A 115,343-nucleotide genomic window follows, 5' to 3' on the forward strand; every position below is an offset into this window, starting at 1 on the left:
CATCGACGCGCTCACCGAGCGGATCGAAGAGGCGATGACACCCTTTCGTGCCGCCAGGGAATTCCTGGCCACCATCCCCGGAGTCTCACTCAAAGTCGCCGATGTGATCCTCGCCGAAACCGGGGCGGACATGTCCCGCTTCGAAACCCCAGGCCGACTCGCGTCCTGGACCGGTGTCTGTCCCGGATCCAACGAATCCGCCGGCCGGATCAAATCCGCGCACATCATGCCCGGCAACAAATACCTCAAGGCCGCCCTCGGCACCGCAGCCCTGGCCGCTTCCCGAAGCAAGGACACCTACCTGGCCGCCAGATACCGGCGCATTGCCGCCCGCCGCGGCCCGATGAAAGCCATCGTCGCCCTCGAACACTCCATCCTCAACGCAGCATGGCACCTGCTCGCCGACGGCGAATGCTACGCTGACCCCGGCGCCGACCACTTCACCCGTCTGGACCCGATCAAAGCCAAAAACAACGCCATCAAAAAGCTCAACAACCTCGGCTTCAACGTCACCATAACCCCCGCTACCGCAGCCTGACAGCCATCACCTTCGTATTAGGAAGCATCGGTGACCTGGACCCGCACGGCACACGAATCCGCGGCGGCTTTCCGCAGCACTGCTGCCTTGGGATCCGGGACGTCAAGGTAGGCCAGCCGGGGCATGGCGGCAAAGTCCTTCAGGGCAGGGTGCTGGAGGACAAGGCCGGCCAGGGCCCTGTCGCCCCCGGGAACGACGTACTCAAAAAGCCCACCGCTGAAAATGCGTGCGGCCTGTTCGGCAACTGCCTCCACCAGGGCGTCCGCCTGGTTGCTCCGCCGCCGGGCGAACCGCTGCTGCGACTGTCCGCCCGCGGCCGTCCGGGACTGCACATACGTGGACCCCACCTTCGATGCGAGGACTTGCCCCTCACTGACCACCGCCACGCCGTAGCCTCCGCGCCTGGCCAGCAGCAGGCCCAGCCTCCGCGGCTGCGACGCCAGGGAGGCAAGCCGCTCAAGCGCATCCTCGCCCCGGCCCGGCCGCCCGTCGGCCGGCCAGGGAGGCTGCAGGAGGGCTTCGGCGCCGTCCGCGGCCAGGAGGCGGAGGCCGTCGTCGTCATCCCTCAGCTGATATCCGCCATGGGCCGCGCCAAACCTGTCCGCCCATCCGGCCAGCCGGCTGCCGGGAATGAATGCCGTGCGCACGGAGGCCGGCCGGGCTCCGCCGGTGGTGCGTGCGGACATGTAGCGTTCCTTTACTGGCTTGCCGGACTCCCGGGAAAATTCCGGAAGTGAACTGGAAGTAGCCTATCTATGTGGAAGATCTCTTCGGGCACGGCCGCGGCAATGATGATGACGACGACGCCTCCGTTGCCCCCGGCCGGACTGCAGTGCCCGGAGCCAACGCCTCCCCCCGGGGCCCGCTCGCCGTCCGGATGCGTCCCCGCACCCTTGACGAGGTGGTGGGCCAGCAGCACCTCCTGGGGCAGGGCTCGCCCCTGCGCCAGTTGGCCGCCGGAGCCGGTGCAGACACAACAGGCCCTGCAGGGCCTACTTCCCTTATCCTCTGGGGCCCGCCGGGCACCGGCAAAACGACCCTCGCCCACGTAATTGCCCGCGGACGGGGCAGGAAGTTCGTGGAGCTCTCCGCGATTACCGCCGGGGTCAAGGACGTGCGGCGCGTCATGGACGAGGCCCTGACGGCCCGCGACCTCTACAAGACCACCACCGTCCTGTTCCTGGACGAGATCCACCGCTTCAACAAGGCCCAGCAGGACGCCCTGCTGCCCGGGGTGGAAAACCGCTGGGTGGTGCTGGTTGCCGCCACCACAGAGAATCCATCGTTTTCCGTGGTGTCACCGCTGCTGTCCCGTTCCCTGCTGCTGACGCTCCGTCCCCTGACGGACGCTGACATTGAAGGACTGATCCAGCGCGCCGTCGCCGATCCCCGCGGGCTGAACGGGAAGGTGGGCCTCAGCGAGGAAGCACTCGACCACCTCGTACGGCTTTCCGGAGGCGATGCGCGCCGTGCCCTGACGGCCTTGGAGGCAGCCGCAGGCGTTGCGTTCGGGGATGCCGACGATGCCGGGGACGGGCCCGTCGCCGTCGAACTTAAACACACCGAGCGCGCCCTTGACGTTGCCGCCGTCCGGTACGACCGTGCGGGTGACCAGCACTATGACGTCATCAGCGCCTTCATCAAGTCCATCCGCGGCTCCGACGTCGACGCCGCCCTGCACTATTTGGCCCGCATGCTGGAGGCGGGGGAGGACCCCCGCTTCATCGCCCGGCGGATTGTGATCTCAGCCGCCGAAGACGTGGGGATGGCGGATCCCACGGCGCTGCAGACGGCCGTGGCCGCGGCGCAGGCGGTGCAGCTGATCGGAATGCCTGAGGGCCGGATCATCCTGGCCGAAGCCGTGGTGCACCTGGCCACGGCCCCCAAGTCCAACGCCGCCTACATGGGCATCAACAAGGCCATTGCCGATGTCCGGGCAGGGCTGGGGAACGGCATTCCGGCCCACCTGAGGGACGCCCACTACCCGGGGTCCAAGCAGCTGGGGCACGGCCTTGGCTACAAATACGCCCACGACGCCCCGCACGGCGTGGCTGCCCAGCAATACCCGCCGGATGACCTGGTGGGGAAGGACTACTACCAGCCCACGGCCAACGGCGCCGAGCGGGACATCGCCACACGGCTGGAGCGGCTGCGCAGGATTGTCCGGGGCAAGTGACTGCCGTGGTAAGGTAGATGTTTGTCTGGCAAGGCACGGACGCACAATCTCCCCAATCTCACGTTGAGAAGGTTATGCCCTGCGCCCAGTAGCAAAAGGCAGCGGTTGGCCGATGCTCTCCAGCGTGGAGGCCAGTAACACTGACACACCGCAGATATTGGAAGGACACAAGTGGCTAACAACACTCGTGCTCGCCGTCAGGCCCGCCTCTCGCGGTCCCTCGGCATCGCTCTGACCCCCAAGGCCGCCAAGTACATGGAGCGCCGCCCGTACGGCCCCGGTGAGCATGGCCGTGCCCGCAAGAAGCAGGACTCCGACTACGCCGTACGCCTGCGCGAAAAGCAGCGTCTGCGCGCCCAGTACGGCATCCGCGAAGCACAGATGACCCGTGCCTTCGAAGAAGCCCGCCGCACCAAGGGCCTGACCGGTGAGAACCTCATCGAGCTGCTCGAAATGCGCCTTGACGCCCTGGTCCTGCGTGCCGGCTTCGCCCGCACCATCGCCCAGGCCCGCCAGCTGGTTGTGCACCGCCACATCATGGTTGACGGCGTCCGCGTTGACCGCCCGTCGTTCCGCGTCGGCGAGGGCCAGCTGGTCCACGTCCACAGCCGCAGCGAAACCATGGTTCCGCTCCAGGTTGCAGCAGCCGGCGCCCACCGCGACGTCCTGCCTGCCGTCCCGGCCTACCTGGACGTCAAGCTGGAAGCCCTCCAGGCCCGCCTGGTCCGCCGTCCCAAGCGCTCCGAGGTCCCCGTGACCTGCGAAGAGCAGCTGGTCGTCGAATTCTACGCACGCTAAATTCCAGCAGCGTATCCAAAGAAGCCCGTGGCAAGCGCCGCGGGCTTCTTTGTATGTAAGGTACTTGGGGGACATCTGCGGAATGCGCTTCATGCGCACCCGCCGGGATGCAACCGAACCACAGAATTTCGAGGAGATGAACGTCTATGTCTGGTGGCGATATTGCCGGCCTGATCGCTGCCGGGGTGTTTGCAGTCCTGGTGCTGCTGCTTGCGGTGCCCATCCTTAAGCTGGGCCGCGTCCTGGACGAGGTCCGCACCTCCATCCGGTCCCTGAGCGACGGCGCCACGCCGCTTATGGACGAAGTCACCGCCACCGTCTCCACCACCAACCAGCAGTTGAAGAAAGTGGACGGCATCTCGTCCAACGTTTCGGACGCGTCCGCCAACCTTTCCGCGCTGTCCTCCCTTGTGGCCGCCACCGTGGGGTCGCCGCTGATCAAGGTGGCAGCCTTCAGCTACGGTGTCCGTACCGCCCTGGCCGGGCGCAGGAAGCCCGCCGCCGGCCGCCGCAGCCGCTAGATTCCGGGAGAAGAGAATGAAACGATTTATCTGGATGGGAATCGGCGTGGCGATCGGAGTGATCGCTTTCCGCAAGGTGACCGAAGTGCAGGCCAGTATGCAGTCAACGCTGGGCCCGGAGGGCCTCAACCGCTCCGTGAACCGCCTGGCCGACGGCGTCTATGACTTTGCAGACGCCGTCCGCGCCGGAATGCGCGAGCGGGAAACCGACCTCCGGTCTGCCCTCGGCATCGAATCAGCGGACCTCGTCCGCCGCTGACCACCCTGCTGACCGGCACCATGAGTCGGAACCAGGCAGGCCCCAACACGTTAGAACCACAACGGCGGGCACCGTTCACCACGGGACCGCCAAGCGAAAGAACCTCCGCGACGCACAGTGCGCGGAGCAAGAAGGGTAAGTACACAGCTCATGAAGTCGCAGGAGATCACAAAGCGCTGGGTGGACTTTTTTGTCAGCAAGGGCCACACCGCGGTTCCCTCCGCATCGCTGGTCTCCAGCGACCCCTCGCTGCTGTTCACGGTTGCCGGCATGGTGCCGTTCATTCCCTACCTGACCGCCCGTGAGGAAGCACCCTACCCGCGCGCCGTCAGCGTGCAGAAGTGCATCCGTACCGGCGACATCGAGGAAGTGGGCAAGACCGCCCGCCACGGAACGTTCTTCCAGATGTGCGGCAACTTTTCCTTTGGCGACTACTTCAAGGAAGACGCCATCAAGTTCGCCTGGGAGCTGCTGACCAAGAGTGTTGACGACGGCGGCTACGGCCTGGCGCCCGAGCGGCTGTGGGTAACGGTCTACGAAGAGGACGACGAAGCCAAGGACCTCTGGCTCAAGAACACCGGTGTTCCCGCCGAGCGGATCCAGAAGATGGGCAAGTCGGACAACTACTGGCACACCGGGCAGCCCGGCCCCGCAGGACCCTGCTCCGAAATCTACTACGACCGTGGCCCCGCCTACGGCGTTGAGGGCGGCCCGCTGGCTGACGAAACCCGCTACATCGAAATCTGGAATCTTGTGTTCATGCAGTACCAGATCGAGAACGTCCGCTCGAAGGAAGACTTCGACGTCGTCGGCGAACTGCCCAAGCGGAACATCGACACCGGCCTTGGCATGGAACGCCTGGCCATGATCCTGCAGGGTGTCGAGAACATGTACGAGACGGACCAGGTCCGCCCCGTCATCGACAAGGCTGCCGAACTCTCCGGCAAGGAATACACGTCCGCCGAAACGGACGAGGACCCCCACCACACGGACGACGTCCGCATGCGTGTGGTTGCCGACCACATCCGGTCCGCCCTGATGCTGATCTCCGACGGCGTGACTCCCTCCAACGAGGGCCGCGGCTATGTCCTGCGCCGGCTCATCCGCCGTGCCGTCCGTTCCATGCGCCTCCTCGGTGTTGAACAGGCCTGCCTGCCCGAACTCCTTCCCGCCTCACGCGATGCCATGAAGGGCGTCTACCCGGTGGTGGACACGGACTTCGCCCGGATCAGCCGCATCGCATACGCCGAAGAGAAGGCTTTCCTGCGGACCATTGCCTCCGGAACCGCACGCCTTGAGGACGCCGTCAAGGAATCCAAGGCCGCCAACAAGCCACTGTCCGGTGCCGACGCGTTCGCGCTGCACGACACGTACGGTTTCCCCATCGACCTGACCCTGGAAATGGCAGAGGAGGCCGGGCTCAACGTGGACGAGGCCGCCTTCCGCAGCCTCATGCAGGAACAGCGCCAGCGCGCCCAGGCCGACGCCAAGGGCAAGAAGGGCGGCCACGCGGACCTCAGCGCCTTCCAGGACATCCTGGCCCAGGGTGAGACGGTCTTCACCGGCTACACCGAGCTCGACGGCGAGTCCCGCGTCCGCGGAATCCTCACCGGCGGCCGTGCGGTCCAGCAGGCCTCCACCGGCGATGAAATCGAGCTGGTGCTCTCCGAAACGCCCTTCTACGCCGAAGCAGGCGGCCAGGCCGCGGACACCGGCCTGATCACCGGCGACGGGTTCGTTGTCGAGGTGCTCGACGTCCAGCGCCCCCTGAAGGGCCTGAGCGTCCACAAGGCGATCGTCCGCGAAGGCGAAATCGGGGCCGACTCGCTGGTCCGTGCCGCCGTCGACCGCGAACGCCGCCACGCCGCTGAACAAGCGCACACCGGCACGCACATCGTGCACGCCGCGCTCCACCAGATCCTCGGCCCCGAGGCCACCCAGCGCGGCTCCTACAACAAGGCCGGCTACCTGCGCTTCGACTTCGCCTGGGGCGAGGGGCTGAGCACGGCGACGCGGTCCGAGATCGAGGAAGTCTCCAACCTGGCCATCCGGAACAACTTCCGCGTGGAAACCAAGGTCATGGGCCTGGCCGAGGCCAAGGCCCTGGGCGCCATGGCGCTCTTTGGCGAGAACTACGGCAGCGAAGTCCGGGTCGTTGAGATCGACGGCGCCTGGTCGCGCGAGCTTTGCGGCGGCACCCATGTTGCCAACACGTCCCTGATTGGCAGCCTTTCCCTGCTGGGCGAGCAGTCCGTCGGGTCCGGAAACCGCCGTGTGGAAGCTTTCGTGGGCATGGACGCGTTCCGCCACCTGGCGGCCGAACGCGCCCTGGTCACCGAGCTCACCGACATGCTGAAGGTCCCCTCCGGCCAGCTCGCGGACCGGATCGCCGCCACGCTGGCAAAGCTCAAGGCGACAGAGAAGGAACTGGACCGCCTCCGCAAGGAGCAGCTGGCTGGCGCTGCGGCCCAGCTGGTCAGCAGCGCCAAGGACGCCTCCGGCGTCAGTGTCATCGCCCATGACGCAGGGCAGGTCAGCGGCGCTGACGACCTGCGCGGCCTTGCCCTGGACCTCCGGAACCGCCTCGGCTCCGCACCCGCGGCCGTGGCAGTGGCAGGCGTCGCCAACGACCGTCCCGTCATCCTGGTGGCCACCAACGAGGCCGCCCGTGAAGCGGGGGTCAAGGCAGGAGCCCTGGTGCGCCTCGCCGCAGGGATCCTTGGCGGTGGCGGCGGCGGAAAGGACGACGTCGCCCAGGGCGGCGGAACCGACGCCGGCCAGGTAGGCCAGGCCCTCTCTGCCGTCGTCGACGCCATTTCGCGGCGCTAATCCTCCGATGACCGATCCTGCTGCTGCCGGCGACTACCCCCAGGGCATCAAACTGGGGGTGGACGTCGGCACCGTCCGGGTAGGGGTTGCCATCTGCGACCGCGATTCCATCCTGGCGACGCCCTACAAGACACTGGACCGCAACGCCAGGAAAAACTCAGACGTCCGGGTCATTGCCAACCTGGTCCAGGAACTCGGCGCTGTGCAGGTATTCGTAGGCCTGCCACGCACCATGAAGGGTGAAGAACGTGCCTCTGCCATGATGGCCACGGACTACGCCCGCCTGCTGGTTGGCGAACTCTCTGCCCGGAACCTGGCGGTGCCGGTGAACCTGGTGGATGAACGGCTCAGCAGTGTCAGCGCCCACCGGAGCCTGCACGAAGCTGGCATGAGCAGCAGGAACCACCGTAAAGTAGTTGATCAGGTCGCGGCGGCAGGTATCCTTCAGCACGCCATCGACATGCAGAAAGCCAGGGGAGCGGACGTCGGCTCACGCGTGACGGCGCCACCCCCTTCCGTGGACATGGGAGGCAGCGGGCCGGAAACGGTGCCCGCCACGCCCGGCGATACGGACCGATCTTCAGATAATGGAAGGCACCAGTGAGCCCTGCCAACATTGACGACTCTTCCAGCCCTCTGGACCCGGGGGCAGGAAGGCCGCTGACCCGCAAGGAACTCCGTGCGAGGGAAAAGACCCTCAACACCGGAGGTCACGATGCCGTTCCGGAACAGGCATACGAGACCGGCCACGACATTCCACCCCTGCCCGCGGAACCCCCCGCGGCCGCAGAAGCAGACCCCCGGCGTCAGGATGAAGCATTGCGTGAAGACCAGGCACCGCAGGACCGGGTGGAAGAGCCCGTGATTCCGGCTGCTCCTGCCGCCCCGCCGTCCATCCAGGACGATCGCCAGGAGCCCGCCCAGCACGATTCCTGGGAGCCGGCCCTTGCAGGGCACCAGCACGCGGCAGGCGTGCACTACAGCGACGAACCCCACTACGAAGAACCCGGCTACGCCGACGGGCACGGCTACGCGGCCGGCGTCCACCAGCACGATGGACCCTTTGACGGGACGCACTATGCGGACGGGCACGATGGGACCCACTACGAAGAGGGGCACGACGACGGTGCGCACCACCACGAACTGCTTCCCGCCTCAGCCGCAGCAACCGTAGTGGCCAAGCCCTCGAAGAAGGTGCGCCGGCGCCGGCGGCTCCTGGCGCTTTTCCTGACCCTCGCCGTCTTCGTCACGGCTGTCGCCGTCGGAGCGCAGTTCCTCAAGCCGCTGCTGGGCAGCGACAAGCCCGGCGACTTTCCGGGACCCGGTTCGGGCGAAGTGGTTGTCACCGTCGAAAACGGTGAAGGCACCCGCTCCGTGGCCTCAAAGCTCGAAAACGAGGGGGTGGTGGCCAACGCCGACACGTTCCTCCAGAGCTTCAGCGCCTCCGGCGGCATTCTTTCCCCGGGTGACTACACGTTCAAGTCGGAGATGAAGAACTCCGACGCCGTGAACGTCCTCCTGGGCAAGGACCAGACCAAGGTCATCTACTTCGCCCTCAGCGCCGGACTTCGCATCGGTGAGTCTTTGCAGGCGATCTCGCAGGGGTCCGGAATTTCCTTCCAGGACCTGCAGGCCCTCAGCAACGAGCCGGCCCAGTTCGGGCTTCCGGCCAACGCCAAGAACCTTGAGGGGTACCTGGCCCCGGGGGAGCACCGCTTCCCCCTTGGCACTCCGGCAAAGGACATCCTCCAGTCCCTGGTCAAGATCACAACTGACGAACTTGTGTCGCAGGGCATCACGGACCCGGCCAAGCAGTACGAGGCCGTGATCGTCGCCAGCATCGTCCAGGCCGAGGGCGGCCAGGCGGAGTACGGGGACGTGGCAGGTGCCATCTACAACCGGCTCAAGCCCAACGACCAGACCGGAGGCTTCCTGCAGGTGGATTCGGCCGTGACCTACGGCCTGGGCACCAAGAGCTACAACTTCACTGACGAACAGCGCCAGGACAAGTCCAACCCGTACAACACCTATGCAAATCCGGGCCTTCCGCCCGGACCCATCGGCTCCCCGGGAAAGACTGCGATTGACGCTGCCGCCAGGCCCAAGACGAACGACTACCTGTACTGGGTGACCATCAACCTGGACACCAAGGAGACCAAGTTCTCCCGGACGCTCGCCGAGCACAATGCCTACGTGGAGCAGTACAACGCCTGGTGCACGGCCAACGTCGGACGTTGCACGTGAGCCTTCGGGCTGCCGTCCTGGGCCATCCGATAAGCCACTCGAAGTCGCCGGCCCTGCACCTGGCTGCCTACGGTCAGCTGGGGATCGGGATCAGCTACACGGCAATCGACGTCACGGAAGAGCTGCTGCCGTCCCTGATGGGGCAGATCCGGGATCAGCCGGGCTGGCGCGGCCTCTCGGTCACCATGCCGTTGAAGACGGCGATGCTTGGGCAGGTGGACGAAGTCCGCGGCGTGGCCAGGACCCTGGGCGTCGTCAACACCGTCTCGTTTGAGGAGCACGGCGGCGTCCGGCGCACCATTGGCTCCAACACCGACGTTGCCGGGATCGTCAAGGCGCTGCAGCACGCGGGCGCCGGCGCGGCCCCGGACGCCGTGATCCTCGGGGGAGGGGGAACGGCGGCCTCGGCCGTCGCGGCCCTCAATGACCTCGGGGCCGGCCGGGCCAGGGTCTTCGTCCGGGATACGTCCCGGACCGCCGAGGTCCGCGCCGCTGCGGAAAGCCTGGACATCGCCTTGGAGATCCGCACCCTTGCGGAAGCCGCCCGTCCCACCGCAGCGGCCGACGTCGTGATTTCCACCCTGCCGCCGCGGGCAGCGGACGGACTGGCGGCTGAACTGGCTTCCCTCAAGACCAGCCTGCCCGGCGTCCTGCTGGACGTTGCCTATGATCCGTGGCCCAGCCTGCTGGCCTCCGTGTGGCAGGCCGGGGGCGGAAGCGTGGTGCCCGGACTGGAAATGCTCCTGTACCAGGCCGTGGAGCAGGTGCGCCTTTTCACCCGCCGGGACGAAGAAGTTAACGCAGCTGTCATAGATGTGATGTGTGACGCAGTCGGCCTTCCCCGACGGGCGTTGTGACCGCCATACATGGCAGGATGGAAATTATGTTGCGTTGGTTGACTGCCGGTGAATCCCATGGTCCGGCTCTGATGGGAATTATTGAAGGCGTCCCCGCCGGTGTGGAGATCACCAGCGGGCATATCGCAGACTCGTTGGCCCGACGCCGCCTTGGCTACGGACGCGGAGCACGGATGAAGTTCGAGCAGGACGTTGTGACCATTCTGGGCGGTGTCCGCCACGGCCTGACGCAGGGCGGACCCGTGGCCATCCAGGTGGGAAACACCGAATGGCCCAAGTGGGAGCAGATCATGTCCGCGGACCCGGTGGATCCGGAAGTTCTCGCGGACCAGGCCCGGAACGCGCCGTTGACCCGTCCCCGTCCCGGGCACGCCGACTTCACCGGCATGCAGAAATACGGCTTTGACGAGGCCCGCCCCGTCCTGGAGCGGGCCAGCGCGCGCGAAACAGCAACCCGGGTGGCCATGGGCACCGTGGCTGCGCAGTTCCTCAAGCACCTCGGCATCGAGCTGGTCAGCCACACCGTCAGCATCGCCAGCGTCACGGTTCCCGAAGGACGTCCGCTGCCCGTGCCGTCCGACGTCATTGCGCTTGATGCCGACCCCCTGCGCTGCTTCGACCGGGAAACCTCGGACGCCATGGTGGCGGAGGTTGATGCGGCGCACAAGGAAGGCGAAACCCTGGGCGGCGTGGTGGAGGTCCTTGCCTATGGGCTTCCGCCGGGACTGGGCAGCTACGTTCACTGGGACCGGCGGCTTGATTCCCGCCTTGCAGCGGCCCTGATGGGCATCCAGGCCATCAAGGGCGTGGAAGTCGGCGACGGCTTCCTGACCGCGTCGCGCCGCGGCTCCGCAGCCCACGACGAAATCGTCAGGGACGGCGACGGCCGGATCGTCCGTACCAGCAACCGTGCCGGCGGAATCGAAGGCGGCATGAGCATCGGCGACGTCCTGCGTGTCCGCGCCGCCATGAAGCCCATCGCCACCGTACCGCGCGCCCTGAAGACCATCGACGTCAGCACGGGGGAGCCCGCGAAGGCACACCACCAGCGGTCGGACGTGTGTGCCGTTCCGGCTGCCGGGGTTGTGGCCGAAGCCATGGTGGCCCTGGTGCTGGCCGAGGCCGTCACCGAGAAGTTCGGCGGCGATTCGGTGGCCGAAACCGCACGCAACATCAAGGGTTACCTGGACAACATCCCGGCGTCCCTGGACTCGATCGGCCAGTAAGTGCCCCATCGCAGCAAAACCGGACCCGCAGGGCGGCCCATCGTCCTGATCGGGCCGATGGCGGTCGGAAAATCGGCCATAGGGCAGCAGCTGGCGCTCCAGCTCGGAGTTCCCTTCGTGGACACGGACGCTGTTATCGTTGCAGGGCACGGATCCATTGCGGATATCTTTGCTGGCCGCGGAGAGCACGCGTTCCGTGAGATCGAAGCCCGGACAGTGGCCGCCGTCGTCGAAGCCGCAGACGATACGGTCTCCGTCATCTCCCTTGGCGGCGGGGCGGTGCTGGATTCCGGAACGCAGCAGTTGATCAGCCGCTGCACCGTTGTCTACCTCGAATGCGACGCGCAAACCGTCGCCGGCCGCATTGCCCGCAACTCCGGGCGCCCGCTGCTGGCAGGGGACGCAATGGGCCGCTGGACGGCCATGTTCGCCACCCGCAAGCCGGTCTATGAGCGGCTTGCAGACATCACCCTGGACGTGCGCCACGGCTCGGTTTCCGAGCTGGGCGGCCGGCTCGAAGCAGCACTGCGCGATTACGCAGCTGCCAAACAGGAAGTTGAAAAGTGAGCACCCAATCAACAGTCATCAGCGTCACCGGCGGCTCCGCCGCGGAGCACTACGACGTCGTCGTCGGCCGGGGGCTGCTCGGTGACCTGCCCGGATTACTGGGGGAGCGCGTCCGCCGCGTGCTCGTCATCCATCCGCGTGCGCTGCGGCTGACCGGTGACACAGTCCGCGACGAACTCGCCGCAGCCGGATTCACCTCCCTGACCGCGGAAATCCCGGACGCCGAAGAAGGCAAGCACATCCAGGTGGCCGCCTTCTGCTGGCAGGTCCTTGGCCAGAACGACTTCACCCGTTCCGACGCCATTGTGGCCGTCGGGGGAGGCGCGGTAACCGACCTCGCCGGTTTCGTCGCCGCCACCTGGCTGCGCGGCGTCAAGGTCATCCACATGCCCACCAGCCTGCTCGGCATGGTGGACGCGTCCGTGGGCGGGAAGACCGGAATCAACACTGCCGAGGGCAAGAACCTCGTAGGCGCCTTCCACCCGCCGGCCGCGGTACTGGCTGATTTGGACACCCTGGAAACGCTGCCGCGGAACGAAATGATCTCCGGCATGGCGGAAGTCATCAAGTGCGGGTTCATCGCTGATCCAGCCATCCTCGACCTCGTCGAAAAGGACCCTGCGACAGTGGCGGATCCCCAGTCCGCCGTCCTCCGGGAACTGATCGAACGTGCCATCGCCGTCAAGGCCAAGGTGGTCTCCGAGGACCTGAAGGAATCCGGGCTGCGGGAAATCCTGAACTACGGGCACACCCTGGGCCACGCCATCGAACTGGTTGAGCGGTACTCATGGCGCCACGGCGCGGCCGTTTCGGTGGGCATGATGTTTGCCGCCGAACTGGCCCGCAGCGTAGGGCGCCTCAGCGATGCCGACGCCGACCGGCACCGGAGCATCCTTGAGAGCCTGGGGCTTCCGGTGACGTACCGGCGGGACCGCTGGCAGGGGCTGTTGGACGGCATGCGCCGGGACAAGAAGTCCCGCGGCGACCTGCTGCGGTTCGTCGTCCTGGACGGCGTGGCCAAGCCGGGGATCCTCGATGTCCCCGACACCTCGCTGCTGTTTGCGGCCTACCAGGAAATTGCGTCCTGATGCAGGGCGACATGAGAGGAACAGCGGACTGGCCGGACGCGGGTTTCCCGGGCATCCGGATCAACCCTGAATCGCTGCTTCCGGAAATTGTGAACCAGGATGTCTGCCGCGAGGCGCTGGCGGTATCCACGGACCCTGCCGACCACATCTTCGTGCTCCTGGTGGAAGGACATGCGTCCGAGGCTGCTGAACTGCTCGCAGAAGCCCGTTTCAAGGATCCGGAATCCTTCCGGCTGCGCACCTTCGAGGCCGAAGTCCTTCGCGTCTCCAACCGGCTGGACCGGGCCGTCGAGCTGTTCCGCCAGCTCCTGGCCGAGGTTCAGGGCACACCGCGCGAGGCCCTCGTGTGGCAGTTCCTGGGCAAGACCCAATACAGCGCCGGGCAGATGTCCGCAGCAGTCGAATCCTTTGCACGCGCACTGGACCTCCGGGTGGCACAGTCCGCCGATGCTGCCCAGATCTACTCGTCCACAGTGGCGCTGCAGCGCGCACGGGACGTGCTGGAACTCGCCTGCTGACCCTGCCTGGGGCGGGGCTGAAGGACGCCTGTGGCCAAGCTGGAGGGCGGGGCCGAAAGGTGCCCGGAATTTACCGGTAGAATAGTTCTTGAATTTTTAACCACCCGATTTTTGACAAACACGCGCTGGCAGTCCGTTGAGCCTGTCCGCCCGGCATACAACGTCTGACAACGCGACCAGACAGAGAAACCAGAGGAAACAGTGGCAACCACTAACGACATCAAGAACGGAACGGTCCTGAAGCTTGAGGGCCAGCTCTGGAACATCATCGAATTCCAGCACGTCAAGCCTGGCAAGGGCGGTGCGTTCGTCCGCACCAAGATGCGCAACGTGATGTCCGGCAAGGTCGTGGACAAGACGTTCAACGCCGGGCTCAAGATCGAAACCGCCACCGTGGACCGCCGCGACTACCAGTACCTGTACCAGGACGGTGCGGACTTCGTGTTCATGGACACCTCCGACTACGACCAGATCACTGTCTCCGGCGCGACCGTGGGCGACGCCACGAACTTCATGCTGGAGAACCAGATGGTGAACATCGCCATCCACGAGGGCACTCCGCTGTACATTGAACTGCCCCCGAGCGTTGTCCTCGAAATCACCTACACCGAGCCGGGCCTGCAGGGCGACCGCTCCTCTGCCGGCACCAAGCCCGCCACCCTGGAAACGGGCTACGAGATCCAGGTCCCGCTGTTCATCGAAAACAACACCAAGGTCAAGGTGGACACCCGCGATGGCAGCTACCTGGGCCGGGTCACCGAGTAGTGAGCGCCCGCGGTAAAGCCCGTAACAGGGCACTTGATGTTCTCTTCGAAGCCGAGCAGCGCTCGGTTTCGGCTTTTGACGTGATCCGCTCGCGGCGCGAAAAGACTGACCAGGTGGTCAACCCCTACACCATCGAAATCGTGGAGGGCGTTGTCTCCCACCAGGCAGCCATCGACGAGTTCCTGGAGACGTACTCCCAGGGCTGGAGCCTGGAGCGGATGCCCTCCGTGGACCGCATCATCCTGCGCATCGGCACGTGGGAGCTCCTGTACAACGACGACGTTCCGGACGGCGTCGCGGTCAGTGAAGCTGTGGCGCTGGCGAAGACCCTGTCCACCGACGAATCGCCGCAGTTCATCAACGGCCTGCTGGGCCGCCTGCAGCAGCTGAAGCCGTCGCTGCTCGCCTGAGCATCAGCAAGAAACAGCACCACACAGCAACAGCAGGAAGGACCGGCCGCCACGGGATGTGGAGGCCGGTCCTTCTGGTATTCAGGCCCGCATGGCAGGGGCCGCGGTGTGTTCAGTGTGCGACGGCGGCCCGCAAGGCCAGGATGCGCTGCAGCTGCTGCCGCTCCTCAGCCTGGTGCAGCTGCACGTCACGCCCGCTCAGGATCCGTTGGCGCGTGTTGGCCAGCCGGGTGGCTGCCTTCAGGAATTCCCTCATCTGCCGTTTCCTGCCGTAGCTCCCAGCCCAGTTCAGGGCAGTGCGCCGGCCGCCCAGGGTGGCCATCAGCTCCACCTCGGCCGGCGTGAACCAGCCGGCGGCCGAGTACTCCAGCAGGCGCTGCCGGGTCAGGCGTTTCTCCGCCACCCGCAACAGGATGATGCCGCCCACGGCGAGGAAAAAGATGGGCACCTGGACCATGAGGTATTCCGCCAGGAAGCCCTGCCCCATGCTGTTCCAGCGGTTGTGCAGGAACATGGCCGGCAGCAGCCCCACAAAGAAGGCTGCCACCGAGGCACCTGCATGCCAGCGCCGGGCGGCGAACCCCATCACCAGGCCCGTGGTGCCGGTGAAGATGGCGTGCGCAAAGGGCGACATGACGCCGCGGAGGAAGAAGACCTGGGCAAAGTCGCCGGCGGGATCCGCGGACTCCGCTATGGCCCGGCCGAAATACAGGATGTTCTCCGTGAATGCGAAACCCCCTGCGATGGTGAACGCGAACACCACGCCATCCACCGGTCCGTCAAAGTGCTTCCTTGCCATGAGGAGGAGTATCAGCAGTCCCAGGGACTTTGCGAACTCCTCCACGATGGGCGCCTGCACCGTGGCCATGTAGGCCTGAAGGTCGGCCTCGTCGGAAAATTGGAACGCCAGGACAAAAAACGGCTGGATGAGCAGGGTTACTGCGATGGATACCGCGGAGCCCCAGGTAAAAGCGAAGAAGAGGAGCCGCTTCGGTTCAGGTTCCCATTTGTCGATGATGTGCACGGCCAGGAGAACAACCGAGAGCGGAACCAGGGACGCGAGGAATCCCACCAGGAACCCGGCCGGCCCGGTGTTTGACAGCAGGAACGGGATCACCAGGAACAGGCTGAGGAAGGCGAGGGTGCCTCCGGCGACGGTCAACCCCACCAGCCCGCTCCGGGACCGGGCGGGCTTCGTCACGGCTCCCTGGACCTGCGGCGGCACCACCGCGTCCACTGGCCTGCCGACGTGTCCCGGTGCCGGACGGTAGTTGCCGGGCTCCACGTGTCCCATCCAGCTCGGGTTTGCTTCTCCCGGGAGCGGCGCAGTTCCCCGCAGCCGGGGATCGTCGGGTGGCCCGGAGGCAGGGAGTCGCGGATTCGTCGGCATAACGACAGCCTAGGTGCGGGCCGCCGCGCCTCCAAGGACAGCACGCCCGGCGGCTGCAGTGTGATGAGCACCGCCTCTTCCCGGCACGGCCTCCCGGAAACCCGTGTGGTAATTTTGAACCGCACATGATCCTTTTTTAATTCCGTCCTGTGAGGCGGGGAAAGGGGAGACGAGCGTTGACTTCTGTCACCAGCGCACCGGTTCCAGCCAGGGTTGTCCTCAGCCAGACGGACATCGACCGGGCACTCACTCGTATCGCCCATGAGATCCTTGAAGCCAACAAGGGATCGCAGGACCTCGTCCTGCTGGGCATCCCGCGCCGCGGTTACCCGCTGGCATTGCGCCTTGCCGAAAAAATTGCCGCAGCGGACAGCACCGTTGACGCCGCCGCCATTGTTGGCCAGCTGGATGTCACGATGTTCCGCGATGACCTCTCCCACCAGGGGACAAGGCCCCCGTACCCCACCAAGCTGCCCCGGACGGGCATCGACAACAAGGTGGTTGTCCTCATTGACGACGTCCTGTACTCCGGCCGCACCATCCGCGCCGCCCTTGACGCGCTCGTCGACCTTGGCCGTCCGCGCATCGTCCGGCTCGCCGTGCTGATCGACCGCGGCCACCGCGAACTTCCCATCCGTGCCGACCACGTGGGCAAGAACCTGCCGACATCATCAGCGGAAAAGGTCCGGGTCCGGCTGGCTGAGACCGACACCGCCCCTGGCGGCACGCCGGTCAACGAGGTTGTCATCGAGGGCCGTTCATGAAGCACCTGCTTTCCACCGAAAACCTCAGCCTCGCCAATGCAATCCGTATCCTGGACACCGCCGAGGAGATGGCAGCAGTAGGCGACCGCGAGGTCAAGAAGCTCCCGGCGCTCCGCGGCCGGACCGTGGTGAACCTCTTCTTCGAGGACTCCACCCGCACCCGGATCTCCTTCGAAGCCGCCGCCAAGCGGCTCAGTGCCGATGTCATCAACTTCGCGGCCAAAGGCTCCTCGGTGTCCAAGGGTGAGTCCCTGAAGGACACCGCCCAGACGCTGTCCGCCATGGGAGCGGACGCCGTCGTCATCCGTCACTGGGCCTCCGGCGCACCGCACCGCCTCGCGGCCACTGACTGGATTGACGCTGCCGTGATCAACGCCGGGGACGGCACCCACGAACACCCCACCCAGGCCCTTCTGGATGCGTTCACCATGCGCCGGCACTGGGCTCGCCTGGCCGGCACCGGTTCCGAAGGCGCGGACCTCAAGGGCATGCGGGTTGCGATCGCCGGGGACGTCCTGCACTCCAGGGTTGCGCGTTCCAACGTCTGGCTGCTCCGTACGCTCGGGGCGGAAGTGACCCTGGTGGCGCCGCCCACGCTGCTGCCCATCGGCGTCGAAAAGTGGCCGTGCAAGGTCAGCTACGACATGGACGACACCCTTGAGCAGGGCGTCGACGCCGTGATGATGCTGCGTGTCCAGGGCGAACGCATGAATGCATCCTTCTTCCCCAGCACCCGTGAGTACTCCCGGCGGTGGGGATTCGATGACAACCGCCTGAAAGCCCTGGACACGCTGGGCATGAAGGACACCATCATCATGCATCCCGGCCCCATGAACCGTGGCCTGGAAATTTCCGCGGCTGCCGCCGACTCGCCCCGATCCACCGTGCTGGCCCAGGTCCGTAACGGCGTCTCGGTGCGGATGGCCGCCCTGTACCTGCTGCTTTCGGGGGACACCCGGGAACCAGCCGCCACCCCCACCCTGGCGTACGCCGGCACCCATTCCACCAAGGAGAGCAACTGATGGCAGCCAACACCGGAACCTACCTGATCCGCGGTGCCTCGATCCTGGGCGGCGAACCGGCGGATCTGCTGATCCGCGACGGCGTCATCGCCGAAACCGGAACCGGCCTTAGCGCCGAAGGCAGGGCCGACGACGTGACCGTCATCGATGCTGCCGGCCTGGTCGCCCTGCCCGGCATGGTGGACGTGCACACGCACCTCCGCGAACCCGGCCGCGAGGACGCCGAAACCGTGGAGACGGGTACCCGCGCAGCGGCCCTGGGCGGGTACACCGCCGTGCATGCCATGGCCAACAGCACGCCCGTGGCAGACACCGCGGGCGTTGTGGAGCAGGTCTACACCCTCGGCCGGGCAGCCGGCTGGGTGGACGTGCGGCCGGTGGGTGCGGTCACCGTGGGCCTGGCGGGCGAGCAGCTGGCCGAGCTGGGGGCCATGGCCGATTCCCGCGCACGCGTCCGCATGTTCTCCGACGACGGCATCTGCGTCCACGATCCCGTACTGATGCGCCGTGCGCTGGAGTACGTCAAGGCGTTCGACGGCGTGGTGGCCCAGCACGCGCAGGAGCCGCGCCTGACCGCCGGCGCCCAGATGAACGAGGGGGAGGTGTCCGCGGTACTTGGCCTCGCCGGCTGGCCCGCCGTTGCCGAGGAAAGCATTATTGCCCGCGACGTCCTGCTGGCGCAGCACGTCGGCTCCCGGCTGCATGTCTGCCACGTCTCCACCGCCGGCTCCGTGGAAATCATCCGCTGGGCCAAGGAGCGGGGGATCAACGTCACGGCCGAGGTGACGCCGCACCACCTGCTGCTGACCGACGACCTGGTCCGCAGCTACGACCCCGTCTTCAAGGTGAATCCGCCGCTGCGCACCGACGCCGACGTCCAGGCGCTGCGCGCAGGCCTGGCGGACGGCACCATCGACGTCGTTGGTACGGACCACGCACCGCACCCCAGCGAGCACAAGGAGTGCGAGTGGGCGCAGGCAGCCATGGGCATGACGGGCCTGGAAACCGCCCTTTCCGTGGTCCAGCACACCATGATCGAAACGGGCCTCATGACGTGGGCGGACTTCGCCCGCGTCACCTCCACCGCTGCGGCGAAGATCGGCCGGCTGGCTGACCAGGGCCGCCCGCTGGAAGCGGGGGAGCCCGCAAACGTCATCCTGGTGGACCCCGCTGCCCGCTGGACTGTTGATCCGTTCCGCATGGCCACCATGGGCCGGAATTCGCCGTTCAAGGGCAGGGAACTGCCCGGCAAGGTGGTGGCCACGTTCTTCAAGGGGCACCCCACTGTCCTTGACGGTGAACTCAACACGCCGTACCCCTACGCCGACGCAACCGCAGGCGTCGCCTGATGGACAAAATCCTTCCGGGACTGGCCATGCTGGCGGTCATCGCCGTCGTCTTCGTCCTCCTCGCCATCGGCTGGCGCAGCAGGCTCCGCCGCCAGTCCGACGTCGGCCTGCTGCCTGCCGTGCCCGCCGAACCTGGCAAGCCTATCGCCGGTGCCGAAGGGCAGTACGTGGCCACCACCACCGCCGGCGACTGGCTTGACCGGATCGCCGTCCACGGCCTGGGCATCAGGACCACTTCGACCCTCGAGGTGTATCCGCACGGCGTCCTTTTCGACCGGTCGGGCGCTCCGGCCCTCTACATCCCGGCCGCATCACTTACCGGCGTCCGGCAGGACAGCGGCATGGCAGGTAAGTTCGTGGAAAAGGACGGACTCCTGGTCCTGTCCTGGGTACACGGCAGCCACGAACTGGACTCCGGCTTCCGCACCCGCCGTGCGGCGGACAAGGACCGGCTCTTCGAAGCACTTCAGGAATTGATTTCTTCAGCCCCGGCGGCTGACGCCAACAGTGGAAAGTAAGACAGTGACAACAAACACAGCAGTAAACGCCCCGGTTTCCGCTCCAGCTGCGCTGGTCCTTGAAGACGGCCGCATTTTCCGCGGAAGCAGCTACGGCGCCACCGGAACCGCCCTCGGAGAAGCGGTCTTCGCCACCGGCATGACCGGCTACCAGGAAACCATCACCGACCCCTCCTACGCACGCCAGCTCGTGGTGCAGACGGCGCCGCACATCGGTAACACCGGCGTGAACAGCGAGGACGCCGAGTCCCGCCGTATCTGGGTTGCGGGCTACATTGTCCGCGACGCCGCCCGCCGCCCCTCCAACTGGCGCTCCGAGCGTTCACTGGATGAGGAACTGGTGGAGCAGGGAATCGTCGGGATCCAGGGCGTGGATACCCGTGCGATCACCCGGCACCTGCGCGAGCACAAGACCATGCGCGCCGGCATCTTCTCCGGGGAGGCCGCCCAGGCCACGGACAAGGAACTGGTGGACGCCGTCCTGGCCAGCGCCCCCATGGAGGGCTCCCGGCTGGCCGAGGAAGTCAGCGTTGACGAGGCCTACGTCGTGGAGCCGAAGGACCATGGCTGGGAAGGCGACCCCCGGTTCACCATCGCGGCGATCGACCTTGGCATCAAGGCCATGACTCCGGTCCGCTTCGCCGAGCGCGGCGTCCGCGTCCACGTGCTGCCCGCCACCGCCACGCTGGAGGATGTGAAGGCCGTCAACCCCGATGGCTTCTTTATGTCCAACGGCCCCGGCGACCCCGCCACGGCAGATGCCCAGGTCAAGCTGCTCCGCTCCGTCCTGGACGAAAAGCTGCCTTACTTCGGCATCTGCTTCGGCAACCAGATCCTGGGCCGCGCACTGGGCTTCGGCACCTACAAGCTGCGTTACGGCCACCGCGGCATCAACCAGCCCGTCATGGACCGCCGCACCGGCAAGGTGGAGATCACCTCCCAGAACCACGGCTTTGCCGTGGACGCACCGCTCGACGGCGCCACGCAGGCTCCGGAGGAACGGTACGGCCGCGTGGAGGTCAGCCACGTCAGCCTGAACGACGACGTCGTGGAAGGGCTCGCCTGCCTGGACATCCCCGCTTTCTCCGTGCAATACCACCCCGAGGCCGCGGCCGGCCCGCACGACGCCGCCTACCTGTTCGACCGCTTCATCGAGCTGATGGAGGGCACCCGGGACGGCAGGACAGCGAACCTGTCCAAGGAGCCCGTGGACGCCGCGCACCCAGCCGGCGCGGCAACGCCGAATCATTCCGACAACAAGACTGAGGACAAGAAGTAATGCCGAAACGTACAGATCTCAAGAGCGTCCTCGTCATTGGTTCCGGCCCGATCGTTATCGGCCAGGCCGCCGAGTTCGACTACTCCGGGACCCAGGCGCTGCGCGTCCTCAAGGAGGAAGGCCTGCGGGTCATCCTGGTCAACTCCAACCCGGCCACCATCATGACCGACCCCGAGTTTGCCGACGCCACCTACATCGAACCCATCACCCCCGAGGTTGTGGAGAAGATCATCGCCAAGGAACGCCCGGACGCCGTCCTGCCCACCCTGGGCGGACAGACCGCGCTGAACACCGCCATCGCCCTGGACAAGAACGGTGTGCTTGAGAAGTACAACGTTGAACTCATCGGCGCCAACATCGCCGCCATTGAGCTCGGGGAGGACCGCGAAAAGTTCAAGGGCGTGGTGGAGCGCTGCGGCGCCGAGTCCGCCCGCAGCCACATCATCCACACCATGGACGAGGCATTGAAAGCCGCCGAGGACCTCGGCTACCCCATGGTGGTCCGGCCCTCCTTCACCATGGGCGGCCTGGGCTCCGGCCTCGCCTACAACGAGGACGACCTCCGCCGCATCGTTGGACAGGGCCTGCAGTACAGCCCCACCAGCGAGGTGCTGCTCGAAGAGAGCATCCTCGGCTGGAAGGAATACGAGCTCGAGATGATGCGGGACAAGAACGACAACGTCGTGGTGGTCTGCTCCATCGAGAACTTCGATCCAGTAGGCGTCCACACCGGCGACTCCATCACGGTGGCACCGGCCCTCACCCTCACCGACCGCGAGTACCAGCGACTGCGCGACATCTCCATCGCCGTCATCCGTGAAGTGGGCGTGGACACCGGCGGCTGCAACATCCAGTTCGCCATCGACCCCGCCACCGGCCGCGTGGTGGTCATCGAAATGAACCCCCGCGTCTCCCGCTCCTCGGCGCTGGCGTCCAAGGCCACCGGCTTTGCCATCGCCAAGATCGCCACCAAGCTCTCGCTGGGCTACACGCTGGACGAGATCCCCAACGACATCACGCAGAAGACCCCGGCGTCCTTCGAACCCACCCTGGACTACGTTGTGGTCAAGGTTCCGCGGTTCGCGTTCGAGAAGTTCCCGGCTGCTGACAACACGCTGACCACCACCATGAAGTCGGTGGGTGAGGCCATGGCCATGGGCCGCAACTTCACCGAAGCCCTGCAGAAGGCCCTGCGCTCCCTCGAACAGAAGGGCTCGCAGCTGGACTTCAGCTCCGTCCCCGAATGGGAGGTGCCGGAGCTCATCGAGAAGGCGAAGCGCCCCACCACGGAACGCCTGCACCAGGTCCAGCGCGCACTCCTGGGCGGCGCCAGCGTGGAGGACCTCTTCGAGGCCACCAAGATCGATCCCTGGTTCCTTGACCAGCTCCAGCTGCTCAATGAGATCTCCCGCGAAATCCGCCAGGCCGGTGCGCTGACGGCTGAGATGCTGAAGCGCGCCAAGCGCCACGGCTTCTCCGACGAGCAGATCGGCGCGCTCACGCACAACTCCGAAGCCGTGGTCCGCGGCGTCCGCCAGGCACTGGGCATCCGCCCCGTCTACAAGACCGTGGATACCTGCGCGGCGGAATTCGCCGCCTACACGCCGTACCACTACTCGGCGTACGACGAGGAGGACGAGGTTGCGCTGCACTCCAAGCCGTCCATCCTGATCCTCGGCTCCGGCCCCAACCGGATCGGCCAGGGCATCGAGTTCGACTACTCCTGCGTCCACGCCTCCATGGCGCTGCGCAAGGCCGGGTACGAGACGGTGATGGTCAACTGCAACCCGGAGACCGTCTCCACCGACTACGACATCTCCACCCGCCTCTACTTCGAGCCGCTGACGCTCGAGGACGTACTGGAGGTCATCGCGGCGGAGGAACGCACCGGCGGCGTCATGGGCGTCTTTGTGCAGCTCGGCGGCCAGACCCCGCTCAAGCTGGCCCAGCAGCTGGCAGATGCCGGTGTCCCCATCCTCGGAACGTCCCCGGAGGCCATCGACCTGGCCGAGCACCGCGGCGCGTTCTCCCGCGTCCTGGACAAGGCGGGCCTGATCTCCCCGAAGAACGGCACCGCCGTGTCCTTCGAGGATGCCAAGAAGATCGCCGACGAAATCGGCTACCCGGTCCTGGTCCGCCCGTCCTACGTGCTGGGCGGCCGCGGCATGGAGATCGTCTACGACGAGCCCAACCTGTCCCGCTACATCGCCAACGCCACGGAGATCACCCCGGACCACCCTGTGCTGATCGACCGCTTCCTGGAGGACGCCGTCGAAATCGACGTCGACGCACTCTTCGACGGCACCGACATGTACCTGGGCGGCATCATGGAGCACATCGAGGAAGCCGGCATCCACTCCGGCGACTCCGCCTGCGTCCTGCCGCCCATCACCCTGGGCACCAACGTGCTGGAGCGGGTACGGACGGCGACGCGCGCCATCGCTGAGGGCGTGGGCGTCCGCGGGCTCATCAACATCCAGTTCGCCCTGGCCTCCGACGTCCTGTACGTCCTTGAGGCCAACCCCCGGGCGTCCCGCACGGTGCCGTTCGTCTCCAAGGCGACCGGTGTGCAGATGGCCAAAGCGGCTGCCCTGATCGGCACCGGCGTGACCATCGGACAGCTCCGCAGCGCCTACAAGATGCTGCCCGAGGTGGGCGACGGGTCCACGCTTCCGCTGGATGCCCCGGTGTCCGTCAAGGAGGCAGTCCTGCCGTTCAGCCGCTTCCGTACCCTGGAGGGCAAGGTGGTTGACTCCCTGCTCGGCCCGGAAATGCGCTCCACCGGCGAGGTCATGGGCATCGACAAGCACTTCGACACCGCGTTCGCCAAGAGCCAGGCAGCCGCCAACAACGCGCTGCCCACCGAGGGCAAGATTTTTGTCTCCGTGGCCAACCGCGACAAGCGCTCCGTGATCATGGGTGTCAAGAGGCTCTCCGACCTGGGCTTCGAAATCGTGTCCACCGGCGGCACCGCGGACGTCCTGCGCCGCAACGGCATCCAGGCCACCCCTGTCCGCAAGGTGGCAGAAGGCAGCAGCGCCGAGGGCGAAGGCACCATCGCAGACCTTGTCATCGCCGGCGAGATCGACATGGTCTTCAACACCCCGTCCGGCGGGGAGGCCCGCAGCGACGGCTACGAACTGCGGGCAGCGGCCACCTCCATCGGCATTCCCTGCATCACCACGGTGGCGGAGTTCAACGCCGCCGTGCAGGCCATCGAGGCGATGCGGACCTACGAATGGTCCGTCACCAGCCTGCAGGAGCACGCCGCATCGCTGGCAGAGTCCCAGAAGGCGGCCCTGCAGCATGCCTGAGCAGGCAGTGCCGTCCGCCGGTGCACCCGGCCGGGAGTCTTTCGGCTCCCGGCTGGGTGCCGCCATGGCCGCCCGCGGGCCCCTCTGCGTCGGCATCGACCCGCACCCAGCCCTGCTGAAGGGCTGGGGGCTGGACGACGACGCCGCAGGGCTGAGGCGCTTTTCGCTGACGGTTTTGGAGGCCGTGGGTTCCCTCGCTGCCGCCATCAAGCCCCAGGTGGCGCTGTACGAACGCCATGGCTCCGCCGGGATGGCCGTCCTTGAAGAGCTTCTTGCCGAAGCCCGCGACGAGAAGGTACTCACCATCGCCGACGCCAAGCGCGGTGACATCGGCTCCACCATGGCGGCCTATGCCGACGCCTGGCTCCGGGACGATTCCCCCCTCGCTGCGGACTCGGTAACGCTCAGTCCCTACCTAGGCTTCGAGTCACTGCGCCCCGCGCTGGACCTGGCAGCCCGGACCGGCCGCGGCGTCTTCGTCCTCGCACTCACGTCCAACCCCGAGGGCGCCTCCGTCCAGCACGTCGGGGGAGCGGACTCCGTCGCCCGCAGGATCACGCAGTCGGCTGCGGCGGAAAACCGCCGCTACCAGGGAAACCTCGGCTCCGTGGGCCTGGTGGTGGGTGCAACCGTGGGGTCGGCCCTTACCGAACTGGACCTGGACCTGGCCGCTGTGCGCGGCCCGGTCCTGGCCCCGGGCCTTGGAGCCCAGGGGGCCACGCCCGCCGACCTCCGCGCCACGTTCGGCGCCGCCTACCCGCAGGTCCTCGGCACCTCGAGCAGGGACATCCTGTCTGCCGGGCCGGAACAGCGCGGCCTGAGGGACGCGGCGCAACGGACCCTGGACGGACTCCGCGGCGAATAGTGGTCCGTTTGAGCTGATGCATTGATTCGGACAGCACCAAAGGGTAGTTTCAGGACAGGTCCAAGGGCGGTCGCCCCTGGACCCGTCCACCGAATCCGGGGGTGTGCACCATGGTCCTGCGGCCGTTATCCGCATCGGAACGGGCTGAGGCCCTGAACAAGGCAGCAGCAGCCAGGGCCACCCGTGCGGCGGCCAAGGAAAGCCTTAAAAACGGCGAGAGGTCTGCCGCGGACATCATCAGCTCCGCGCTGCAGGACGAGGCACTCGCCCGGATGAGGGTCTCCGAACTCCTTGAGGCGCTTCCCGGCATCGGAAAGGTGCGGGCCGCTGCCATCATGGACCAGCTGGGGATAGCGGCGTCCCGCAGGGTCCGCGGGCTGGGCATCCACCAGCGCCGCGCGCTGGTAGATTTTATAGACGAGAGTTAGGGCGGGCCGAAGCCCGCCCACCCCCCAAACCCCGGCAAAGGAATACGTGAGCAAGAAACCTGGACTGACAGTCCTCGCTGGTCCGACGGCTGTTGGCAAAGGCACCGTGTCCACTTACATCCGCGACAACTATCCCGAGGTGTGGCTGTCCGTGTCCGCCACCACCCGGGCACCCCGTCCCGGCGAACAGGACGGCGTCCATTACTTCTTCAAGTCCAAGGACGAGTTCGAGCAGCTTGTCGCTGACGGCGAGCTCCTCGAATGGGCCGTGGTCCACGGGCAGAACACGTACGGGACCCTGAAAAGCACCGTCAACCAGGCCATTGCCGAGGGCCGGTCCGTGCTCCTGGAAATAGACCTCCAGGGTGCCAGGCAGGTGAAGGCGGCCGTACCGGATGCACAATTTGTCTTCCTGGCCCCGCCCAGCTGGGACGAAATGGTCCGCCGGCTTGTGGGCCGCGGCACGGAAACCCCGGAGGAACAGCAGCGCCGGCTGGAAACCGCTAAACTGGAACTTGCTGCTGAACCGGAGTTCGACTACACCGTCATCAATGACGACGTTCGCCGGGCAGCGGACGAGCTTGTTTCACTCATGGGGCTGACCCCGCACCCGCATGGAGCGCCGGAACCGTCAGCCCGCTAGAACTTTGGAGAATTCGTGTCCACGAACCTTGAAGGCATCATCAACCCGCCGATCGACTCGCTGCTCGAGGCAGCCGACTCCAAGTACGGCCTGGTGATTTTCGGTGCCAAGCGTGCTCGTCAGATCAACGCTTACTACGCCCAGCTGCATGAGGGCCTCTTCGAATACGTCGGCCCGCTGGTTGACACCAAGCTGAACGAGAAGTCGCTGTCGATCGCCCTGCGCGAGATCAACGAGGGCAAGCTGGTTTCCACGCCGATCGAAGCTGCAGAGTAAAACTGCCGCCGAACTGACTTGCTGTTGACGGAGGTCACGTGCGCATAGTCCTCGGAGTCGGGGGAGGGATTGCCGCCTACAAGGTGGCATCGCTCCTCCGGCTTTTTACTGAAGCCGGCCACAACGTCACGGTGATCCCCACCGAGGCGTCCACCCGGTTCGTTGGCACTGCCACGTGGGAGGCGCTGTCCGGAAATCCGGTCAGCAACAGCGTCTTCGACGACGTCCACCAGGTCAACCACGTCCGGCTGGGCCACGAGGCTGACCTGATCGTCATCGCCCCGGCCACCGCTGACCTCCTGGCCAAGGCGGCCACCGGACAGGCCGGGGACCTGCTGACGAACACCCTGCTGATGGCCCGCGGCCCTGTGCTGTTCGCGCCCGCCATGCACACGGAAATGTGGCAGCACGCGGCAACCCGGGCCAACGTCGAAACGTTGCGCAGCCGCGGTGCAGCCGTTCTGGAACCCGCCAGCGGCCGGCTGACGGGCGCCGATTCAGGTCCGGGCAGGCTCCCCGAACCGGAAGCCATTTTCGACGCCGCCATGGCCCTGGTGCAGGGGCAGTCGGATTTCCAGCTGCCGCTGGCCGGACGCACCGTCACCATCAGCGCCGGCGGAACCCGCGAGCCCCTGGATCCGGTCCGCTTCCTGGGCAACAGGTCCTCCGGAAAGCAGGGAGTCGCCTTGGCCGTCGCAGCCCGGAACGCCGGCGCAACCGTCCGCCTGCTCGCAGCCCATATGGACGTTCCCCCGCCGGCCGGCGTCGAGGTGGTGCCTGTGGAGACAGCCCTGCAACTGCGGGAAGCCGCCCTTGCCGCGGCAGCTGACTCCGACGTAGTTATCATGTCCGCTGCGGTGGCGGACTTCCGTCCCGCGGCCGTCTCCGACACCAAGATCAAGAAGCGCGACGACCGGGAGGACCCCGTCATCACGCTGGTCCGCAACCCGGACATCCTGCACGAACTGGTGGATCTCCGGAACAGCGCGGCCCCGGGCAGGCGGCAGCAGCTGATCGTCGGCTTTGCGGCTGAGACCGGGGACAGCGACGGTGACGTCCTGGCGCACGCCCGGGCGAAGCTGCAGCGCAAAGGCTGCGACCTCCTGGTGGTCAACCATGTGGGCACGGACAAGGTCTTCGGGCAGGACACCAATTCGGTGGTCATCCTGGCCCGCTCCGGCTCCGAACCACAGGAGGCGTCCGGGACCAAGACGGAGGTTTCGGCAGCCATCATCAGCCGGATCTCCGCTGAACTGAATTCCGTTTCGCCCCGCACCTGAGTGTGTTTCAGGCCACGTCTGCTTAGCACGAAGACATCTCCTGATGTCTCCTGGCGGGTGTCCGTATTCCAACCAGTAAGGTAGTTGAGTGACTTTACCGCTGCACCTTCCCCACACGTCCGGGGCCACGCCCAACGCGCTTCGGCTCTTCACCTCCGAGTCGGTTACCGAGGGCCATCCGGACAAGATCTGCGACCAGATCAGTGATGCCATCCTGGATGCGCTGCTGGCTGCGGACCCGGAATCGCGGGTAGCGGTGGAAACCATGGCCACCACAGGCCTGGTCCACGTTGCAGGCGAAGTCACCACTGATGCCTACGTCGAGATCCCCCAGATCGTGCGCGAGACCATCCTGGGCATCGGCTACGACTCCTCGGCCAACGGTTTCGATGGCGCCCGCTGTGGCGTGTCCGTGTCCATCGGCCAGCAGTCCAACGACATTGCCGGCGGCGTGTTCAACTCGCTGGAAGCCCGCGAAGGGCGGCAGGAGGACGACTACGACCTCCAGGGCGCCGGCGACCAGGGCCTGATGTTCGGCTACGCCAGCGACGAAACTCCCTCTTACATGCCGGTGCCCATCTGGCTTGCGCACCGGCTGTCCGAGCGGCTCACCGAAGTCCGCAAATCGGGCGAACTGGCCTACCTCCGCCCGGACGGCAAGACCCAGGTGACTGTCGGTTACGACAAGGATGTCCCGGTCTCCGTCGAAACCGTTGTGATCAGCAGCCAGCACGCCGAAGGCGCAAGCCTGGACCAGCTCCGCGCGGACCTCGCCGCCCTCGTCATCAAGCCGGTGCTGGCAGGGGCCAACCTTGACCTCTCCCGCGCCCGCAACATCCTCAACCCCGCCGGCGAGTTCGTCATCGGCGGCCCCGTTGGGGACGCCGGCCTGACCGGGCGCAAGATCATCGTGGACACCTACGGGGGCATGGCCCGGCACGGCGGCGGCGCCTTCTCGGGCAAGGACCCGTCAAAGGTGGACCGCTCTGCCGCGTACGCCATGCGCTGGGTTGCCAAGAACGTGGTGGCCGCAGGGCTGGCCAAGCGTGCGGAAATCCAGATCGCCTACGCCATCGGCCAGGCCCGTCCGGTGGGCACGTACGTGGAAACATTCGGCACGGAAACGGTTGATCCGGCCCGCATCAGCGCCGCCATCGCGGAGATTTTCGACCTGCGCCCCCGCGCCATCATCGACGCACTGGACCTGAAACGGCCCATCTACGCCAAGACCGCCGCCCACGGCCACTTTGGCCGCGATGAACCGGACTTCACCTGGGAGCGGCTGGACCGCGTGGACGACCTGAAGGCGTTCTTCAACGCCTAGGCCCCGGGCTGCAGGCCCGCTTCCGGCCTGTATCCTTGCCTGATTCCTTTGCCTGTATTTTGCCTCCGGCAACATGTCAGTGCCATGTGCTTGGCTGGGCATGTCCATCCGGGAGCCGAAGGGAGGTTACGGTAATCGCTGCTGACAGGCCTGTCCAGGCGTCCCTGGACCTCCCCGGTGCAGTGCAGCCGTCTCTGCTGCAGGGCTTTCCGGCCCCCGCCCGGCCTGCCGGGCCGCAGCTGGCCGGGCACCTGCCCGTGGCCAGGGTGCTGGTGGAATCCTCACTGCCGCACCTGGACCGGCTCTTCGATTACGGGGTTCCGGACACTCTCGACCATGCCGCCACGCCGGGCGTCAGGGTCAAGGTCAAGTTCAACGGCCAGGACCTCAACGGGTTCCTGATGGAACGCGTGGCGGAATCCGACGCCGGACACACCCTGGTGCCGTTGGCGAAGGTTGTGTCCCCGGTGCCGGTGCTGACTCCCGCCGTCCGGGAGCTGGTTTACTCCGTCGCCGCCCGCTACGCCGGGACGGTCAGCGATGTCCTCCGCGTCGCCGTCCCGCCCAGGGTGGCCAAGCTGGACAAGGAGTTCGCGTCAGCGGAGCCGGAGGGGCCGGCAGTCCCGGACCAGGCAGAACCCCGCGAGGCCACTGCCCTGCAGGCCGGTCCCGCGCAGGACGCCCTGCCGGGCGCATGGGCGGCCTACCAAAACGGCCAGGCCTTCCTGCAGCACCTGGCCGGTGGCGGATCACCCAGGGCCGTGCTCAACCCGCTGCAGGGATTCGGTCCGGGTGGGTGGCCCCAGCTGCTGGCGGAGGCCGTGGCCGCCGCGTACGCATCAGGGCGCGGCGCCGTGGTGGTTGTACCCGATTACCGCGACCTTGACCGCCTTGAAGAGGCGCTCCACCGGCTGCTGCCCGAAGACGCAGTTGCCCGGCTGACTGCCGACGACGGTCCCACCCCGCGCTACCGGAGTTTCCTGCGGCTCCTGGCAGGGACTGCCCGGGTTGCCATCGGCACCAGGTCCGCAGCTTTTGCCCCGGTTCGCGACCTGGGCCTAGTGGCCTGCTGGGACGACGGCGACGACCTCCACATCGAGCAGCGCGCCCCGTATGCGCACGCCCGCGAGGTGCTGCTCCTGCGGGCTGGGCAGGAGGACGCCGCGTGCCTCCTTGCAGGCCACTCCCGAAGCACGGAAGCCCAGCGGCTGGTGGAGGCGGGCTGGGCACGTGCGGTCGAAGCCGGCCGCCCTGACGTCCGGAGGACAGTTCCGCGCATCGTCAACACTGCCGACAGCTTCGAACAGGAGCGGGATCCGCTGGCCAGGATCGCCCGCCTGCCCGGCGCCGCGTGGCGGGCCGCCAAGGAGGGGCTGGAGCGTGGACCTGTCCTGGTCCAGGTGGCCCGCGCCGGTTATGCGCCGTCGCTGGCCTGTGAGATGTGCCGGGAGCCGGCGCGCTGCGGCAGCTGCCAGGGACCACTGGCCGTGGCGGGCGCCAGCGGCACGTCCGCCATGCCCCAATGCCGCTGGTGCTCCACCCCGGCGCCGGACTGGCACTGCGTGCACTGCGGCGGCAGGCGCCTGCGCAAGGGTGCCACCGGAGTGATCAGGACAGCTGAGGAACTCGGCCGCGCCTTTCCCGGGAAGACCGTCGTTACTTCCTCGGGAGACCAGGTAAAGGCCGGGGTGGGTCCGGGCAAGGCGCTGGTGGTGGCCACGGTCGGTGCCGAACCGGTAGCCGACGGGGGATACGCGGCTGCACTGCTCCTGGACGGTGATTCACTCCTGCGCCGGGAGACACTGCGCGCCGGCGAGGATACAGTGCGGCGCTGGTTCAACGCGGCCGCGCTGGTGCGTCCGGCGGCGGACGGCGGGCTGGTGGTGGTCACGGCCGCGGATACAGCTGCCGTGGGCGCACTGCTTCGCTGGGACCCCGCCGGTTACGCGGAACGGGAACTTTCCCTGCGGATGGAACTGCAGCTTCCCCCCGCGGTCCGCATCGCTTCCGTCACCGGGCCGCGCGCCGCCGTCGAACATTACACCGGTGCCGTGGCGGCGGAACTTGCCTCCAGCGGGATCACCTTGCGGACCGCCGGGCCCGCACCCGTGGTGCTTAGTGGTCCGCCGTCGCCCCGCCGTTCAGCGGAGGATGTGCGCACCCTGCTCTTTTTCCCCTACGGACAGGCTGCGGCCGTCACCCGCGTCCTGCGGGTCACCAGGGCTGCGGCCGCTGCGAAACGCTTCAGCGAGCCTTTCCAGCTCCGGCTGGACGGCATCGACGTCCTCTAGGGGCGTTCTTTAACCCCGGCCCCGGCGCCGGGCTATGATTTCGTGTGCCACCTCCACCAGCTGGCGGGCCGACTCGTCCCAGGTGAACTCCCGTGCACGCGCAACGCAGCGCCGCGACAACTCCTCCCAGTGACCGTTGTCCTGGAGCGTGCGCACGGCATCGGCAAACTGTTCCGGGGACTCGGGATCAACGTAGAGCGCGGCGTCCCCGCCGACTTCCCGGAAGATGGGGATGTCGCTGGCAATAACGGGGGTGCCGAGTGCCATGGCCTCCACCAGGGGAAGCCCGTAGCCTTCAGCCCGGGACAGGGTGACCAGCGCCGCAGCAGAGCGCAGGATTTCGTGATACTGCTCGTCCGTGACGCCGTTGTGGAACACCACGTGTGCCCCTGGCGGAACCAGGCGTTCCAGTTCGGCGCGGCGTTGGGGCGTGATGCGGCTGAGCAGGTGGAGGGTGTGTCCGGGCAGGCCCGCCATCCCCGCCACCATGGTTTCCACGTTCTTGTACGGCATGAAAGAGCCCATGTAGACGAGCGCGCGGTCTTCACCGGCGCCAGCGGGGCGCGGTCCGTGTTCCTGCTCCGGCTGGGGGGCATTGCTGATGATCCGCACGGGACGGCGGGTCAGGCGGTACTTTGCGATCAGCGCTTCGGTGGTGCGGCTGATGGTGGCTACGGTGTCGGCCCGGTTGAGGAGCAGGCGCTGGGGCCAGAAAGCCTTGTGGTACAGCCGCCAAAGGAGCCTCACGGGTGCGGGCAGGAATCCCGGCGGGGCGGGGTGTTCGTAGTAGATAAGGTCGTGGAGCGTCAGGACCAGGCCGTACTTGCGGCCCCAGGTGCCCATCGTCTGCATGGGGCACACCACCACGTCAGCGCCCAGCGCGTTAACGGTTCGCGCCACAAACAGTTCCCTGGGCGACAACGGGCTGCTGATCAGCGTGTAGGGAACATCCGGGAGCAGGGGCAGCTGCCGGACGTCCGAGACCAGCATCGAAACGTCCGCGATTTTCGCGGTGGCTGCGATCAGGCTCGCCCCGTAACGGCTGATGCCGTCGTGGTGGTCGGTCCGGGTAAAACGTGCGTCGATGACAATCTTCACGCGGGGTGGTCCTTAAGGAAGCTGCGGATGGACGAGGCTGCCGGTTCGGGGGTTTCGTAATGGATCAGGTGTCCGACGCCGGGAATCACCTTGAGTTCGCCGTCCGGCAGCAGCGCAGCCAGGCGGTGCTGGTCGGGGAGCACCGCGATCTCGTCCTTTTCGCCGGCGATCAGCAGCACCGGAAGGGTGAGCCGGCCGGCCACCTCGGCCACGTGGCTGCTGACCGAGGCGGTAAAGGACTCAAGGAGGCTGTCACGGCTGGCGAAAGCGCTGAAGTAGGCATTGTGCTGGTCGTGGATGAAACGGCGCAGGTCCCTGTCGGCTGTCTTGGCCATGGTTTCACTCATGACCCTGACAATTAGCGGGCTCCGCAGCAAAGCCAGTCCCAGCTGCCGGGGAAGGCGAGCGGCAAGCCGGTAGTAGAGGACCGCGAGCCGGGTCATCACACCCTTCGGACCCTCGAGGGCCGGCGCTGCGATCGGGTTGATGAGGATCAGCGGGTTGACGGTTCCCGGGTGGTTGGCCACGAAGTGCGCGGCAATGATGGACCCGAAGGAGTGGCCCAGCAGGACCGTGTCCGGGCCCAGGCCCAGGGCTGCCATGAACCCGGTGATGAACGAGCCGTACCGCTCAACGGAATGCTCACCGGACGCAAACGCTTCCGAGTCGCCGAAGCCGGGCAGGTCCGGCATGATGATGCGCATGTCGGGAAGCTGGTCTGCCACGCGCAGGAGTCCGTGATGGTCTCCGCGGAAGCCATGGATCACCAGGATGGTCCGCGTTTCAGGACCGGCATGCAGCGGTTCGTAGGTCCAGAACGCAACTTTGCCGCCGTCGATCTCCACCGAAGAGGACGACGTGCGGGCCGCAAGCCCGTGGCTGAAGTAGGCGGGCGCGGCGGGCCCGGGGTGTGCTGTGGTCATCTGCGTGGCCTTAGTTGACGTGGTCGGGGTGCGAGCCGGTGCGGTGCCCCCGGTCGAGCCCTGCAAGCGCGGCCATGTCCCGGTCCGAGAGCTCGAAGTCGAAGATGTTGAGGTTTTCCCGGATCCGGGCCTCCGTGCTGGCCTTGGGGATGGCAATGTTGCCCAGTTGCATGTGCCAGCGCAGGATCACCTGGGCCGGGGTCTTGCCGTGTTCAGCGGCGCAGGCACGGACCACGGGATCTGCGAGGACCTGGCCGCGGCCCAGGGGGCTCCAGGCCTCCGTCCTGATGCCGAGCCCGTCATGCAGCGTCCGCAGTTCCGCCTGCTGCAGCCACGGGTGCAGCTCGATCTGGTTGACGGCGGGAACCACCTCTGCCGTTTGGAGAAGCCGGTCAAGATGGGCCGGCTGGAAGTTGCTGACCCCGATGGCCCGGACCTTCCCTTCCCGGTACAGGGTCTCCAGGGCCCGGTATGTATCGGGAAACAGCCCGCGCCTGGCGCAGGGCCAGTGGATGAGGTACATGTCCACGTAATCGAGGCCAAGGTTGACCATGGAGTCATCAAAGGCCCGCAGCGTGGCGTCGTAGCCGTGATGGTCGTTCCACACCTTGGTGGTGATGAACACGTCTTGTCTCGACAGGGACGGGAAGAGTTCGCCCGACCCTCCGCTGCCTGCATCCCCGCCCAGCTGGGAACTGATCCCGCGCGCCACGCCGGTTTCGTTGCCGTACATGGCGGCGGTGTCGAAGTGGCGGTAGCCGGCGGCGAGCGCGGTGGCAACGAGCCCTTCCGCGTCCGCGGCCGGGACCTTGTACAGCCCGAAGCCGAGTTGGTGGATCAGCACGCCGTTGTTCAGGCTGAGCCGCGGTGAGGTTCTCATAGCCACGACTCTACCCATTAGCCGCCGGGAGGCCCTCGTAATCCACCAGGCGCCGCGCTGTGGCCTCATCCAGGATCAGGTCGGTGGCCAGGCCGGCGGCCAGGGCACCGCGGAGCCCCTTGATCTTGGAAACCCCGGACACCACGCAGATCCTCCGACGGACCTGCCGCAGCTCTGCCAGGGCCGGGCCCGTGGACCTTTCATTCAGGATGATGCCGTCGGAGGATCCGTCGCCCCGGAAGAAGACTGTGGCAACGTCACCCACGACGTCGGACGTGGCCAGGATATTGAGGTCCATCTCGTCCAGGTACCCCCCGGCGTAGACGTGGCTCGGGTAGTCCGCATCCACGGAACCCACACCGAAGATGGCAATGCTCATCTTCGCCTGGAGTTCCAGGATCCGTTGCACGCTGCGCTCATTCCACATGGCGGTCTTTGTGGCGGCATGGTCAAAGAAGGCCGGTACGGGGAACTGTTCAACCCGGGCCCCGTAGGCGCTTCCGAACCGCCGCATGATGTCGCTGGCGTACGTGATGCCGGTGGTGTGCATGTTGCCGGCGCCGTTCAGCTGCACGATGACGCTGTCGTGGGTGATCTTGCGGGTGAGGTGGCGGCTGACGGCGCTCAGGGTGGATCCCCAGGCCACCCCGATGATCGCATTGGAGTCCACCACGGGACCGATGGTGCGCGCTGCTTGCATGGCCACCCTGTCCAGTGTCTCGGCGTCATTCAGTGTTTCCAGGACCGGCACCACGTGGACATCCACGCCGTAGCGCTGCCGGATCCTGCTTTCAAGCTCCGGGCCGGTATCCAGGGGATTGCGGATCTGGATCTGCACCAGGCCCGATTCGCGTGCCGAGGACAGGAGCCGGGACACGGTGGATCTGGAGGTACGGAGTTCCCGGGCTATCGCATCCATGGTCAGGTCCTGCAGGTAATACATTTGTGCAGCCCGCAGCGCTTCTGAGTGCCTTGACGGGTCCATTACCGCTCCCTTGTGCACGTTTGTGCATAGTGCTTGACTCCATTTTCCATTAGTCCAAACAATAGTGGAGAACGGCGGGCCCGCCCACTCGGTTGCCCGCGCCACACAAAGCCCAAGGGAGTCGTTTTGGGACCCAAGGATTCAACCGGCCGACCTTCCGCAACACCTGCGGAGAAGCAGGGAGCTGAGCGCAGTTCCGTCCACCATCTGCGGCGCCGTCCGCATGCAAAGGTGCTGGTGGTAGGCGGCGGCATCAACGGCGTAGGAACTTTCCGTGACCTCGCGCTGCAGGGCGTTGACGTTGCCCTCGTGGAACGCGGCGACTACTGCCAGGGAGCCAGCGGCGCCTCCTCCCACATGATCCACGGCGGCATCCGCTACCTCGAAAACGGCGAATTCCGCCTGGTCCAGGAATCTGTCGTGGAGCGCAACCGGCTGCTCCGAATCGCTCCGCACTATGTGAAGCCGCTGCAGACCACCATTCCCATCTTCAGCACCTTCTCCGGCGTGCTGTCCGCGCCCCTGCGCTTCCTGACGCACAAGCAGCAGGGCAAGCCGAAGGAGCGCGGCGCCTTCCTGATCAAGCTCGGCCTCAGCCTCTACGATTCGTTCTCCCGCGACGGCGGCACGGTACCGCGGCACCAGTTCCGCAGCGGCAAGCGGGCCCGTGCGGAACTTCCCGCACTCCGCCCGGACGTCAAGTACACCGCCACTTACTTTGACGCGTCCGTGCACAACCCTGAGCGCCTGACCCTGGACGTCCTCCAGGACGGGGAGAAGGCCGGCCGCTCGGCTGTGGGCGAAGGCAATGCCCAGGGCTACACGGCCCGTGCCAGCAACTATATTTCCCTGCAGTCCATGACCGGCAAACCCAATCCGGGCACGGGGAGGGGAAGCACCGTCCGGCTGCGGGACGAACTCACGGGCGAGGAATTCGATTTCACTGCAGACGTCATTGTGAACACCACGGGCGCCTGGGTGGACCTCACCAACGAAGCAATGGGAACTGCCTCCAGGTTCATGGGCGGCACCAAGGGCTCCCACATTGTGCTGGACAACCCTGCGCTCCTGGAAGCCTGCCGCGGCCGGGAGATCTTCTTCGAGCACACGGACGGACGGATCGTCCTGATCTACCCCATGGGGGACCGGGTCCTGGTGGGCACCACTGATGTGGACGCGGACATGGCAAAGGATGCCGTCTGCACGGATGAGGAAATCGAGTACTTCTTCGACCTGATCGGGCACGTCTTCCCGGACCTCCCCGTCACGCGTGAACAGATCGTCTACACCTTTTCAGGAGTGCGGCCGCTGCCACGCCACGATGCCACCCAGCCCGGCTTCGTTTCCCGCGACTACCGCATCGAGCGCCGCGAACCCGTCCAGGACGGGAACGGAAAGGGCGCCGTGGTGCTGAGCCTGGTGGGCGGCAAATGGACCACCTTCCGGGCCCTCGCCGAACACATGGCCAACGACGTGCTCGCCGAGATCGGGATGGCCCGCAAAGTCTCCACCGCACAGCTCCCCATTGGCGGCGGCGCAGGCTTTCCCGCTGATGAGCCTGGCGTGCAGAAGTGGATCAAGGCGCACATGGCTTCGGGCCGTGACGCCGACCGTACCGCGGTACTCCTGACCAGGTACGGGACCCGTGCCGAGGATGTCATGGAGTACCTCGACGCCGGGCCCGACAGGCTGCTGCACTCCACCCGCGAACTGAGCGTCCGCGAACTCGAGTTCATGGCCGCCCGCGAGCAGGTGGGGCACCTGGTGGACGTCCTCATCCGCCGGACCTCCCTGGCCTTCAGGGGCCTGGTGACGGGCGAACTGCTCAACGAAGTGGCAGATGTGCTGTCGGTACCCCTTGGCTGGAACGCCGAGGTCCGTGCGGCAGAGATCAAGCACGCGCAGGACGTGCTGCAAAGGTTCCACCGTGTAGAAACCCACAGCCTGGTCGCCTAGCACCCGGCTGCCGGCCGGGGCGGCAACCCGCCCCGGCCCACGGTCCTTCAACCCGCGAAGGACCTCCATCAGAAAATAAGGAGTCAAAGATGTCTCTTGGAATAGTTTTCCTTTCCGAAGTATTCGGAACGGCGATGCTCACCCTCCTGGGTTGCGGCGTCGTCGCCAACGTTGCCCTACGGGGGACTAAAGGCAACAGCGGTGGGTTCCTGATGGTCACCTGGGGATGGGGCATCGCCGTGTTCGCCGGCGTCTTCGTTGCCGCGAAATCCGGTGCCCACCTGAATCCCGCCGTAACGGTCGGGCTGCTGGTCAACGGAAAATCCGAATACGCGCCGGGCGTGCCCGTGGATTTCGCCTCCACGCTGACGTACTTCGGCGGCGAACTGCTGGGCGCCTTCCTTGGCGCCGTGGTCTGCTGGCTCGCATACAAGCAGCACTTTGATGCGGAACCCGAGGTTGCTAGCAAGCTCGGCGTCTTCTCCACCGGGCCCGCCATCCGGTCCACTCCCTGGAACCTGGTCACCGAGATCATCGGCACCTTCGTGCTGGTCTTCGTCATCCTTACCTTTGGCGGAACCCCCTCAGGCCTGGGCCCGCTGGCCGTCGCACTGCTCGTCGTCGGCATCGGCGTGTCACTCGGTGGTCCCACCGGTTACGCCATCAACCCGGCCCGTGACCTCGGTCCGCGCATCGCCCACGCCCTGCTGCCCATCAAGGGCAAGGGTTCCAGCGACTGGGGATACTCCTGGATCCCGGTAGTGGGCCCGCTGGTTGGCGGTGCCCTTGGCGGCATCGTGGCCAACCTCGCGCCCATCATCGTTACCGCCGCAGCCTGACCCATCAACAAATTCCTCCTGCCCAAAACACCCATATAGACAAGGACGTCCATCATGAACCAGTACGTAATCGCCATCGATCAGGGAACCACCAGCAGCCGGGCAATCATCTTCGACCACAGCGGCAGCATCGTGTCCTCGGGGCAGATGGAACACGAACAGATTTTCCCGCAGGCCGGGTGGGTGGAGCACAACCCCGCTGAAATCTGGAACAACACCCGGGAGGTCATTGCCTCCGCACTGTCCAAGGCGAACCTGACACGGCACGATATTGCCGCCGTTGGCATTACCAACCAGCGCGAAACTGCCGTGGTGTGGGACAAGACCACAGGCGAGGCCGTCTACAACGCCATCGTCTGGCAGGACACCCGCACGCAGGACATTGTGGATCAGCTCGCCAAGGACGGCGGGCCGGACCGTTTCAAGCAAAAGGTGGGGCTGCCGCTGGCCACCTACTTCTCAGGGACCAAGATCAAATGGATCCTCGACAACGTGGAGGGCGCCCGCGCCAGGGCCGAAGCCGGTGACCTGGTGTTCGGCAACACCGACTCCTGGGTCCTGTGGAACCTGACTGGCGGCGTCAACGGCGGAGTCCACGTCACCGACGTCACCAACGCCTCACGCACACTGTTCATGGACCTGGAAACCCTCCAATGGGACGACGAGATCCTCGGCATCTTCGGTGTTCCCCGGACCATGATGCCGGAGATCAAGTCCTCCTCGGAGGTGTATGGCACCGTGCACACCTCGCAGCTTCTGCGCGAGGTCCCCGTGGCCGGCATCCTCGGCGACCAGCAGGCGGCCACGTTCGGCCAGGCTGCCTTCGAGGCCGGCGAGGCCAAGAACACCTACGGCACGGGCTGCTTCCTGATCTTCAACACCGGCGAGGAGATTGTCCATTCCAAGAACGGGCTGCTGACGACTGTGGGCTACAAGCTCGGCGATGCTGCGCCGCACTACGCCCTGGAAGGCTCCATCGCCGTCACCGGCTCGCTCATCCAGTGGCTGCGGGACAACCTGGGCATGATCAGCAGCGCGCCCGAGGTGGAAACCCTCGCCGCGTCGGTGAAGGACAACGGCGGCGTGTACATTGTGCCCGCCTTCTCCGGCCTCTTCGCGCCATACTGGCGTTCGGATGCCCGCGGCGCGATCGTTGGGCTGACCCGGTTCGTGAACAAGAACCACATTGCCCGCGCCGCGCTGGAAGCCACCGCCTTCCAGACCCGGGAGGTGCTGGACGCCGTGAACGCGGACTCGGGCGTTCCGCTCACCGAGCTGAAGGTCGACGGCGGCATGGTGGCCAATGATGCGCTGATGCAGTTCCAGGCGGACATCCTGGGCGTTCCCGTGATCCGGCCGAAGGTTGTGGAGACCACCGCCCTTGGTGCGGCGTACGCAGCCGGCCTGGCGGTCGGCTTCTGGAAGGACCTGGGGGAGTGCTCGGCCAACTGGTCCGAGGACAAGCGCTGGGAACCGCAGATGGACCAGGCGGAGCAGGACCGCCAGCTGCGCCTGTGGAAGAAGGCCGTCACCAAATCCATGGATTGGGTCGACGAGGACGTGAAGTAGCCAGCTAGACAGCAGTTCGTGGTTGCGGCGGCCCCCGTCTCACCACGCAAGGAAGGCGGCCCCTGCCCCGCCCGCTTAGCGGTGCCCACCACACCCGGGCGAGGGGCCGCCTTCCTTGCGTTCGCTGTAGTCACCCTTATCCACGAACAGAGGGTCTTCGCTGCTGCTTCAGCCGCCCGTTTGCGACGGGAGACTTTGTGGGTGCGCTAAAGTGGTTGCATGCGTGCGATCCTTCTGCTTAGCCAGCCGCCCGGTATCCGAAACAACGGATAGCGTGCGGCAGCCCCTCCATGGCGAGGGGCTTTTGTGTGTCCGGGAGCATTTCCCGGTGGCAGCAGGGGGATCAGGCCGTTATGGCAGCACAGATGCCGTAACAGAACAGAAGAGGGCAGCAGTGGGCGTTCAGCCGGAGACAGAGACCGGAACAGCAGCAACAGTGTCAGCGGACGTGCCCGAGGAGGGCACCTACAGCTTCGCGGCGATGGAGGCCAAATGGCCGCAGGTGTGGGAAGACCTCAAGGTCTTCACGCCCCTCGACGACGGGTCACGCGAGCGCCGGTACGTGCTGGACATGTTCCCCTACCCGTCCGGTGACCTGCACATGGGCCACGCGGAAGCGTTCGCCATGGGCGACGTCGTAGCCCGCTACCTGCGCCAGAAGGGCTACGACGTCCTCCACCCGATCGGCTGGGACTCCTTTGGCCTGCCCGCCGAAAACGCCGCCATCAAGCGCAATGCCCACCCCAGCGAGTGGACCTACGCCAATATCGACACCCAGGCGGCGTCCTTCAAGCGCTACGCCATCTCTGCCGACTGGTCCCGGCGGCTGCACACCTCGGACCCCGAGTACTACCGCTGGACGCAGTGGCTGTTCAAGCGGTTCTACGAGCGCGGCCTGGCCTACCGGAAGAACTCCCCGGTCAACTGGTGCCCGAAGGACCAGACCGTCCTGGCCAACGAACAGGTTGTCAACGGGGCCTGCGAGCGGTGCGGCACCACCGTGACCAAGAAGTCCCTCAACCAGTGGTACTTCAAGATCACCGAGTACGCGGACCGGCTGCTCGATGACATGGAACAGCTGCGCGGGCATTGGCCGGAGCGCGTGCTGGCCATGCAGAAGAACTGGATCGGACGGTCCGAGGGCGCGCACGTCAACTTCGTGATCGAGGCCGACGGCGGCAAGCCCGCCAAGGAGGTCACGGTCTTCACCACCCGCCCGGACACCCTGTACGGCGCAACGTTCTTTGTCGTGGCCGCAGACGCACCGCTCGCCGTCGAGCTCGTCACCGACGAGCACGCCGCAGCCCTGGACGAATACCGCGAACAGGTCAAGGCGCTCACCGAAATCGAACGCCAGTCCACCGAACGCGAAAAGACCGGCGTCTTCACCGGCCGGTACGCCGTCAACCCCCTGAACGGCGAGAAGCTGCCGGTGTGGGCCGCGGACTACGTCCTGGCTGATTATGGCACCGGTGCCATCATGGCCGTCCCCGCCCACGACCAGCGCGACCTGGACTTCGCCCGGAAGTTCGACCTGCCCGTGCGGGCAGTCCTGGATACCGGCGAGGAAGACCCCGCCGCATCCGGCACCGCCACGGCAGGGGAGGGGACCCTGATCAACTCCGGCGACCTCGACGGCCTGCCCAAGTCCGAAGCCATCCCGGCCGCGATCGCCATGCTGGAGCAGCAGGGCACGGGCGAAAAGTTCGTCAACTTCCGGCTGCGGGACTGGCTGCTGAGCCGCCAGCGGTTCTGGGGTACCCCCATCCCGATCATCCACTGCCCGTCCTGCGGCGAGGTTCCCGTCCCGGACGAGCAGCTGCCCGTCACCCTGCCGTCCGACCTGCGCGGCGAGGACCTCTCGCCGAAGGGCACCTCGCCCCTGGCCGCGGCCGAGGCCTGGGTCAACGTCGAGTGCCCCACCTGCCACGGCCCGGCCAAACGCGACACGGACACCATGGACACCTTTGTGGACTCGTCCTGGTACTTCCTGCGCTTTGTCTCGCCGCACTACACCGAGGGCCCCTTCGACCCGCAGAAGATCAACGATTGGATGCCGGTGGGCCAGTACGTGGGCGGCGTGGAACATGCCATCCTGCACCTGCTGTACGCCCGGTTCTTCACCAAGGTCATCAACGACCTCGGCCTGATCGAAGCCAACGAGCCCTTCACGGCACTGCTCAACCAGGGCCAGGTCCTCAACGGCGGCAAGGCGATGAGCAAGTCGCTGGGCAATGGAGTGGACCTCGGTGAGCAGCTGGACAAGTACGGCGTGGACGCCGTGCGCCTGACCATGATCTTCGCTTCCCCGCCGGAGGACGACGTCGACTGGGCGGACGTCTCGCCGTCGGGCTCTGCAAAGTTCCTGGCCCGCGCCTGGCGCCTCGCCCAGGACGTGGCAAGCGAACCCGGCGTCGACGTGACCACGGGCGACCGCGCCCTGCGATCCGTCACGCACCGGACCATTGCCGACGCCGCCGAACTCCTGGACGCCAACAAGTTCAACGTGGTGGTGGCCAAGCTGATGGAACTGGTCAACGCCACCCGCAAGACGATCAACTCAGCTCCCGGCGCCGGAACGGACCCTGCGGTCCGTGAGGCGGCCGAGGCGGTTGCCGTGATCCTGAGCCTGTTCGCCCCCTACACGGCTGAGGACATGTGGAACGTGCTGGGGCACCCCGCCTCGGTGGCCAATGCGGGCTGGCCGGCCCACGATAAATCCCTGCTGGTGCAGGACACCGTCACCGCCGTCGTCCAGGTTCAGGGCAAGGTGCGTGACAGGCTGGAAGTTCCCCCCTCCGTGACCGAGGACGAGCTCCGGGAGCTGGCGCTGGCCTCCGGGAATGTCCAGCGCGCCCTTGACGGCCGCGGCATCCGCACCATCATTGTCCGCGCCCCTAAACTGGTCAACATCGTCCCGGCCTAGGCCGGACGGGCCGCCGGTATCCTCCGGCGGCCCGCTGTGACCCCAGGAGGCCCCCTTGCCCGACCGTGACGCCGCCTGGCCCTGGGTCCGTGCACGCCTGCCGGCACGCCGCCGCGGGCAGGAAGCACCCGCAACCCAGGCAGCCGCCGTCGTACGCACTGCCGTGGTGACCGACTCCGCGGCGGCGCTGCCGGCCGACTGGACTGCAGGACTCAGCGGTGACGGCCGGCTGACCGTGATACCGATGCCCGTGATGGTGGGGGATGAGATCTACGGTGAAGGCGAAGACGACATCTCCGAGACCATTGCCCTGGCGCTGGCGAGCGGAACGCCAGTGAAGACCTCGCGGCCGTCACCCGGCCAGTTCGAGCAGGCCTACCGCTCGGCCCAGCAACGCGGTTTCGAGGCGGTGGTGTCTGTCCACATTTCCGGTGAACTGTCGGGGACGGCGGATGCGGCCAGGCTTGCAGCGGCCCGTGTCGGTATCCCGGTGGAGGTGGTGGATTCCCGGACGGTCGGGATGGCCCTGGGCATGGCGGTCCAGGCGGGTGTCCGGGCAGCTGCCGACGGCGGGGACGCGGCCTCTGTTGCCGCTGCCGCGGCCGACCAGGCAGCGCGGACCAAAGTGTATTTCTACGTTCCCAGCCTGGAGCAGCTGCGCCGCGGGGGACGGATAGGTCCCGCTGCCTCCCTGCTGGGAACGATGCTGGCCATCAAGCCCATCCTGGCAGTGGACGGGGGGAAAATCGTTCCGCTGGAGAAGGTGCGGTCGGCTGCAAAGGCTGTTGCCCGCCTGGAAGAGATTGTTGCCGCCGATGCCGGCGGCCGTCCGGCCCCTGCCGTCCGACTCGCTGTCCACCACTTTGGCAACCCTGACGAGGCCAAAGGCCTGGCCGAACGGTTGGCCCGCGCTTTGCCGCAGTGCCCCCCGGCCCAGGCCAGCTCCCTCCCCGCTGTACTGGCTGCCCACGCAGGGCTTGGGGTGCTCGCTGTCATTGTGGGGGAGGACCCGGCAGCAACCGGAAGTTTGTCCACTTAGCGTATACCGGCCCGGCGGCTGGCTACGCCCGCCTTGCTGAAGAGGACTGGGGCGCAGCCTCGGCAAGAGCTCCGGTGAAGCGCTGCATTGCCTGGTCCAGCGTTTCCTCCAGGACGGATGCCTCTCACACCTCTCACATGGCCTGTGGAAATACGGTACGGCGTCTCCGTGGGGAACTTCCATTAGGCTCTGAACATGGAGGTTCGGGACTCGCCGGGAAATTCGACCGTGGACATCAACCAGGAGCTGAGCCAGCGGCGCGGCTGGATTCTGACAATCGCCGTCGGGTTCGCCTTCTACATCCTGGGTTTTGTTATCGGAATGAAGACAGTGGGGCCGCTGTGCGGCAGCCCGCTGCTTCCGCAAAGCAGTGCTGCTGAAGAGGCCGACATCCAGATGCGGACCACCGGGCTGGCGGCGGAGTGCTACCGGAACATCGATGCCGCTTCTGTACCGGTGTGGATCTTGATGGCGCTCGGAATTGGCCTGGTCCTGACAGGAGTCGCTGTCAGGATCGTGGGTATCCGCCGGTCATTTGCCCGATCCGGGACGTTGACCGGAGCTGCACAGGATTAGGCAGACTGCATGGCTTTCCGTCCAGCGCGGGTGGCGATCCCATGCGGCACTCTTGAGGCGGGGATGCTTTCCACATAACAGGCGTTTGCCCTGTTGCCTCAACCCGGCGTTCCCTAGCGTGAAGTTATGTCACGCCGGGACGCTGGAACAGCAGGCCATGCGGCGCGCCATGCCAGGACCCGGCTGCAGGCAGCCCTCGGCGAGGCGCCGTCCGGCCTGTTGCTGGACACCGTTGGGAATCAGCTCTTCGAGTACAAGGGCTCCGGGGGCCACGAACCGGACGCCTCCCATGTGGTGACGGCCGGTGAAAACGGACAGGATCCAGATCCGGCGTCCACTGCGCTGGGACCGGCATTCCGTTGGCGGTTGGGCACCCGCCTCGCGGTTCTTCTCGGTGTCCTTGGCGTGGCTGCCGCAGCGTGGTTCTGGTGGCAGGCGGCAGCGAGCCAGCCGGAAATCCTCCCCCTCAGCGGTGTCAGCCCGGGCACCCCTGCGGCCGGCCCCTCAGCCGAGGCTGCTGCCACGGGAGATGAGGGGACCGGTGGCAGCGGGCCGGACATCGAGGACCCGAAGGCTGAAGCCGCCGCTGCGGTGGTGGTCCACGTGGCCGGCGCGGTGACCAGCCCCGGAGTGGTTCGGCTGCCGGCGGGAAGCCGCGTGCACGAGGCCATCACGGCCGCCGGAGGCGCAGTCCCCGGCGCGGACCTTGACCGGCTGAACCTGGCCGTCATGGTGGAGGACGGCCAAAAGATCCACGTGCCGCGGGCAGGCGAGGCGTTACCTGCAGGAGGTACTGGTGGCGGAGGTCCGCAACCCGGCGGCGGTGTGGCCGATGCCGGTAACACCGGAAACGCTGCGGGAGGGAAAATCAACCTCAACACGGCCAGTATGGAGGAACTGGATACGTTGCCGAAAGTCGGACCCGTGCTTGCCCAACGCATCGTGGACTGGCGCACAGAGCATGGGGCTTTCAAGAGCGTCGAGGAGCTGGACGCAGTGGACGGCGTCGGTCCCAAGATGCTTGAGGCATTGTTGCCGCTGGTGACGGTGTGAGGTGTCCCGGGTGAGGGCGGTATCTGATGGGTAGCCGCAGGGAGAAGCCGCCGACGAGCCCCTGGCAGAGGTATGTGGAGTCTGCAGTCAGGGCACCTGCAGCCGTGCCGGGACACGCGGGCAGCACCGCGTCCACCGAAGGCAGCGCACCGCACGGCGGGAACAGGACGGCTGAGGGCCGCGGGAAAGAGCCAGGACGGCGGCTGGATCTCGAACGTCCGGCCACCTTCCGGCGCCGGCTCCAGGAGCAATGGGGCGGGATGTGGGATTCAGCCTGGCAGGGAGCGGGGACGGAGGCTGTAGGGAACGGCGCGGCCCCCGGCAGCGGGGCGCCACGCCGCCGCACTGACGTTCGCCTCGCCGTTCCGGCGGTGGCAGTGTGGGCAGCCTCCAGTGCCGGGCTCTGGCTGCACCCGGTGGCCCTGGCGGTACTCTGTTGTGCTTTTGCTGCTGCGGGAACGCTCTTGATCAGCCGGAGCAGGCATCTCTTCCCACCTGGCAAACTCCGCTGCACGGCACTCGGGAGAGAACGCCCGCCCGCCCGGCGCAGTTTCCTGTCCACCAGCGCGGCAGCACTCTTCCTGGCAGCGGCCGCGGCTGCCCACTCGGCCGCGGGAGCAAGCCAGCGGTTCGAGGGGCCCCTGGCGGAGGCTGTTGCGGCGGGGAAATCAGTAGTGGCCGTCGTCGAAGTGGCCGGGAACCCCCGTGCGCTCACAGCACCAGGCCAGGCGGGAACGCCGGAACGCTGGTCAGTACCGGTCTGGACCCGCGAGATCAGCACCGGCGGTGTCCTGCTCCGAACCCGGGCTCAGCTCGTGGTGACGGGCGGCGGGGACTGGGGCACTGCGGTGACCGGGCAGCTGGTCCGCGCAACGGGAAAGCTTCGGCCACCAGAGCAGGGAACCCGGGAAGCGGGGATCCTCACAGCCTCCTCAGGCCCAGGCCCGGCTACCGGGGTGCCAATCCTTGAGAAATCGGCCAAGGAACTGCGGGAACAGTTCGTTGCCGCGTCCTCCTTCCTCGCCCCCGATCCCCGCGGCCTGCTGCCGGGCATGGTCACCGGAGATACCACAGCGCTGGACGAGGGCCTGGAGACTGCCATGAAGGCGGTGGGCATGACGCACCTGACGGCCGTCAGCGGCGCCAACTGCAGCCTGGTCCTTGGGGCCCTGCTGCTGGCCTGCCGGAGCCTGCGCCTGCCACGCCTTGCCGCCGCTGCCCTGGCCGGTGCCGGCCTCTGGCTCTTTGTGCTCCTCGTGGGGCCGGACGCGAGCGTTTTGCGGGCAGCCCTCATGGGCGCAGTGGCTGTCGTATCGCTTGCAAGTGGGCGGTCCGGACGCGGCCTCAGTTTCCTGTGCCTGGCGGTGATCGGCCTGCTGCTGACGGACCCCGGACTGGGATCCAGTTTTGGATTCCTCCTGTCCGTTCTGGCAACCCTGGGAATCATTGTCCTTGGCCGGCGCATCATCGATTGGACGCCGGGGTTCGTTCCACGCTGGGCGGCTGCGGCGGTGGCCGTCCCGTTGTCGGCGCAGCTGCTGTGCGGTCCCGTGATCGTGCTCCTGCAACCCCAGTTTTCCACCTACTCGCTGCTGGCCAATGTCATTGCCTCACCCCTGGTGGCCCCTGTGACACTGTTTGGGACGGCAGCTGTTCCACTGATGGTTCTTGCCCCGTGGGCGGCAACGGCCCTCATCGCGGTGGCCGGAACCTTCAGTTCCGGTGTCGCCGCCACGGCAAGGTTCACGTCCCAGCTCCCAGGGGCAGCGCTTCCATGGCCTGAGGGCATTCCCGGTCTGCTGACCATGCTGTTGCTGTCTGTTCTGACTTACGGAACAGTTTGGGCCGTCGCCCGGCCCCGCCAGGCCTGCCGGCTTGTACTGTCCTGCCACCGGCGTCTCGTTTCGCTTATCGAAGTCATGGAGACGTGGTCAGTCCTGACGCTCCACCGCCACGGCTTTCGGCAGGGGCCCCGATCGAAGCGGAAGCCGGCGCGGAGGCCCGCTCCCGGCTTGGAGCGGGGAGCGGGACGTGGCAGGCTGGGATACTCCACAAATCTTTCCGGAAGGAACCCACGATGGCCGCTGCGCAGAAGCGAGCAACCCGTTCCCCGGCATCAAACGCTGCCACCTGGCGGGACGTAACACCCGCAGCGGTGGTGCTGGTCAGCGGTCCGGAAGAGTACCTGGGCATCAGGGCCATGGACCGCGTCCGCGCGCAGGTGCGGGCTGCAGCCCCGGACGTTGAGGTCAGCCGCATCAACGCGGCTGCCTATGAGCCGGGCACCCTGCTGATGCAGGTGAGCCCCTCGCTCTTCGGGGAGAGCAAGCTCATTGAGGTGGAGGCCGTCGAGGCCATGAACGACGCTTTCCTCGCCGATGCGCTCCGGTACGTGGAACACACGGAACCCGATGCCGTCCTGGTTCTCCGGCACGGCGGGGGAGTCAGGGGGAAGAAGCTCCTGGACGCCGTAAAGAAGGGCGGCTGGCCCGTGGTGGACTGCCAGCCCCTCAAGAAGGACGCAGACAAGGTGGCCTTTGTGGCGGCCGAATTCAAGGCCGGCGGCCGCCGTATTGAGCAGGACGCCGTCCAGGCGCTGGTCAACGCGGTGGGAGCCAACCTTTCTGAACTTGCCGCCGCGTGCAGCCAGCTCATCGCGGATGCAGGAACCACCGTCACCTCGGAGGTTGTGGACCGCTACTACGGCGGCCGTATCGAGGCGACAGCTTTCAAGGTGGCTGATGCTGCCATGGCGGGCAATGCTCCCTTGGCCCTGTCCACGCTCCGCCATGCCCTCGCCACGGGAGCGGATCCCGTACCGCTGGTGGCAGCGCTGGCCGCAAAGCTTCGAACGGTTGCGAGGGTTGCCGGCGCATCCGGATCCTCCGCCCAGATAGCCGCGGAGCTTGGCATGCAGCCCTGGCTGGTTGAGCAGGCGCAACGGGATGTCAGGCGATGGACGCCGGAGGGGCTTGTCCGGTCCATCCAGGCCACCGCCGAAGCCGACGCGCAGGTCAAAGGCCTCTCCCGCGACCCCGTCTACGCGGTGGAGCACGCGGTCACGGTCATCGCCATGTCCGTCCAGGGCCGCTGACCTTTCAGCAGGCCTGCGGGATCCCCTGCTCGGGCGCCTGTCCGCGAAGGTCCTCAGGCTTGCGCGCACCTGTAAGGCTCTGATCCGCGCACCAGCCCAGGATTTAGGGGCGGGGGCTGCGCTTAAAGATGTGTGGCCGGCACCCGAGGGTGCCGGCCACAACCATCAGTTCAAGCGAACTGGAAACCTTACAGTGCGTTGACCTTCTTGGAGATCGCCGACTTGCGGTTTGCTGCGTTGTTCTTGTGCAGAACACCCTTGCTGACAGCCTTGTCCAGCTTGCGGCTGGCAGCTACCAGGGCAGCAGCAGCTGCATCCTTGTCCGTGGACTCAACGGCGGTGTTGACGGCGCGGATGGCCGTCTTCAGCTCGGACTTGACTGCGTTGTTGCGCAGGCGTGCCTTCTCGTTGGTGAGGATGCGCTTCTTCTGGGACTTGATATTCGCCACGTGTGAACTCTCTTTTTAATGCGGAAATGGTCTAGAGGGCTTTCAAGCTGGCCATTGACTGAGCGGCGTGGGGATACCTATGGCGGCCAACCATCAGTGGCCGTCGACCTGCACGGACACACAGCTATAAAGAGTAGCAGGTCAGCGGCAGCTCTTGCCATTCCAGGGCTTAGGCCCAGCCGTGTCGCCGGCGCAGGGAGGAGGCCACCCGATCGAACCGGTTACGGTCCAGCACGGCACCCTCCCGCCGGATGCCGTCCGGGCGGAGCTGGAGGACGCGGTCCAGCCGGGCCTCGCTGGGACGGCCCTGCCGGTCCCAGCCGCCAACTCCAATGTCCACGTAATCCGCTGAGGCCGCAGAATCGGGAACACGGTCCCTGCTGGTCAGCATCAGTCCGAGCAGGTAGCCGCCGTTGCGGCCCACCAGCAGCACAGGACGGTCCTTCCCGCGGCTGTGGTCTTCCTCGTACGGCACCCACGCCCACACCACTTCCCCGGGATCCGGTTCACCATCCGGCCTGGCCGCATACCTGACAGTGAATTTCCCGTGGAAGTCCCCGGGGTAGGCAGCAGCGGCGTTTGACCTGCCCTGGACCTGCCCGTCGCCGGAAGCCGGTCCAGGCCGGCCCGGGGTGCGGCGGGCGGCTGCCCCTGCAGCGCTTCGCACCTTGTGGAGTGTTCGCAGGCCCGTCCTGACCGCGTCCTGCAGTGATCGGAGATTGAAAACCATCCAGCCACCCTATAGCTGCCTCCCGCGAGGAGGAATGCTGGCGGCAACTCCCTTCAGGATGCGGTGCGGCAGGCCTTGACGTGGGACACTGGAGGTTGAAAATGTGCGGCCAGCCCGCGGGCCGCCCACGGCGCGCCCAGGCGGATGGCCGTGTGAATGCCAAGAGTAAGGACCCCTGCGTGTCTCCCATGGCCCGCACCGCACCGGTGCCCGCCGCGACAGATCCGGCCATTATTCGGAATTTCTGTATCATCGCGCACATTGACCACGGTAAGTCCACCCTGGCCGACCGGATGCTGCAGTTCACCGGCGTGGTCCAGTCCCGGGACATGAAGGCCCAGTACCTGGACCGGATGGACATTGAGCGCGAGCGCGGCATCACCATCAAGTCCCAGGCGGTCCGCATGCCGTGGGAACTCGACGGCACCAGCTACGCGCTGAACATGATCGATACACCTGGACACGTTGACTTCACGTATGAGGTCTCCCGCTCCCTCGCGGCGTGTGAAGGGGCGATCCTCCTCGTGGATGCTGCCCAGGGCATCGAGGCCCAGACCCTCGCCAACCTGTACCTGGCCATGGAAAACAACCTCACGATCATCCCCGTCCTGAACAAGATCGACCTCCCGGCAGCGCAGCCGGAGAAGTACGCGGCGGAACTGGCCAGCCTGATCGGCGGAGACCCGGAGGACGTCCTGCGCGTTTCGGGCAAGACCGGCATGGGCGTGGAGGCGCTGCTGGACAAGATCGTCCGCGACCTGCCGGCTCCCCAGGGCGACGCCAATGCCCCTGCGCGCGCCATGATCTTCGACTCGGTGTACGACACCTACCGCGGCGTGGTCACCTATGTCAGGGTGGTGGACGGCATGCTGCACCCCCGCGAACGCATCCAGATGATGTCCACCCGGGCCACGCACGAACTCCTTGAGATCGGAGTGAGCTCCCCGGAACCCACCCCCTCCAAGGGCCTGGGCGTCGGAGAAGTGGGCTACCTCATCACGGGTGTGAAGGATGTCCGCCTGTCCAAGGTGGGCGACACCGTGACCAACCTTGCCAAGCCTGCCGCGGATTCGCTTCCCGGCTATGCGGATGCCAAGCCCATGGTCTTTTCCGGTCTGTACCCGCTGGACGGCACGGACTACCCGGTGCTGCGCGATGCGCTGGAGAAGCTGATGCTCAACGACGCCGCCCTGGTCTACGAGCCCGAAACGTCCGCCGCCCTTGGCTTCGGCTTCCGTGTTGGCTTCCTGGGCCTGCTCCACCTTGAAATCACGCGCGAGCGGCTGGAGCGCGAGTACAACCTGGACCTGATCTCCACCGCCCCCAACGTGGAGTACGAGGTCACGCTGGAGGACAAGAAAGTGGTCCACGTGACCAACCCCAGCGAATACCCCTCCGGCAAAATCTCCGAGGTCCGCGAGCCCATGGTGGCCGCCACCATCCTGGCCCCAAACGAATTCGTCGGAGCCATCATGGAGCTCTGCCAGAGCCGCCGCGGTGTGATGGGCGGCATGGACTACCTGTCCGAGGACCGGGTGGAAATCCGGTACCGCCTTCCATTGGCCGAGATCGTGTTCGACTTCTTCGACATCCTGAAGTCCAAGACCCGCGGCTACGGTTCCCTGGACTGGAAGGCCGACGGCGACCAGGTGGCCGACCTTGTCAAGGTGGACATCATGCTCCAGGGCGAGCAGGTGGATGCCTTCTCCGCCATCACCCACCGCGACAAGGCCTACGCGTACGGCGTCATGATGACCACCAAGCTGCGCGAGCTCATTCCCCGCCAGCAGTTCGAGGTGCCCATCCAGGCGGCCATCGGCTCCAGGATCATCGCCCGCGAAAGCATCCGCGCCATCCGCAAGGACGTCCTGGCCAAGTGCTACGGCGGTGACATCTCCCGTAAGCGCAAACTGCTGGAAAAGCAGAAGGAAGGCAAGAAGCGCATGAAGATGGTGGGCCGCGTCGAAGTCCCCCAGGAAGCCTTCATCGCTGCGCTCACCACAGACGAGTCCAAGGACAAGGCCAGGAAGTAGTGGTTACAGCGGCCGGCAGTGCAGGAGGACCCTGCAGTGCCTAGCGTTCTTCCCCTGGGCGACCCGGCGCCGTCGGACGGTCTGCTGCCCCGCCAGGCAGCCGACGGTGCGGCGGACCGGGCATTCGGGCTCTATGTTCACATCCCGTTCTGCTCCGTCCGCTGCGGCTACTGCGACTTCAACACCTATACCGCCACGGAGCTCGGTGGCGGCGCCTCGCAGGATGCCTATGCCGCCACCGCGGCCTCGGAAGTGTCCCTGGCGGCCAGCGTCCTTGCAGAATCCGGCCTCCCCGCGCGGCCGCTCAGCACAGTGTTCTTCGGAGGCGGCACGCCAACCCTGCTCCCCGCGGAGGACCTGGCCCTGATCCTGGGGCGCGCCATCGACCAGTGGGGCATCGAGGACGGCGCCGAGGTCACTACGGAGGCCAACCCGGACTCGGTCACCCCGGAATCCCTTGCCGTCCTGAAGGAGGCCGGGTTCACCCGGATTTCGTTCGGCATGCAGTCAGCCGTTCCGCACGTCCTCAAGGTCCTTGACCGGACCCACACGCCCAGCCGCGTGCCGCAGGTAGTGCAGTGGGCCCGGGACGCCGGGCTGGCCGTCAGCCTGGACCTCATCTACGGCACGCCGGGGGAGTCGCTGGACGATTGGCGGTACTCGCTCGAGACCGCCCTGTCCTACCAGCCGGACCACATCAGCGCTTACGCGCTGATTATCGAGGACGGGACCAAGCTCGCCGCACAGATCCGCCGTGGTGAAGTTCCGGGGATCGACGACGACGACCACGCCGACAAGTACGAGCTCGCCGATGAGCTGATCACCAAAGCAGGCCTTGCCTGGTACGAGGTCAGCAACTGGGCCCGCACGCCCGGACAGGCCTGCCGCCACAACCTCGCCTACTGGCGCGGCGACGACTGGTGGGGGATCGGGCCCGGAGCCCACTCGCACGTGGGCGGTGTCCGCTGGTGGAACGTCAAGCACCCCACTGCCTACGCCGGACGCCTTGCGCAAGGAATGTCACCGGCGGCGGGGAGGGAAACCCTGGATTCTGAAACCCGGAATATGGAGCGGGTGATGCTTGAGGTCCGCCTCCACTCTGGCCTCGAGATCGCTTCGCTCGGCGCCACAGGGCGGCGCGAGGTCGCCGGGCTGATCGCGGAGGAACTGGTGGATCCTGCCGCCGCTTTCGCGGGACGGCTGGTCCTCACGCTGAAGGGCAGGCTGCTGGCGGACGCGGTGGTGCGCCGGGTCCTGCCGGACTAGCAGTTTAAAGGCTGGGAACCGGTGCTGGGAGCCGGCGGGGACTACTTGATCCAGCGCAGGTTGTACGGGTAGCGGTGCGGCTGGCCCTTGTTGACATGGATGCCGGCTGCCACGGAGAAGCAGGTCAAGGCGATCCAGATGAGGGTGGCAATCACGGCAAAAATGTTGCCGACCACCGGAACAAACACCAGGATGTTCGCCACCACAGCAGCGATGGTGGGCGGCAGGCTGAAGTTGAGCGCTTCCTTGGACTCCTGCGCCGTGAAAGGGCCCCGGTCCCGGAAAATCAGGTAGATCAGCAGAGCCGGAACGCAGCCCAGGATTCCGCCGAAATGGGCCATGGTGGCCCACTGCCGGTCCTCGCTGGCTGTCAGGGGCAGCGCATTCGCCGGAACGCCATGGTATTCCGAACGGCCCTGGCCGCCCTGGGTGTCCCTGTGATCGCGTGCGTTTTCTGCCACAGTCTGTTCCTTCTGAAAGTGCAATGGAGATGGCTAAGAGTGCATAGAGGTTGCGCCAGCCTGCAACTACCGCAGGTTCCGCACTACCAAGAATACTGGCTGGACGCCCAGAAGTTGCCTTGGGCTCCAGGCGCAGCGGCAACGGGGTACCTGTCAGGGAACCGTGAGGAAGTCAATGACTTCCTCTACCCTCCCCAGCAGGGAGGCTTCCAGGTCCGCGTAGGTGCGGACCGCACCCAGCAGCTTCTGCCACCCGAGACCGATGTCCTCCTTGGTGGCATGGGGCCAGCCGAACGCGGTGAGGATACCGGTCTTCCAGTCCTGCCCGCGCGGCACCACAGGCCATTTTTCGATGCCCAGGACAGCCGGCCGGATCGCCTGCCAGACGTCCACATAGGGGTGGCCTACGATCAGCACGTTCCCGGCAGCACCCGGCAAGGCCATGACGGCGTCCGCGATGCGCGATTCCTTGGAGTCCGGAACCAGGTGGTCCACCAAAACTCCGAGGCGCCGGCCCGGTCCGGGCCTGAACTCGGCTACCGCGCCGGCAAGGTCGTCGATGCCGTGGAGGGGTTCGACGACGATGCCTTCCACCCGAAGGTCGTCTCCCCAGACCTTTTCCACCAGTTCGGCGTCGTGCTTTCCCTCAACCCAGATCCGGCTGGCCTTGGCGACCTGCGCCCGCTGGCCGGCCACCCGGACCGAACCCGAGGCTGTCCGGCCGGCTGCAGCGGTGGGAGCCTGGCGGGGCGCCGGCGGGAGGAGCTTGATAGCTTGCCCCTCGAGGAGGAAGCCGAACCCCAGGCGGAAAGACCTGGACTTGCCGCGCCTGTCCTCGAGTGCCACCACATGCATGCCGCCGGACTTCTCCACGCGGGTCACGGCGCCCACCCAGCCGGACTGGACGTCCTCCAGCACCATTCCGCGCTCAACAGGCACTTCAGGCAGGGCAGCGCTGGACGGAGCGGACATGTCCTGGGGTCCCCAGTTCTGGTAATGCATTGATTCACTCCGCCTAGCGCTCGATCACAGGTCCGGAATTTCGCCCGGAGCGGTACCAATGCTAGCAACGGGCAGAGGCATAATAGACTGTTAGCACTTGGGCATGTCGAGTGCTAAACGATGGGCGGCACAGCGCGGGCGGCGCTGCCGCCCCAACCCTGGATGGAGGTGGAGTGTGAGCGAGCCACGCAAACTTGAAGTACTCCGTGCCATCGTGGAGGACTACGTCCATTCCCGCGAACCCGTGGGATCCAAAGCCCTGGTGGAGCGCCATCATCTCGGTGTGTCCAGCGCAACCATCAGGAATGACATGGCGGCACTGGAGGAAGAGGGCCTGATCACGGCCCCGCACACCAGCGCCGGGCGGATTCCGACAGATAAGGGATACCGGCTCTTCGTGGACCAGATCTCTGCCGTCAAGCCGCTCTCCCCGGCGGAGCGCCGCGCCATCCAGTCCCTGCTGGAAGGATCGGACGACCTGGACGATGTCCTGGACCGCACTGTCCGGCTCCTGTCCCAGCTGACCAACCAGGTTGCCGTGGTCCAGTACCCTCACTTGAGCAGGGCCCTGGTCCGGCATATCGAATTTGTCCTCCTCGCCCCGCGGAAGGTGCTGGTGGTGTTGATCGCCAACAGCGGCAAGGTGGAGCAGCGCGTTATCGACGTCGGCCAGGACCTGGGGGATGACGCCTTGGCGGGCCTGCGGGCACGCTTCCTCGGATCGCTTGCCGGAACGCCGCTGAGCCAGCTCTCCCAGTCCCTGCCTGCCGTGGTGGCCACGGCTGCCCCGGGGCAAAGGCAGGCGGCGCAGGCCCTCGCTATCGGCCTGGAAGCCCTGGCGCAGAGCAGCCGCGAGGAACGCATGGTGATGGCCGGCACAGCGAATTTGGCGCGGTCCAACGTGGACTTCCCACTGAGCATCGGCCCGGTGCTGGAAGCCCTGGAGGAGCAGGTGGTCATGCTCCGCCTGCTGAGCGAGATGGCGCAGGACCACCGCGGAGTGGCTGTCAGCATCGGCCGCGAGAATCCCTACGACGGACTGGCCGAGGCATCGGTGGTGGCCACCGGCTACGGCCCGGACAGCGCAGCAAAGATCGGCATTCTGGGACCAACACGCATGGACTATCCCACCACCATGGCCGCGGTCAGGGCCGTCGCCCGCTACCTTTCCCGGATCCTGGGCCCCTGAGGCCCGGCCGGGACCACTGGACACCCACAGCATTTCCAGCAGTCCAACTGCAGGCAGTACAACAAGGAAGAGATACGAACTTTGAGCAGCCACTACGACGTCCTTGGAGTCTCACCGGAGGCCACGGGAGAAGAGATCAAGAAGGCCTACCGCAAGCTGGCACGCACCCTGCACCCGGACGTCAACCCGGGTGAGGATGCGTCGGACCGCTTCAAGGCAGTAACCCACGCCTACGAAGTCCTGTCGGATCCCCAGAAACGCCGGGTCTACGACACCACGGGCAACGAAAATGGGACGGACAACGGCTTCGGCGGTGGCGGATACGCCGGCCAGGGGTTCGCTTTCCAGGACATTTTCGACACCTTCTTTGGTGCCGGCGGTTCCACCGGCCCGGCCTCCCGGGTGCGGCGCGGGCAGGACGCCCTCATCAGCGTCCGGATCGAACTCCGCGACGCTGTCTTCGGTGTGAACAAGAAGCTCGATGTGGACACCGCCGTCACGTGCCCAACCTGTGAGGGTTCCTGTTGCCAGCCCGGCAGCCATCCTGAACGCTGCGACATTTGCGGCGGCAGCGGCCAGGTCCAGCGCGCCGTCCGTTCCATCCTGGGACAGGTCATGACGGCAGCCCCGTGCGGAACCTGCGAAGGTTTCGGCACCGTCATCAAGGACCCGTGCAACGAGTGCAGCGGCCAGGGACGCATCCGGAGCCGCCGTTCGCTGACCATCAAGGTTCCCGCCGGCGTTGCCACCGGAACGCGGATCCAGCTTTCCGGCCAGGGCGAGGCAGGCCCGGCCGGCGGACCGTCCGGTGACCTTTACGTTGAGATCCGCGTGAACAACGACGCCACCTACGTACGCGACAACGACGATCTCCACGCCACCCTGCACATTCCGATGACGGCGGCCGCCCTGGGCACCGAAGTGAGCCTGGAAACGTTCGACGGGCCACAGGAAATCGACGTCAAGCCCGGGACCCAGTCCGGTGAGATCATCACTCTTCGTGGACTTGGCGTCACCCACTTGCGCGGTTACGGCCGCGGTGACCTCAAAGTGCATCTCCAGGTTGAGACGCCCGCCAAGCTTGATGCCGCACAGGAAGAGCTCCTGCGGCAGCTGGCCAAGATGCGCGGTGAACAGATCACAGAGGGCAAGCTTGCGGCCAGCGGCGGCATGTTCGCCAAGCTCCGGGACCGGCTCGGTAACCTGTAGCGGTGAGCAACCCTGTCTTTTTCACCCCGCCCGGGTCCCTGGACCACATGGTGGCGGGGCAGGTCTTCGTCCTCGAGGGGACCGAGGCGCGGCACGCCGTCACGGTCAAGCGGCTCACCCCGGGTGAGCCGGTCGACATCGTTGACGGAGCCGGAACGCGGATGAGCGGACGGGTGCTTGCGGCCACGCCCGCACGACTGGAGGTGGAGTGCGCCTCAGTGGCTGTTGAGGAGCGGCCGTCCACGAGGCTGGTGCTGGTGCAGGCCCTGGCCAAGGGCGACAGGGATGAACTCGCCATCGAAACGGGCACTGAACTCGGGATCGACGCCGTTATACCCTGGCAGTCCGAACGGTCCATTGTGCGGTGGAAGGGCGACCGGGCGGCCAAAGCCCACGCGAAGTGGCAGTCGGTGGTGGCGGCGGCAGCAAAGCAGGCGCGCCGCGCGTGGGTCCCCGAGGTGCGTCCCGCCGTCGACACCGCCGCGCTGGCCGGCCTCGTGGAGGCCGCGGGGCTGGCAGTCATCCTGCATGAGGACGCCGTGCGCCCCCTGCGCGCGGTTCTGGAAGCCTCTTTGGTCGCGGACGGAACGGAACCCCGTGAAGTGCTGCTGATCGTCGGGCCGGAAGGCGGCATCAGCCCCAGGGAAGTGACCAGGCTCTGCGGGAAAGGCGCCGTCACCGCCCTGCTGGGGCACCATGTCCTGCGCTCGTCAACGGCCGGACCGGCCGCCGTCGTGCTTGCCAGCGACATCCTGGGCCGGTGGACCGCCCCCTCACCCTGACCAGCCCGGCGTGCCCCGGCCGGGTAGGCTACCGGACCTTGAAAGCCCGCGAATCCTCATTCTGGTCCGGCTGATCCCCGGTACCGGCCTGTGCCACCTTCAATTCGTAGTCCCCGGCCGGAAGTGTGAGGGCCAGCGTAAACAGTCCTGCCTGCCCTGGCTCGGCGGCCGCCGTCGTCTCCCCAGTCAGGAACGGGACCTTGCTTCCGTCATCTTCCGTCCGGAGGATCTGCCAGCGGAGCTTGCCTCCGGACAGGGTGCTGCGGCCGGTGATCTTGACGCTCCCGGCCGCCACTTCTGAGTTCTCCTGCGGATCAATGATCCAGACTGGGGCCACCATGCCGGCGGCCCTCGTCATAAGGTCACCCAGCTGGATATGGCCGAAAGCAACGTAGTCCGTGTGCCCGTCCACCAGGATCCGCACGCGGATCTGCTGCCCGGAATCGATAAGCCCTGAACTGGCCGCAGCAGCGCTGGCCGTATACACAAGTTGCTGGACAGCGCGGCCGGCCATATCGGCGTCGAGGTTGCTGTTGAAGGCGTCCTCAGACACATCCACCGTGATGACGTCCTTGCCGGAGATGGACGTGGCCAGCTTGCCGGGATTCTGCCAGGGGGTGAAGAAATCCGGGTCAAGGGGCTTGTCCGACATCATGGCCCGCAGGGCCCTCGTTACCGGATTCTCCTGCTCAGGCACTTCCCTGAATTCCCGGTAAAGGAAGATGCTGCTGTTGCTCCGGCCAATCCAGTAGACCGGGGCCTTGTTGGACGACTGCGTGGTTTCGAGCGGCGCGCTCGTGGAAGGCGCGGTGCCGGTGGCGGCAGGGCCAGAGCCCAGAAGGGTAGTGGGGGAGGGGTCCGGCTCGGCCAGGCAGCCCGTCAGGAGCGGAGCCGCCAAGAGAACCACTGCCAGGACGGCAGGGCGCACAATGCCGCCACGTCGTCCTGCCCTGCGGGGCGCAGCAGATTCCGGCACGTTTGTTGCCTGTCCTTCCATGAATGGCTGGCCGCTCCCCAAGCGGCAATCCAGCAGCGGCTGGATTTCCAGCATGGCACAGGGCCCGAAGCTGAAAGGCCGGATACGGGCCTCGGGGAGGAACTGCAACGGGAACGATATGAGGCCGATATGAAGTTGATACCTAATGGCGGAACGGGCGGCGCCGTCCAGGCTATCCGAAGGGTCTTGCCGTTCCCCTTTTCAGAGGTTGATGGGGTCCTGGCGTAAGATGGAAGGATCGCTGGTCGAGGCGCAACCGGTCCATCGTCGAAGGGCCCTGTCGCCGGCCGCCAGCAGCGGGAATTGTCCGGTACTTTGAGGGGATCACGGGCCTGCGGGCCACCACTATGACTGAATCAGCGAATGGCAAGCGCCAGCTCAACACGGGAGAAGGCGCTGCGGGGGAATTTCCCCATTCCCTCCCCGGCAGCCGGACCGAGGTAGTCCTTTTCGACAACTCCGACCAGATGGTCCAGTCCCTGGGCAGCCATGACGAGGCACTGCGGTATATCGAGGAACAGTTTCCGGCCGTCAACTTCCATGTCCGGGGCAATGAGCTCTCGATTACAGGGCCTGCCAGCGACGTTCCCCGCATCATGCGCCTCCTCCACGAGGTCCGGGGGCTCGTGGCCCGCGGCACGGTGATCAGCCCGGCGGTGCTGCAGCAGCTTGTTGCACTGCTCCGTACCCAGTCCCTGCAAAACCCCGTTGACGTACTGACCCACGACATCCTGTCCAGCCGCGGAAAAACCATCCGCCCGAAGACGCTGAACCAGAAGACCTACGTTGACTCCATCGACACCAATACGGTGATTTTCGGCATAGGTCCGGCAGGTACAGGCAAGACCTACCTCGCGATGGCAAAGGCCGTCCAGGCACTGCAGCAAAAAGAGGTCAGCCGCATCATCCTGACCCGCCCCGCCGTTGAGGCGGGAGAGCGGTTGGGTTTTCTCCCCGGGACCCTGAGCGACAAGATCGATCCGTACCTGCGCCCGCTCTACGATGCACTGCACGACATGATGGACCCCGAGTCCATTCCCCGGCTGATGGCAGCAGGCACCATTGAAGTGGCGCCCCTCGCCTACATGCGCGGCCGGACGCTCAATGACGCCTTCATCATCCTTGACGAGGCCCAGAACACCACGCCGGAGCAGATGAAGATGTTCCTTACCCGGCTTGGCTTCGGATCCAAGATGGTGGTCACCGGGGACGTCACCCAGGTTGACCTGCCCTTCGGCACCCGCTCCGGACTCCGCATCGTGGAGGAGATCCTCCAGGGCATCGAGGGCGTCAGCTTCTCGGTCCTTGACGCCGCAGACGTCGTCAGGCACAGGCTGGTGGGTGACATCGTCAACGCCTACAGCATCTGGGATGAAACCCAGCGCAGCCGGGTAAAACATTCGGCCGGCGCCGCTAAACGGGGGGAACACGCGTGAGCATCGAGGTCAACAATGAATCCGGCGTCCAGGTGGACGAAGCGGAAATCGTGGCATTGTCCCGGTACATCTTTGAACAGCTGTATATCCATCCGCAGGCTGAACTGTCCGTCCTGCTGGTGGACGAGCCCGCGATGGAGAAGCTTCACATCGAACTGATGGATGAGCCCGGCTCCACCGATGTCCTGTCCGTACCCATGGACGAGTTGACTCCCGGGACGCCGGACCGTCCCACCCCCCAGGGCATGCTTGGCGATATTGCCATCTGCCCGCAGGTTGCCCGGGTGCAGGCCAAGAACGCCGGCCACTCACTGCAGGACGAGATGCTCCTGCTCACCACGCACGGGATCCTCCACCTGCTGGGATACGACCATGCAGAACCCGAGGAGAAGGCCGAGATGTTCGGGCTCCAGCGTGAGCTCCTGTCCGGCTTCACCGGCAAAGAAGCGCCCGCCGAGACCACCCAGTGACGCCTCTGCTCCTCGTCGCAATGGCCTTGGCTTTCCTGGCTGTTGCGGCCGTCTTGACTGCGGCCGAAGCGGCCTTCAACTTCATTCCGCGGCATGACGCGGAAGACGCCCTGCTGAAGAGCCGCGGGACCGCCCTGCGGCAGATCCTCTCCCATCCGGTGGCGCACATCCGGGCGCTGCGGTTCTGGCGTATCTGGTTCGAGATGGCCTCTGCCGTTGCCGTCGCCGTGCTGCTCTACAGCCTGCTGGACAACGTGTGGCTTGCCGGCCTTGCCGCCACCGGCATCATGGCCTTGCTGGGCTTTGTGATCGTCGGTGTCTCCCCGCGCCAGCTTGGCAGGCTGCATTCCGCTGCCGTGGTGCGCTCCACCGCTCCGATGATCCGCTTCCTGACCTGGGTCCTGGGGCCAATTCCAGGCTGGCTGGTGACGCTTGGCAGTACCGCTGCCCCCGGAGCCCCCGGCGGGGACGAGGCGTTCTTCAGCGAGCAGGAATTCCGTGAACTTGTTGAACGTGCCAGCGAGTCCGACATGATCGAGGACACCGAGGCGGAAATGATCCAGTCCGTTTTCGATTTCGGTGACACGCTTGTCCGCGCCGTGATGGTGCCGCGCACGGACATCCTCACCATCGAAGCGGGGTCCAGCCTGCGGCAGGCGATGTCCCTCTTCCTCCGCTCCGGCTACTCCAGGATCCCGGTCATCGGCGACAGCACGGACCAGATTCTCGGCATCATCTACCTGAAGGACGTTGCGGCCGTCATTCACGAACTGGCACCCCACGAGGAACCGCCGCTGGTGGAGTCGCTCGCCCGGGAAGTACGGTATGTGCCGGAATCGAAGCCCGTCAGCGACCTGCTCCGGGAGCTCCAGAAGGAGTCCACGCATGTTGCCATCGTGATCGACGAGTACGGCGGAACTGCCGGACTTGTCACCCTGGAGGACCTCATCGAGGAAATCGTGGGTGAAATCGTGGACGAGTACGACACCGAAAGTGCCGAGGCCGTGGAGCTCGACGACGGATCCTACCGGGTCAGCGCCCGCATGGGCATCGATGACCTGGGCGAGCTGTTCGACATCGAACTCGATGATGATGAAGTGGACACCGTTGGCGGCCTGCTCGCAAAAGCGCTGGGCCGCGTACCCATCGTGGGAAGCACGGTGGAAGTGCAGGGCGTGTCCCTGCGGGCCGACCGGCTGGAAGGCCGCCGCAACCGCGTCAGCCATATCATTGCGGCGCGGGTGGCAAAAGAAGACACTGACCTTGAGGACCTCTTCCAAGAGGCGGAAGCAACCCAGCAGGGAGTTTCACGTGAGCAAGAAAAATAAGGGCGAAAGCCACGACGATTTCGGTGGTTTCCGCGCAGGGTTCTCGGTCCTGGTAGGCCGGCCCAACGCGGGCAAGTCCACCCTGACTAACGCGCTGGTGGGCAAGAAGGTGGCCATCACGTCCGCTAAGCCCCAGACCACCCGGCACACCATCCGCGGCATCGTCCACCGGCAGGACGCGCAGCTGATCCTGGTTGACACACCGGGGCTGCACCGCCCCCGCACACTCCTGGGCAAGCGCCTGAACGACCTCGTTGCCGACACACTGGCGGAGGTGGATGCGATCGGGTTCTGCCTCCCCGCCAACGAAAAGATCGGCCCGGGCGACAAGTTCATCGCCGCGCAGTTGGCCGCCGTGGGCCGCAAGCCCGTGATCGCCATCGTCACCAAGGCCGACACTGTGGACCGCCAGGCCCTGACGGAACAGCTCCTGGCCGTGGCCGCCCTCGGCCGGGAAGTGCTGGGGGAGGAGGGGTGGAAGGACATCGTTCCCGTCTCCGCCACTGACGGCTTCCAGGTGGACACCGTCGCTGACGTCCTCATCAGCCACATGCCGCCGTCTCCTCCGCTGTACCCGGACGGTGAACTCACCGACGAGCCGGAAGCCGTGATGGTGGCGGAACTTATCCGGGAAGCGGCCCTCGAAGGCGTTCGGGATGAGCTGCCACACTCCCTCGCCGTGGTGGTGGAAGAAATCGTTCCCCGGGAGGACCGGCCGGACGACAGCCCGCTGCTTGACGTGCGGGTGAACCTTTATGTGGAGCGTCCTTCCCAAAAAGCAATCATCATCGGCAAGGGCGGCAGCCGTCTGCGTGAGGTGGGCACCAATGCGCGCAAGGGCATCGAGGCGCTCCTGGGTACACGCATCTACCTGGACCTCCACGTGAAGGTGGCGAAGGACTGGCAGCGGGACCCGAAACAGCTGGTGAAGCTGGGCTTCTGAGCCCTTTACAGGGCGCGGCCGCTGGACCGCCCGGCAATTTCCCAGCCTGGACCACTAAAATGGGCCGGATTTCGAATTTAGAGGAAGGTTCACCACGTGGGGCTAGGCCGCGAGAAGCGCGACGACGGAGCTGAAGTGTCATCCGGGGGACCCGTGTCCCGGCACGCGGAAGGCGGCACCCTTGGCGCCGCCCGCCACCTGGGGCACCTGCGCGGCATGCCGGTGTGGCTGAAGGTTGTTACCGCCGTCGTTTCCGTTGCCATGATTGGCGGCATTGCATTCGCCGGTTTCTGGTTCCTTCGGCTCCAGAACAACATCTCCAAGGCCCCGCTGAACGCCGGCGGCGGCAACAACGAACAGGTGAGCGACGCGACCGGACGGATGCAGATCCTGATTCTCGGTTCGGACACGCGCGACGGTGAAAACGCCGAGTACGGCACCGCGGACGATTCCCGTGGCTACGGCAAGTCGGACGTCATGATGATGATGGACATCTCCGAGGACAACAAGCGCGTCAGCGTGATCAGTTTCCCCCGGGACCTGCTGGTGGACATTCCCGAATGCAAGGATGAGGAAACCAACCAGGTTTATCCCGCACGCAGCGGCGTGATGATCAACGAGGCCATGGCCGAAGCCGGCATAGGCTGCGCAGTGGACACCGTCAACCAGCTCACCGGCCTGGAGGTGGACCACTTTATGATGGCCGACTTTACCGCCGTGAAGGAACTGTCCAACGCCGTCGGCGGCGTCGAAGTCTGCATCAGCGACGCCGTCTACGATCCCGATTCGCGCCTTCGGCTGCCCGCGGGCACGTCAGCGGTCCAGGGGGAAATGGCCCTCGCGTTCCTGCGGACGCGCCACGCCTTTGCCGACGGCGGCGATTTGGGCCGGATCAAGGCCCAGCAGGGCTTCCTGTCCTCCCTAACCCGCAAGATCAAGGACGACGGGACGTTGTCCGATCCCGGCAGGATGCTTAAGATCGCCGACGTCGTCACCCAGAACCTGACCGTGGATGAAGGGCTGGCCTCTGTGCCCAGCCTGCTCACCATCGGCAACCGGCTCAAGGACATCGACATCAGCAAGGTCGCCTTCGTGGCCGTGCCCACCACGCCGGCGCTGGCCGATCCCAACAGGCTGCAGATCGCCGAGCCCGCCGGTTCCCAGCTGTTCGCCGCCCTCCGGCAGGACGTCGATCTGACTGATCCGACGGCGCCTTCCCCGTCCCCTTCGGAAACCTCCGCACCCCCCACGGCAGCCCCCACCGAGACGGCTCCTCCGCTGCCGCCTTACGACAAGGCCGTACAGCCCGTCACCGTGGCCAACGGCACCGGGGTTCCCGGCCGCGCACAGGAAATCGTGCAGGCCCTGATCTCGGGCGGCTTCACCCAGGCCGGCCAGTTCGAGGCTACAGCGGTGGAGCAGTCGGTGGTGTACTACGGCACGGACTTCGCGGACGTGGCTGCGGATGTCGCCGCCGCGCTGGGGATCCCTGCCGCGCAGATGGTGCCCGCCCCCAACATCGCGGGTGTCCAGGTCTACCTGGGCACCGACTTCACCACCGGGATCACCTACGGGGCTCCAGCCGCGCTCCCGGACGATATCGTCAACCAGACGGCGAAGGATGCGTCCTGCCAGCAGGCCAACCCGGCACTGATCGTCCAGGGTTAGCCACCGGTCCTGGGCGCCAGGAGGATCTGGACGGCCTCGATCCGCTTGCCCAGGCCTGATGTGCCCGCCGTTCTGCCGTCAGCGGCCCATGACTGCCAGCCCACATCCTGCACATGGGCGCGGTAGTGGATCCTGTAATGGTTCGCCATCTCACCGGTCAACCTGAGTTCAAACGCTTCCAGGCGTAGCCCCTGCCCAACCGTGCCAATCGGAGTGGCCGAGGATGTCCACGGCTGCCAGCCGATCGACTGCACATGCCCCCGCCACTCGATGTCCCCGGAATAAGCGGTGCTGGACACGGTGAGGTGCAACGCCTCAACCCGAAGGGACCTGCCCGTAGTCCCGGCGACGGTCCCATCCGAAACGTCCGCCGTCCAGCCGAGGTTCTGAACGTGGGCGGCATACACGGCAGTGAATGCCGGTGCGAGCTTCGGAACCAGCTCGATCGAAACGGCCTCCACCTGCCGCCCCTGTCCGACGGTGCCAGCCGTAGCTCCGTCGACCCCGTACGGCTGCCAGCCGATGTTCTGTACGTGGGCGCGATACCTGATGCTGTACTGCGAGGCCAGATCCCCCGTCAACCGCAGCTCGAACGCTTCAAGGCGCAGACCGAGCCCCGTGGTTCCAATCGGGGCCGCCGACGTTGTCCACGGCTGCCAGCCGATGTTCTGGACATGCCCCCTCCACAGAATGTCGCCCGAGAGGCGGTCTCCTGCCACCGACAGCCGCAACGCCTCCATTGGCAGTGACCGTCCGGTAGTTCCTGCGGAGGCACCGTCCAGGACGCTCGGCTGCCAGCCGATCGTCGCGACGTGGGCCTGATAGACCCCGATGCACGTCATGTCATAGTCGTAGGTGCCGTCGGTCCATTGTGAGATGTGGACGGTGCCGCCGGAGAAGCTGTTGTTCACGCAGAGGTCGGACGCTTCACTGGCGAAATCGAGATGTCCTGCCGGTGACCAGACGGGCACGTCAGGAAGCTGCCACGATCCGGTGATAGCCTCCCAAGCGCTCACATAGGAGTAGATCCCGTGTGGGTACCCGGCATGCGACAGTGCGGCCAGGAGCCCGGAGATGACGTACCGGTTCTCCTGCCGTTGTGTTGCTGTCGAGCTGGGCCAGGGCTGTTGCGGGCGGGGCTCGACGTCGACCCATATTCTCTCCGGCCGCCATCCCACCTCGTTGAGAGATGCAAGAGCCGCGCGACCCTCGGCGTACCCGACGTTGCGCAGCCGGTCCGGCCTGGTGTCTACAGGCCAAGGGCCGTCGTCGCCGTAGGTGTCGTACTGCGCGGCCGTGGGGAACGTAGCCATTGCGTAGGCCTGAGCCCGGACGCCTTGGTCGAGCACCCACTGGAACTGCCCGTCCAGGCAGGGGTTCTCGGTGAACGCGAGTCCACGCGTTAGCCCAACGATCACGAACTCCGTGTCTTCCGGCGGCATCGGAAGACCGCCTGGGCACTGTGGCCACGAAAAGTCGTGTCCGTAGTCGACTGCTCGTGCGGGTGGGGCGAACAGCACGCCGAGCGCCAGCGCAAGTAGAGCCGCCAGGAGCCGGGGTGTGGATGCCCGGGAGCGGCGGCCTGGGCGAAGAGCACCAAGGCCGGCCATGATGGCCCCCTTTTCGAAGGATGACCAAATTATCCCACTCGGCCACCTTCACCGCTATCCGGCGGATCACGCGTCGCTGCAGAAGGCTGTCCGCGCGGATCTCCAAGCGCGCTCATTCCCGCGGCTCAGCCGTTACAGCTCCGTTTCCGGCGGAGCGGGAGGTGAAACTGCGCCCCAGGAGTCGGACCCGGGTTTCAGCCCGGCTCCCGGGAGCAGTTCGACGTGCCGGCCTTTTGGCGTTCGGCTACCAGATACTGACGCGCTCCTCCGGTGGCATCCACATGCCGTCCTGTTCCGAGACCTCAAAGGCGTCGTGGAAAGCATCCAGGTTTTTCGCGATGGCGTTGGTGCGGAACTCGTTGGGGGAGTGCGGGTCCGTTGCCAGCCGGCGGATGGCTTCCTCGGGGCGGATGACCTGGCGCCAGCCCGCCGCCCAGGAGGCGAAGAAGCGCTGCTCCCCGGTCAGGCCGTCCAGGACGTCCGGTTCCTTCCCGTCCAAACTGATGAGGTATGCCTTGTAGGCAATCGCGAGGCCCGCCAGGTCACCAATGTTCTCACCCAGGGTGAGGCGCCCGTTGACGGTGTGTCCGGGGGCTGCGTAGGGCGAAAGTGCATCGTACTGGGCAACCAGTTTTGCGGTGAGCTTTTCGAACGCCTGCCGGTCCTCTTCAGTCCACCAGTTCCGCAGCGCCCCGCCGCCGTCGAACTGGGACCCCTGGTCATCAAATCCGTGGCCGATTTCATGCCCGATGACCGCGCCGATGCCGCCGTAGTTAACGGCATCATCGGCGTCGGCCGTGAAGAACGGGGGCTGCAGGATCGCTGCCGGGAACACGATCTCGTTCATCATGGGATGGTAGTAGGCGTTGACCGTCTGCGGGGTCATCAGCCACTTGTTGCGGTCCACCGGCTTGCCCACCTCGTCGAGGTGCCGGTCGACGTCGGCGTTGTGCGCCCGCTCAACGTTGCCCAGGAGGTCGGTGGGGTCGATCTCGACCGCGGAGTAGTCAATCCACTGGTCCGGGTAGCCGATCTTCGCCCGGAAGCCCTCCAGCTTCCGGAGCGCCTCGGCCTTCGTGGCGTCGCCCATCCAGCCGACGGCCGTGATGCTCTGGCGGTACGCCTCTGTCAGGTTGGCGACGAGCGCCTGCATCCTGGCTTTGTGGGTCTCGGGGAAGTGCCGGGCCACGTAGATCTGCCCCACAGCTTCTCCCAAAGCCGCTTCGACGACGGCCACCCCGCGCTTCCAGCGGTCCTTGTTCCGGGGGGTGCCGCTGAGGGTGGTCCCGTAGAAGGCGAAGTTGGCGTCCACGAAAGCGGATGAAAGGTACGGTGCGGCTGCACCCACCACCCGCATCGCCAGCCATTCCTGCCAGTGGGCCAGCGGCTCGGACTCGAGGAGGGCAGCGGCGCCGTCGAAGAACGGAGGAGTGCTCATCACGATCTCCTGCCGCTTGCCGGCATCGATGCCGGCGGCTTCAAACCAGGTGGCCAGCAGCGGGAACAGCGCTGATGCCTCCTCCGCCGTTTTCAGGTTGTACGTCTTTTGAGGATCCCGAAGGGTGACGTTGTCCCAGTGGTGGGACGCGAGCCTGCTCTCCAGGGCAACCACACGCCCGGCGGCTGACGCCGCATCGGCAACGCCCGCCAGGCCGAGCATCGTCTCCACGTGCGCGGCGTACGCGGTGACCATCGGCGCGAACTTGTCTTCCCGGTAGTAGGACTCGTCGGGCAATCCGAGGCCGCCCTGCCCGGTATACAGCAGAATCCGGTCCGGGTTGCCAGCATCCGGTGCTGGGTAGATGTAGAAGAGCCCACTGACATCGGCCCGGAACAGGCGGCCCGCCAGCGACACGAGGTCCGCCACGGAAGTGGTGGCGAACACCTCTTCAAGCCGCCGGCGGATCGGTTCAAGGCCCTTCGCTTCAACAGTGGCCTCGTCCATGAAGCTGCTGTAAAGGTCCCCGATTTTCCGTTCAATCCCGCTGGCGGCACCGCCCTTGGCCGCGGCTTCTTCAATAATGTCGCGGACTGCGATCTCGGAACCGTCCCGGAGGGCGGTGAAGGTGCCCGCGAGCGGCCGGTCATCGGGAATTTCCGTGGCCTTCAGCCATGCGCCGTTGACGTGCTGGTAAAGGTCATCCTGCGGCCGGACCGTGTGATCAATGGTGGACAGGTCGATCCCCGAAATGGGCACTGAAACTCCTTCTGATGGAGAGCGGCGGCAGGAAGAACAGCGCGCAGCGTCTGCATGGTGGACTTTACTGACGGTAGTGCCCTTTCATCTTACGCACCCGTGTTACCCTCAAAAGGTGCGTGCAGAGCTCCTTCTTCTTAGCTGCCGCGGCGAGGCCTCAGACGCGATCTAGCGCAAGGCCCACCCTCGCTGCGGAGTTTGTGTTGCCCGGCCACCCTTTCAACGTTGAACCACAGAAAAGGCCCCGATAGTAATGCGAAACGCACAGAAGCCCTCAGGAATGCCCGCCCACCGCTACACGCCGTTCCAGGACCAGATCAAGGTTGAACTGCCGGACCGCACCTGGCCGGACAAGGTTATTACCAAGGCCCCCCGCTGGTGCGCGGTGGACCTGCGCGACGGCAACCAGGCACTGATCGACCCGATGAGCCCGGCCCGCAAGATGAAGATGTTCGACCTGCTGGTCCGGATGGGCTACAAGGAGATCGAGGTCGGCTTCCCCTCCGCTTCGCAGACGGACTTCGACTTCGTCCGCCAGCTGATCGAGGGCAACCACATTCCTGAGGACGTCACCATCCAGGTCCTGACCCAGGCACGTGAGCACCTGATCGAGCGCACGTACGAGTCGCTGGTGGGTGCCAGGCAGGCCATCGTCCACCTCTACAACTCCACCTCCGTGCTGCAGCGCCGCGTGGTCTTCAACCAGGATGAGGACGGAATCCTGGACATTGCGCTCCAGGGCGCCCGGCTGTGCAAGAAGTACGAGGAAACCCTCGCGGACACGCACGTGACCTACGAGTACTCCCCGGAGTCCTTCACCGGGACCGAGCTGGAGTACGCGGTCCGGGTCTGCAACGCCGTCGCCGATGTCTTCGAAGCGTCCGCGGACCGCCAGGTCATCATCAACCTGCCCGCCACGGTGGAAATGGCAACGCCCAACGTCTATGCCGATTCCATCGAGTGGATGAGCCGCCACCTGCACCCGCGCGAAGGCATCATCCTCTCCCTACACCCCCACAACGACCGTGGTACCGGCGTCGCCGCCGCCGAGCTGGGCTACATGGCCGGGGCGGACCGGATCGAAGGCTGCCTGTTCGGCAACGGCGAGCGGACCGGCAACGTGGACCTGGTCACCCTGGGCCTGAACATGTTCGTCCAGGGCATCGACCCCATGATCGACTTCTCGAATATCGACGACGTCCGCCGGACCGTGGAGTACTGCAACCAGCTGCCCGTCCCGGAGCGTTCACCCTACGGCGGCGACCTCGTGTTCACGGCGTTCTCCGGCTCCCACCAGGACGCCATCAAGAAGGGCTTCGAGGCCCTCGAGCGCGACGCCGCTGCCGCGGGCAAGGATGTTGCCGACTTCACCTGGCAGGTCCCGTACCTGCCCGTCGACCCCAAGGACCTGGGACGCAGCTACGAGGCCGTCATCAGGGTCAATTCCCAGTCCGGCAAGGGCGGCGTCGCCTACCTGCTCAAGAATGAGCACAGCCTGGACCTGCCGCGCCGTGCCCAGATCGAATTCTCCGGCGTTATCCAGAAGCGTACGGACACGGTGGGCGGCGAAGTCAGCGGCGCCCAGCTGTGGCAGGTCTTCCAGGACGAGTACCTGCCCTCCGGCAGGACTGACGGCCAGTGGGGCCGCTACGCCCTGGGTGCCGTCAAGACGGAAACGGACGACGACGGCGGCATGACGCTGCACGCCTCCCTCACCATTGACGGTGTGCAGGTCAGCCGTACCGGCACGGGCAACGGTCCCATCGCAGCGCTGCTGGGCATCCTGCGGGAAGACGGCGTGGACGTCCGTGTGCTCGACTACAGCGAGCACGCCCTGTCCGAGGGCGGCAGCGCCATGGCCGCCGCCTACGTCGAATGCGCCGTGGGGGAGCGGGTGCTCTGGGGCGTCGGCATCGACGCCAACACCAGCATGTCCTCCCTGAAGGCAGTCATCTCCGCCGTGAACCGCGCCATCCGGGACGCCCAGGCCTAAGCACCGCACTGCCGTGCCGCCGGACGCTTCCGGCGGCACGGCAGCATGCGGCACGGCTGTGCCGGCAAAGAATGGGAAGATAGAAGGCGTGGCCCAACACTCTTTCGCCTCCCGCGCGTACCGGGACGACGCCGTGGTGCTGCGCACCCACAAGCTGGGTGAGGCGGACCGGATCATCACCCTGCTGACCAAGCACCATGGCCAGGTCCGGGCGGTCGCCAAAGGGGTCCGCCGCACCAGCAGCCGCTTCGGCGCGCGGCTTGAGCCGTTTATGGTGGCGGACCTCCAGCTCGTGTCGGGCAAAACCCTGGACATCGTGACCCAGGCCGTGGCCAAGGGCGCCTACGGCGGCAACATTGCCGCAGACTACGGCCGTTACACGGTGGCGGCGGCCATGACCGAGACAGCCGAGAAGCTGACCGACGTGGACGGCGAGGCCGGGACAGCACAGTACAACCTTCTGGTGGGTGCGCTGGCGTCCCTCAGCAGGGATGAACATGCCGCCGGACTGATCCTCGACTCCTATCTTTTGCGGGCACTGGCCACCGGCGGCTGGGCACCCAGCTTCACGAACTGCGCCCGGTGCGGCCTGCCGGGCCCCCACACGGCATTTTCGGCTCCCCTGGGAGGAATGGTCTGCAGCGGATGCAGGCCGCCTGGTTCCCCGGCCCCGGCGCCGGAGACTGTGGTGCTGCTCGCGGCGCTGCTGACCGGTAACTGGACTACGGCGGACGGCTCCCTTCCCGTGCACCGGAAAGAGGCCGCGGGCCTGGTGGCCGCATACCTGCAATGGCACCTCGAACGGGTGCTGAAGTCCCTTAAACATGTGGAGCGTAGCTGACAGTGGCCCTCGGCAAAAAGAACACCGCCTCAAGGAAGCGCACCCACCCGGTGGTCGCACCGTACCCGCACCCTTCGGGGGCCGTTGCGCCCTCCATCCCGGCTGAGTTCATTCCCCGCCATGTGGCGATCGTGATGGATGGCAACGGCCGCTGGGCCAACCAGCGGGGCCTGCCCAGGATTGAAGGGCACAAGGCAGGGGAGCCTGCACTGCTGGACGTGATGGCAGGTGCCATCGAGCTGGGCATCGAGTACGTCAGCGTGTATGCCTTCTCCACCGAGAACTGGCGCCGGTCCCCGGAGGAAGTCCGCTTCCTGATGGGATTTAACAAGGATGTGCTGCGCCGGCAGCGGAACCAGCTCGACGAGTGGGGCGTCCGGGTCCGGTGGTCGGGCCGGCGGCCCCGCCTGTGGGGTTCGGTCATCCGCGAGCTTGAGGAGGCGGAGGAGTTCACGGCGGGCAACAGCACCTGCACGTTGACCATGTGTGTTAATTACGGCGGCCGGGCGGAGATCACGGATGCCGTCTCCGCCATCGCGGCCGAGGTGGCCGCCGGCAGGCTCAAACCCGGTGCCATCACGGAACGGACCATCCAGAAGTACCTTGACGAGCCGGACCTGCCGGACGTGGACCTGTTCCTCCGCAGCTCGGGGGAGCAGCGGCTCTCCAACTTCCTCCTGTGGCAGTCCGCCTACGCCGAGTTCGTTTTTATGGACACCCTGTGGCCCGACGTCGACCGGCGCACGCTCTGGGCGGCAGTGGAGGAGTACGCCCAGCGGGACCGCCGCTACGGCGGGGCCGTGGACGCGGCCGCACCTGCGGGTTCTTAGGTTCGAGGCCGCGCAGGCAGCGTACCCAAAGACCCGCGGGCCAAGCAGGGGGCGGCATTCAGGCGGAGTAGGCCCTGAGCCACGCCGCCAGGTCCCGGCAGGCCTCCTCCCGTACGCCGCGGCGGGAAAGGAAGACGTCGTGGATGGCGCCCGGATAGCGGAAGACCGCCACCCGCCGTCCCAGGCGCAGCGCGCGGTGGGCTGTTTCCTCGACGTCGATTACAGCGTCGGCCTCCATCATCTCCGCCGACCACTCGATCTGGATGCGGGTACGGTGCGAGAGCAGGACCAGCGCCGGGGCCCTGATGTCCAGCCGGCGCTCCACCGCGGCATGGCCGGCAAGCACCGCCTTGGCCCAGCCGGCCCTGATGGGGAATGATGCCCTGGGCCGCCACAGGGGGTCGAGGTGCCGCTCGCCGTGGGCCTCGCTGCTGACGCTCTGCCAGTAGCCGGGCATCTCCGGGAGCCATAGGGGACGCCGGGGGTCGGCCCTGGACAGCGGGTCCACCAGGTGCATCGCAATGGTGCGAACGATACTGCTGCCCTGCAGTTCCAGCCACGGCGCGTTCAGGATCAGGGTGCCCAGCGCCGTCGGGTTGCGGTCAGCCCACAGTGCGGTAATCAGCCCGCCGAGTGAATGCGCCAGGACGTGGACAGTGGGTGCAACCCCCGGGCCCAGGCGTTCCTTGAGGTCTTCCCTGATCGCCCCGAGGGCAGCGGCGAGGTCCTCGTCATAGACCGCCAGGTCATCAGTGAAACCCGGCGTCTGCCAGGGCCGGAGGCTGCGGCCGAATTTGCGCAGGTCCACGGCGTAGAAGGGGAACCCGGCATCGGTCAGGTATTTTGCCAGCTCCTCCTGGAAGAAGTAGTCCGCCCAGCCGTGGACGTACAATACCGCGTTAACCGCAGGCTGCTCCGCCGTCGTCGGCAATGCCGCCGGCTCCCTGGCGACGCAGCGGACAAGCGTTGCACAGACGTCGCCCTCATCGTCCGGGGCGAGGGGAAGGACACGCTGCTCGAAACGCGGCCCCAGGATGTCGGCAGTCCAGAGGGCCGCGTCCGTATCCCTGCCCACCCGTGCGCCGGTCATCCGCTGCCTCCGCTGAGGGATGGGTCCGGCTCCCCGTCTCCATAGGCCCGGAGCCAGCGCGCAAGCCTGGCGTACGCGTCGGCGCGCACGGCGGCGGGGGAGAGGAACACGTCGTGCAGGGCGCCGTCGATCCGCTCCACTGTGACGGTCCGGCCCAGGGTCAGGGCACGGGCAGCAATGATGTTGACGTCAAGGACGGCATCCGTCCGCCGCATCTCCTCAGACCAGAAGAGTCCGTTGGCGCTGCCGCTGGAGAGCAGGACGAGGATGGGGACCTCGATGTTGAGTCCCCGCGCCACCCGTGAATGCCCGGCCAGGACGGCACTGAGCCAGCCCGCCCGCACGGGAAAAGCCATGGGGGGACGGTAGCGGTCATCCAGCGTCCACTCTCCGTCGGCCGAACTGCTGATGGTCCGCCAGTAAAAGCCCCGCTCCGGCAGCCGGAGCACGGCTTCGGGCCGGAACCGGGCCACAGGTCCCACCATGCCCGCCGTGGCACGCCGCACCAGTGAACTGCCGTGCATCTCCAGCCAGGGGCTGTTGAGGACCAGCCGTGCCACCCGGCCGGGATGCCGGCTTGCCCAGAGCACGGCCACCAGCCCACCCGTCGAATGCCCCATAAGGGTAAGGGACAGGTCTGCCCCGTCCTGGGCGATCAGCCGGCACGCCATGTCGATTTCGGCGTCATAATCCCCGAGGTCCGACACATAGCCGCCCGGCGACTCCGGCCGCAGGCTCCGTCCGTGGTTGTGCATGTCCAGTGCGTAGAAGTGGTACCCGGCCGATGACCAGAAGCGGGCGAGGTCCACGTTGAAGAAATAATCACTCCAGCCATGCAGGAAAAGGACCACCCTGCGGCGTCCGGGGGAGGAGGTCAACGCTGCCACGGCAGGGCGGAAGCGGACCAGTGTGGCCGTGCGCTCCACACTGTCCGGTCCCATGGCCTGAAAGGCGTGTGACTCAAAGTCCTCGCCCAGGATGTCCTGCTGCCACTCCATGGGATTATGCTAATCCGCTGCCGGTTTGACCTGCCCATTTTGGTCTGGGCCCTCCAAGGCGGAAAACTAGAGTCATGCGCGTTTACCCCACATTCTTCAGGCTTGCCTTTTCATGGATGGACGCCGAGCGCGCCCACAAAATCGGGTTCAAGGCCATCAGGCTGGCGCACCGCTCCGGCGCGGGAAAGGTCCTGGAAAAGCTCACTGCCCCCGCACCGTCCCTGCAGACCACGGCTTTCGGCGTGACTTTTCCGTCACCGTTCGGGCTTGCTGCCGGGTTCGACAAGGAAGGGCACGGCATCGAGGCGCTGACCGAGCTCGGGTTCGGCCACGTTGAGGTAGGGACCATCACCGGCCAGGCCCAGCCCGGCAACGAGAAGCCGCGGCTCTTCCGCCTGGTCCAGGACCGCGCCGTCATCAACCGGATGGGCTTCAACAATGACGGCGCAACGGCCGTGGCACCGCGGCTCAGGGCCGCCCGCGCTGCGCTGCAGCGCCGGCACCCGGACGTGCGCCCCGTCATCGGTGTCAACATCGGCAAGACCAAGGCGGTGGAACTGGCGGACGCCGTGGATGACTATCTTGTGAGTGCCCGCAGCCTTGCACCCGCCGCCGATTACTTGGTGGTCAACGTGAGCTCGCCCAATACACCCGGGCTGCGCCTGCTCCAGGATGTGCAGTCGCTCCGTCCCTTGCTGGTCGCCGTGGGTGAAGAAGCTGACCGGGCTGCCGGACGCCACGTCCCCCTGCTCGTGAAGATCGCACCTGACCTCAGCGACGAGGATATCGACGACGTCGCCCGCCTTGCGCTGGATCTCAAGCTGGACGGCATCATCGCCACCAACACCACCATCGCCCGGGACGGTTTGGCCTCGCCGGCGGACCAGGTGGAGAAGTGCGGTGCGGGCGGGCTCTCCGGCGCCCCGCTGAAGAAGCGTTCCCTCGAGGTGTTGCGCAGGCTGAAGGATGTCACGGGCGACGCCCTCACCCTGGTGGCGGTGGGCGGCGTGGAAACAGCGGAGGATGTCCAGGACAGGCTCGAAGCCGGGGCAACGCTGGTCCAGGGCTACACGGCTTTCCTCTATGAGGGGCCGTTCTGGGCCGCACGCATCAACCGCGAACTGGCGAGGAAGCGCCGGTCCTGACCCATGGACCGCGGCGCCCTGCGCGCCCTCATCCTTTAAACGCGAAACCCCGGCGGATCGACCGCCGGGGTTTCGCGTCATGAAGACCGTTACCGGTCAGGCGGGATACTGCCCGCGCTTGACCTGGGGCTTGGGAAGACGGAGTTTGCGGAACTGCAGGGACCGCATGGAGCCGTACCAGACGGTGCCGCGCTCCACCTCGCCGAACTTGGCCGTCAGCCGCTTGCGGAGCTGGCGGGACAGGATGAACACGTCCACAAAGACGGCCAGGAACATTACCCAGAACCCGCCCAGGACGTAAATCATCATGTCGCTGGATGCCGGGACCACCAACGACACCAGGACGAAAACCAGGGCACCGAACATGAGGTATTCACCGAGGCTGAAGCGCGCGTCGACGTAGTCACGGGCAAAGCGTTTCTGCGGGCCCTTGTCACGCAGCGGCAGGAATTTCTCGTCGCCGGTGTCCAGCGCCTGGCGCATCTTGAGGCGCTGGTCCTGGATGGCCTGGCGCTCGGCAGCCTTCGATGCCTTGCGGTCCTCAGGGACCAGCGGGCGCTTGCGGGCAGCTTCCTGTGCCTTGCGGGTGGGGGTCGGGGCCCCCTTGCCACTCAATCCGTTGGCCCGCGCCGCCGCCTCTGCAGCTTGTTGGTCTACTGTTTGCTGCGCCGAGGGCGCTTCCTTTTTACGTCCGAACACCTGAACAGAATACCTTGCGGCAGGCCCAGGATTTGCTGTAAGGCCCACCGCGCCCCCACAACGGAGGATGTGACGCGGGTAATGTTTTTGGCATGACTTCATCGCCCGCGGCTATGCCGCAGAATCCCAGTGCCCACCTACCCCAGGGCTTTGCCGGAAACAGCTCGACGGAGGATCTCCGTGCCGCCATCGACAGGTCCTTCGGCACTACCCTTGAAAGGCTTAAAGCGCTGGTCGCCATCCCCGGCATTGCATGGCCAAGCTTTGACCGCGGGCCCCTGGAGCGCAGTGCCGAAGCAGTAGCGGAACTGCTGCGCGGCGCCGGCCTGGACAATGTGCAGATCCTTGCCTGCGACAAGCCGGACGGCACCCCGGGAGGTCCCGCCGTCGTCGCCCGCAGGCCTGCCAGGGACGGCAAGCCGACGATCCTCCTTTACGCGCACCACGACGTCCAGCCCACGGGGGATACCGGGCTGTGGGAGACCGAACCATTCACCGCCGTCGAGAAGGACGGGCGCCTGTACGGGCGGGGCGCAGCGGACGACAAAGCCGGGATCATGGCCCACATCGCCGCCTATGCGGCAGTTTCGGAGGTACTTGGCAGCTCGCTCGGTCTCGGCGTGACGTTCTTCTTTGAGGGCGAGGAAGAAGCAGGATCACCCACTTTCCGGAGATTCCTGGAGGAAAACCGTGAGCTGCTCCGTGCCGATGTCATCGTGGTCGCCGATTCGAGCAACTGGAAAGTCGGCATTCCGGCCTTGACCACCAGCCTGCGGGGCCTGGTGGACGGGACCATCGAAGTCCAGGTCCTCGAGCACGCCGTGCACTCGGGCATGTACGGCGGGCCCGTGCTGGATGCACCCACCCTGCTGTCCCGCCTCATTGCCACGTTGCACGATGACGAAGGAAATGTCGCCATCGGGGGACTGGTGGCAAGGGACACGGCGGCCGTGGAACTTCCGGAGGAGGATTACCGGGCTGACGCATCAGTGCTCGACGGCGTACGGCTTGCCGGGTCAGGGAGCATCGCCTCACGGCTCTGGACCAAGCCTGCCCTCTCCATCATCGGGTTCGACGCACCTTCCGTGGACGCTGCCTCGAACACCCTGTTGCCGCGCGCGCGGGCGAAGTTCAGCCTAAGACTGGCGCCGGGGCAGAATCCGGAGGAGGCGATGGAGGCCGTGCGCAGGCATGTGGAGTCGAATGCTCCGTTCGGAGCGCGGGTCACCTTCACGCCGGGGGAGAGCGGAAACCCGTTCCTGACCGACACCTCCTCGCCGGCGGCCTCGCTGGCGATGTGGGCACTGGGAGAGGCCTGGGGCGTACCCGCGGTGGAAACCGGCATAGGCGGTTCCATTCCCTTCATCGCCGACCTGACGGAGCTGTACCCGGACGTGCAGATCCTCGTGACCGGGGTTGAGGATCCGGACTCCCGGGCTCACAGCGCCAATGAGTCGCTGCACCTTGGCGACTTCCGCAAAGCCATCCTGGCGGAGGCGCTGCTCCTCGCCCGGATCAACGAACACGGGCTGTAGGGTCTTCCCGCGGGGCGGCTGCCGGTACCTCTCCGGGGCCGGATCAGGGGCTTTCCCCGGGAACAAGAGGGGCCCAACCATGGTTACGTCAGGAGTTAGAGCTACACGTCCGCCCCGCGTAGCATGTAGCTATAGCCCATACCGAAACCGTAGGGGCAGGCACCGCCAGCGCGGCGCCGCCAGACCGTCCTAAGAAGGTAGGCCAATGAGCACCGCAACAAATGAGAACAGCACCGGAACCACCAGCACGGCCAGCGATGAACTGCCCGTCCACGAGGTCAAACTGACCGACGTCGCCGCAGGCAAGGTACGCAGCCTTCTCGAGCAGGAAGGCCGTACGGACCTGCGCCTCCGGGTTGCTGTGCAGCCCGGCGGCTGCTCCGGGCTGATCTACCAGCTGTACTTCGATGAGCGGCTCCTGGACGGGGACGCAGTCCGGGACTACGACGGCGTCGAAGTTGTTGTGGACAAGATGAGCGTTCCCTACCTCAGTGGTGCGTCCATCGACTTCGAGGACACCATCTCCAAGCAGGGGTTCACCATCGACAACCCCAACGCCGGCGGCTCCTGTGCCTGTGGGGATTCGTTCCACTAAGCCGGTTATTTCGCCCGATGCCGGCGCCGGGCCACCTGCCGAAAATATCGGTACGGGGGCACGGCGCCGACATGTGGGCGAAACACCCGGCGGAGCGGTAAGCTCTACACCGAGTAGTAAAACTTTTAGTGTGCCCGGGGCGGCCGAGTCTTCCCGGACAGCAGCAACAAGTAGGAAGGGCCGTCTGTGAGTTCGCAGAACCGAACCGGCAGCCGACGCAAAACGATCACAACGATCTCAAGCTTGGCAATTGCCGGCGCGTTGGTTTTGACCGGATGTTCGCCAGAGGTAGAGAAAGGGTGGCTGCCCACGGAACGTGGCACCACCAGCAACACCGACCGCATCATGGACCTCTGGGTCAACTCATGGATTGCCGCCCTGGTTGTGGGCATCATTACCTGGGGCCTGATCGTCTGGTGCCTGGTCGCATACCGCCGCCGCAAAGGCACCGTTGGGTTCCCGCGGCAGACCAGCTTCAACCTCCCCCTGGAAGTCTTTTACCTGACCATCCCGCTGTTCATGGTTGTGGTGTTCTTCTACTTCACCGACCGCGACCAGCAGGCGATCGACAACCGCTCAGAGCCCGCCGACGTCGTTGTTGACGTCCGCGGCAAGCAGTGGGCCTGGGACTTCAACTACAAGGCCGGCGACGTCATCGAAGAGGACGTCTACGAAGCAGGCGTGCAGACCAACCTCACCGGCAACACCATCGACAAGGAACAGCTCCCCACGCTGTACCTGCCGGTGAACAAGTCGGTTGACCTCGAGCTCAATGCACGCGACGTCATCCACTCCTTCTGGGTTCCCGCCTTCCTGCAGAAGCGCGACATGATCCCGGGCAAGACCAACTACATCAGGTTCACCCCCACTAAAGAGGGCACCTACGACGGCAAGTGTGCCGAACTTTGCGGCGAGTACCACTCCGAAATGCTGTTCCGCGTCAAGGTGGTGTCGGAATCCGAATTCCAGGCCCACATGGACGAACTGCGCGAAGCAGGCAACACGGGTCTCCTCGGCGTCGAGTACGACCGCAACCCGAACGTGAACGAAATTAAGTAAGGGGAGCGACGTGGCTACGTACACTCAATCCGCACCCACCGGAGTCCTTCCAGCTCCCGTGGTTCCGAAGTCCAAGGGGCGCATCGTCGTCAACTGGATCACCTCCACCGACCACAAGACCATCGGGTACATGTACCTGATCGCGTCCTTCGTGTTCTTCTGCCTCGGCGGCGTGATGGCCCTGCTCATCCGCGCTGAGCTGTTCGAGCCCGGTATGCAGATCCTGCAGACCAAGGAGCAGTACAACCAGCTGTTCACGATGCACGGCACCGTGATGCTGCTGATGTTCGCAACGCCGCTGTTTGCCGGCTTCGCGAATGTCATCATGCCATTGCAGATCGGCGCTCCGGACGTGGCCTTCCCGCGACTGAATGCGCTGGCCTTCTGGTTCTTCCTCTTCGGCTCCACCATTGCGGTGTCCGGCTTCATCACCCCGCAGGGTGCAGCGTCCTTCGGATGGTTCGCCTATGCGCCGCTGTCCAACACCACCTTCAGCCCCGGCATCGGCGGTGACCTGTGGGTGTTCGGCCTGGCGCTGTCCGGCTTTGGAACCATCCTGGGTGCGGTCAACTTCATCACCACCGTTATCTGCATGCGTGCCCCGGGCATGACCATGTGGCGGATGCCGATCTTCACCTGGAACATCCTCGTCACGGCCATCCTGGTCCTGATGGCTTTCCCGCCGCTGGCAGCTGCCCTGTTCGCCCTCGGCGCCGACCGGCGCTTCGGTGCCCACATCTTCGACCCGGAGAACGGCGGAGCAGTCCTCTGGCAGCACCTGTTCTGGTTCTTCGGCCACCCCGAGGTGTACATCATCGCCCTGCCGTTCTTCGGCATCGTGTCCGAGATCTTCCCGGTGTTCAGCCGCAAGCCGATCTTCGGCTACAAGGGCCTGGTCTACGCCACCATTGCCATTGCCGCGCTGTCCGTCACCGTCTGGGCCCACCATATGTACGTGACCGGCTCGGTGCTGCTGCCGTTCTTCGCGTTCATGACGATGCTGATCGCAGTGCCCACCGGCGTGAAGTTCTTCAACTGGATCGGCACCATGTGGCGCGGTTCGCTGACCTTCGAGACGCCCATGCTGTGGAGCATCGGCTTCCTGGTCACGTTCCTCTTCGGCGGCCTCACCGGCATCATTCTGGCCTCCCCGCCGCTGGACTTCCACGTCTCCGATTCCTACTTCGTGGTGGCGCACTTCCACTACGTGGTGTTTGGCACCGTGGTTTTCGCGATGTTCGCCGGGTTCTACTTCTGGTGGCCCAAGTTCACCGGCAAGATGCTCAACGAGCGCCTTGGCAAGATCCACTTCTGGCTCCTGTTCCTGGGCTTCCACGGCACCTTCCTGATCCAGCACTGGCTGGGTGTTGAGGGCATGCCCCGCCGCTACGCCGACTACCTGGTGGAAGACAACTTCACCTGGATGAACCAGTTCTCCACGGTTGCCTCGTTTGTCCTGGGTGCATCGCTGATCCCGTTCTTCTGGAACGTGTACATCACCTGGCGCAGCGCTGAGAAGGTGCAGGTGGATGATCCCTGGGGCTTCGGTGCTTCCCTGGAATGGGCCACGTCCTGCCCGCCGCCGCGGCACAACTTCACGTCGCTGCCCCGGATCCGCTCGGAGCGCCCGGCACTGGACCTGCACCACCCTGAACTTCGCCAGGTCCACACCGTTGAGTCACCCGCTCCCGCAGCCAAGACGCTCGGAAACGCCGACCAGAGGGACAACTGACAATGAAAATTGAATCCTGGATTTTTGGTGCCGGAGTCTTCTTCTTCGTTCCGATCTCAATGGTGTACGGTTTCCTCACCAACTGGGGCGAGTGGGTTGGCATCCTCGGCATCCTGCTCGTGGGCGGCCTTGCCGGCATGATCGGTGGATACCTCGGGTTCACCGGCAAGCGCGTAGGCCTCCGTCCCGAGGACCGCAGCGACGCTGAGATCCACGAAGGTGCCGGCGAGCAGGGGCACTTCAGCCCCTGGAGCTGGTGGCCGCTCTTCCTGGGCCTGGCCTGCGCTACGGGCTTCCTGGGACTTGCCGTTGGCTTCTGGATTGTCTACATCGCGGCCGGCATGGCTGTTGTAGCGCTGATCGGCTGGGTCTACGAGTACAGCCGCGGAGACCACGCCCACTAGCAGCACCGCAGCATAAACAACGACGTCGGGCCCCACCGAAAGGTGGGGCCCGACGTCGTTGTTTGCAGTGTCTCCAGCGCGCCTCAGGCGGCCCCCTGCGACTCCAGGAGGTTGCCGAGCACGCGGAGTGCCTCCTCAGCGTCCCGGCGGCTCTGCGACCCGTCAAGCACGGCTTCGCTGACACCCAATTCCACTTCGCAGCCGTGCTCGAAGTCGGCCGTCATCACCTGCAGAAGCGAGCGTGCATCCACGTGCCGGGCACCGTCTTTGGAAATAGTGACCGGCAGGCCTGTTTCTGTGACAGCCCGTACGAAGACAGCGGCGGGACGGGCGTGCAGCCCCACCGAGGCTTTGACCACGGCCTTGTGTACTGGCAAGGGAAACTCCTCTATTGTGGCGGTCCACCGCCGCCGGTGACATTTTCCTGACAAATATAGCTGCCCGGAGTCCCGCTCCACGAAGCGGAGGGCGTAGGGACCGCACTGGTCTAGACCTGCCCTAAAATTGGAGGGTGAATTCGAATCCAGGGGAGACCCGCCATGGCTCCTAGCGCGGCAGCCATCACCGGTGACATCGACCGGACCAGTGGAACAGCGATCTACGTGCAGCTCCGTGAAATCCTGCGTTCCTATATTGCACAGTCCTGCCCGCCCGGATCGGCCCTGCCCTCGGAGCGCGATCTTGCCGAGCGCTTCGGCCTGGCACGGATGACGGTCAGGCAGGCCATCGACGCCCTGGTGGGTGAAGAGGTAATCGAGCGGGTGGTGGGACTGGGGACGTTCGTCCGCAGGCCGAAACTGGATCTCCAGGTCAAACTGACGTCGTACAGCGAGGAGATGCAGCGGCGCGGGATGGTGCCGGCCGCGAAGGTGCTGAGCTTTGAGCAAATCGCTGCGAGTGCGTTCCTGGCACGGGAACTGCAGTTGGACGAAGGGACGCCGCTGGTGCGGTTTCGCCGCCTGCTCCTGGCCGACGGTGAGCCGATGAGTGTCGATGAGAACTTCATTCCCGCGCACCGCGTGCCGGGACTGCTGGACGGGGAACCGCCCACGTCGCTCTACAACGTCCTGAGTGAACAGTTCGGCCTGGTGATGGAGTGGGGCGAGGACATGATCGAGGCTACGGCTGCGTCGCCCTCCACAGCTCGCCTGCTGAACGTGGAGGTGGGCTCACCCCTGCTGAAGATCCAGCGCCATGCCTTTGTTGCCCGGGCGATGGTGGACTACTCCGTGTCGTACTACCGCGCCGACAGATACAAGCTGTGGGTTCCGCTGCAGCGGCCCGGTGCGCGCCGGGCTCGAAACCACTAGGCGCCTCCGACGGTTGAGGGGATGCCCGAACACAGTTTTGCGCTTCCGGCACGATCTTAAACAATAAAGGCCCAGTCCTCATGGACCGGGCCTTCATTGTCTATTGCAGAACCTAGTGGGACAGGCTCTTTGCTGCTTCTGGTGCCTCGACTGCCTCGTGGCCATGGCCATGGGCGGCTTCCAGCTCAGCTGGGGTGGCCGGGGCGACGCGGTCCTCGAAGAACCACTTGGAGAGGAACGCGCGGCGCTTTTCCTTGCGGGTCACCACGCCGTGTTCGTTGGGTACGGCGGGGAGGACCTCAGGGGACTCGAAGCCAACCAGCTTGTAGCGCTTGTACTCGTCCAGCGGTGCGTGCACCTCGATGAACTCGCCGTGCGGGAGCCGGACGATGCGTCCTGTTTCCCGTCCGTGGAGTGCGATTTCGCGGTCCTTCCGCTGAAGGGCCAGGGCGACGCGCTTGGTCACGATAAAGGCAATGATCGGGCCGATGAAGAACAGTGCGCGCAGCCAGTACGTGACGTCGTTCAGCGAGACGTGGAAGTGGGTGGCGATGAGGTCGGAGCCGGCCGCGGCCCACATGACGCAGTACCAGACGAAGCCGGCCATACCGATGGCGGTCCGTGTGGGAGCGTTGCGGGGGCGGTCCAGCACGTGGTGCTCACGGTCATCCTTGGTGATCCACCGTTCAATCCACGGGTACATGAACATCACGGTGAACAGGATTCCGGCCGGTACCAGGGCGGGCAGCAGGACGTTGAACGAGAAGACGAAGCCAAGCCAGGTCTGCTCCACCTGCCAGTCCCCAAGGGTGCCGGGCATCAGGCGCAGGGCGCCGTCAACGAATCCGATGTACCAGTCAGGCTGGGTACCCGCGGACACGGGGGAGGGGTCGTAAGGGCCGTAGTTCCAGATCGGGTTGATCGTGAAGAAACCTGCCATGAGCGCCAGGACGCCGAAAACAATGAAGAAGAATCCACCGGCCTTGGCAGCATATACAGGTCCGAGCGGGTAACCGACGACGTTGTTGTCGTTGCGGCCGGGGCCGGGGTACTGGGTGTGCTTGTGGACCACCACCATGAAGAGGTGGAGGACAATCATCAGCAGGATCAGTGCCGGAACCAGCAGGATGTGCAGCATGTAAAGGCGGCCGATGACAGCGGTACCCGGGAACTCGCCGCCGAAGAGGAAGAACGAGATGTAGGTACCGATGACCGGGATGGACTTGATGACGCCGTCGATGATGCGCAGGCCGTTGCCGGAGAGCAGGTCATCAGGAAGGGAGTATCCGGTGAAGCCGGCGGCCATGGCGAGGATGAGCAGTACGCTGCCCACAACCCAGTTCATTTCGCGGGGCTTGCGGAAAGCTCCGGTAAAGAAGACCCTCAGCATGTGCACGGCGATGGAGGCTACGAACAGCAGGGCAGCCCAGTGGTGCACCTGGCGCATGAACAGTCCGCCACGGATATCAAAGGAGATATCCAGCGATGAGCTGTACGCCACGGACATCTCCACGCCCTTCAACGGGACGTAGGAACCGTCGTAGTGGGTCTCCGCCATCGACGGATCAAAGAAGAACGTCAGGAACGTACCGGACAGCAGGAGGATGACGAAGGAGTACAGCGCCACTTCGCCGAACATGAAGGACCAGTGGTCCGGGAAGACCTTTCGGCCGAATTCGCGGAGGATTCCGGAACCGCCAACACGCTGGTCGACAAAGTCGGTAAACCGGCCTGTCTTGGTTTTGGCGACGAAAGCGGGCTCAGCTGTTGATGCTGCGCTCATGCATATCACGCTCCCAGTAACTTGGTCCTACAGGTTCTTTGAAGTCGCTGGTGGCGACCAAGTAGCCCTCGTCATCAACTGCGATGGGCAGCTGGGGGAGAGGCCGGCTGGCCGGGCCAAAGATTACCTTGCACTCTTGCGTGAGGTCGAAGGTCGACTGGTGGCACGGGCACAGCAGGTGGTGCGTCTGCTGCTCATACAGAGCAACAGGGCAACCGACATGGGTGCAGATCTTGGAGTAGGCAACGATCCCGTTGTAGCCCCAGTCCTCGCGGCCCTCGGACGGGTTAAGGGATGCCGGGTCGAGACGCATGAGCAGCACGACGGCCTTGGCCTTTTCGTTGAGCTTGCCCTCGTGGAGGTCATTGAGGCCTTCGGGGATGACGTGGAACGCCGAACCGATGGTGACGTCGGATGCCTTGATGGGCGTTCCGTCGGGGTCACGAGCCAGCCGCTTGAGCTTGCCCTCCTGGGGTGCCCACAAGGTGTGGGCAAGCTTGTCGTCGGGACGCGGACCGAGGTCGCCGAAGATGGCAACTGCCGGCAGCGGTGCAAGGGCAACCGCACCCAGGAGCGTGTTCCGGATAAGGGGACGGCGCTTGATGCCCGTCTCCTCAACGATGTCGTCGACGATGCGGACAGCCGCCTGGCGGTCCTCCTCGTAACGGATCGCGTGGCGTTCCTCGGAAACTTCGTGGTCCGGCATCAGGGCCTTGGCCCAGTGAACGATGCCGGTGCCGATGCCGAGCATCGCGAACGCGGTTCCCAGGCCCAGCAGCATGTTCTGGAGCCGGATGGTTGCAATGCTTGACTCTTCGGCTCCCAGGTCGATGGCGAAGTACGCCACCAGGAAGATCAGGGTTCCAACAACAGAGATGCCAAATAGTAAGGCGACCTGCCGTTCTGCCCGCTTTGCGGCCTTCGGGTCCGTGTCAGCCAGGCGCAAACGGTGCGGAGGAATTCCAGGATCCTGGAACTTCTCCACCTCATTCTGACCAGCCGTAGCTACGGTGCCCGAGTGGTTCGGACTGCCGTCACTATGGTTGCCCATAATTCGCCTCATCCTTCTCTCGTCCCGGCGGATACCGGGTTAGTTTCTAATATCAAGCTGCTGACGGATCAGCAGAAGTGTGCGGTGGCGCAGGTGTCAGGATGTCCGGGAGGTCAACCAGATCGTGAAAGCGATGATGACGCCAAGGCCGGCGACCCAGACAAACAGGCCTTCAGCCACAGGCCCCAAGGAGCCAAGGTCGGCACCGCCCGGGGAACCGGTGGTCTCGATCTGCTTCAGGAAGGTGATGATGTCGCGCTTGTCTTCAGGAGTGATGTTGGAGTCGCTGAACACGGGCATGTTCTGGGGACCCGTCACCATGGCCTCGTAGATGTGCTTACCCGATACATCTGCGAGGGCGGGTGCGAACTTACCTCGGGTCAGGGCGCCACCGGCAGCGGCAGCGTTGTGGCACATGGCGCAGTTCACGCGGAAGAGCTCGCCACCGGCTGCGGCGTCGCCGCCTTCGTCAAGCAGGCTTTCTTCAGGAATCGCCGGGCCTGCGCCCAGGGAAGCGACATACGCTGACAGCTGGTTGGTCTGCTCATCGTTGAACTGAACAGGCTTCTTCATCGCCTGGGGACCGTTCATCTGCATCGGCATGCGGCCGGTGCCCACCTGGAAGTCAACAGCGGCTGCTCCCACACCAACAAGCGACGGACCCGCGTCGGTGCCGCTGGCACCCATGCCGTGGCACGTGGCGCAGTTGGCGGCGAAGAGCTTGCCGCCCTCCTCAACGTCGTCGGCGCTGTAGGAGGTGGTGGAAGCCTTGGCCTCGTTGACGGTGGTAGCCACGGCGTAGAGCCCACCCGTGATGAGGAGCCCCATCAGGAGCAGCGCTATTGCTGCAAGTGGGTGACGCCGCTTTTGTGAGAGTGCCTTCACGTGGTGGTTCCTTTATTCGATCCTGCGCCGGCTCCGGGAGCCGCTACCTGAAATTCTGCCTCTTGTAGAAAAAGAATCAAAGCTGGCTACTTGAGTACGTAGATGACCAGGAAGAGGCCGATCCACACGACATCCACGAAGTGCCAGTAGTAAGAAGTGACAATCGCCGAAGTCGCTTCGAAATGCCCGAACTTCTTCGCGGCAAAAGACCGGCCCATGATGAGCAGGAAGGCAACGAGCCCGCCAATGACGTGCAGGCCGTGGAAGCCGGTGGTCATGTAGAAGGCGGAGCCGTAGGCGTTGGAGGAGAGCGATACGTGCTCAGAGACCAGCATCGCGTACTCGGTGGCCTGCCCGGCGACGAAGAAGGCACCCATGAGGAAGGTCAGGGTGAACCATTCGTTCATTCCCCAGCGGGCGAACTGGAACACACCCCCGGTCCTTCGCGGCTGCAGGCGCTCGGCGGCGAAGACGCCCATCTGGCAGGTAAACGAACTGGCCACGAGGACAATCGTGTTGGCAAGCGCGAAGGGGAAGTTGAGCTTGGCTGTCTCGTCCGCCCACATCTGTGCGCTTGTGGAGCGCAGTGTGAAGTACATGGCGAAGAGACCGGCAAAGAACATCAACTCACTCGACAGCCACACAACGGTTCCAACGGAAACCATGTTGGGGCGGTTCAGCGTGGGGTGCGCCGGGGTACTGGGGGCATGGGTCGCAGATGTCACATAGACATTATGTCTGTAAAAGTCCGTGCTGCCCAACGCAAACCGCCCTTTTCGGGGGACTTTTTCTACAAAGACGCGAATTCGCGCGGAAAAGTTCCCGCAGGGGTTCATATTGGTCAGTCCGCGCCAACGCTCGATAGCATCAGGAGGTGACTTCACAGGCTTCCGCACCGACCGGCAACTCTTGGCCCCGCCTGATCTCGGCACTGATCAGCCGGACAGATCTCACTGCCGACAATACGTCGTGGGCGATGGACACCATCATGTCCGGGGAGGCCACGCCGGCGCAGATCGCGGGATTCCTTGTCGCCCTCAGCGCCAAGGGTGAGACGGTGGAGGAGCTCTCCGGCCTGGTGGATGCCATGCTTGCCCACGCAAACCCCATCAGCATTTCGGGCGAAAAACTCGACATCGTCGGCACCGGCGGAGACCAGTTGAACACGGTGAACATCTCCACGATGGCGGCCTTGGTCGCTGCCGGCGCCGGCGCCAAGGTCGTCAAGCACGGCAACCGTGCGGCGTCGTCGTCGTCCGGTTCTGCCGACGTGCTGGAGGCCTTGGGTGTCCGGTTGGACCTGACCATTGATGAGGTTGCCCGCAACGCCGAGGAGGCGGGGATCACCTTCTGCTTTGCGCAGGTGTTCCATCCGTCGTTCCGCCACACCGCGGTCCCCAGGCGGGAACTGGCTGTTCCCACGGCGTTCAACTTCCTGGGCCCCCTCACGAACCCGGCCAAGGTGCAGGCCTCAGCTGTGGGCGTCGCCAACGCCAGGATGGCGCCGCTGGTGGCGGGCGTCCTGGCGCAGCGGGGGAGCAGGGGACTGGTTTTCCGGGGCAATGACGGCCTCGATGAGCTCACCACCACCGGGCCGTCCACCGTCTGGGAGATTCGGAACGGGGCTGTGAGCGAAATGACATTTTCGCCGCAGGACCTTGGCATCAGCCTGGCAACGGTGGAGCAACTTCGCGGCGGCAACGCGGAAGTGAACGCGGCGGTTGTCCGGGACGTCCTTGCGGGCAAGGAAGGCCCCGCCCGTGATGCCGTTTTGCTTAACGCTGCCGCTGGACTGGTGGCCTTCGACGAAAACGCCGACGGGCCCTTCCTGGACCGGATGAGGACGGCCTTTGTCCGTGCAGCCGAATCGATTGATTCCGGCGCCGCCGCAGCTGTCCTGGAGAAATGGGTTTCCCTTACCGCCCGCTGAGGGCGGCTTGCCTACTGCTCGAAGCCCAGGGAAAACGCCGCGTCCAGGTCATGCTGGGAGTAGGCGCGAAAAGCAATATGCGTCGTGGTGTGGACGACTGCCGGCACTTTCGAGAGCCGGTCTGCAATGACATCGGCCAGGTCCTCGTGCCGGTGCACGCGGGCGACGGCAATGAGGTCCCATTCGCCGGTGACGGAATATACCTCGCTGATGCCCTCGATCGCCGAGATCTCCTCGGCCGTCTCGGGGATGCGGGCAGCGTCGGTCTTGATCAGGACGAATGCGGTGATCACGTTGAACCCTTTCGGATCTGTTGCGCCGTGGCAGTGCCCGGCCGGCTTCTGCTGCCAGCCTATTACATCAGCACCGGGGTGCTGCTGGAGCACACCGCGTCCGGCCGCTTACGTACGGCGGCGTCGCCTCGCGCCTGCAAGCAGCAGACGATAGCCAACCAGCAAGACTCCAAGGCTGAGCAAAGCAACGATGACGAACGGGAGCACTACGGTTTGCCCCGTCACGGCCCTCAGGGTCATCCCGCCCGCCACGCTGCCGAGCCACACGGCAAGCCCGGCCCGGCGCACCGACAACGGGTCCCGCCATGCCCTTGCCACCAGCCACCCCAGGGCCGCGCCCGCGAGGAACGGCCAGGCCGTCTGCAGGACGCCGGCCAGAATGTCGCCGCGCTGGTGTGCGTCGCGTCCCACAGCTGCGAACACCAGGATCAGGACGACGTCGGCTGCTGCGGCACCGAGCAGCAGGGGCATGGTGGGCGGCTTTGGAGCTTTAACAGCGCGGGGACTCATGGATTCGAGCCTAATGCCAGCCGTTGTGCGGTGTGGAATGCGGCACTAGGCTCGAGCCGGAAGGGAGCCACGTATGCCACGGAAAATCGGTACCTGCCTCTGGTTCGAGAACCAGGCGGAAGAAGCGGCACAGTTCTACACTTCGGTCTTCGACGATTCGAAAATCCTGAACGTTTCGCGCTTCGGGGAGGGCGGACCGGGTGTGGCAGGTGAGGCTATCGCCGTCGACTTTGAACTTGAAGGCCGCGGATTCACTGCGCTGAACGGTGCGCGGGGCTCCAGCTTCACGGAGGCTGTCTCCTTCGTGGTGGACTGCGAGGACCAGTCCGCGGTGGACCGGTACTGGGAAGCACTTACCGACGGCGGCTCCGAAAGCCAGTGCGGCTGGTTGAAGGACCGCTTTGGAGTGTCATGGCAAATTGTTCCGTCGATCCTGCCGTCCTTGATCGCCGGCCCCGACCCGCACGGCTCGCAGCGGGCGATGCAGGCCATGCTGGGTATGGGGAAGCTGGACATCGCGGAGCTCCAGAGGGCCTATGACGGCTGACGCCGCCGGTGCGGCGATGACAAGGGGAGCCCTGTGAACAAGCCGCTCTGGATCTGCTCCCTGCTTGGCGCCGCCGTGGGCATCACCCTTGGGCTGGCTGTCTTCGACAGCCCGTTTCTCGGTTTTGCGCTAGGTCTTGGCGTCGGAGCGCTGGTAGGGGCCGGAATAGGATCCAAGCGCTGACCCGCCCGGCTGCGTTCCGCCTGCCCGGGCAGAAACTCGTTATGCGGTGCCGGCAAGAACAGTGTCCCGCATGTAAGCGACGAACTTGCCGGGCTCCTCGAACAGCGGCCGGTGCCCCGATTTCCCAAATTCCACCACCTCTACGCCGGGCGCAGCGAGAACCGATACCCATTCGCGGAATGGCTCAACCCGGCCGCGCGCCTCATGCGCGCCCTGGACGAAAAAGACAGGGATATCCAGCGAGACAGCTGTTTTCCGGAAGTCGGTGTCCTGGAGTTGCGGGTAGAGGACCGCGAAGGTGTCCATGAACGCGCCGAGCAGATGTACCTGGTCGGTAAAGGTGTATTCGGGGACGAGGAAGTTCTCGGAGAACCCGCCCTCACCTTCCGAATTGCCGGTGTGGTCGTAGGGGTAGACAGCATATTCATGGGACAGTGCGGTTTCGTAGTCGAGCATCCTCCTGTAGGGCGGGGGACCGATGTCCTCCAACTGACGGGCCAGTTCCTGGCTGTTGGTCTTTTTCGCCCAGTCAAGGGTGTCCTGGTAGAAAATCCGGTCGGTCTCGAGGGGACTGACCATTTGACCCACCCCAATGAACGCGCGGTACAGTTCCGGGGCCCGCTGTACGGCAATGACGCCGTGGATGGTTCCGCCGGACTGGCCCATGAGATATATGCGTTCCTGGCCAAACCGATCCCGCAGGTAATTGGTCACCGTAAGCGTGTCCTCGATGTATCCCTCCAGGCTAAGGGTGGAGGTTGGGTCAAGGTCCGGGTAGGACGTGCCGGTGCCGCGCTGGTCAAGCGTGGCCACAACAAAGATTTCTTCCAAGGCAGGGAGATGGTTGCGCATGGCGCCGAATTCGGATCCACCAGGGCCGCCGGCCAGGAACAGCAGGACCGGATTACGCGTACTGGCGCCGCGCAGCATCAGGCCCAGGTCCTTGTCCCCGGACCGCACAGAGCTAAGCTCTGCAATGCTTCCGGCCAGCGGTTGGCCGTCAGGGCCCACCAAAGGGGCGGTCGATGCCGGCCGGGCAATCACGGCAGCCAACGCTAGGAGCGCCAGGCCGACGGCGACGCCAGCGGTTCTCCGAATTCCGCGCCAAAGTGCTGCGTGGCGGCCGGGGGAGTGCTGACCGGACCGCTTAAGTGCGGCGCCAAGGGCCGCGCCGAGAATCATGGGCGTGAGGCCGAGAAGGGCGTGGAAACCGCGTCCTACGATGAAGGCAAGAAGGCCGTAAGGGCTGGTCTGGACACTGTCCACGGTTGGTCCATCAACACCCATGCGGGTTGCTTCAAACACGGCGACGGAGACGGCAGGTGAAAAGAGCATCGCCCAGCGCGACCGCATCAGTGCTCCCGCAGAAACGCCCACGAACAGGCTGACAGCCATGGTTGCCAGTGCTTCCGCTGTTGTCAGCGGGCCCCGAGGCATCAACCACCCGGAGAGGAGCCCCCATCCTCCAGCCAGGGCCACAGCAATGGCCGGCCCGGTATACCTGCCGGACATAATCTTGCCGGGATACCCGGAGGAGCCTTTCCAGGGTGGCCGTTGCGTCGGTGATCCGGTACTGGGCACTGCTTGCAGCCTCCTGGCCACGTTGCTTCAGGGTCATCCCATGCTCTTGCACGGACATCCAGCATGCGGCTTTGTGGCCACAGCAGGCAGAGCCAAAAGTCCCGAGGTAGGCCGCACGGCGCTGGCTGTCCGTAAAGCCATACCGATAGCGGTCTCTCCCCTTGGAAAAAGGGGACAGAACACATTGACAAGGGCAAACGAAATGAGGATCCTCAGTTCTACTGATCCACCACATTTAGCTGAACCGAAATCAGGTTCCCATGGACGACGACGGCTATGGAGAATTGAAACTGGACCTGCTCGGGTCCTGGCGCCTACGCCAGGACGGCGTCGTTGTCCACGTCGCGACACGGCAGCAGAGGCTCATCGCGGCCCTGGCCATTAAGGGCCCACGTCTCCGGAGCTATCTCGTAGGGCTGCTGTGGCCCGAGTACCCGGATTCCAAAGCCCTGGAAAGCCTGCGGGTCAGCGTCCATCTGACGTCCCGGCAGGTGCCGGGACTGATCGTCAACGAGGGCAGGTTGCTGTCCCTGAGCGACCGGGTTGAGGTCGATGTGAACCGGATCCGGGAACATGCGCGAACGCTGGGCCAGCCCGGCACCGTTGCAGGCGCCGCCTCCCTGCTTGGGGAGCTGCGTGATGCACCACTGCTTCCCGGCTGGTATGAAGACTGGGTGGTGTTTGAACAAAGCCGCCTGCAGCAGGACAGGCTGCAAATTTTCACGGATATCGCCGCGAGGTCGCTCACATTGGGGGACTACGGAACGGCAGGGGCAGCGGCAGAGGCGGCGGTGGGCATCGAACCGCTCTATGAGAACGCCGTCGGACTCCTGATTCGGGCAGAACTGCAGCGAGGCAATCCGGGGGCCGCGTTGCGGGCCTATGAGCGGTATCGGCAGCAACTGCAGGAGGACATGGGGCTGCTGCCCGCGGAGCCGGTCAGGGAACTCCTTGCCCCCGTCCTTGAACGCCGGGAGCGCGTGGCGAAGGAGCGCCTAGTTCCGGCCGGTGACCCCTGGCTGGGCGGCGAGCCAGTGCTTAACAACTTTTAGAACTTCCGCTGGGTCGGCAGTAGAAACAGTGTGCTGGCCGCGGCCGGCTGTCTGCCCGTAGGTAATTCTTGCCCTGAAGCCCTGGGGATGGCCCGGTTCATGCCAGGTGCGGATAATCAACAAACCTGTCGAGGGGAGCTCCGGATCGGCACCGGACTCACCAGCGGGCTCGGACCAGCTGTGCTCTTGCATCGCGCGGTCACGCCTCCCCGGGTTGAGTTCAATGCCTGGGAGGGCCAGGGCATACGCCCGGGCCCATCCTATTGCCGCCCGAAACTTGTTTTCCCTGGCGGGACGTCTGTTCAGGTGTTCTGATCTTGCTGGAGGAAAATCAGGAGTTGGCCCGCGTTTCCGAAATTTTGGCGCAAGAATGGCCGGGGCGGTCACCAGTGCATGACAGCGGTCTGTCCGGACTCTCCGGCCCAGTACAGACGGACACGCACCACGTACCGCCTGCCCTGGAACAGCTTCGCGGATACCCGTGAGTTCCGGTCTTCTCCGCTGTCATCGTCCCCGGCGACGAAGCGCAACCCGCCCTGCACTTCCTCGAACAGGACCAGCACGGTATCGGCTGCACCGAAGGTGCCTATCTCGTACTTGCGCGAGGCCTGGGGCTCCAGCGCAAAGTCAGCCTGGCCGCCGGGAACCAGGGAAAGCGGCACCGATTGGAACGGGTGGAGAACAGGCAGCGTGGGGTGCAGGGCGGGAAAGAACTTCCGCACCCATTCCTTATCCGCGTTGGACAGGCCGCCCGGCGGATTAAGCCCCGATTGGAATCGCGCAGGTTCCTTGATCAACCCGGCGGGGAACCAATACTCCATGACCGAATCAGGGTCCCAGGACGACCCGTCGACCTCGCTGGTGTCAATCTTGCGGAGCACATTGTGCAGTGTCTGCTCCGGCGGCCAGTGGTTGGGCGCGCCGCCGAAGTATTCGTACACCTTGGCTTCGTCCCAGACGATGCCGGAAAAGGGGTTCTGGTGTTCGTGCGGCAGGCCCAGGGTGTGGCCGATCTCGTGAAGTGCCGTGGTGCGGCCGTATTCATCTGTGAGATCCCAGCCAAAATTCATGGTGGGCTCGTTGGCGCTGATGCCCAGGACGTCCCGCCCGACGTACGACCATGAGCCGTCGCCCTGGTCAAAGGCGATCCGGACTTCCGCTTCGCTGCGGTCTGCCACTTCGGAAAACTCCAGGCCGATGCCCAGGTCCTTCCACTCCTTGAAGGCTGTGCGGACTGCTTCCTTTTGTGGCGCAGGCGCGGCCAGGAACCAGTAGTGCAGCACGGTGCCGTTGACCCATTTGAGCCTTAGCAGGCGGATGAGGCGCTCTCTGCGGGTCGACAGATCCGGACGGAGAACCGGACGGGTTTGGGGCTTTTCGTCACAGTGGCGGCCAGCTGGCTGGTCATTCACGGCTACTCGGTCATCCACGGCTGGCTCCTCGAAAGCTGGTCACTTCAGACCAGTACACTGCGGTGCCGTTACGGCCGCGTTATCGCGGGCTGCCTGCAGCTGGTGGAAGAAAAAGGGCCGCGCGGTAACGCGGCGGTAACGCCTTCAGTGGTCCACTGCCCACAACAGGAGCTTCTCTTGGCAGAAAGATCCGGATTCGTTGGTGCAGGAAGGACGAGGCATGGGATTCCCCGGCGATGATGGCAGGCTTCCGGTGATTTATGTCCGCGGTTTCGCCGGGACAGGCTCTGCCATTAACAATGCAGTGGATGATCCGTTTTACGGGTTCAGCCAGGGCTCGGTCCATGTCCGTGCCGACGGCAACGGACGGGCAAAGTTCCACCAGTTCGAGTCCCCGATGCTGCGGCTTGTCACCGACCACAAATACGAAGTCCCCGTCCACGGCGACCAGTGGGCCTTCTTGAACAGCGTGGACTCCGGCTCGGTGAACCCGGCATCGGTATGGATCCACCGGTTTTACGATGACTCCGCAGACACCTTCGGCGAGGAGGGGGAGAGCTTCTCCTTCGAAGACGCCGCCCGGGATCTTTTTGAGCTCATCAAGCTCGTCCTTGAGAAGACCGGTGCCCCCAAGGTTTTCCTGGTGGCCCATTCGATGGGAGGGCTGATCTGCCGCTCACTGTTGCAGCGCGTTATACCGGAAACCCTTGCCGCCACAGAGGGCAAGGTCGACCCGGCCGCCGGGGCAAGGTACGTGGCACGGGTGTTCACCTATGCCACACCGCATGGCGGAATCCGCTTCGCCGTCGGCTTTGGCCTGCTTGAGAAAATCCGTGACGTCCTTGGTGTTCAAGGGGCAGACATTTTTGGACCGGACAGGATGTATGAGTACCTCACCCCGCCCGCACTCAGGCGGAGACTGACGCGGGAGGCTTTTGTAGGAACGCAGATGCCGGATGACGGTTTTCCGCTGGATGAACTGTTTTGCCTTGTTGGCTCCAATCCCGGCGACTACGACGTCGCCTTGGGCCTTTCGTCCAAAGCGGTAGGAGCCCGAAGCGACGGCCTGGTCCAGATAGACAATGCCGCTGTCCAGGGTGCGCCGCTGGCGGTGGTGCACCGAAGCCACAGCGGCCGTTACGGCATCGTCAATTCGGAAGAGGGATACCAGAACCTCCAGCGCTTCCTCTTCGGCGACCTCAAGATCGAAGTTGAGCTGGCAGGGTTCACTGTCGGCAAGGAGGCCCCGCCTGAGGTCGAGTTCCAGCTTGATGTTGGCCTGGCCATTCGGGGGCTGCCGGTAATGGTCCACGAACAGAGTGCCGCGCACTTCTGTCCCGTCCAGATCGAGCATTGGAAGGAAGGGGACCCGATCGACTCGCCGTTGCCGCTGCTGACCACTTTTCTTTCCTCGAAAGCACCGCGGCCGCGGGTCGGCGGGAGGGAAGTGCCCCGGCTCCGTCACGCGCTCAGGCTGCGGTTGATGTCCATCAGGGAAAAGGAAGGACACTTCTTCTTTGATGACCATTTGGAGCAAACCGAGGACTGGCAGGACACCCTGGTGGTCGACATCGAACCTCCGGGCAAAGACCGGCCGCTGCCCAAAGCATGGGCAGCCTGGAACAGCGCCATTCCCACAGCAGTCCGCGACTGGAATCCCGAGGACAAGGACCAGTTGCGGGACATGGACGATACTCCCGGCCGCTGGCGGGGGCACATCGGCGTTCCGGACTTTGCGAAGGACCTTCTGGGTGCCAAGGCTGGAATCAACCTCACCGTGACTCCGCGGACCCTGGTCCTCTGAGGCCATCCCAGCCCGAGGCAGACGCGGCTGCGGGGGAGCGGCGTGTCCCCCCACAGAATTTTTCGAAGGCGTGTCGCTCCTGGCTGTACCCGCTGTGTCCCGAACGGGCGCTCGGGCGAACACACTGCTGCGGCAAGATCAGTGGGCATTCATTAGTCCGGAGACATTACGACGGCGCGCGGTCGCCTTTGGAATGCGTTCGGCCAAGTCACGTTATGTGAGAGTTCCGTCGATGGCCGGAAGGCACAGGAACAGGGGAGGTCAACTGGCCGGGGGCGGACCGCCCCGTACCTCTTCCAAAGTTTTACTTTACATAATGTGGATTATCGGCGTTGTCTCAGTCACCACGGAAGCGGCCGGATCCGCCACGCCGGCGTCTCAGAGAAACACTCAACAAGTCCGCAGGTCAGCGCCTCGACCACCGTTGCCTTTATCCCGCGGCTCGCTAAGAATGAACCAATGACGGTCTACGTGCGTTCACTTGAAACTGCGGTTCCGAAAACGATGCTGATCCAGTCCGAGGCCCGGGACGTTTTTGCGGCGCAGCCCGGACTGACCCGGCTCGGTTCGCGACTGGTGGGCACATGCTTCGATGCGGCGGCCATCGACACCCGGTTTACGGCCGTTGAGGAAATGACCAACGATTTCCAGGCCGAGGACCCGCAGTTCTACGACGCCGCCACCGGCCTGCTGCTGAATCCCAGCACCAAAGTGCGCAACGAGATCTTCGGCCGGGAGGCCACCAAACTGTTCGTCGCCGCTGCCCGCGCCGCCGTCGAAGCCTGCCCGGAACTCGATTTACTTGACATAACTCATCTGGTGACCGTCTCCTGCACGGGTTTCTTCAACCCCGGGCCCGACTACAAGATCGTGCGGGAACTCGGCCTGGACCCTGCCGTCCAGCGATACCACCTCGGCTTCATGGGGTGTTATGCGGCCTTTCCAGCCCTCCGCGCCGCCAAGTCGTTCTGCGAGGCCGACCCCAACGCGGTGGTCCTGGTTGTCTGTGCGGAACTGTGCTCGCTGCACGTGCGCACCTCCAACGATCCGGACACCATCATGGGATCGGCGCTGTTCGCGGACGGCGCCGCGGCCGCCGTCGTGACAGCCAGGCCGGGCATGGAGGACAAAGCCCTGCTGCAACTGGATCATTTCGAAACCGTCCTCACGCCCGTCGGTGAAGACTCCATGGCATGGAACATCGGCGACAACGGATTCGAGATGGTCCTGGGCAATTACGTTCCGCACATCATTGATGACCACATCGTTGGTGCGCTCCAGCCGCTCCTGGCCCGGGAGCCGGAACTCGCGGCACTCCCCTACTCCGCCATCCGCCATTGGGCCATCCACCCGGGCGGCCGGAGCATCCTGGACAAGGTCGAGTCCCGGCTCGGCCTGACGGAGGAACAGCTGGTCCCGGCCCGTGAAATCCTCAGGAACTACGGGAACATGAGCAGCGCCACGGTCCTGTTTGTCATCAAACGCATCCTGGAACAGGCGCCCGAGCCAGGAGACGAACGGATCTGCTCCATGGCGTTCGGTCCGGGGCTCACGGTGGAGACAGCGCTGTTCACCAAACTGCGGCAGGCCCCGCGCCCTGCACCGGAAGAACACAACGGGCAGGAGCGGCTGGCGGCGGAAGCTCCGGTGGCCTGACCAGGTGGACTTCCTGCTGCGGCAGCGCGACGCCGGGGCCACGGAGATCATGGACCTGCCCGACTGCGACCCCGAGGCCCTGGACAATACCTACAGGCAGTTTGCCCTGGTGAACCGCGTGCTGTCCGGATGGCGGCGCCTGTACGTTCGTGAACTGCGCCCCTTCCTTGCAGCCACCTCCCGCCCGGGAACGCTCCTGGACATCGGGTCGGGAGGCGGCGACCTCGCCACCATGCTGGCGCGCTGGGCCGCACGCGACCGGCTCGCACTCCACATCACAGGCATTGATCCGGATCCCCGCGCCGCCGCCTTCGCCCTCCGCAGGACTGCCGTTCCGGGCGTCAGTTTCCGTCTGGCCCACAGTGCCGACCTCGTACAGGAGGGCAGGCAGTACGACTTTGTGATCTCGAACCATGTCCTCCACCACCTTGATGCCGGCCAGCTCCAGGAGCTGCTGGCGCACTCGGAAACGCTTGCCCGGAAAGCAGCGCTCCACAACGATCTCCGCCGCAGCCCCGCCGCCTACGCCCTGTTCAGTGCTGCAGCACTTCCTTTCCGCCACTCTTTCATCCGCGCGGACGGGCTGACCTCCATCCGCCGGAGCTATACGCGCGCGGAACTAAGGGCCCTCGCTCCCCCGGGCTGGGCGGTCCGGACCGGCAGCGCCTTCCACCAGGTCCTCGAATACCAGGGGAACTGACATGGCTACGGACGTGGTGATCGTTGGCGGCGGACCGGTGGGCCTTTACCTGGCCGCTGCGCTCCTCCAGGAGGGAGTCTCGGTCCGCATCATCGAACAGAGGACGGAACGGAACATCCATACCCGCGCCATCGGAATCCACCCGCCCGCCCTCGACGCTCTGGACCAGGTACAGCTGGCCGCCGCCATGGTGCAGGAGGGGGTACCGATCCGTACAGGCCTTGCGGTCAGCGGCGGACGAACAGTGGGGAGCATGTCCTTCGACGGCGTATCCGCAGCCTTCCCGTTCGTACTGGCCCTTCCCCAGCACCGGACAGAACAGCTTTTGGAGGATCGCGTCCTTGCCCTCGACAGCGGGGCCATTGTCAGGGGCGTCAGGGTTACGGGACTGCACGACGACGGCGCAAGGGCCGCCGTCGTCGTCGAACCTTCCGCTGGAGGGACGGGACCGCGGGACCTCACGGCGTCCTATGTGGTCGCCGCCGACGGCGCGAAATCGCGGATGCGCCAGGTGCTTGGCGTGCCCGTCCGCACCAAGGCCTATCCGGACCACTACCTGATGGGCGACTTTGCGGACTCCGGACACCACGGGCAGATGGCAGTCCTGTACCTTGAATCCGGGGGAATCGTTGAGTCATTCCCGCTGCCGGCCGGTCTGCGGCGGTGGGTGGTGCGCCTCGGCAAGCCGGCGGAGGCGGCAGACGCCCGCCGATTGGCCCGCCTGGTGCTGCAGCGGACGGGAATCCTGCCGGACGTGGAGACCAACACCATGCTGAGCGCGTTCAGCGTGCGGTCCGCCCTGGCCCGCCGCACCGTGGCGGGACGGGCGCTGCTGATCGGGGACGCTGCGCACGAAATCAGCCCGATCGGCGGCCAGGGCATGAATCTTGGCTGGATGGCTGCCCGGGCCCTGTCGCCCCTGATCCGCCAGGGCCTGGCAGGAGAGCCGGTGGAAGAGGCACTGAAGGAGTTCGAGGCCCGGCAGTGGCGGGCCGCCGTCATCGCCAGGCGCCAGTCCGAAATCAACATGATGCTGGGCCGTCCCCTGCCGTCGCCCTTCCTGCAGCTGCGGAACCTGGCCATTGGCACCGCCGCATCGGTTCCGGCACTTAACCGGTGGACGGCCAGGCGCTTCACCATGCAGCAGCCACGAGCGCCGGAAGGGCACGCCCGTTAGGAACTACCGCGGAAGTAGCAGTCGTAGCTGTCCTGGCTCACAATCCTGCCGTCCCTGACCTCGAAGACCGATGACGTCCTGGCTCGGATGGTCTCTCCCCTGTCCCAGTACGGCAGATCCAGCAGCACTGTCGCCGACCAGTCCGCCTCCACCGCCACCCTCCCGCCTTCACAGGTGGTGCGCCTGATGCTGAACTCCTGGTCTGACACCACCTCCGAACTCTGGTCGGCACCGGCAAGGACAGAGGCCAGCGTCCGGGTGGAACCTTCCGGAGCCAGGAGGTGCGGCGCTTCGACCAGCACGAAGGATTCCGCCAGGAAGGGCCGGAGCTCAGCGGATCCGCCGCCTGCTTCGAGGACCCGGATGAATCCGAGGACGCAGTCCAGTGCGGGGGTATTCAGGGAGGGGTGTTCAGCCATGGAAAAGACACTAGCCCAGGCCGGCGGGCAGGACCGCACACCGCCAGTAGGCTTTTCCCCATGAGCCAGAATCCGCCGGAGACCACCCTCAGCGACGAACAGATCAGGGAGACTGTGGAGCAGATCCTGTCGGCGGGGACGCTGCCGCCCATCGTGCAGGCCGGGCATCCCGCCCTGCGCCGGCGCGCCGCCGCTTTTGACGGGCAGCTGTCTCCCGGCCAGCTGGACCGGCTCATCGAACTCATGCGGCAGGTGATGCATGAGGCTCCGGGAGTGGGGCTGGCAGCGCCGCAGCTCGGCATACCACTCCAGATAGCCGTCATTGAGGACCAGTACGACGTCGACCCCGAGGCGGCAGCGGTGCGGAAGCGGAGTCCCTTGGAGTTCATGGCGCTCCTGAACCCCCGGTACTCCCCGCTGGGCACGGAGCTGGCGTCCTTTTATGAGGGTTGCCTCTCCCTGAACGGACTGCAGGCAGTGGTTGCACGGCCCGAAAGAGTCCTGCTGGACTTCCAGGTGCCGGATGGCTCACGGGCACAGAGGGAGTTCTCAGGCTGGCAGGCCCGCATCGTGCAGCACGAGACAGACCACCTGAACGGCGTTCTCTACATTGACCGCGCCCAGCTGCGCTCGCTCAGCAGCAACGCCGAGTACGCCGCCCACTGGGCTGAGCCCGGAATCGGCAAGGCGCGTGAGGGGCTTGGGTTCGGCGACGGACCCGTCACCCTCCTCTGATCAAGGTACGGCTGTCACAGGTATGGCTGTCACAGGTACGGCTGTCACAGGTATGGCTGTCACAGGTACGGCGAAGGCAGCCATGCGCAGCACCCTTGCCTCTGCCCGCCGGGCAGCCCTGTAGACAGCCTTAAGATAGTGGCTATGCCTTCCCCCGCGGACCTCCCGCTGCTGTGCCCTGTTTGTTCCCAGCCGTTGGAGCGGGTGGGGCCGGATGCCCCAGGACAGAGCCGCCTTCGCTGCAGCTCCGGGCACAGCTTCGATGCGGCCCGGCAGGGCTATTACAACCTGCTCGTGGGCAAAGGCACCGCCTTCGAGGCTGATACCGCCGGGATGGTGGAGGCCCGGTTCAACTTCCTGGCGGGCGGGCACTACCGGCCCCTCGCAGAAGCCGTAGCGGCCGCCGTCGTACCTTCCCTGACCTGCAAACCCGCCGTCGTCCTGGACTCCGGAACCGGAACCGGACATTACCTGCGGGTCCTGCTGGACCACGCGGCAGCAGCGGGCCGGAGCGTAGCCGCCGTGGGCATGGACATCTCCAAGTTCGCCCTCCGGCGCGCTGCCCGGCTCAACAGCGAGGCATTGAACCTGGTCTGGGACGTGTGGCAGCCGCTGCCGGTGGCCGGCAATTCGGTCGACGCCATCACGGTCATATTCGCGCCGCGCAATGCCCCGGAGTTCGCCCGTGTCCTGCGGCCAACGGGCCGGCTGGTGGTGGTCACGCCACGCTCCGGGCACCTCGGCTCCATTGCCCGCATCACAGGCATGCTCGGTATTGAAGAAGGCAAGGACAGCCGGCTGGCTGCGGCGATGGCCCCCCATTTCACCGCCGCGGAAACCCTCGACATCGAATTTCCCTTATCGCTGACCCGCAAGGAAGCAGCCGACCTTGCCTTCATGGGACCCGCAGGGCACCACCTCGACCTCAGTGCCATCGCAGGCCGGCTCGAGAACGAGCCCGGGACCATTCACACCGAGGCAAGGTTCCGGCTCACTGTCTTCCGGCCCGCAGAGCCCCCGCCAGGGTAACGACTTGGCCACTATCCCCCCACACAAGTGCAGCGCCCCCCATAAGGCGGACGCCAGCACTACGATGGAAGGACAGTTACTGGCCGGCCCTGGATGGGGCCTCCCGTAGCGAAGGGGGAGCACGATGTTTGAATGGTTGGGCGAAAACTGGTGGGCACTGTGGCTCTCGGCTTTCCTCGCTTTTGCAGTGATCGAGATGATCACGCTTGACCTTTTTTTCATCATGCTTGGTGGAGGTACCCTCGCCGCCATGGTGGCGGATTTCGCCGGCGCGGACCCCTGGCTGCAGATTGTGGTTTTCTGCGTCGTTTCCCTGCTCATGATTGCGTTTGTCCGGCCTGTGGCCCTGTCCCACCTGAAGAAGGGGCCGTCCGAGCAGCGGACCAATGTAGACCGGCTGATCGGCGAGCAGGCAGTAGTGATGGAGCCCGTCTCGTCCGACGGCGGCCTGGTGAAAATCGGCGGGGACATCTGGAGTGCGCGCTCCGCGGCGGGGGTCCTTCCCGCCGGACAAAAAGTAGTCGTAGCCGCGATAGACGGCGCCACTGCCGTCGTCTCGGCGGCATCGGAAGCCGACGGCAAGTCCTGATACAGCCTGATCAATTGGGGAAAAAGGAGATGTATGGATAACGCAGGAGGAGCCGCACTCGCCATAGTGCTGGTGGTCCTGATCGTGTTTGTGATTATCGTTCTGGTCCGTGCGGTCCGGATCATTCCGCAGGCCCGCGCGGGAGTAGTTGAGCGGCTGGGCAAATATCAGAGGACGCTTAATCCGGGACTGACCATCCTGATACCTTTCGTTGACCGGCTCCTGCCTCTGCTCGATCTTCGTGAGCAAGTGGTGTCATTCCCGCCGCAGCCCGTCATCACCGAGGACAATCTGGTGGTCTCCATCGACACCGTGGTCTACTTCCAGGTAACTGATCCGCGCGCGGCCACGTACGAGATTGCCAACTACATCCAGGCCGTTGAACAACTGACCACCACTACCCTGCGCAACGTCGTTGGCGGCCTGAACCTGGAGGAGGCACTCACCTCCCGCGACCAGATCAACGGCCAGCTCCGCGGCGTCCTGGACGAGGCCACCGGCCGGTGGGGAATCCGGGTTTCCCGTGTGGAGCTGAAGGCCATCGATCCGCCCCACTCCATCCAGGATTCGATGGAGAAGCAGATGCGCGCCGAGCGCGACCGGCGCGCGGCCATCCTTACTGCCGAGGGAACCAAGCAGTCAGCCATCCTGACCGCTGAGGGCCAGCGCCAGGCCTCGATCCTTGCGGCTGAAGGTGACGCCAAAGCGGCAATCCTCCGTGCTGACGGCGAAGCGCAGGCCATCCAGAAGGTGTTCGACGCCATCCACAAGGGCAATCCGGACCAGAAACTGCTGGCCTACCAGTACCTGCAGACACTGCCCAAGCTGGCGGAGGGCTCCTCGAACAAGCTGTGGATCATTCCCAGCGAGGTCGGCGAGGCACTCAAGGGAATCGGCAACGCACTGGGCGGGACTACCCCTGAATCCGCAGGCGGCCTGTTCGACGAAGTCGGGGCCAAGCCGTCCGAACCCTAGAACCCGGCACCCGGCACCCGGATTCAGCATCCTGGCCGGCCAAGAGGGAGGGATCCGCTTCAGGGCGGGTCCCTCCTTTTGGCTGTTCCACCGGGATGCCGGTATAATTGTGTATTTGTCCGGCCGGAGCAGATCCGCTGGAACAACAAAGCTTCGCGATGCGTTGAATCTAGAGATGCAGCACAGAGCACACAGTAGTCCGGCGGCGCTTCGCCGCCACCGGCTAGCGCGGTGTTGTACACCGCGAACCGACCAGAGGGAGAAATCATGAGCGATCGCAGCCTGCGGGGCATGCGCCTTGGTGCACAGAGCATGGAAACCGAGTCCGGAGTAGAGCCGGCTCCGCGCCAGCGTGTTGAGTACCGGTGCGAGGACGGCGAGCAGGTCTTCGTCACCTTCTCCTCAGAAGCGGAAATTCCCCCTGTCTGGGTTTCCAAGACCGGCAAGGAAGCGCTCCTGGTTGATGGCGAACGGCCCGACACCAGCAACGACAAAGCTGTCCGTACCCACTGGGACATGCTCCTGGAACGCCGCTCGCTGCCCGAGCTTGAGCAGATCCTCGAAGACCGGCTGACCATCCTGCGCGAACGCCGCGGAGAGCGCCGCTCCGCCTAGAGGTTTTGGACTGTTGCTCTGACAGAAAAGGGAGCCGCCCCTGCACTTTCGTGCGGGGCGGCTCCCTTTTCCGTTGGTTGAGCCATCCGCCGTGGCGGCGGTGCTGTAGCCCTAGGAGCGGCCGGATGCCTTCTTGCGGGTCAGCGTGTTCCAGCGTGCCTGCAGGCCCCACTTGGTGACGTTGATCATGGCCTCCACCACGATGTTGCCGCTCATCTTGGAGGCTCCAAGTTCCCGCTCAACAAAAGTGATGGGCCGTTCCTCGATACGGAGTCCCATCCGGGCCACCCGGAAGGCGAGGTCCACCTGGAAGCCGTACCCGACGGAATCCACCTGGTCCAGGTTGAGCTTCTCCAGCGTTGTCCTGCGGAACGCGCGGTACCCGCCGGTGACATCCTTGATGTTCAGCCCCAGCATGAGGCGGGCGTAGGTGCTGCCCACCCGGGAAATGGCCTGGCGGTACAGCGGCCAGTTCACGACCTTCCCGCCGGGAACCCAGCGGGAGCCCATGGCAAGGTCGGCGCCCTGCTCCACAGCTTCCAGGAGCTGGGGAAGCTGCTCCGGCTGGTGGGAACCGTCCGCGTCCATCTCCACCAGCACGTCATATCCGGCGTCCAGGCCCCACCTGAAGCCGGCAATGTACGCGGCTCCGAGCCCTTCCTTGCCCTTCCGGTGCAGGACATGAACCTGGGAATCCTCAGCGGCGAAACGGTCCGCGAGCTGGCCGGTGCCGTCAGGGCTGTTGTCATCCACCACCAGGACGTCCGACGCAGGAACTGCCGCGCGAAGCCGCTCAAGGGTCTTGGGCAGCGATTCCAGTTCGTTGTAGGTGGGAATGATGGTGAGGACTCGCACAGGGGGCCTTTCCTGGGGGAAATGGTCAGTGCGCCCGGCTGCGAACGGATCGGCGGTGGGCGCAACTATCAATTATAGGACGGCAGCGCTCCGGTCAGGACCGCAGCGCCGGGCTTGCGTAAAGTTCGACGCCGTTGCGGACAGTCTGCAGGCACACCGGATCACTGCCGGTATCCAGGGCAGGCAGCAGCGGCGTTCGCGCCCGCGGGTCGGTGCTCCAGGACTGGACCCGCCCGTCGGCGACCTGGACCATCAGTTCCTCAACCTCCCACACAGCGAAACTCGCGGGGGCCCCCGGGACCAGTTGGCCGGCCATCGGGTCGGGGTACTTCGCCGCCCGCCAGCCCGCACGCGTGTGGCCCAGGAAGGCGGCACGGGCCGAGATCCGCTCATCCTCGTTGTGGTGCTCCAGGCACGCCCTCACGCTGGACCAGGGGCGCAGGGGCGTCACGGGGCTGTCACTGCCGAAGCAGACAGGCACCCCGGCTGCGTAGAGGCTGGCGAACGGGTTCATGGACCGGCTGCGCTCCCCCAGCCTCTTCTCATAGAGCCCTCCCGGGCCTCCCCAGGCGGCGTCAAACGACGGCTGGGCACTGACCGTTACGGCATACCGGGACAACACCCCGACGGCGGACGAGTCAACCATCTCCACGTGTTCAAAGCGGTGGCCGGCAGCGCGCACCCGCTGCTCCCCGACTTCCTTGGCGGCCAGTTCCAGCGCGGCCAGCGCGGCGTCCAGCCCGGCGTCGCCAATCACGTGGAAACCGCCCTGGACTCCGGCAAGCGAGCAGGCCGCCAGATGCGCCGCGGCCTCTTCCACGCTGAGATAAAGGTGGCCCTGCTCGCCAGGAGCATCGCTGTACCCGGACCGCAGGGCAGCCGTCCGGGAGCCCACGGAACCGTCGATGTTCAGGTCGCCGGCGAGTCCCCGCACCGCGAAACCAAACTGGTCCAGGAGGCTGCGGGCATGCTCCTCCGAGAACGCCAGTTCCCCCCAGTAGGGCAGGACCTCGGGGACCCCCGCGGTTCCGGACGCACCGCTGTTCCAGGCCCCTGCAAGCCGCAGGTCCTCGGCACCGCCGATATGCGGTGCGCCCATTTCGGCCACCGCCACGTAGCCGTTGGCTGCCGCTTCGGACAGTGCCCGCGCCTGGTGCCGCTTCAACACTTCTTCGGGCTGGCGACGGGTTGCCTGCCGGGCGGCCGTGTGCGCGGCCCGGCGGACTCTGGCACCGCCGTCGAACCCGTCCAACTGACTGACCCCGGCCGCAGCGGCGAGTGACCCGGAAATCAGGGCGGAGTGTACGTCCACCCGGGACAGGTACACCGGCCGTCCCGCTGATGCCCGCTCCAGTTCCGCGGCGGTGGGCAGGCTGCTGTCGGGCCAGGCGGTTTCGTCCCAGCCGTGGCCCAGGACCGGGCCGTCTCCGGGGGCAGCTGCCACGGCGTCGAGCAGTTCCGTGGCTGACCGGATTCCGCCCAGCCGGAGGGAGTCCAGCGCAATACCCGTCTCCGTCAGGTGGATGTGGGAGTCCACGAACCCTGGGGTAACGAGGGCGCCGCGGAGATCGATGATTTCCATGGAGCTGTCCGCGATGGAGGTGGCTGCCTGCTCGGATCCCACCCAGGCCACGGTGCCGCCTTCCACCACCATTGCCGTGGCAAAGGGGTCGGCGGCGGTGTAGACGGAGCCGTTCCGGTAAAGGACTGTTTTTGCGCGCTGGGCGGGCAGCGGTTCAGGCTGGGACATACGGGGCAGTGCTCCTGGCGTTGGGCGCGCCGGCGGGCAGCCGGCGTTGCTGGTCAGAGGACGGAGGAATACGCCACGACACCGCGGCGGATCAGGGATATGGCCTCGGCACAGAGCCTGGCCAGGCGCGGATCCAGCCCGGGGATCTTGGCGAGCTGGTCCAGCAGGTCCACAACCTGCTTGACCCAGCGGACAAAGTCACCTGCGGCCAGGTCCGTGCCGCTGAGGACGTCCTGCAGGTGCCGGCCCTTGGCCCACTTGTACACAGGCCAGACAAGCCCCAGTTCAGGTTCGCCGGTCAGCGGCAGCTTCTTGTCCTCTTCAACATCCTCAAGTGCGGACCATTCACGGACGACAATATCCACCGACGTCTCCAGCGAAATGCTGGGCATCCGTGGGCGCAGCCCGCGGTCTTCGCGTTTCGCCTGGTACACCAGCACGCTGGCGAGGGCCGCGACCTCCACGGCGTCCAGGTCGTCAAACGCGCCAAGCCGCAGCGACTGGGAAATCAGCAGGTCCTTCTCACCATAAATCCGCCGGAGACGCTGCCCGTCAGGGCTGATGGAGAGCTGCCCGTCCGCTGCCTGTTCAAGGTACCCGTAGGTGGAAAGGACATCACAGACGCGGTCGAAGGTCTTGGCTATGGTGTTGGTCCTGCCCTGGATCTGCCGCACCAGCCCGTCTGTCTCGCGGCGGAGCTTCCACCAGCGCTCGGACCAGCGGGCATGGTCTTCGCGTTCGCTGCAGCCATGGCATGGGTGGGCACGGAGCGCGCGGCGGAGGTCCGCAATACGCTTTTCCTGGTTGGGCAGTGCGGTGGCGAGGCCAAAGTCGTTGTTGCGGTTATTGCCCGGCGCGGGCGGCCGGTTTTCGCGCAGTGCATTCCGGGCCGAGGAGGCCAGGTCCCGGCGGGACTTGGGCACTTTGGCGTTGAAGGATTTGGGAATGCGGATGCGCGTCACCGGAGCGATGGGTCCCTCCAGGTCGTCGGTCCCGATCCTGCGCAGCTGGTTGTCCAGCGTCAGGACGGCGGGCCGCGGCTCCCGGCTGGTGTGGTCTGAACTGAGCACAATAGCCGGGCCCGGTGCCCGGCCGCCGGGAACGTCCACCACGTCACCCGGCAACAGCCGGGCAAGGGAGTCGTCACTGAGCGATTTCCGGACGCGGGACTTGGTGCGGGAGCCGGCGTTTTCGGCGTCGGACAATTCCCTGCGCAGCCGTGCGTACTCGGTGAAGTCACCCAGATGGCAGGTCATGGACTTTGCGTACCCGGCCAGCGATTCCTCCCGGCTGCGCACCTGCCGCGCCAATCCCACCACGGACCGGTCAGCCTGGAACTGGGCAAAGGAGGACTCAAGGATCTCGCGGGCCCTTGCCCGGCCAAACTGTGCCAGGAGGTTGATGCTCATGTTGTAGGTGGGCCGGAAACTCGAGTTCAGCGGGTAGGTGCGCCGCGACGCAAGGCCGGCGACCGCCGTCGGATCCGTTCCCGGCTGCCACAGCACCACGGCGTGGCCCTCCACGTCGATGCCGCGGCGGCCGGCACGGCCGGTCAGCTGGGTGTACTCACCGGCCGTGATGTCCACGTGGGCTTCACCGTTGAACTTGTCCAGCTTTTCGAGCACCACGGAACGGGCAGGCATGTTGACGCCCAGTGCCAGCGTTTCCGTGGCGAAAACCGCTTTGACCAAGCCATCAGCGAAGAGCTTCTCCACCACTTCCTTGAAGGTGGGGAGCATGCCGGCGTGGTGTGCTGCGAAGCCGCGGATCAGGCCGTCACGCCAGGTCCAGAAGCCCAGGACGTCGAGGTCATCGGGCGGAATGTCCTGCCCGGCCTCATCAACGCGCTGGGCGATGATGCCCTGTTCCCTCTCCGTGGTGAGCCACAGCCCGGATCCCACGCACTGCGCCACCGCAGCGTCACAGCCCGCCCTGGAAAAGATGAAGGTGATCGCGGGCAGCAGGTCCATGCGGTCAAGGCTTGCGATGACCTGCGGCCGGCTGGCCGGGCGCACACCCCGTTCGTCTCCGCCCCGGCCGGGCCGGTCATTGCCGCGCCTTCCGCGCTGGCCGCGTCCGCCCGGTCCTCCCTGGCGGCTGCGGAAGTTCTGCTGGATTTCGCTGCGCGCCACCTTCAGCAGGTCCGGATTGACGTCGAAGCCGCGCCCCTTGGTGCCGTCAGCAGACGGGACCGGCTGCGTCCCGTCGCCGTCCACGGGCGGGGCGATTTCATCGAAGGTGGTTTCCCCGGCAAACAGATCCATGACCTGGCGCCCCACCATAACGTGTTGCCACAGGGGTACCGGCCGGTGCTCGGAAACGATGATGTCGGTGTCGCCGCGCACGGTGTCCAGCCACGCGCCGAACTCCTCGGCGTTGGAGACGGTGGCGCTGAGCGAGACCACCTGCACCTCACTGGGGAGGTGGATGATGACTTCCTCCCAGACGGCGCCGCGGAAGCGGTCGGCGAGGTAATGGACCTCATCCATCACCACATAGCCCAGGTCGTCAAGGGTTGCCGAGTCCGCGTACAGCATGTTCCGGAGGACTTCCGTGGTCATCACGACGACGGGAGCGTCACCGTTGATGCTTGTGTCGCCGGTGAGCAGCCCTACATTCCCGGCGCCGTACTTCTCGGCAAGCTCAGTGAACTTCTGGTTGCTGAGGGCCTTGATCGGAGTGGTGTAGAACGCCTTGAGCCCACGCTCCAGGGCGAGGTAGATGGCGAACTCCCCGACGATCGTTTTCCCGGCTCCCGTGGGGGCCGCCACCAGCACTCCCCTGCCCTCCTGCAGGGAGCGGCAGGATTGCCGCTGGAAATCGTCGAGCTCGAAGTCGAGCGTGCGGACGAACGCTCCGAGGTACGTCGCAGCTTCGGCCCTGCGTTCGGCGCTGGCCTGGTACCGCTCTGCGGGGGAAAGCTCTTCGAAATCAGTGCGTCCGGGAGGGAACGGTCCAGAGGAAGAAGGCCCGGTGTTGGAGGACATACCCCAAGCCTAACGGGCGCCTAGAGGTTCTTCAGCTCACTGCCCGGGGTGGCGATGTCTGCTGTTGCGTCTGTTTCAGCTGCCCGCTTGGCCTCCCGGCGCGCCCGGCGCTTGTCGTTCATCAGGCAAATGCCGATTGCCGCAAAGAACAGCACCAGCAGCGGCCCCGCCAGCATGAACATCGAAATGGCGTCGGCCCCGGGGGCGGCAATCGCGGCAAGGACGAACACCAGGAACACCGTGATGCGCCAGGCCTTCAGGATGGTCTGGCCCGAGATGATGCCAGCCATGTTGATGCCCACCAGCACCACCGGCACCAGGAAGGCGACGCCCAGCACCAGGACCATCCGGGTGACGAACTCGATGTAGGTGCGCGCATCGATGACGCTGGACGAACCGTCCGGGGTGAACTGGGTGAGTGCCCTGACCACCTGCGGGACCACGAGCCAGCCTGCCCAGATGCCGGCAAGGAACAGCGGGACCGCAGCCGCCATGTACCCCAGTGTGTACCGGCGCTCCTTGGACGTGAGTCCGGGCGTGATGAAGGCCCACAACTGGTAAATCCAGATCGGGCTGGAGATCACCACGCCAATCAGCAGCGACATCTGGAGTTTGAAGTCGAAGGGGGACGCGATGGTCCCGAAGTTGATGGCCGAAAGCCCGCCCGTCTGCTGGGAGATGCGGTTGACCGGATCGGCCAGGGCTTTCAGCAGCGGATCGTAAAGTATCCATCCTCCGATGCCGCCAATGACGACGCCGATGGCCGACTTGATCAGCCGGTTTTTCAGCTCTTTGAGGTGGTCCCAAAGAGCCATCCGCCCCTCGGGGTTGGCTTTACGGGCCCGCGACAGTGCCACTGGGAGTCAGGCGCGGTTCGACGGCGGAACGTCAGTGCCGTCGGTCGGCTCGCCTGGCTTCGCCTTGGGGTGGTTGACGATGGTTCCTTCCACCGGGCCTGAAGGGTCGGTGGACTCGGGCTTGCCGTCGTTCTTCATTTCCTTGACCTCGGACTTGATGATCCGCATGGACTGTCCAAGGCTGCGTGCCATGGCCGGAAGTTTCGGTGCGGCAAAGAGAAGCAAAGCAACAACAATGATAATTACGATGGGCCAGGGGCCATCAAAGAGTCTTCCCACGGGAAATCCTTTCGTCTAAGTTCATTTTACTTCTAAGTAAAGTCGAGATCGCCGAGCGCCTGGGGCTGGCCCCGGTCTTTCTTGCGCTGCACTCGTCGCAGGCGGCGCATTTCCCGTCGGGACGACTTGGATGCCTCGTAATCATGTCGCATGAGCGTGGGCGAGGCAAAAACCGCCGCACCCGGCGGCGGCGTTGCCGGATCGGCATCGTCCGGCACATCCATGGGGCCCAGGTGTCCCAGCTTCTCGCCGGCGGCCCCCAAATCCTTGACGGTCGCCATGAACTGGCGGAACAGGCGAATGCCCAACAGGACATAGAAGAGCAGTGAGAGCGCAACGAGCGCCACCCATATCAGGATCCAGGACCACCAAGGCATGCTGAGAAGTCTAGCCGCCGTACCTGGCCAGGGATGCCGCCAACCACCTGCGGGACGCCTCCGCGAGCTCACCTGGTGCCAGGATCCTGGCAGAACCGCCATGCTGGGCCACGAACATCGGCAGCCAGTCCGTCGTGCCGAACCGGATCTCGGCCACCATCCCGCCGTCGGGCAACTCTGCCGTGCGTTCAGCGTAGTAGTCGTCCGCCAGCCCCCTCCCCCGCCGCGTGAGCTGGACGGTGACGGTGGTGTCGTCGTCGCTGGCGGTGAAGAGCCTGGCAGGGACTCCTTCGGCGGGCGTGATGCCGGCAGAGACGGGAGCACCGTTCGGGTGCACGTCTTGGACACGGTCCAGGCGGAAGTTCCGAAGTCCGTGCACCAGGTGGCAGTAGGCCTCGAAGTACCAGGTGTTGTCCAGCGAATACAGGCGGAATGGGTCCACATCCCGCTCGGTGATGGTGTCCTGCTGGGGCGAAAGGTAGCGGAGGCGGAGCTGGGAGCGGGATTCGATGGCCTGCCTGACCGTGGCGTGGGTGGCAGCGTCGGCAGGTGCCACTTCCGGGCCGGCAAGGGATGCCGCGCGGAGGCCTTCTTCGCCCGCGGCCGCCAGCAGCTTCAGGGTCACCGATTCCAGCGCGCCGCCCTCCGCCACTTCCGGCAGGCCGTTCAGCGTCTCCAGCCCCGCCAGGAGGGCACAGGCTTCCTCCACAGTGAAGCGGACCGGTTTTGTGAGGTCCAGGTCCTGGGTGATGTAAACATGGTCGTCGTCCCAGTGGATGTCCAGGAGGTCGTCCGGGTACCCCTCCGGGAGGCCGGAGCAGATCAGGATCTGCAAATCGTCCTCCAGCTCCTTCCTGGTGATGCCGAACCGGTCTGCCACGTCCTGGATGTGCAGGCCCTGGTTGTGCACCAGGAACGGCACCAGCTGCAGCATCCGCTTGAGCTGGTCCTCGGACGTGCGTTTGCGGACGGCAACAGCGCGGGCTGCGCCGAAGCTGTATGCAGGCGCAGGTTCGGCGCTGAACTCCGCAGCCGCGCGCAGCCTCCGGAGGACTGCGGCCACAAGCCCAGGCGGGGCTATGGCCTGTGCGTCCGGTCCGTAGGAGGCCAGTTCCTCAGCCAGTGCCTCGGGATCCCGGTATTGCACGGCCAGCCGCTCGTAGCCGCTCCCAGGCCGGCCGGCCGCGCCACCCTCAACGGAACTGCGCCGCCGCAGTGCCAGCAGCTTTCCTTCGCGGACCTCGACGACGGCGGTGCGCAGCGGCAGTTCAGGGAGGCGGTCCAGCTCCCGGCGGACGTTGAAGTCCGCCGGCGGCGTGTACAACTCCTTCTCCAGGGTCGTGACCGCACTGGTGATGCGGGAAAGGCGGAAGTGGCGCGGTGCTTGCCGGGCGCGGTCGTGGCCTACCAGGTACCACTGGCCAAACCGGCTGCCCAGGCCCCACGGCTCCACTGTCCGCAGCTCCTCGTTGCCTGTGCTGCCCGCAAGGTACATGAAGGTCACCGGGTGGCGGGCGTGCAGTGCAGAGACCAGGTCGTCGAAGGCCTGTCCTGCCGGCTTGATGCGGGGCTGGACACCGGCCGGAAGGGCGACGTCGGCAAGGCGTCCCGACGCCTGCAGTTTCCGGAGTGCGCTTTGCGCGGCAGTGCCAAGGGCGGCACGCTCCCACAGCTGTGAGGCCAGGAGGAGGACAGTCCATTCGTCCGGCCCCAGCTGGACATCCGGAAGGCGGTTGGATTCCTTGCCGATGCGGTAGCGGGTGGTGGCGGGATCATCCTCGCTCCACCCCATATCCGTCAGGGTTTCCACCTCGAAGCCGAACTGGCGCAGGTCGTTTTTGTCCCGCTCGAACATCCGGCCGAAGGCCACGTCATTGCCGGAAGAATCGTGGTAGACCTTTTCGCGCAGCTCACTGCGGCGCAGCCCATACCGGGTGTTCAGGAGTGCGATCAGCAGGTTGAGGAGGCGTTCAGTACGGGATACGGGCACTCTGGTTACGTTACTAAAGTCCGCGGCGGAACGCAGGAAGCGCGGCAGCTCCAGGATGTGCGTCCTGGTGCTGCCGCGCTTCTTGTCGCTGCCGGTGATCCTTTTTAGCGGACTCCGACGAGGTCCACTACGAAGATCAGGGCTTCGTTCGGAGCGATTGCTCCGCCGGCGCCGCGGGAGCCGTAAGCCAGCTCCGAGGGGATCTCCAGGCGCCGGCGGCCGCCCACCTTCATGCCAAGCAGGCCCTGGTCCCAGCCCTGGATGACCTGGCCGACGCCCACGCGGAAGTCCAGCGGGGCACCGCGGCCCCAGGAGGCGTCGAACTCTTCGCCGGTGGACCAGGCCACGCCGACGTAGTGGGTGGAAACGGTGTCGCCGGCTTTGGCTTCGCGTCCGTCGCCCTCAATGAGGTCGGTGATGACCAGTTCGGTGGGGACGTCGCCCTCCGGGAAATCGATCTCGGGCTTCTGGCGGTCGAATTCACGCTGTCCAAATGACATGGTTGCTCCTTTGATGTCTGTGATGCTTGTGTTTGCTACTTAGCCCCGAGGATGTCCACGACGAACACCAGGTCGCCCTTGGCCTCACCCTGTCCGGCGTCGCCGTAGGCAAGGTCCTTGGGGATGACCAGGAGGACGCGGGAGCCTACCGTCTTGCCGGCCAGGCCCTGGGTCCAGCCCTTGATGACGCCGGTGAGCGGGAAGCTTGCGGGTTCGCCGCGGTCAAAGCTCGAGTCGAATTTGGTGCCGCCCTCCAGGGTGACGCCCACGTAGTTCACGGTGAGGGTGTCGGTTTCCTTCACGGCGGCGCCGTTGCCCTTGATGAGGTCCTGGGAAACCAGGGCCGTCGGGGCAGCCACACCCTCAACGTTGATTTCGGGGACACCGTCCTTTTCGGACACTGTGGGCAGTCCGGCCGGCGGGGTGACGGTCTCGCCCTCGGGCTTTTCCAGAACCGGCGCAACGTCCTCGGCGGACAGGACCTTGATGATCAGGAGCTGTGTGGGCTGGGCTGCCGCGGAGGGGCTCGGGCTTGCTCCGTCCGAGGGGCTCGGGGCGGGTGCGCTCTGCTGGCCGGGGACAGCCAGGGCCAGGCTGGAGCCCACCTTGGCACCGACGAAAGCGTTGTAGATGACCTCGCTGCTGGTCTTCAGTTCGTCGTTGAGCTCAAGGGGTTCGGGCTCACCGGGAAAGGTGTCCTCAAGGGTACTGCCGTCAGTGCCGTTGAGGGCCAGGATGGAGATGTTGGCGACCTGGTTTGCCTTCACGGGCTCGCCGCTGCCCTCGGTGATGACCTTGATGGTGGGTTCTGCCACTTCCAGTGGCTTGGTGAATTCCACTCCGGGAGCTTTCTTGTCCCCGTTGTCGGTCAGTTTGAGGGAGTCGAACTTGGCAGTCTCGCCGGCGGAAACGCTGGTGCGTTCCGGCTCTGCGGTTGAACCGCCGCAGGCGGTCAGCAGCAGCAGACCGGGAAGAAGAATTGCTAGTAGTCGGCGCACGTAAGAGAACTTTCGTCGGGGCAGGGTGGATGCGATGTTCCGCATGGCAACGGCCGGCATCGCGGGGGCCCTCTAAAGGGCCCTATCCAGAATAGCCCCTGAAGCTGGGTGTCAGCCCATAGAGTCAAGGAGGGCATCCACGCGCTCGTCGACGCTCCGGAAGGGGTCCTTGCACAGGATTGTCTGGTGTGCCCGGTCGTTCAGCTTCAGGTGGACCCAGTCCACGGTGTAGTCCCGGCCCAGTTCCTGTGCGCGGCGGACAAAGTCTCCGCGGAGCTTGGCCCGTGTGGTCTGGGGAGGGACGTCCACAGCGTCCTTGATGACCGTATCGTCCACGATCCGGCGCACCGCACCGCGTGACTGCAGCAGGTAGTAGAGACCGCGGCTGCGCGAGATGTCATGGTAGGTAAGGTCAAGCTGGGCTATCCGGGGTGCGTCCAGCCCCAGGCCGTGCCGCTCACGGTACTTGTCCATGAGCTTTTTCTTGATGGCCCAGTCGATTTCGGTGTCGATCCCGCGGAAGTCGCCGCTTTCGATGGCCTTCAGGGTCCGCTCCCACAGGTCGAGGATGAGCGGGACATGCGGGTTGTGCGGGCCGTGCTCCTTCACGAATGCCGTGACCTTGGTCAGGTATTCCTGCTGGATTTCAAGTGCGGTGAGCTGGCGCCCGTTGGCCAGCCGGACCAGTGCCCGGCCGCTGAGGTCATGGGAAATCTCGCGGATGCTGCGGATGGGGTTTTCCATCCTCATGTCGCGCATGATCACTCCGGCCTCGATCATCCGCAGGACGAGGTCCACGGTGCCGATTTTCATCAGGGCCGTGGCTTCTGACATGTTCGAGTCCCCCACGATGACATGGAGGCGGCGGTAGAACTCTGCGTCAGCATGCGGCTCGTCGCGTGTGTTGATGATGGGACGCGACCTGGTGGTGGCGGAGGAAACGCCCTCCCAGATGTGGTCGGCCCGCTGGGAGAACGCGTAGGTTGCGCCGTGGGGCGTCTTCAGGATCTTTCCGGCACCGGCGATCAGCTGGCGGGTAACCAGGAACGGGATCAGGATCTCAGCGAGCCGGGAGAACTCCCCGCGGCGTGGAATGAGGTAGTTTTCGTGGCTGCCGTAGGAGTTGCCGGCGGAGTCGGTGTTGTTCTTGAAGAGGTACACCGTTCCGTTGAAGCCCTCGGCTGCCAGCCGGGCCTGTGCCTCGTCCACGAGGTCGTCCAAGATCAGCTCTCCGGCCCTGTCGTGGGCGATGAGCTGCGCCAGGTCGTCGCATTCGGCGGTGGCGTATTCCGGGTGGGATCCCACGTCAAGGTAGAGCCTGGAGCCGTTGGTCAGGAACACGTTGG

106 protein-coding genes and 1 pseudogene (1 of these 107 running past the window's edge) are annotated in these 115,343 nt (G+C 65.6%); 70 read left to right on the forward strand and 37 right to left on the reverse strand.

Translation table 11 applies throughout. From position 1 onward, the window contains the following. Nucleotides 1–34 precede the first annotated feature (34 nt). A pseudogene (locus NFU08_RS20935) lies at nucleotides 35–256 on the forward strand (IS110 family transposase); the annotation flags it as partial. Between the two features lie 158 nt (nucleotides 257–414). Here the strand turns inward: NFU08_RS20935 and NFU08_RS20940 are convergent. Next, nucleotides 415–516, reverse strand: coding sequence for a hypothetical protein (locus NFU08_RS20940; protein ID WP_350224076.1), 102 nt, complete (start codon nucleotides 514–516; stop codon nucleotides 415–417). A 39-nt stretch (nucleotides 517–555) separates the two neighbouring features. Further along, entirely contained in the window at nucleotides 556–1,224 is a 669-nt protein-coding gene (locus NFU08_RS00010; RefSeq protein WP_174174263.1) for an acVLRF1 family peptidyl-tRNA hydrolase, read from the reverse strand. 71 nt (nucleotides 1,225–1,295) lie between these two features. Between NFU08_RS00010 and NFU08_RS00015 the strand changes: the two genes are divergently transcribed. The 14 genes from NFU08_RS00015 to nusB all read left to right on the forward strand — a co-directional run bounded on the left by NFU08_RS00015 (nucleotide 1,296) and on the right by nusB (nucleotide 14,796). Further along, on the forward strand, nucleotides 1,296–2,714 hold the full coding sequence (locus NFU08_RS00015; protein WP_174174265.1) for a replication-associated recombination protein A: 1,419 nt from the start codon (nucleotides 1,296–1,298) through the stop codon (nucleotides 2,712–2,714). 171 nt (nucleotides 2,715–2,885) lie between these two features. Then, a complete protein-coding gene (rpsD, locus tag NFU08_RS00020) occupies nucleotides 2,886–3,512 on the forward strand; it encodes a 30S ribosomal protein S4 (RefSeq protein ID WP_066276228.1) in 627 nt (208 codons plus the stop codon). Nucleotides 3,513–3,658: 146 nt separating this feature from the next. After that, nucleotides 3,659–4,033, forward strand: a complete 375-nt coding sequence (locus tag NFU08_RS00025; protein WP_251420068.1) for a DUF948 domain-containing protein — start codon at nucleotides 3,659–3,661, stop codon at nucleotides 4,031–4,033. 16 nt (nucleotides 4,034–4,049) lie between these two features. Next, a complete protein-coding gene (locus tag NFU08_RS00030; RefSeq protein ID WP_246255862.1) occupies nucleotides 4,050–4,292 on the forward strand; it encodes a hypothetical protein in 243 nt (80 codons plus the stop codon). Between the two features lie 150 nt (nucleotides 4,293–4,442). Further along, nucleotides 4,443–7,121, forward strand: a complete 2,679-nt coding sequence (alaS, locus tag NFU08_RS00035) for an alanine--tRNA ligase (RefSeq protein WP_251420069.1) — start codon at nucleotides 4,443–4,445, stop codon at nucleotides 7,119–7,121. A gap of 7 nt (nucleotides 7,122–7,128) precedes the next feature. Continuing rightward, the gene (gene ruvX, locus NFU08_RS00040; protein WP_174174275.1) at nucleotides 7,129–7,725 is read left to right on the forward strand and encodes a Holliday junction resolvase RuvX; all 597 of its coding nucleotides are present in this window, start codon (nucleotides 7,129–7,131) and stop codon (nucleotides 7,723–7,725) included. Beyond that, the gene (gene mltG, locus NFU08_RS00045) at nucleotides 7,722–9,365 is read left to right on the forward strand and encodes an endolytic transglycosylase MltG (RefSeq protein ID WP_251420070.1); all 1,644 of its coding nucleotides are present in this window, start codon (nucleotides 7,722–7,724) and stop codon (nucleotides 9,363–9,365) included. The genes ruvX and mltG overlap by 4 nt, the downstream gene beginning before the upstream one ends. Beyond that, nucleotides 9,362–10,222 (forward strand): shikimate dehydrogenase, encoded by an 861-nt coding sequence (locus NFU08_RS00050; protein WP_251420071.1) that lies wholly within the window; start codon nucleotides 9,362–9,364, stop codon nucleotides 10,220–10,222. The genes mltG and NFU08_RS00050 overlap by 4 nt, the downstream gene beginning before the upstream one ends. Nucleotides 10,223–10,248: 26 nt before the next feature. Continuing rightward, nucleotides 10,249–11,448 carry a chorismate synthase gene (aroC, locus tag NFU08_RS00055; RefSeq protein ID WP_251420072.1) on the forward strand — a complete coding sequence of 400 codons (1,200 nt, stop codon included), beginning with the start codon at nucleotides 10,249–10,251 and terminating at the stop codon, nucleotides 11,446–11,448. Then, nucleotides 11,449–12,015, forward strand: a complete 567-nt coding sequence (locus NFU08_RS00060) for a shikimate kinase (protein WP_174174291.1) — start codon at nucleotides 11,449–11,451, stop codon at nucleotides 12,013–12,015. Further along, on the forward strand, nucleotides 12,012–13,103 hold the full coding sequence (aroB, locus tag NFU08_RS00065; RefSeq protein ID WP_174174294.1) for a 3-dehydroquinate synthase: 1,092 nt from the start codon (nucleotides 12,012–12,014) through the stop codon (nucleotides 13,101–13,103). The genes NFU08_RS00060 and aroB overlap by 4 nt, the downstream gene beginning before the upstream one ends. Beyond that, a complete protein-coding gene (locus NFU08_RS00070) occupies nucleotides 13,103–13,621 on the forward strand; it encodes a tetratricopeptide repeat protein (protein WP_251420073.1) in 519 nt (172 codons plus the stop codon). Before aroB ends, NFU08_RS00070 begins: the two co-directional genes overlap by 1 nt. A gap of 201 nt (nucleotides 13,622–13,822) precedes the next feature. Next, a complete protein-coding gene (efp, locus tag NFU08_RS00075; RefSeq protein WP_050054941.1) occupies nucleotides 13,823–14,386 on the forward strand; it encodes an elongation factor P in 564 nt (187 codons plus the stop codon). Continuing rightward, a complete protein-coding gene (nusB, locus tag NFU08_RS00080; RefSeq protein WP_066276198.1) occupies nucleotides 14,386–14,796 on the forward strand; it encodes a transcription antitermination factor NusB in 411 nt (136 codons plus the stop codon). The genes efp and nusB overlap by 1 nt, the downstream gene beginning before the upstream one ends. 112 nt (nucleotides 14,797–14,908) lie before the next feature. Here nusB and NFU08_RS00085 read toward each other — a convergent pair whose 3' ends face one another. Continuing rightward, the gene (locus tag NFU08_RS00085) at nucleotides 14,909–16,186 is read right to left on the reverse strand and encodes a PrsW family intramembrane metalloprotease (RefSeq protein ID WP_251420074.1); all 1,278 of its coding nucleotides are present in this window, start codon (nucleotides 16,184–16,186) and stop codon (nucleotides 14,909–14,911) included. Nucleotides 16,187–16,362: 176 nt separating this feature from the next. Between NFU08_RS00085 and pyrR the strand changes: the two genes are divergently transcribed. The 13 genes from pyrR (at nucleotide 16,363) to NFU08_RS00150 (ending at nucleotide 31,539) form a co-directional block, all read left to right on the forward strand. Continuing rightward, nucleotides 16,363–16,950 (forward strand): bifunctional pyr operon transcriptional regulator/uracil phosphoribosyltransferase PyrR, encoded by a 588-nt coding sequence (pyrR, locus tag NFU08_RS00090; RefSeq protein WP_251420075.1) that lies wholly within the window; start codon nucleotides 16,363–16,365, stop codon nucleotides 16,948–16,950. Then, nucleotides 16,947–17,972: an aspartate carbamoyltransferase catalytic subunit gene (locus NFU08_RS00095; protein WP_251420076.1), complete on the forward strand. Its 1,026-nt coding sequence runs from the start codon at nucleotides 16,947–16,949 to the stop codon at nucleotides 17,970–17,972. The genes pyrR and NFU08_RS00095 overlap by 4 nt, the downstream gene beginning before the upstream one ends. Then, nucleotides 17,972–19,321: a dihydroorotase gene (locus NFU08_RS00100; RefSeq protein WP_251420077.1), complete on the forward strand. Its 1,350-nt coding sequence runs from the start codon at nucleotides 17,972–17,974 to the stop codon at nucleotides 19,319–19,321. The genes NFU08_RS00095 and NFU08_RS00100 overlap by 1 nt, the downstream gene beginning before the upstream one ends. Continuing rightward, nucleotides 19,321–19,839, forward strand: coding sequence for a hypothetical protein (locus tag NFU08_RS00105; RefSeq protein ID WP_251420078.1), 519 nt, complete (start codon nucleotides 19,321–19,323; stop codon nucleotides 19,837–19,839). Before NFU08_RS00100 ends, NFU08_RS00105 begins: the two co-directional genes overlap by 1 nt. 4 nt (nucleotides 19,840–19,843) lie before the next feature. Continuing rightward, a complete protein-coding gene (gene carA, locus NFU08_RS00110; protein ID WP_174174314.1) occupies nucleotides 19,844–21,118 on the forward strand; it encodes a glutamine-hydrolyzing carbamoyl-phosphate synthase small subunit in 1,275 nt (424 codons plus the stop codon). Beyond that, complete coding sequence (carB, locus tag NFU08_RS00115; RefSeq protein ID WP_174174316.1) at nucleotides 21,118–24,432, forward strand: carbamoyl-phosphate synthase large subunit; 3,315 nt, start codon at nucleotides 21,118–21,120, stop codon at nucleotides 24,430–24,432. The genes carA and carB overlap by 1 nt, the downstream gene beginning before the upstream one ends. Then, nucleotides 24,425–25,297 (forward strand): orotidine-5'-phosphate decarboxylase, encoded by an 873-nt coding sequence (pyrF, locus tag NFU08_RS00120; RefSeq protein WP_174174318.1) that lies wholly within the window; start codon nucleotides 24,425–24,427, stop codon nucleotides 25,295–25,297. Before carB ends, pyrF begins: the two co-directional genes overlap by 8 nt. A gap of 110 nt (nucleotides 25,298–25,407) precedes the next feature. After that, nucleotides 25,408–25,725, forward strand: a complete 318-nt coding sequence (gene mihF / locus NFU08_RS00125) for an integration host factor, actinobacterial type (protein ID WP_174174766.1) — start codon at nucleotides 25,408–25,410, stop codon at nucleotides 25,723–25,725. Nucleotides 25,726–25,771: 46 nt separating this feature from the next. Next, on the forward strand, nucleotides 25,772–26,368 hold the full coding sequence (gene gmk / locus NFU08_RS00130) for a guanylate kinase (protein WP_174174320.1): 597 nt from the start codon (nucleotides 25,772–25,774) through the stop codon (nucleotides 26,366–26,368). 15 nt (nucleotides 26,369–26,383) lie between these two features. Further along, nucleotides 26,384–26,644 carry a DNA-directed RNA polymerase subunit omega gene (gene rpoZ / locus NFU08_RS00135; RefSeq protein ID WP_003800778.1) on the forward strand — a complete coding sequence of 87 codons (261 nt, stop codon included), beginning with the start codon at nucleotides 26,384–26,386 and terminating at the stop codon, nucleotides 26,642–26,644. Nucleotides 26,645–26,682: 38 nt separating this feature from the next. Next, nucleotides 26,683–27,924: a bifunctional phosphopantothenoylcysteine decarboxylase/phosphopantothenate--cysteine ligase CoaBC gene (coaBC, locus tag NFU08_RS00140; RefSeq protein WP_174174322.1), complete on the forward strand. Its 1,242-nt coding sequence runs from the start codon at nucleotides 26,683–26,685 to the stop codon at nucleotides 27,922–27,924. 88 nt (nucleotides 27,925–28,012) lie between these two features. Next, nucleotides 28,013–29,248: a methionine adenosyltransferase gene (gene metK / locus NFU08_RS00145; protein ID WP_174174325.1), complete on the forward strand. Its 1,236-nt coding sequence runs from the start codon at nucleotides 28,013–28,015 to the stop codon at nucleotides 29,246–29,248. Between the two features lie 182 nt (nucleotides 29,249–29,430). Beyond that, nucleotides 29,431–31,539, forward strand: coding sequence for a primosomal protein N' (locus NFU08_RS00150; RefSeq protein WP_251420079.1), 2,109 nt, complete (start codon nucleotides 29,431–29,433; stop codon nucleotides 31,537–31,539). Between the two features lie 9 nt (nucleotides 31,540–31,548). On the opposite strand, the gene NFU08_RS00155 is transcribed toward NFU08_RS00150, so the two are convergent. Genes NFU08_RS00155 through NFU08_RS00170 form a run of 4 tightly spaced genes read right to left on the reverse strand, consistent with a single transcriptional unit; the run spans nucleotide 31,549 to nucleotide 35,425 of the window. Then, a complete protein-coding gene (locus NFU08_RS00155; RefSeq protein ID WP_251420080.1) occupies nucleotides 31,549–32,637 on the reverse strand; it encodes a glycosyltransferase family 1 protein in 1,089 nt (362 codons plus the stop codon). Beyond that, on the reverse strand, nucleotides 32,634–33,560 hold the full coding sequence (locus tag NFU08_RS00160) for an alpha/beta fold hydrolase (RefSeq protein WP_251420081.1): 927 nt from the start codon (nucleotides 33,558–33,560) through the stop codon (nucleotides 32,634–32,636). The genes NFU08_RS00155 and NFU08_RS00160 overlap by 4 nt, the downstream gene beginning before the upstream one ends. A 10-nt stretch (nucleotides 33,561–33,570) precedes the next feature. After that, complete coding sequence (locus NFU08_RS00165) at nucleotides 33,571–34,440, reverse strand: aldo/keto reductase (protein ID WP_174174331.1); 870 nt, start codon at nucleotides 34,438–34,440, stop codon at nucleotides 33,571–33,573. Between the two features lie 10 nt (nucleotides 34,441–34,450). Beyond that, nucleotides 34,451–35,425, reverse strand: coding sequence for a sugar-binding transcriptional regulator (locus NFU08_RS00170; RefSeq protein ID WP_251420082.1), 975 nt, complete (start codon nucleotides 35,423–35,425; stop codon nucleotides 34,451–34,453). A 126-nt stretch (nucleotides 35,426–35,551) separates the two neighbouring features. Between NFU08_RS00170 and NFU08_RS00175 the strand changes: the two genes are divergently transcribed. The 9 genes from NFU08_RS00175 (at nucleotide 35,552) to holA (ending at nucleotide 48,477) form a co-directional block, all read left to right on the forward strand. Then, nucleotides 35,552–37,381, forward strand: coding sequence for a glycerol-3-phosphate dehydrogenase/oxidase (locus tag NFU08_RS00175; RefSeq protein WP_251420083.1), 1,830 nt, complete (start codon nucleotides 35,552–35,554; stop codon nucleotides 37,379–37,381). A gap of 89 nt (nucleotides 37,382–37,470) precedes the next feature. Continuing rightward, nucleotides 37,471–38,220 carry an MIP/aquaporin family protein gene (locus tag NFU08_RS00180; RefSeq protein ID WP_174174338.1) on the forward strand — a complete coding sequence of 250 codons (750 nt, stop codon included), beginning with the start codon at nucleotides 37,471–37,473 and terminating at the stop codon, nucleotides 38,218–38,220. 54 nt (nucleotides 38,221–38,274) lie between these two features. Next, a complete protein-coding gene (gene glpK / locus NFU08_RS00185; RefSeq protein WP_174174340.1) occupies nucleotides 38,275–39,789 on the forward strand; it encodes a glycerol kinase GlpK in 1,515 nt (504 codons plus the stop codon). A 394-nt stretch (nucleotides 39,790–40,183) separates the two neighbouring features. Further along, on the forward strand, nucleotides 40,184–42,715 hold the full coding sequence (leuS, locus tag NFU08_RS00190; RefSeq protein ID WP_174174342.1) for a leucine--tRNA ligase: 2,532 nt from the start codon (nucleotides 40,184–40,186) through the stop codon (nucleotides 42,713–42,715). 55 nt (nucleotides 42,716–42,770) lie between these two features. After that, complete coding sequence (locus NFU08_RS00195) at nucleotides 42,771–43,754, forward strand: DegV family protein (RefSeq protein ID WP_251420084.1); 984 nt, start codon at nucleotides 42,771–42,773, stop codon at nucleotides 43,752–43,754. Nucleotides 43,755–43,949: 195 nt separating this feature from the next. After that, the gene (locus NFU08_RS00200; RefSeq protein ID WP_174174346.1) at nucleotides 43,950–44,330 is read left to right on the forward strand and encodes a hypothetical protein; all 381 of its coding nucleotides are present in this window, start codon (nucleotides 43,950–43,952) and stop codon (nucleotides 44,328–44,330) included. 126 nt (nucleotides 44,331–44,456) lie between these two features. After that, nucleotides 44,457–45,383, forward strand: coding sequence for a helix-hairpin-helix domain-containing protein (locus NFU08_RS00205; RefSeq protein ID WP_251420085.1), 927 nt, complete (start codon nucleotides 44,457–44,459; stop codon nucleotides 45,381–45,383). Nucleotides 45,384–45,409: 26 nt separating this feature from the next. After that, complete coding sequence (locus NFU08_RS00210; RefSeq protein WP_251420086.1) at nucleotides 45,410–47,527, forward strand: ComEC/Rec2 family competence protein; 2,118 nt, start codon at nucleotides 45,410–45,412, stop codon at nucleotides 47,525–47,527. Next, nucleotides 47,461–48,477 carry a DNA polymerase III subunit delta gene (gene holA, locus NFU08_RS00215; RefSeq protein WP_174174354.1) on the forward strand — a complete coding sequence of 339 codons (1,017 nt, stop codon included), beginning with the start codon at nucleotides 47,461–47,463 and terminating at the stop codon, nucleotides 48,475–48,477. Before NFU08_RS00210 ends, holA begins: the two co-directional genes overlap by 67 nt. A 188-nt stretch (nucleotides 48,478–48,665) precedes the next feature. Here holA and rpsT read toward each other — a convergent pair whose 3' ends face one another. Together rpsT and NFU08_RS00225 are read right to left on the reverse strand one after the other, a co-directional pair. Continuing rightward, nucleotides 48,666–48,926: a 30S ribosomal protein S20 gene (gene rpsT / locus NFU08_RS00220; RefSeq protein WP_011692086.1), complete on the reverse strand. Its 261-nt coding sequence runs from the start codon at nucleotides 48,924–48,926 to the stop codon at nucleotides 48,666–48,668. Between the two features lie 169 nt (nucleotides 48,927–49,095). Continuing rightward, the gene (locus NFU08_RS00225; RefSeq protein WP_251420087.1) at nucleotides 49,096–49,656 is read right to left on the reverse strand and encodes a type II toxin-antitoxin system PemK/MazF family toxin; all 561 of its coding nucleotides are present in this window, start codon (nucleotides 49,654–49,656) and stop codon (nucleotides 49,096–49,098) included. A gap of 179 nt (nucleotides 49,657–49,835) precedes the next feature. Here NFU08_RS00225 and lepA point away from each other — a divergent pair, with 179 nt between their 5' ends. Both lepA and hemW read left to right on the forward strand, forming a co-directional pair. Further along, nucleotides 49,836–51,689 carry a translation elongation factor 4 gene (lepA, locus tag NFU08_RS00230; RefSeq protein WP_174174358.1) on the forward strand — a complete coding sequence of 618 codons (1,854 nt, stop codon included), beginning with the start codon at nucleotides 49,836–49,838 and terminating at the stop codon, nucleotides 51,687–51,689. 36 nt (nucleotides 51,690–51,725) lie between these two features. After that, nucleotides 51,726–52,955, forward strand: coding sequence for a radical SAM family heme chaperone HemW (gene hemW, locus NFU08_RS00235; protein ID WP_251420088.1), 1,230 nt, complete (start codon nucleotides 51,726–51,728; stop codon nucleotides 52,953–52,955). A 41-nt stretch (nucleotides 52,956–52,996) separates the two neighbouring features. On the opposite strand, the gene NFU08_RS00240 is transcribed toward hemW, so the two are convergent. Then, the gene (locus NFU08_RS00240; RefSeq protein WP_066275976.1) at nucleotides 52,997–53,416 is read right to left on the reverse strand and encodes a DUF4870 domain-containing protein; all 420 of its coding nucleotides are present in this window, start codon (nucleotides 53,414–53,416) and stop codon (nucleotides 52,997–52,999) included. Nucleotides 53,417–53,569: 153 nt separating this feature from the next. After that, nucleotides 53,570–54,418 carry a DUF3097 domain-containing protein gene (locus NFU08_RS00245; RefSeq protein ID WP_251420089.1) on the reverse strand — a complete coding sequence of 283 codons (849 nt, stop codon included), beginning with the start codon at nucleotides 54,416–54,418 and terminating at the stop codon, nucleotides 53,570–53,572. A gap of 175 nt (nucleotides 54,419–54,593) precedes the next feature. Here NFU08_RS00245 and hrcA point away from each other — a divergent pair, with 175 nt between their 5' ends. From hrcA to NFU08_RS00260, 3 genes are all read left to right on the forward strand, one after another. Then, nucleotides 54,594–55,607, forward strand: coding sequence for a heat-inducible transcriptional repressor HrcA (gene hrcA / locus NFU08_RS00250; RefSeq protein WP_174174364.1), 1,014 nt, complete (start codon nucleotides 54,594–54,596; stop codon nucleotides 55,605–55,607). Between the two features lie 81 nt (nucleotides 55,608–55,688). Beyond that, nucleotides 55,689–56,816, forward strand: a complete 1,128-nt coding sequence (dnaJ, locus tag NFU08_RS00255; protein ID WP_174174366.1) for a molecular chaperone DnaJ — start codon at nucleotides 55,689–55,691, stop codon at nucleotides 56,814–56,816. Between the two features lie 2 nt (nucleotides 56,817–56,818). Then, the gene (locus NFU08_RS00260) at nucleotides 56,819–57,598 is read left to right on the forward strand and encodes a 16S rRNA (uracil(1498)-N(3))-methyltransferase (protein WP_174174369.1); all 780 of its coding nucleotides are present in this window, start codon (nucleotides 56,819–56,821) and stop codon (nucleotides 57,596–57,598) included. A 28-nt stretch (nucleotides 57,599–57,626) separates the two neighbouring features. On the opposite strand, the gene NFU08_RS00265 is transcribed toward NFU08_RS00260, so the two are convergent. After that, on the reverse strand, nucleotides 57,627–58,574 hold the full coding sequence (locus NFU08_RS00265) for a GerMN domain-containing protein (RefSeq protein ID WP_251420090.1): 948 nt from the start codon (nucleotides 58,572–58,574) through the stop codon (nucleotides 57,627–57,629). A 368-nt stretch (nucleotides 58,575–58,942) separates the two neighbouring features. Here NFU08_RS00265 and NFU08_RS00270 point away from each other — a divergent pair, with 368 nt between their 5' ends. From NFU08_RS00270 to NFU08_RS00290, 5 genes are all read left to right on the forward strand, one after another. Further along, nucleotides 58,943–60,031, forward strand: a complete 1,089-nt coding sequence (locus NFU08_RS00270; protein WP_251420091.1) for a PhoH family protein — start codon at nucleotides 58,943–58,945, stop codon at nucleotides 60,029–60,031. Beyond that, complete coding sequence (gene ybeY / locus NFU08_RS00275; protein WP_174174373.1) at nucleotides 60,028–60,501, forward strand: rRNA maturation RNase YbeY; 474 nt, start codon at nucleotides 60,028–60,030, stop codon at nucleotides 60,499–60,501. The genes NFU08_RS00270 and ybeY overlap by 4 nt, the downstream gene beginning before the upstream one ends. Beyond that, entirely contained in the window at nucleotides 60,498–61,829 is a 1,332-nt protein-coding gene (locus NFU08_RS00280; protein ID WP_174174375.1) for a hemolysin family protein, read from the forward strand. The genes ybeY and NFU08_RS00280 overlap by 4 nt, the downstream gene beginning before the upstream one ends. Continuing rightward, a complete protein-coding gene (gene era, locus NFU08_RS00285; protein WP_174174377.1) occupies nucleotides 61,813–62,772 on the forward strand; it encodes a GTPase Era in 960 nt (319 codons plus the stop codon). The genes NFU08_RS00280 and era overlap by 17 nt, the downstream gene beginning before the upstream one ends. A 216-nt stretch (nucleotides 62,773–62,988) precedes the next feature. Then, complete coding sequence (locus NFU08_RS00290) at nucleotides 62,989–64,440, forward strand: LCP family protein (RefSeq protein WP_377087899.1); 1,452 nt, start codon at nucleotides 62,989–62,991, stop codon at nucleotides 64,438–64,440. On the opposite strand, the gene NFU08_RS00295 is transcribed toward NFU08_RS00290, so the two are convergent. Both NFU08_RS00295 and NFU08_RS00300 read right to left on the reverse strand, forming a co-directional pair. Further along, the gene (locus tag NFU08_RS00295) at nucleotides 64,437–65,882 is read right to left on the reverse strand and encodes a hypothetical protein (protein ID WP_251420093.1); all 1,446 of its coding nucleotides are present in this window, start codon (nucleotides 65,880–65,882) and stop codon (nucleotides 64,437–64,439) included. The genes NFU08_RS00290 and NFU08_RS00295 overlap by 4 nt on opposite strands. A gap of 412 nt (nucleotides 65,883–66,294) precedes the next feature. Continuing rightward, complete coding sequence (locus tag NFU08_RS00300; RefSeq protein WP_251420094.1) at nucleotides 66,295–68,247, reverse strand: M13 family metallopeptidase; 1,953 nt, start codon at nucleotides 68,245–68,247, stop codon at nucleotides 66,295–66,297. A 253-nt stretch (nucleotides 68,248–68,500) separates the two neighbouring features. Between NFU08_RS00300 and leuA the strand changes: the two genes are divergently transcribed. The 3 genes from leuA to NFU08_RS00315 all read left to right on the forward strand — a co-directional run bounded on the left by leuA (nucleotide 68,501) and on the right by NFU08_RS00315 (nucleotide 71,911). Continuing rightward, the gene (gene leuA / locus NFU08_RS00305) at nucleotides 68,501–70,240 is read left to right on the forward strand and encodes a 2-isopropylmalate synthase (RefSeq protein WP_174174383.1); all 1,740 of its coding nucleotides are present in this window, start codon (nucleotides 68,501–68,503) and stop codon (nucleotides 70,238–70,240) included. An 88-nt stretch (nucleotides 70,241–70,328) separates the two neighbouring features. Further along, complete coding sequence (gene recO / locus NFU08_RS00310) at nucleotides 70,329–71,081, forward strand: DNA repair protein RecO (RefSeq protein ID WP_251420095.1); 753 nt, start codon at nucleotides 70,329–70,331, stop codon at nucleotides 71,079–71,081. A 2-nt stretch (nucleotides 71,082–71,083) separates the two neighbouring features. Further along, the gene (locus NFU08_RS00315; RefSeq protein ID WP_174174387.1) at nucleotides 71,084–71,911 is read left to right on the forward strand and encodes an isoprenyl transferase; all 828 of its coding nucleotides are present in this window, start codon (nucleotides 71,084–71,086) and stop codon (nucleotides 71,909–71,911) included. Between the two features lie 58 nt (nucleotides 71,912–71,969). Here the strand turns inward: NFU08_RS00315 and NFU08_RS00320 are convergent, their stop codons facing one another. After that, complete coding sequence (locus NFU08_RS00320; RefSeq protein WP_251420096.1) at nucleotides 71,970–73,001, reverse strand: alpha/beta hydrolase; 1,032 nt, start codon at nucleotides 72,999–73,001, stop codon at nucleotides 71,970–71,972. Next, on the reverse strand, nucleotides 72,998–73,999 hold the full coding sequence (locus NFU08_RS00325; RefSeq protein WP_174174391.1) for an alpha/beta hydrolase: 1,002 nt from the start codon (nucleotides 73,997–73,999) through the stop codon (nucleotides 72,998–73,000). The genes NFU08_RS00320 and NFU08_RS00325 overlap by 4 nt, the downstream gene beginning before the upstream one ends. A gap of 74 nt (nucleotides 74,000–74,073) precedes the next feature. Here NFU08_RS00325 and NFU08_RS00330 point away from each other — a divergent pair, with 74 nt between their 5' ends. Then, entirely contained in the window at nucleotides 74,074–75,144 is a 1,071-nt protein-coding gene (locus NFU08_RS00330; RefSeq protein WP_251420097.1) for a quinone-dependent dihydroorotate dehydrogenase, read from the forward strand. Nucleotides 75,145–75,240: 96 nt separating this feature from the next. On the opposite strand, the gene NFU08_RS00335 is transcribed toward NFU08_RS00330, so the two are convergent. Then, nucleotides 75,241–75,843: a DUF3043 domain-containing protein gene (locus NFU08_RS00335; protein WP_066275932.1), complete on the reverse strand. Its 603-nt coding sequence runs from the start codon at nucleotides 75,841–75,843 to the stop codon at nucleotides 75,241–75,243. Nucleotides 75,844–75,935: 92 nt separating this feature from the next. Between NFU08_RS00335 and NFU08_RS00340 the strand changes: the two genes are divergently transcribed. From NFU08_RS00340 to NFU08_RS00360, 5 genes are all read left to right on the forward strand, one after another. After that, a complete protein-coding gene (locus tag NFU08_RS00340) occupies nucleotides 75,936–77,378 on the forward strand; it encodes a dipeptidase (protein WP_251420098.1) in 1,443 nt (480 codons plus the stop codon). A 205-nt stretch (nucleotides 77,379–77,583) separates the two neighbouring features. Continuing rightward, a complete protein-coding gene (locus tag NFU08_RS00345; protein WP_066275924.1) occupies nucleotides 77,584–77,973 on the forward strand; it encodes an iron-sulfur cluster assembly accessory protein in 390 nt (129 codons plus the stop codon). Between the two features lie 186 nt (nucleotides 77,974–78,159). Continuing rightward, nucleotides 78,160–79,032: a cytochrome c oxidase subunit II gene (gene coxB / locus NFU08_RS00350; protein WP_066275922.1), complete on the forward strand. Its 873-nt coding sequence runs from the start codon at nucleotides 78,160–78,162 to the stop codon at nucleotides 79,030–79,032. 10 nt (nucleotides 79,033–79,042) lie between these two features. Then, a complete protein-coding gene (gene ctaD / locus NFU08_RS00355; protein WP_174174397.1) occupies nucleotides 79,043–80,764 on the forward strand; it encodes a cytochrome c oxidase subunit I in 1,722 nt (573 codons plus the stop codon). 2 nt (nucleotides 80,765–80,766) lie between these two features. Further along, nucleotides 80,767–81,168, forward strand: coding sequence for a cytochrome c oxidase subunit 4 (locus NFU08_RS00360; protein ID WP_251420099.1), 402 nt, complete (start codon nucleotides 80,767–80,769; stop codon nucleotides 81,166–81,168). A gap of 83 nt (nucleotides 81,169–81,251) precedes the next feature. Here NFU08_RS00360 and NFU08_RS00365 read toward each other — a convergent pair whose 3' ends face one another. Further along, on the reverse strand, nucleotides 81,252–81,545 hold the full coding sequence (locus tag NFU08_RS00365; RefSeq protein WP_251420100.1) for an HPr family phosphocarrier protein: 294 nt from the start codon (nucleotides 81,543–81,545) through the stop codon (nucleotides 81,252–81,254). Between the two features lie 162 nt (nucleotides 81,546–81,707). Between NFU08_RS00365 and NFU08_RS00370 the strand changes: the two genes are divergently transcribed. After that, nucleotides 81,708–82,478, forward strand: a complete 771-nt coding sequence (locus NFU08_RS00370) for a GntR family transcriptional regulator (RefSeq protein WP_174174401.1) — start codon at nucleotides 81,708–81,710, stop codon at nucleotides 82,476–82,478. 112 nt (nucleotides 82,479–82,590) lie between these two features. Here NFU08_RS00370 and NFU08_RS00375 read toward each other — a convergent pair whose 3' ends face one another. The 4 genes from NFU08_RS00375 to NFU08_RS00390 form a co-directional block, all read right to left on the reverse strand. Continuing rightward, nucleotides 82,591–84,261 carry a cytochrome bc complex cytochrome b subunit gene (locus NFU08_RS00375; RefSeq protein ID WP_174174403.1) on the reverse strand — a complete coding sequence of 557 codons (1,671 nt, stop codon included), beginning with the start codon at nucleotides 84,259–84,261 and terminating at the stop codon, nucleotides 82,591–82,593. Continuing rightward, on the reverse strand, nucleotides 84,239–85,312 hold the full coding sequence (locus tag NFU08_RS00380; protein WP_174174405.1) for a ubiquinol-cytochrome c reductase iron-sulfur subunit: 1,074 nt from the start codon (nucleotides 85,310–85,312) through the stop codon (nucleotides 84,239–84,241). The genes NFU08_RS00375 and NFU08_RS00380 overlap by 23 nt, the downstream gene beginning before the upstream one ends. A 96-nt stretch (nucleotides 85,313–85,408) precedes the next feature. Then, nucleotides 85,409–86,197: a c-type cytochrome gene (locus NFU08_RS00385; protein WP_174174407.1), complete on the reverse strand. Its 789-nt coding sequence runs from the start codon at nucleotides 86,195–86,197 to the stop codon at nucleotides 85,409–85,411. Between the two features lie 86 nt (nucleotides 86,198–86,283). After that, nucleotides 86,284–86,841: a heme-copper oxidase subunit III gene (locus NFU08_RS00390; RefSeq protein WP_066275904.1), complete on the reverse strand. Its 558-nt coding sequence runs from the start codon at nucleotides 86,839–86,841 to the stop codon at nucleotides 86,284–86,286. A gap of 230 nt (nucleotides 86,842–87,071) precedes the next feature. Here NFU08_RS00390 and trpD point away from each other — a divergent pair, with 230 nt between their 5' ends. Then, nucleotides 87,072–88,127, forward strand: a complete 1,056-nt coding sequence (trpD, locus tag NFU08_RS00395; protein ID WP_174174409.1) for an anthranilate phosphoribosyltransferase — start codon at nucleotides 87,072–87,074, stop codon at nucleotides 88,125–88,127. Nucleotides 88,128–88,138: 11 nt separating this feature from the next. Here the strand turns inward: trpD and NFU08_RS00400 are convergent, their stop codons facing one another. Both NFU08_RS00400 and NFU08_RS00405 read right to left on the reverse strand, forming a co-directional pair. Next, nucleotides 88,139–88,420 carry an Lrp/AsnC family transcriptional regulator gene (locus NFU08_RS00400; RefSeq protein ID WP_013601017.1) on the reverse strand — a complete coding sequence of 94 codons (282 nt, stop codon included), beginning with the start codon at nucleotides 88,418–88,420 and terminating at the stop codon, nucleotides 88,139–88,141. A gap of 108 nt (nucleotides 88,421–88,528) precedes the next feature. Further along, entirely contained in the window at nucleotides 88,529–88,930 is a 402-nt protein-coding gene (locus NFU08_RS00405; RefSeq protein WP_174174411.1) for a DUF3054 domain-containing protein, read from the reverse strand. 73 nt (nucleotides 88,931–89,003) lie between these two features. On the opposite strand from NFU08_RS00405, the gene NFU08_RS00410 reads away from it, so the two are divergent. Continuing rightward, nucleotides 89,004–89,477 carry a VOC family protein gene (locus NFU08_RS00410; RefSeq protein ID WP_251420101.1) on the forward strand — a complete coding sequence of 158 codons (474 nt, stop codon included), beginning with the start codon at nucleotides 89,004–89,006 and terminating at the stop codon, nucleotides 89,475–89,477. Between the two features lie 33 nt (nucleotides 89,478–89,510). Then, nucleotides 89,511–89,660, forward strand: a complete 150-nt coding sequence (locus NFU08_RS00415; protein WP_174174415.1) for a hypothetical protein — start codon at nucleotides 89,511–89,513, stop codon at nucleotides 89,658–89,660. A 39-nt stretch (nucleotides 89,661–89,699) separates the two neighbouring features. On the opposite strand, the gene NFU08_RS00420 is transcribed toward NFU08_RS00415, so the two are convergent. Then, nucleotides 89,700–91,055, reverse strand: coding sequence for an alpha/beta fold hydrolase (locus tag NFU08_RS00420; RefSeq protein ID WP_251420102.1), 1,356 nt, complete (start codon nucleotides 91,053–91,055; stop codon nucleotides 89,700–89,702). Nucleotides 91,056–91,501: 446 nt separating this feature from the next. On the opposite strand from NFU08_RS00420, the gene NFU08_RS00425 reads away from it, so the two are divergent. After that, nucleotides 91,502–92,293 carry a BTAD domain-containing putative transcriptional regulator gene (locus NFU08_RS00425; RefSeq protein WP_174174419.1) on the forward strand — a complete coding sequence of 264 codons (792 nt, stop codon included), beginning with the start codon at nucleotides 91,502–91,504 and terminating at the stop codon, nucleotides 92,291–92,293. Nucleotides 92,294–92,676: 383 nt separating this feature from the next. Here NFU08_RS00425 and NFU08_RS00430 read toward each other — a convergent pair whose 3' ends face one another. Continuing rightward, nucleotides 92,677–93,723: a M12 family metallopeptidase gene (locus NFU08_RS00430; RefSeq protein ID WP_251420103.1), complete on the reverse strand. Its 1,047-nt coding sequence runs from the start codon at nucleotides 93,721–93,723 to the stop codon at nucleotides 92,677–92,679. Between the two features lie 202 nt (nucleotides 93,724–93,925). On the opposite strand from NFU08_RS00430, the gene NFU08_RS00435 reads away from it, so the two are divergent. The 4 genes from NFU08_RS00435 to NFU08_RS00450 all read left to right on the forward strand — a co-directional run bounded on the left by NFU08_RS00435 (nucleotide 93,926) and on the right by NFU08_RS00450 (nucleotide 99,042). Further along, on the forward strand, nucleotides 93,926–95,509 hold the full coding sequence (locus NFU08_RS00435) for an alpha/beta hydrolase (RefSeq protein ID WP_174174421.1): 1,584 nt from the start codon (nucleotides 93,926–93,928) through the stop codon (nucleotides 95,507–95,509). A 459-nt stretch (nucleotides 95,510–95,968) separates the two neighbouring features. Further along, the gene (locus NFU08_RS00440; RefSeq protein WP_251420104.1) at nucleotides 95,969–97,165 is read left to right on the forward strand and encodes a type III polyketide synthase; all 1,197 of its coding nucleotides are present in this window, start codon (nucleotides 95,969–95,971) and stop codon (nucleotides 97,163–97,165) included. Between the two features lie 49 nt (nucleotides 97,166–97,214). Further along, nucleotides 97,215–97,865, forward strand: a complete 651-nt coding sequence (locus NFU08_RS00445) for a methyltransferase domain-containing protein (RefSeq protein WP_251420225.1) — start codon at nucleotides 97,215–97,217, stop codon at nucleotides 97,863–97,865. Nucleotide 97,866: 1 nt separating this feature from the next. Then, the gene (locus NFU08_RS00450) at nucleotides 97,867–99,042 is read left to right on the forward strand and encodes an NAD(P)/FAD-dependent oxidoreductase (RefSeq protein WP_251420105.1); all 1,176 of its coding nucleotides are present in this window, start codon (nucleotides 97,867–97,869) and stop codon (nucleotides 99,040–99,042) included. Here the strand turns inward: NFU08_RS00450 and NFU08_RS00455 are convergent. Further along, nucleotides 99,039–99,461 (reverse strand): nuclear transport factor 2 family protein, encoded by a 423-nt coding sequence (locus NFU08_RS00455; RefSeq protein ID WP_174174430.1) that lies wholly within the window; start codon nucleotides 99,459–99,461, stop codon nucleotides 99,039–99,041. The two genes, NFU08_RS00450 and NFU08_RS00455, sit on opposite strands and share 4 nt — an antisense overlap. 60 nt (nucleotides 99,462–99,521) lie before the next feature. Here NFU08_RS00455 and NFU08_RS00460 point away from each other — a divergent pair, with 60 nt between their 5' ends. From NFU08_RS00460 to NFU08_RS00480, 5 genes are all read left to right on the forward strand, one after another. Beyond that, complete coding sequence (locus NFU08_RS00460; protein WP_251420106.1) at nucleotides 99,522–100,196, forward strand: peptide deformylase; 675 nt, start codon at nucleotides 99,522–99,524, stop codon at nucleotides 100,194–100,196. Nucleotides 100,197–100,340: 144 nt separating this feature from the next. Further along, a complete protein-coding gene (locus tag NFU08_RS00465) occupies nucleotides 100,341–101,225 on the forward strand; it encodes a putative RNA methyltransferase (RefSeq protein WP_251420107.1) in 885 nt (294 codons plus the stop codon). A 124-nt stretch (nucleotides 101,226–101,349) separates the two neighbouring features. Continuing rightward, entirely contained in the window at nucleotides 101,350–101,814 is a 465-nt protein-coding gene (locus NFU08_RS00470) for an NfeD family protein (RefSeq protein ID WP_174174436.1), read from the forward strand. A gap of 33 nt (nucleotides 101,815–101,847) precedes the next feature. Next, nucleotides 101,848–102,789 carry an SPFH domain-containing protein gene (locus NFU08_RS00475; RefSeq protein ID WP_066275863.1) on the forward strand — a complete coding sequence of 314 codons (942 nt, stop codon included), beginning with the start codon at nucleotides 101,848–101,850 and terminating at the stop codon, nucleotides 102,787–102,789. A gap of 267 nt (nucleotides 102,790–103,056) precedes the next feature. Further along, nucleotides 103,057–103,404, forward strand: a complete 348-nt coding sequence (locus NFU08_RS00480) for an RNA polymerase-binding protein RbpA (protein WP_013600997.1) — start codon at nucleotides 103,057–103,059, stop codon at nucleotides 103,402–103,404. Between the two features lie 111 nt (nucleotides 103,405–103,515). Here the strand turns inward: NFU08_RS00480 and NFU08_RS00485 are convergent, their stop codons facing one another. The 10 genes from NFU08_RS00485 to pafA form a co-directional block, all read right to left on the reverse strand. Next, entirely contained in the window at nucleotides 103,516–104,259 is a 744-nt protein-coding gene (locus NFU08_RS00485; RefSeq protein WP_174174438.1) for a polyprenol monophosphomannose synthase, read from the reverse strand. Nucleotides 104,260–104,353: 94 nt separating this feature from the next. Continuing rightward, on the reverse strand, nucleotides 104,354–106,009 hold the full coding sequence (locus NFU08_RS00490; protein WP_251420108.1) for an amidohydrolase: 1,656 nt from the start codon (nucleotides 106,007–106,009) through the stop codon (nucleotides 104,354–104,356). A gap of 53 nt (nucleotides 106,010–106,062) precedes the next feature. Beyond that, the gene (locus tag NFU08_RS00495) at nucleotides 106,063–108,996 is read right to left on the reverse strand and encodes an RNA helicase (RefSeq protein ID WP_174174442.1); all 2,934 of its coding nucleotides are present in this window, start codon (nucleotides 108,994–108,996) and stop codon (nucleotides 106,063–106,065) included. Nucleotides 108,997–109,016: 20 nt separating this feature from the next. Then, nucleotides 109,017–109,811, reverse strand: coding sequence for a twin-arginine translocase subunit TatC (tatC, locus tag NFU08_RS00500; RefSeq protein WP_174174444.1), 795 nt, complete (start codon nucleotides 109,809–109,811; stop codon nucleotides 109,017–109,019). Nucleotides 109,812–109,859: 48 nt separating this feature from the next. After that, entirely contained in the window at nucleotides 109,860–110,132 is a 273-nt protein-coding gene (gene tatA / locus NFU08_RS00505; protein WP_174174446.1) for a Sec-independent protein translocase subunit TatA, read from the reverse strand. 32 nt (nucleotides 110,133–110,164) lie between these two features. Continuing rightward, the gene (locus NFU08_RS00510; RefSeq protein WP_174174448.1) at nucleotides 110,165–110,509 is read right to left on the reverse strand and encodes a hypothetical protein; all 345 of its coding nucleotides are present in this window, start codon (nucleotides 110,507–110,509) and stop codon (nucleotides 110,165–110,167) included. Between the two features lie 10 nt (nucleotides 110,510–110,519). Then, nucleotides 110,520–112,499 (reverse strand): YafY family protein, encoded by a 1,980-nt coding sequence (locus NFU08_RS00515; protein WP_251420109.1) that lies wholly within the window; start codon nucleotides 112,497–112,499, stop codon nucleotides 110,520–110,522. A 104-nt stretch (nucleotides 112,500–112,603) separates the two neighbouring features. Beyond that, a complete protein-coding gene (locus tag NFU08_RS00520) occupies nucleotides 112,604–112,999 on the reverse strand; it encodes an FKBP-type peptidyl-prolyl cis-trans isomerase (RefSeq protein WP_066275847.1) in 396 nt (131 codons plus the stop codon). A gap of 35 nt (nucleotides 113,000–113,034) precedes the next feature. Then, a complete protein-coding gene (locus tag NFU08_RS00525) occupies nucleotides 113,035–113,997 on the reverse strand; it encodes an FKBP-type peptidyl-prolyl cis-trans isomerase (RefSeq protein WP_251420226.1) in 963 nt (320 codons plus the stop codon). Nucleotides 113,998–114,108: 111 nt separating this feature from the next. Then, nucleotides 114,109–115,343, reverse strand: the 3' portion of a protein-coding gene (gene pafA / locus NFU08_RS00530; protein ID WP_104187131.1) for a Pup--protein ligase. Its footprint extends 130 nt past the window's final position; the window shows 1,235 of its 1,365 coding nt (coding positions 131–1,365); its start codon lies beyond the right edge, outside the window — the gene reads right to left on this strand; the stop codon is at nucleotides 114,109–114,111.

It is taken from the genome of Pseudarthrobacter sp. NCCP-2145 (genome assembly GCF_023708005.1).
GTDB lineage: Bacteria > Actinomycetota > Actinomycetes > Actinomycetales > Micrococcaceae > Arthrobacter > Arthrobacter oxydans.

Bases quoted from the DNA above. Each gene is read 5' to 3' on its own strand.
- NFU08_RS20940 (WP_350224076.1), bottom strand. From the start codon at position 516: ATGGTGACGTTGAAGCCGAGGTTGTTGAGCTTTTTGATGGCGTTGTTT.
- NFU08_RS00010 (WP_174174263.1), bottom strand. From the start codon at position 1,224: ATGTCCGCACGCACCACCGGCGGAGCCCGGCCGGCCTCCGTGCGCACG.
- NFU08_RS00025 (WP_251420068.1), top strand. From the start codon at position 3,659: ATGTCTGGTGGCGATATTGCCGGCCTGATCGCTGCCGGGGTGTTTGCA.
- NFU08_RS00030 (WP_246255862.1), top strand. From the start codon at position 4,050: ATGAAACGATTTATCTGGATGGGAATCGGCGTGGCGATCGGAGTGATC.
- alaS (WP_251420069.1), top strand. From the start codon at position 4,443: ATGAAGTCGCAGGAGATCACAAAGCGCTGGGTGGACTTTTTTGTCAGC.
- ruvX (WP_174174275.1), top strand. From the start codon at position 7,129: ATGACCGATCCTGCTGCTGCCGGCGACTACCCCCAGGGCATCAAACTG.
- aroC (WP_251420072.1), top strand. From the start codon at position 10,249: ATGTTGCGTTGGTTGACTGCCGGTGAATCCCATGGTCCGGCTCTGATG.
- NFU08_RS00070 (WP_251420073.1), top strand. From the start codon at position 13,103: ATGCAGGGCGACATGAGAGGAACAGCGGACTGGCCGGACGCGGGTTTC.
- NFU08_RS00085 (WP_251420074.1), bottom strand. From the start codon at position 16,186: ATGCCGACGAATCCGCGACTCCCTGCCTCCGGGCCACCCGACGATCCC.
- NFU08_RS00095 (WP_251420076.1), top strand. From the start codon at position 16,947: ATGAAGCACCTGCTTTCCACCGAAAACCTCAGCCTCGCCAATGCAATC.
- NFU08_RS00100 (WP_251420077.1), top strand. From the start codon at position 17,972: ATGGCAGCCAACACCGGAACCTACCTGATCCGCGGTGCCTCGATCCTG.
- NFU08_RS00105 (WP_251420078.1), top strand. From the start codon at position 19,321: ATGGACAAAATCCTTCCGGGACTGGCCATGCTGGCGGTCATCGCCGTC.
- carB (WP_174174316.1), top strand. From the start codon at position 21,118: ATGCCGAAACGTACAGATCTCAAGAGCGTCCTCGTCATTGGTTCCGGC.
- pyrF (WP_174174318.1), top strand. From the start codon at position 24,425: ATGCCTGAGCAGGCAGTGCCGTCCGCCGGTGCACCCGGCCGGGAGTCT.
- mihF (WP_174174766.1), top strand. From the start codon at position 25,408: ATGGTCCTGCGGCCGTTATCCGCATCGGAACGGGCTGAGGCCCTGAAC.
- NFU08_RS00160 (WP_251420081.1), bottom strand. From the start codon at position 33,560: ATGACCACAGCACACCCCGGGCCCGCCGCGCCCGCCTACTTCAGCCAC.
- NFU08_RS00165 (WP_174174331.1), bottom strand. From the start codon at position 34,440: ATGAGAACCTCACCGCGGCTCAGCCTGAACAACGGCGTGCTGATCCAC.
- NFU08_RS00170 (WP_251420082.1), bottom strand. From the start codon at position 35,425: ATGGACCCGTCAAGGCACTCAGAAGCGCTGCGGGCTGCACAAATGTAT.
- NFU08_RS00180 (WP_174174338.1), top strand. From the start codon at position 37,471: ATGTCTCTTGGAATAGTTTTCCTTTCCGAAGTATTCGGAACGGCGATG.
- glpK (WP_174174340.1), top strand. From the start codon at position 38,275: ATGAACCAGTACGTAATCGCCATCGATCAGGGAACCACCAGCAGCCGG.
- NFU08_RS00200 (WP_174174346.1), top strand. From the start codon at position 43,950: ATGGAGGTTCGGGACTCGCCGGGAAATTCGACCGTGGACATCAACCAG.
- NFU08_RS00205 (WP_251420085.1), top strand. From the start codon at position 44,457: ATGTCACGCCGGGACGCTGGAACAGCAGGCCATGCGGCGCGCCATGCC.
- NFU08_RS00210 (WP_251420086.1), top strand. From the start codon at position 45,410: ATGGGTAGCCGCAGGGAGAAGCCGCCGACGAGCCCCTGGCAGAGGTAT.
- holA (WP_174174354.1), top strand. From the start codon at position 47,461: ATGGCCGCTGCGCAGAAGCGAGCAACCCGTTCCCCGGCATCAAACGCT.
- NFU08_RS00225 (WP_251420087.1), bottom strand. From the start codon at position 49,656: ATGGTTTTCAATCTCCGATCACTGCAGGACGCGGTCAGGACGGGCCTG.
- NFU08_RS00245 (WP_251420089.1), bottom strand. From the start codon at position 54,418: ATGCATTACCAGAACTGGGGACCCCAGGACATGTCCGCTCCGTCCAGC.
- NFU08_RS00270 (WP_251420091.1), top strand. From the start codon at position 58,943: ATGACTGAATCAGCGAATGGCAAGCGCCAGCTCAACACGGGAGAAGGC.
- NFU08_RS00290 (WP_377087899.1), top strand. From the start codon at position 62,989: ATGCCGGTGTGGCTGAAGGTTGTTACCGCCGTCGTTTCCGTTGCCATG.
- NFU08_RS00295 (WP_251420093.1), bottom strand. From the start codon at position 65,882: ATGCCGCCGGAAGACACGGAGTTCGTGATCGTTGGGCTAACGCGTGGA.
- leuA (WP_174174383.1), top strand. From the start codon at position 68,501: ATGCGAAACGCACAGAAGCCCTCAGGAATGCCCGCCCACCGCTACACG.
- NFU08_RS00320 (WP_251420096.1), bottom strand. From the start codon at position 73,001: ATGACCGGCGCACGGGTGGGCAGGGATACGGACGCGGCCCTCTGGACT.
- NFU08_RS00325 (WP_174174391.1), bottom strand. From the start codon at position 73,999: ATGGAGTGGCAGCAGGACATCCTGGGCGAGGACTTTGAGTCACACGCC.
- NFU08_RS00330 (WP_251420097.1), top strand. From the start codon at position 74,074: ATGCGCGTTTACCCCACATTCTTCAGGCTTGCCTTTTCATGGATGGAC.
- NFU08_RS00340 (WP_251420098.1), top strand. From the start codon at position 75,936: ATGACTTCATCGCCCGCGGCTATGCCGCAGAATCCCAGTGCCCACCTA.
- NFU08_RS00345 (WP_066275924.1), top strand. From the start codon at position 77,584: ATGAGCACCGCAACAAATGAGAACAGCACCGGAACCACCAGCACGGCC.
- NFU08_RS00360 (WP_251420099.1), top strand. From the start codon at position 80,767: ATGAAAATTGAATCCTGGATTTTTGGTGCCGGAGTCTTCTTCTTCGTT.
- NFU08_RS00370 (WP_174174401.1), top strand. From the start codon at position 81,708: ATGGCTCCTAGCGCGGCAGCCATCACCGGTGACATCGACCGGACCAGT.
- NFU08_RS00375 (WP_174174403.1), bottom strand. From the start codon at position 84,261: ATGAGCGCAGCATCAACAGCTGAGCCCGCTTTCGTCGCCAAAACCAAG.
- NFU08_RS00380 (WP_174174405.1), bottom strand. From the start codon at position 85,312: ATGGGCAACCATAGTGACGGCAGTCCGAACCACTCGGGCACCGTAGCT.
- NFU08_RS00405 (WP_174174411.1), bottom strand. From the start codon at position 88,930: ATGAGTCCCCGCGCTGTTAAAGCTCCAAAGCCGCCCACCATGCCCCTG.
- NFU08_RS00410 (WP_251420101.1), top strand. From the start codon at position 89,004: ATGCCACGGAAAATCGGTACCTGCCTCTGGTTCGAGAACCAGGCGGAA.
- NFU08_RS00420 (WP_251420102.1), bottom strand. From the start codon at position 91,055: ATGGCTGTCAGCCTGTTCGTGGGCGTTTCTGCGGGAGCACTGATGCGG.
- NFU08_RS00425 (WP_174174419.1), top strand. From the start codon at position 91,502: ATGGACGACGACGGCTATGGAGAATTGAAACTGGACCTGCTCGGGTCC.
- NFU08_RS00435 (WP_174174421.1), top strand. From the start codon at position 93,926: ATGGGATTCCCCGGCGATGATGGCAGGCTTCCGGTGATTTATGTCCGC.
- NFU08_RS00440 (WP_251420104.1), top strand. From the start codon at position 95,969: ATGACGGTCTACGTGCGTTCACTTGAAACTGCGGTTCCGAAAACGATG.
- NFU08_RS00445 (WP_251420225.1), top strand. From the start codon at position 97,215: ATGGACCTGCCCGACTGCGACCCCGAGGCCCTGGACAATACCTACAGG.
- NFU08_RS00450 (WP_251420105.1), top strand. From the start codon at position 97,867: ATGGCTACGGACGTGGTGATCGTTGGCGGCGGACCGGTGGGCCTTTAC.
- NFU08_RS00455 (WP_174174430.1), bottom strand. From the start codon at position 99,461: ATGGCTGAACACCCCTCCCTGAATACCCCCGCACTGGACTGCGTCCTC.
- NFU08_RS00460 (WP_251420106.1), top strand. From the start codon at position 99,522: ATGAGCCAGAATCCGCCGGAGACCACCCTCAGCGACGAACAGATCAGG.
- NFU08_RS00465 (WP_251420107.1), top strand. From the start codon at position 100,341: ATGCCTTCCCCCGCGGACCTCCCGCTGCTGTGCCCTGTTTGTTCCCAG.
- NFU08_RS00470 (WP_174174436.1), top strand. From the start codon at position 101,350: ATGTTTGAATGGTTGGGCGAAAACTGGTGGGCACTGTGGCTCTCGGCT.
- NFU08_RS00475 (WP_066275863.1), top strand. From the start codon at position 101,848: ATGGATAACGCAGGAGGAGCCGCACTCGCCATAGTGCTGGTGGTCCTG.
- NFU08_RS00480 (WP_013600997.1), top strand. From the start codon at position 103,057: ATGAGCGATCGCAGCCTGCGGGGCATGCGCCTTGGTGCACAGAGCATG.
- NFU08_RS00490 (WP_251420108.1), bottom strand. From the start codon at position 106,009: ATGTCCCAGCCTGAACCGCTGCCCGCCCAGCGCGCAAAAACAGTCCTT.
- NFU08_RS00495 (WP_174174442.1), bottom strand. From the start codon at position 108,996: ATGTCCTCCAACACCGGGCCTTCTTCCTCTGGACCGTTCCCTCCCGGA.
- tatC (WP_174174444.1), bottom strand. From the start codon at position 109,811: ATGGCTCTTTGGGACCACCTCAAAGAGCTGAAAAACCGGCTGATCAAG.
- NFU08_RS00510 (WP_174174448.1), bottom strand. From the start codon at position 110,509: ATGCCTTGGTGGTCCTGGATCCTGATATGGGTGGCGCTCGTTGCGCTC.
- NFU08_RS00520 (WP_066275847.1), bottom strand. From the start codon at position 112,999: ATGTCATTTGGACAGCGTGAATTCGACCGCCAGAAGCCCGAGATCGAT.